Raw genomic sequence first — 108,708 nt, 5'->3', positions numbered from 1 at the left:
GGCCAGCATGTCCTGAATGCGCTTGTGCGCAGCATCGCGGCCCGTGAGCATCTTGCCGTTGAGCAGCAGCGTGTCGCCGGGCTTCCAGCTGGCGACTTCTTCCTTGGTCAGCGTGTCGAGGTTGACCTTCTTGCTCTTGTTGTAGTCGGGCGCCCAGTTCACGTTGGGCCACAGGTCCAGGCTCGGGGGCGTAAGGTACACGGGGCCCGAGCCGTCCATTACAAAGTGCGCGTGGCGTGTGGCGGCGCAGTTCGGGATCATGGCGATGGGCTTGCTGGCCGCGTGCGTGGGGTACATCTTGATCTTGACGTCCAGCACCGTGGTCAGGCCGCCCAGGCCTTGGGCGCCAATGCCCAGCGCGTTGACCTTTTCAAACAGCTCCAGGCGCAGCTCCTCGACCTTGTCGAGCGCGGGGCCGCCGGTCTTGGCGGCTTCGGCCTTGGCCTGCAGTTCATACATGTCCAGGTCGTCCATCAGGCTTTCCTTGGCCATGAGCACGGCCTTTTCGGCCGTACCGCCAATGCCGATGCCCAGCATGCCGGGCGGGCACCAGCCAGCGCCCATGGTGGGCACGGTCTTGAGCACCCAGTCCACCACGTTGTCGCCGGGGTTGAGCATGTACATCTTGGACTTGTTCTCCGAGCCGCCGCCCTTGGCCGCCACGGTGATGTCGACGGTGTTGCCGGGCACGATCTCGGTGAAGATCACGGCAGGGGTGTTGTCCTTGGTGTTCTTGCGGGCGAACTGCGGATCGGCCACGACCGAGGCGCGCAGCGTGTTGTCGGGGTGGTTGTAGCCCCGGCGCACGCCTTCATTGATGGCGTCGTCCAGGCTGCGGGCCTTGCCATCGACGCCAGCATCGAAGCCATCCCAGCGCACGTCCATGCCCACTTTCAGGAACACGTTGACGATGCCGGTGTCCTGGCAGATGGGGCGCTGGCCGGTGGCGCTCATCTTGCTGTTGGTCAGGATCTGGGCGATCGCGTCCTTGGCTGCCGGGCTCTTCTCGCGCTCATAGGCACGGGCCAGGTGGGCGATGTAGTCGGTGGGGTGGTAGTAGCTGATGTACTGCAGCGCGGCAGCAATGGACTCGACGAGGTCGTCGTATTGGATTGTGGTGGTCATCGTGGTTCTGTCGTGAGGCGGGAACGAACGCATGCCGGGGCACGCAGCCCGCAATTATCCCACCCACCTGCTGACACGGCGCTGGCGCGGCCTTGGCGCAGACTACCTGTGGACAACGCGGCTATCGCAGTCTGGCCCGCCTCTCAAAGCTCGCTAGCCCCAACGGCAGACTGGCTGGAGGCCACGGCTTGCTTTTACGCTTCGGCACCGTCGCCGGAGTCCAGATCCAGCTCCGGGTCGTCCGCCGGGTCATCGGCCGGATACTGGTCGGCTCCCGCCCGCACATCGCCGTTTTCAGCCGTGTCGTCGTCGGTGTCCATCGACTCCAGGTGGTCGGGCAGGATGTCGCGCGACTCCAGCTGCAGTTCGGGCTCCACGCTCGCGCGTTCGCCGGTTCCGTAGCGGTCGGTGTCATTGTCGGGGTCGGTGCCATACAGCCCGGTGCTGTCGCTGCCCGAGTCGGACGCATCGCTGGGGCCCAGGCTGTCGTTGCCCTTGGCGCTGTGAAGGGGAGAAAGGTTGTCGGCATCGATGCCAAGCAGGCTGCTTTTGGCCATGGTGGTCTCCGTGGATTCGCGGCGAGGAAAGTTGCTGCACTGCCATGGTGTGCCCGCTGGCGCCCGTGCGGTGTAAGAACAAGCCGACGATTGAGCGCGAGAAGGTGTGGGGCCTTGTCAAGACCTCACAGCGGGCCGAAGCGAAGCCCCCACCGGCAGTGATGACGGCACCGCTTTTTGCGCTCTCCAGCGGGGCTTGCCACACACTGACGAGCGCATGCTTGCGCACCAGCAGTGCAGTGTATTAAATGAGAATGGTTATTTTTTGCATTATTCTGCCGGGAGCGGCCCCGTTGCCAGGTCGCACCTGTTGTTTCACTTGGAGAACCGCTGTCCATGACCACCCGCACCGAACGCGACACCTTTGGCCCCATCGAAGTCCCGGCCGACAAACTCTGGGGCGCGCAGACGCAGCGCTCGCTGCAGAACTTCGACATCTCTGGCGAGCAGCAGCCGCGCGAGATCATCAAGGCGCTGGCCCAGGTCAAGCGCGCCTCGGCCGTTGTCAACCAGGCGCTGGGCCTGCAGGACGCGAAGAAGACTGAGGCCATCGTGGTCGCTGCTGACGAGGTGATTGCTGGCAAACATCCCGGTGAGTTTCCGCTGGTGGTCTGGCAGACGGGCTCGGGCACGCAGACCAACATGAACGTCAATGAAGTGCTGGCCAACCGCGCCAGCGAACTCCTGGGTGGCGAGCGCGGCGAAGGCCGCTTGGTGCACCCCAACGACGACGTGAACCGCAGCCAGTCGAGCAACGACGTGTTCCCCACCGCCATGCACGTGGCCGCCGTGGAAGCCCTCACGCACCGCCTGCTGCCCGCCATTGCCAAGCTGCGCGCCACGCTGGCGAAGAAGGCGCAGGACTTCGACGGCATCGTCAAGATCGGCCGCACCCATCTGCAGGACGCCACCCCGCTCACGCTGGGCCAGGAGTTCTCGGGCTACGTGGCCCAGCTCGACCATGGCGAGCGCCATGTGCGCGCGGCGCTGCCCCACCTGTACGAGCTGGCGCTGGGCGGCACCGCCGTAGGTACGGGGCTGAACGCGCCCAAGGGCTATGCCGAGCAGGCTGCCGCCGAGCTGGCGCGCCTCACGGGTCTGCCCTTCGTCACCGCGCCGAACAAGTTCGAAGCCCTGGCGTCTGTGGATGCGCTGGTGCATGCCCACGGCGCGCTCAAGACCCTCGCCGCCAGCATGATGAAGATCGCCAACGACGTGCGCTGGCTCGCCAGCGGCCCGCGCAGCGGCATTGGTGAACTCAGCATCCCCGAGAACGAACCCGGCTCGTCGATCATGCCCGGCAAGGTCAACCCCACCCAGAGCGAGGCGGTGACCATGCTGGCCGCCCAGGTGTTCGGCAACGACGTGGCCATCAACTTCGGCGGCGCCTCGGGCAACTTCGAGCTCAATGTGTTCCGCCCCATGGTGGCCCACAACTTTCTGCAGAGCGTGCGCCTGCTGGCCGACGGCATGGTGAGCTTCAACGACCAGTGCGCCGTGGGTATCGAGCCCAACCGCGAGCGCATCACCGAACTGGTGGATCGCTCGCTGATGCTGGTGACCGCGCTCAACACCCACATCGGCTACGACAAGGCTGCTTTCATCGCCAAGAAGGCCCACAAGGAAGGCACCAGCCTGCGCGAAGCGGCCGTGGCCTCGGGCCATGTGACGGGCGAGCAGTTCGACCAGTGGGTGGTGCCGGGCAATATGGTGGGGCGCTGAGGGTCAGCGCGGTGTGGCGTGGGTCAAAAGTTCAAGAAAAAATGACCGCCAGCGCTTGTCCAATAAGCGCAAGGTGCTATTGTTTTTTATTGGCCGGTCGCAAGGCAGCAGGACTATTCCTGCTGCGCCAGCGCTTCGAGTTGGTCTTGCTGGTAGACGACGATGCTGCGCTGGTGGATGCCGATGATGCCCTCACGCTCCATCCACTTGAGTTCCACATTGATGCGCTGGCGTGAGCCGCCCAGCAGTTGTGCCAGCTCGTCCTGCACCAGTGCCAGCCCGATGGCCCCGCGCTGGCCGGGCACGGCCGCACGCTCGCCAAAACGTCGCAGCACGTGCAGCAGCTGCTTGGCCAGCCGCGCGCGCAGGGGCAGGGTGGCCATGTCTTCCATCATCCAGTACAGGTAGCGCATGCGGCGTGCCTGCAGCGTGAGCAGGGCCTCGCCGAACTCGGGGTGTTCGCGCAGCAACTGGCGGAACACGCCCTCGGCCACGCTCAGCACCGTGGTGGGGCCGTGGGCGTGCGCGTCGTAGGTGTTGGGCCCCCGGTGCAGCACCTCGGCCTCGCCCACCCAGATGCCGGGCTCCACATAGGCCAGCGTCACCTGCTTGCCAGACGGCGTGGTGCGCCGAAACCGGATGGCACCACTGGCACAGGCAAACCAGTCCTGCGCCAGATCACCCTGCTCCACGATCATCTGGCCGTGTGTGTAGCGCGTGATGCGGCCCAGCCGGAAGATGTCATGCCGCAGCGACGGCGTAAGCGCGGCGAACCAGCGGCCCCGGTTGATGGCTTCACGCTCCGTCTGGCTGAGGAACGGGCGTTGCAGGTGGTGGTCGGCCAGGGAATGGGCGGACTCTGGCAAGGCAATGGTGGCGGTGGGCATGGCGGCAGGCTGGAGTTGGGGGGGGCGGCCTGTGCGCGGGGCCGGGCTGAAAGACGGTGAGAAGGCGCAGCGTGCCAGTTTAGCGAGACAGCGCTCACCGCGATGGCCCTGAACGGCACTTGTGCGACACCCCAGCAGCACCATGCTTACGCTTTGGTGGTGGGGCGCGCCTTGTGCAGCTTTTGCGGCTTGCGCAGAAACGCCAGCAGTCGGCGCTCCGCCGCGCTCAAGCCCCGTGGCGATGTGGTGCCGCCAATGTGATTCCACACCGCCTGCAGGCCGGGCCCCGCGTCAGATGCCAATCGTGTGCCCAGCTCCAGCACAGCCGGGTGCACGTACGACTTCTTGCACACGGCGGGCGTGTTGCCCAGCTGGCGCGCCACCTCGGCCAGAATGGCCTTGGCGTTGTAGCGCACGTTTTTATCGGCGGCGGTGGGGGCAACTGGTTGCGTACAGGCCAGGCGCGTCAGCTCCAGCGCCTGCGTGGTGCCGTGCCAGGTGCGAAAGTCCTTGGCAGTGAAATGATCACCTTCTGAGTCTGCAGCGCCGTGCGTGATCTCGCGCAGATAGTCGTTCACGTCGCCCGAGCCTACGGTGCGCAAACTACCGTCTTCGTCCTCGTATTGAAAGAGTTCCTGCCCCGGCAGTTGTTGGCAGCGTCGCACTACGCGGGCCACGCGCGGGTCGTCCAGCTCGACCTCTTGCAACACGCCGCTCTTGCCGCGAAATCGCAGCTTGAGCTGACTGCCTTTGAGTTGCACATGCCGCGTGCGCAGCGTGGTCAGGCCATACGAGCGGTTGGTGGCGGCGTATTCCTCATTGCCCACGCGCAGGTAGGTGGTGTCCAGCAGGCGCACCAGCGTGGCCAGCACCAGCGTGCGAGTCAGAGGCTGGCCGTTGCGGTGCGCTGCAAGGTCGCGCGCCACGCGGCTGCGCAGGCGCGGGAGCACGCGGCCAAACGCCTGCATGTGTTCGAACTTGCCCTCGTCGCGCTGCGCGCGCCACTGCGGGTGGTAACGGTATTGGCGCCGTCCGCGCGCGTCCAGCCCCGTGGCCTGCAGGTGCCCGTGGGGCAGGGGGCAAATCCACACGTCGGTATAAGCCGGTGGGATAGCCAGGCGTTTGATGCGGGCGACCTCGTCCGGGTCTTGCAGCCACTGGCCATCGGGCAAACGGTAGCGGAAAGCCTTGGCACCGCTGCGCACGCGGGTAAGGCCGGGCATGGCGGGTGTGACGTACACCAGGCCTCCGGGGAGCTTCTGGGGGCGGCTGGTGGGCCGGGGTGGTGCTGGTGCGCGGGGCGATGGGGGCAGGGCGGGCATCGGGGCGAACAGGTAAAAGTGGCCAGGGTGTGGCCCCGATCACACCCGTGCCCGGGCGGAGGTGGTGTAGGTGCGCTGCGTGCGTTGGGGTGAGACAGGGGCTGAATAGGCGGCCCACCACACCACTATCTCGTGAAAAAAATGGCCCCTGCGCTTATTGGATAATCGTCAATAGCTATTAAAAATGTAGCAATCTGCCCATCGGGCGAGGCTCACTCGGCCGCCGTCGGGTCCAGCGCAAAACCCACGCCGTACACCGAACGAATCCAGTCGCTGCCATCCGCGCTGGCGGCCTTGAGTTTTTTGCGCAGATTCTTGATATGGCTGTCGATCGCGCGCTCGTTCACATCGAGGGTGTCTTCATAGGCCTGGTCCAGAAGCTGCGCGCGCGAGAAGATGCGCCCCTGCTGGCGTGCCAGCACTTGCAGCAGGCGGAACTCGCGCCGCGTCAGACCCAGCGGCGTGCCGTGCAACGTGGCCTGCCAATGCGATTCGTCCAGCATCAGCGCTGCCACCGTGGTGGTGGCTGCCGGTGGCTCCTGCGCGGCGGCGGTGCGGCGCAGCACGGCCTTGACGCGGGCCACCACCTCGCGCGGCGAAAACGGCTTGCAGATGTAGTCGTCTGCGCCCAGCTCCAGGCCGATGAGGCGGTCTACCTCTTCGACGCGGGCGGTCAGCATGATGATGGGGTGCTGGGTGTGGCGGCGCGCCTGGCGCAGGATTTCAAGCCCATCCATGCCGGGCAGCATGATGTCCAGCAGCGTGAGGTCCGGCGGCGCGGCCAGCATGCTGGCGAGCGCCGCGCGGCCCTCGGCCTGGTGTTCCACGGTGTAGCCCGCGTGGCGCAGGTAGTCCACCACGATGGCGGCGATGTCGGGTTCGTCTTCGATGACGAGGATGCGGTGGCTCATGAGGGGTTGTCCAGCAGTGGCAGTTGCAGCGTGATGCGCAGGCCGCCCAGGGGTGAGGTGTCGGCCGTCAGCGTGCCGCCGTGCGCGAGCACGATGGCGCGGCAGATCGCCAGGCCCAGGCCCGAGCCGCCATGGTCGCGGTTGCGCGAGGTTTCCGCGCGGTACAGGCGGTCAAAGATGCGTGGCAGCTCGTGCGCGGGCACGCCGGGCGCGCTGTCGTCCAGCTGCACCTGCAGTTGGGCGGCTCCATCGGCCGGTGGCAACAGGCGTGCCGAGAGGCGCAGCAGGCCGCCCGCATCGGTGTAGCGCAGGCTGTTTTCCAGCAGGTTCAAGAACACCTGGTGCAGTTGCTGCGCATCGCCCCGCACCAGGGGTGCAGGCTGCGCCGGAACCTGCGTGGTCAGGGTGTCCAGGCCGGTGGTGTCCACGTCGATGCCCGCCTGCGCCAAGCGCGGGCGCATGGATGCGAGCGCCTCGTTCAGCAGCGACAGCGGGTGCACGGGCACCTGGGCCGAGGGCGCACTGGTGCCCGCCGCGTCCAGGCTGGCGCGCAGGTCGCCCACCAGCTGGATCAGGCGCATCACCTGCCGGTGCAGGCGCAGCGCGGTCTTGTCGTCAAACGGGCGGATGCCGTCCTGCACGGCCTCGATTTCGGCGCGCATGGCGGCCAGGGGGGTGCGCAGCTCGTGGGCTACGTCGCCCAGCCACTGGCGGCGGCTGGCCTCGATGCTGCTCAGTTGTTCGGCCATGGTGTTGAAGGTGCGGGCCAGCTGGGCCAGTTCGTCGTTGCCGTGCACGGGCACGCGGGTGTGCAGGTGGCCCTGCGCAATGCCGCGCGCGCCGGTGGCCAGCGCCTCGACGGGGGCCAGCCAGCGCCGTGCAAGCCAGCCCGACAGCAGCAGTGCCAGTGCCAGCCCGGCCAGGCCTGTCCATGCCACAAAGCCCAGGTGTTGCGCCAGAAAGGCCTGGTCGGCTTCGCTGCGCACACCCTGCGGAGGTGCCAGCACCAGCTGGCCGATGGTCTTGCCGTCGGCTCCGGTCAGTGCCAGGCGCGCGCCACCTGGCTGGGGCGCCGTGCCAGCCACGAGGTGTTGCTGTGCGTCCACCAGACCCAGGCGGGGGAACAGGTCGTCGGGGTGGCGTTGTGGGCCACCCGCGCCGCGCTCGCCCGGGGGCGGGCCGCCATCGGGGGGCGGTGGTGGGGGCTGCCGCATGCTGCGGTCCGCTGCCGGGTTGCCGTTCGCCAGTTCGGGGGGCATGCCGGGCGAACCGCTTCGGTCGGTGGGCTGGGTGCCTTCTGCGCCTTGGGTGTTTGATCGGCGCAGGCCGCTGCCAGGGTGGCTGAGCTGGCCCCAGAGGCGGGGCTGGTTGCGCAGGGTCTCCCAACCGCCCGTCTGCGTGTGGTGGGCCTGCAGGCGCTCGGCCAGCCAGTCCATGCGGGCCAGTTCGATCTCTGCCACATACGGCCCCAGGCCCCGCTGCAAGCCCAGCCGCGAAAAGCCTGCAAAGATCAACAACAAGGCCACCAGCAGGGCTGCCAGGGCGATGAAGGCTTTGCGGTGAAGGGTTAGGTGGGGCATCGATGGGGCTGCAGGACGGTCTAGCGGGCGGGGGGCGGGCCGCCTGCACCGCCGGGGCCGCCAGGCCCACCTGCGGGCATGGCCACCAGGGTGCCACCCATTGTGCGGCATGTGCCTGCGAGCGATTTGCCGTCAGGCATGGTCAGCGTCACGCTGGCGCCTTCGGTCTTGCCCTTGCAGGCGGCATAGGCTTCGGGCGGCGGAGCGGGCGGCTCTTGCCGGCCCTGGGATTGCGCCAGCACGGGGGTGGCGGATGTAGCTGCCAGTACGGTCGCTAGGGTCATGCGGGCCAGCAAGTGGAGGCGAAGAGAGTGCAAAGTCATGGTTTTTTCCGTCGGTGTAGTGGAGAAAAGCGTTCAACGAGTGGATTCGCCGCCAGAAACCGGCGCGGCCCAGGCCTGTGCACCCGTAGAACCGGCTTTGACGGGCCATCGGGTGCGTACCCCTCCGGGGGATGGCGCCGAAGGCGACTCAAGGAGGGCTTTCAGTCAAGCCGCAATCGAGATCGTGATGCTGGCCGAGTACCCGCCGCCGCTGTTGGCCTGCATCGAGGTCATCTCCAGCGTGGTGCCATCGCTGAAGACGTTGTCGGTGGCAAAGGTGATGGAAGCCAGGTTGCGCACGCTGGCGCTGTAGCCGGAATTGGCGCTGTAGATGCTGCTGAGCAGTTCGGTGGGGAAGGCCAGCTGCGTGGTCTTGACCTTGTTGCGCGCATTGTTGGCCGACGCGAGCGTGGGGTAGATCTCCAGGTGCATGTGCGGCATGCGGCCCGCATAACAGCCGGGCACGATGGTGGTGAAGGTCACGGTGCCGCTGGCATCCGTGGCCTGCACGCCGCGCAGGTAGTTGTCGGCAATGTTGTTCGAGCTGTAGACCGAGTAGTTGCCGTCCTGCGTGCAGTGCCACAGGTAGATGGCGTAGCCTGATAGCGCTGCGCAACTGGCGCTCGTGTTCGTCAGCGTGATGGTGATCGTCAGCGGCACGCCGCTGACCTGCGTGGACGAGCCGATGGAGCTGCGGATGTCCGATCGCACGATGCCGCTGAGCGTCAGCACGTTGTAGGTGTTGTTGCTGGCCGTGGAGCCATCGGCGGGGTAGGGGCCTGCGGTTTCTTCGGGGACAACCGAGCAGGTGGTTGTGGTGCCTGTACCCGTGCCTGTCCCCGTTCCGGTGCCTGTACCTGTGGTGTCGGTCGTGTCCGTATTTTCGGTGTCTCCGCCCCCGCAGCCGAACAGGGTGGCCACGCCCAGGGAACCCAGGGCGTTCAGGGCAAAACGGCGGTTGGTCGGTGCCTGCGTGGCGGTGGCGAGGGGGGCGACAATGGCTGGGGCGGCGGTGCTGCGGTCCATGGATTTCTCCTGCAAGTGGGTATGGCCTGCACTGTGCCGCCCGATTGGGGAGAAATTTGGGAGCAGATATCGACCTAAATTGCTACTTTTTTTGTAGCTGTAAATCAATACCAGTTAAGCGTCAGCACTATTTTCAACTCGAAAATAAGCAAAGAGGCCGCAATGGGCGGCCTCTTTCGGGTGCAGAGGGGGGAGGGCGGCCGTCAGTGGCGCGCGGGCGGTGTGGAATGCGCCATCAGGCGGTCTGTCAGGGCAATGGCCAACGCGCTGAGCAGGAACACCACATGAATGATGGTCTGCCACATCAGCACCTTGATGTCGTAGTTGGCGGCGTTGATGAAGGTCTTGAGCAGGTGGATCGAGCTGATGCCGATGATGGCGGTGGCCAGCTTGACCTTGAGTACCGAGGCGTTCACATGGCTCAGCCACTCGGGCTGGTCGGGGTGGTCTTCCAGGTGCAGGCGCGAGACGAAGGTTTCATAGCCCCCCACGATCACCATGATCAGCAGGTTCGAGATCATCACCACGTCGATCAGCGCCAGCACCACCAGCATGATGATGGTTTCGTTGAGCGAGGTCACCTCGAAGTCGCTCTTGTAGCCAATGCTGGAGACTAGGCTCTTGAGCGCGGTGGTGTTGCCAAAAGCGGCCTCGATCAGATGCACCAGCTCCACCCAGAAGTGGAAAACGTACACCGCCTGGGCCAGGATGAGGCCCAGGTACAGGGGCAGCTGCAGCCACCGGCTGGCAAAAATCAGCGAGGGCAGGGGACGCATGGGCGCCGGGGGGACGGGTTTTTTGGGGAGGGACATGAAATGAAGGGTGGATCTTGGGTCGCGCGATTTTAGGGGTGCCGCGTGACACCCCTCATCCGCAAGCGCTCTTCCGCCTGGTTGCAGGTGGCCTATTCTGTAAGCTTCGTGCCAGTCAGTGGCTTGTAAGTGCCACGGCCGACAGTACCGCCCAATTCCAATTCCATCAGACCCAGGAGACAACACCATGAGTGCGCCCACATCCGCCATCGAGTCCGTATTGGTTGAGAACCGCGTGTTCCCGCCCTCCGATGCGATCGTCAAAGCCGCCCGCGTGTCAGGCATGGCGGGCTACGATGCGCTGTGTGCCGAAGCCGAGAAGGACTTCGAAGGCTTCTGGGCGCGCCTGGCGCGCGAGAACGTGCAGTGGTCCAAGCCGTTCACGCGCACGCTGGATGAATCCAACGCACCGTTTTACCAGTGGTTTGCCGACGGCGAACTCAATGCCTCGGCCAACTGCCTGGACCGCCACATCGGCACGCCCACCGAGAACAAGACCGCCATCCTCTTTGAGGCCGACGATGGAACGGTCACCAAGATCACCTACAAAGAGTTGCTGGCCCGTGTGAGCCAGTTTGCCAACGCCCTGAAGGCCCATGGCGTGAGCAAGGGCGACCGGGTGCTGATCTATATGCCGATGACCATCGAAGGTGTGGTGGCGATGCAGGCCTGTGCCCGCATTGGCGCCACGCACAGCGTGGTGTTTGGCGGCTTCAGCGCCAAGGCGGTGCACGAGCGCATCATTGACGCGGGTGCCGTGGCCGTGATCACCGCCAATTACCAGATGCGGGGCGGCAAAGAGCTGCCGCTCAAAGCCATCATCGACGAAGCCCTGGCCATGGGCGGCTGCGACACCCTCCGCAATGTGTTTGTCTACCAGCGCACGGCCACGGCCTGCAACATGGTGACCGGGCGCGACAAGACCTTTGCCGAAGCATTGGCAGGACAAAGCACCGAATGCGCGCCGGTGGCCGTGGGTGCCGAGCATCCGCTGTTCATCCTCTACACCAGCGGCTCTACCGGCAAGCCCAAAGGCGTGCAGCACAGCACCGGCGGCTACCTGCTGTGGGCCAAGATGACCATGGACTGGACGTTCGATCTGCGCGCCGACGATGTGTTCTGGTGCACGGCCGACATCGGCTGGATCACGGGCCACACCTACGTCGCCTATGGCCCGCTGGCTGCAGGCGCCACGCAGATCATCTTTGAAGGCATTCCCACCTTCCCGAATGCCGGCCGCTTCTGGCAGATGATCGAGCGCCACAAGTGCACCATCTTCTACACAGCACCTACGGCCATTCGTTCGCTCATCAAGGCTGCGGAAGCTGACGAGGCGGTACACCCTGCACGCTCGGACCTGTCGAGCCTGCGCATCCTGGGCAGCGTGGGCGAGCCCATCAACCCCGAAGCCTGGATGTGGTACCACAAGAACGTGGGCGGCGAGCGTTGCCCCATCGTGGACACTTTCTGGCAGACCGAAACGGGCGGCCATGTCATCACGCCGCTGCCTGGCGCCACGCCGCTGGTGCCTGGCAGCTGCACGCTGCCCCTGCCCGGCATTACCGCTGCCATCGTGGACGAAATGGGCAACGACGTGCCCAACGGCTCGGGCGGCATCCTCGTCATCAAGCGCCCCTGGCCCAGCATGATCCGCACCATCTGGAACGACCCCGAGCGTTTCAAGAAGAGCTACTTCCCCGAAGAACTCAAGGGCTACTACCTGGCGGGGGATGGTGCGGTGCGCAGCGCCGATCGGGGCTACTTCCGCATCACTGGCCGCATCGATGACGTGCTGAACGTCTCGGGCCACCGCATGGGCACGATGGAGATCGAATCGGCCCTGGTCTCCAAGACCGACCTCGTCGCCGAGGCCGCTGTGGTGGGCCGCCCCGACGATGTGACCGGTGAAGCCATCTGCGCCTTCGTGGTGCTCAAGCGTTCCCGCCCCACGGGTGAAGAAGCCAAGCAGATTGCCAACGAACTGCGCAACTGGGTCGCCAAGGAAATCGGCCCCATCGCCAAGCCCAAGGACATCCGCTTTGGCGATAACCTGCCCAAGACCCGCAGCGGCAAGATCATGCGCCGGTTGCTGCGCAGCATCGCGAAGGGCGAGGCCATCACGCAGGACACCAGCACGTTGGAAAACCCCGCAATTCTGGATCAGTTGGCTCAGACCAACTGATCCAGAAGGCGCCGTGTAACGGCGCCAGCGCGCAGCGCTTGCGGGGTTTGGGGGCACTCATATCGCGTAGCGATGTGATGTGGCCACACAATCCCGTCGCTGGTCCTCCGCGCTTGTGGGGCGCCCTAGGGCTCCGCGCCTCCCTAGTTCTCTTTGTAGGACACCGCCTGAAATCTCCCGCCTGCGGTCGGTGACGGCCCGTGCATGCGTTACAACGGCGCATGGCGCTTGCGGATCTTCGCCTGGGCGCTGCCTACAGGAGGTTTTCATGCATCTGCGTTCCATCGTTCTTTGGGTGACGGTTTTAGCCATTGCTGCACTCGCCGCCCTCAATTGGCCCACTCTTGCTGCACGGTCCCTGGTGTCGCTCGGCATTGCGGTCTTTGAGGCTCCGCTGGGGCTCATCATGCTGGGCCTTACGGGCTTGCTGGGCATCTTTTTTATCGTCTATGTCTTGTCGCTCCAGGGTTCGGTATTGATGGAGACGCGACGTCATACCAAGGAAATGCAGGTCCAGCGCGAACTGGCGGACAAGGCGGAAGCCTCGCGTTTTACGGAGTTGCGGGCTTTTCTGGATGCTCAGCACCAGCAGGCGCACGCCACTGTGTTGGCGCGGCTGGATGAACTGGAAGCGCACCTGGCAGCGCGTGCCACTGAGTCCGACAACTCCACCGCAGCGTATGTGGGGCAGCTTGAGCACCAGCTGCGAACGCGCGGGCTGGAGGCGGTGCCGGTCGTTTCTCGGGTGTGATCAGAGGGGCTCGCAGCTTTTCGTTGCTGTGTCCTGCAATTTGCCCGCGCCCTGAAAAGCAAAACAGGTTCTAGAAACTATAAAGGCCGCGTCACAGTGCGTGGCGCGGCCTTTCACCAAGGGGCTATGCCGCCCCCGGGGTGAGTTTGAGGCGATTTACTTCTGCGTCAGCACCCACGCAGCCAGCTTCTTGGCTTCTGCATCGTTGACCTGTGCGTTGGCAGGCATCGGAACTGGACCCCACACTCCCGCGCCGCCCTTGACGATCTTGGCGGCCAGCTTGTCCACAGCATCTTTCTGACCGGAGTATTTAGCAGCCACATCCTTGTACGAAGGGCCCACCAGCTTTTTGTCCACAGCGTGGCAAGCCATGCAGTTCTTCGAGGTTGCCAAGGCCAGATCGGCCATGGCGGGTGCCGCAACCGACAGCGTCATGGCAAGGGTGATCAGGGTACGCTTCATGGTGGGAATTCCTGTGGTTGAGTTACAGTTCTTTAATGGAATTGTAGTGGCTTGGGTTGACAGGGATTTGTCCGGGGTCAACCGGGCGGTTTCGGCCTTTTCTGGAGATCGCGATGTACCTGCTGGGTCTTTCACTGTTGCTTCTGGCATTGAAGTATTTCGAGGTTGGACCCGTGGCCGCCTGGTCCTGGTGGTGGGTGCTGGCGCCCTTTGGTGCCACGGCCTTATGGTGGGCCTGGGCTGATTCCACGGGATATACGAAACGTAAAGCCATGGAAAAGATGGAGCAACGCAAGCAGGACCGGATCAACAAGAACAAGGAAGCCCTGGGCATGCGCCCGCGCAAGCCTCGTTGACTCCAAGACTCTGCAGCCGCCGGTCTTCGCTCCGATCCTGGGGCGGGTATGGCAAGGTTGTGTCACAGAAAAGAGCCCATCATCGCTGCACGTGGCAAGACGGCCATCATTACGGGTGTCACCGGGCAGGATGGCGCCTATCTGGCAGCGTTTCTGCTGAACAAGGGTTACCAGGTCATAGGCACCCATCGACGCACCAGCAGTGTGAATACCTGGCGCCTTCAGGAGCTGGGCGTGATGGGCCATCCCCATTTGCTGCTGGTTGATTTTGATCTGACGGACCCCGGCTCTGCCATAGCACTTCTGCAAAAATTCCGTCCGGACGAGTTGTACAACCTGGCGGCACAGAGCTTTGTGGGAGCGAGTTTTGACGCTCCGACCACTACGGCGCTGGTCAATGGCCAAGGGGCATTGAATCTGCTGGAAGCTGTCCGGCTGGTGGACCCCCACATACGCTACTACCAGGCCAGTTCCTCAGAGATGTTCGGTGGGGTGGGTCAAACGCCGCAGTGCGAGTCCACCCCCTTTTGTCCGCGCAGCCCTTATGCGGTGTCCAAGCTGTTTGCCCACTGGATGACCATCAACTACCGGGAAGCTTACGGCATGTATGCCGTCAGCGGCATTCTGTTCAACCATGAAAGCCCCCTTCGGGGCAGTGAATTTGTGACACGCAAGATATCGAATGCGGTGGCCCGCATGGCCCATGGCGAAAGGGGGGTGCTCGAATTGGGCAACCTGGATGCGCGTCGCGACTGGGGTTTTGCGGCCGAGTACGTCGAAGGAATGTGGCAGATGATGCAGGCAGATAGGCCTGGTACCTACGTGCTGGCAACCGGCCGCCAGCAGACCGTGCGCGACTTTGTGCGTATGGCGTTCTCGGTTACTGGCATATCCCTGGAGTTTGCGGGTGCCGCTGCTTCGGAAGTGGCCGTGGATGTGGGGACGGGGCGCGTTGTGGCGAGCGTGGATCCCAGTTTCTTTCGCCCAGCAGAGGTGGATATCCTGGTGGGCGACGCCTCCCGGGCCCGGGCCGAACTGGGTTGGGAGGCGCGCACCTCCGTAGAGCAGATCTGTCGAATGATGGTGGAAGCAGACTTGCGGCGCACTTATCCCGGGGCCCGATGATGGTGAACCACTACTGTGCGCCCTGCTGGCTGCTGTGTGAGGTGGCCCGATGAGGGTAGCTTTTGGCGTCAGCGTGCTGGCACGTTCTGTCCAGCAGGGTGGTGTGGATGGCATTGGTACCTACACCCGGGAGCTGATGGCTGCCATGCCGCCGTCAGCGCAACTGCAGCCCTATCTGTTCGATGCTCCGGCGAGCCTCTGGCAGGGCGCGACACCTGCGATGTCCTTTGGACCTTTTGCGCGGCAGGCCCTGGCCGCCACGCTGCCGGGGGTGGATTTTGGCAGGGTGCGCCGCGCGCTCTGCGCGGGGATTGATGTCATCCATGCCACCGACCATCTGGTCCCGCGCTTGCGTGGAACGCCGGTGGTGGCGACGATTTTTGATGCGATCCCGCTCTCTCACCCCGAGTGGGTCCGATACCGGTTCAAGGGCCTGAAAAACGAATTGTGGCGGCGTACTGCGTTCTGGGCGCAGCAGGTCATCACGATTTCCAATTACTCCCGCCAGGAGATCGCTACGCACTTCCGCCTGCCCGAAGAGCGGATCACTGCCATTCCTCTGGGTGTAGGTCCGCAGTGGTTTGCTCCGGTCGATGAGTCCGTGGAAAAAGCCGTGCGGGATCGGCATGGATTGCCAGACCGCTATTTTGTGAGCGTCGGTACCCTGCAGCCGCGCAAGAACATCAGCCGCCTGCTTTTGGCCCACGCCAGCCTGCCCGAGCCTCTGCAGCGGGAGTTTCCGTTGGTGGTGGTCGGCAAACCGGGCTGGGGGTGCGAAGACGTTGTCGCCCAATTCACCGGGGGCGCGCTCAAACATGTCCGCTGGCTGCAGCACTTGCCGGATGCCGATCTTCAGGTGGTTATCAAGCGTGCAACGGCCCTGGTGTTCCCGTCGCTCCACGAGGGATTCGGACTGCCGGTTCTGGAAGCCTTTGCGGCGGGGGTGCCGGTGGTGGCGTCCAACACGACCTCCATCCCGGAGGTTGCGGGGGATGCTGCCTTGCTGATTGATCCTCTGCGCATCGACGAACTTGCGGACGCGATGCGCCGAGTTGCCGAGAACTCAGAACTGGCGGGCCAACTGGTTGCGCGCGGGCGTGATCGCGTGCGTGCTTTTACCTGGCAAGCGTGCGCAGAAAAAACCTTGCGCGTCTACGAGTCGATGGTCTGACTACTCGCGATGGCAACTTCAACCACCAATCCCACCGTATCCGTGCGCCAGAGGCAAGTTCAATTGTTGGGGCTTGACATCTGGAGCGCCATGGTGGCGTGGCGCTTCTGGTGTTTTATGGGCTGGAACGATGTCGCCAAGCAGTATCGGCGGACCTTTCTGGGGCCTGTCTGGATTACGCTGCACACGGCCATTTTCATCGTTGCATTTGGCTTGATCGGCGCCCAACTGTTCAAGTACCCGGCCGAGTGGTACCTGCCGTATTTTTGTGCCGGGCATGTGCTGTTCGGGTATTTCAGTGCGCTGATCAACGAGGGCTGCTTGACCTATATCGGCTCGGATGCGTTTTTGAAGCAGACGCCTTACCCCAAGATGGCGTTTGTATTCCGCACCGTGTTTCGATGCTCCATCCTGATGCTGCACAGCGCGGTCATCGTGTTGGCCGTGTTGTGGTGGGCGGGGCGGCTGGGAGCTGTGCAGTGGTGGGCGCTGCTTGGCGCCACCGCCCTGACTTTGCTGGCTGCCAGTTTTGTGGTTGCCATTCTGGGGGGGCTTGCGGCCCGCTTCCGTGACGTGACGGTGGCCCTGGGCAGCCTGATGCAGGTCAGTTTTTTTGTGACCCCCGTGCTCTGGGTGCCTGACCAGCTGACCGAACGCGCACAGTGGGTGGTACGCCTGAATCCATTGGCGCTTTTCCTGGACCTGGCGCGTAGCCCCCTGATGGGAGAGGTCCCCGCCCTGCAGACCTGGGGTGCCGCAGTGGGGGTGGTCTTGCTGTTGGGTTTGATTTTCTTTTGGCAGTACGTCGCGATTCGGCGGCGGATTGTGTACTGGCTGTAGGCGCCGCCACCCTTCGGTATCGCAAGATGGCCCATATCCAGTTGTCCAACGTATCCATCGACTTTCCCGTGTTCACTACGCGGTCACGGGGCCTGCTCAATACGGTGCTGGGGCTTCCTATGCGTGACAAGGCCCGTGTGGAGGCCAGCGGTTTGCGGCAGGTCAGCGTGCATGCGTTGCGTGATGTGAGCCTGTTGCTGCGTCCGGGGGATCGGGTCGGCCTGATTGGTTCGAACGGCGCTGGCAAAACCACGCTGCTGCGCGTGCTCTCGGGCGTCTATGAGCCCATGCAAGGCGAGCTGTCCTTCAGTGGCCGGATTGCAGCGCTTACAGACATCATGCTGGGCATGGATGTCGATGCCACTGGGTACGACAACATCATCATGCGGGGCATCGTGATGGGTTTGACGCGCAAGCAGGCGATGGGCCTCATACCCTCGGTAGAGGCATTCACACAGCTGGGCGAGCATCTTCAGTTGCCGGTCAGGACGTACTCACAGGGCATGCTGCTGCGCCTGGCGTTTGCCGTTTCCACGAGCGTGGTTCCCGATATTCTGCTCATGGACGAGATGATTGGTGCTGGTGATGCGAAGTTTTTCAGCCAGGCCAAGGAGCGCATCAACGGGCTGATCGAGCAGGTCTCCATTCTGGTGCTGGCATCCCATAACGAGGTCATTCTCAAGAGCTTTTGCAACAGAGCGTTGGTCCTTAAAGATGGATGCGTGGTGATGGATGGCAGTGTGGACGATGCCCTGGCGTTTCACAACATCCAGCAAGGAGTTTCGCCATGAGACTGGCATGCATCGGCCCCGCAGAGGTGTTGGACGCCATTGCATCCATGGGGCGAACCGAAGATGTGAGCTGGTCGCCCGACGGACGCCGTTTGGCGCTTGCGGCCATCACGCTCGACAGGGTGCTGGTCGTGGGGATGGACTGCCAGTTTGAAAACGGGCAGAAGGTGGTCTACCTCACGGATGCCGTGGAGGTTGCGTCCACCAGTCTCCAGCGCCCCCATGGCCTGTGCTGGATCAGCAACAGCATCATCGCGGTCGCCAGCCGGGAGGGCAATGTATCGCTGTTCGACATTCCCCCGGCGGATCGTCTGACCGCGTTGCACACATTGGAGCCCCTGTCCGTGATAGGCAAGCAGGAGACGGAGCTCCTGAGTACCCCAGGAAGCCTGTGCGCACGGGATCTGGGCGCGGGCTTGCACGAGCTGTGGGTGTGCAACGGCTTTTCCCATTACGTGACCCATCACCTGCTGAACGCGGCTGCCGGTTTTTCCCATCTGGATGCGCAGCTTCTCATGCAGCACGGGCTGGAGGTTCCGGATGGTGTGGCGCTGGACCTCAATGCTGAATGGGTGGCGGTCAGCAACCACGACCGCCACATTGTCGCGCTCTACCGCAACGATGAGTTTCTTGCGCCTGGCAACGCGCCTGCGGCACAACTGCGTGGCGTCAGCTACCCCCATGGGCTGTGTTTCCTGGCGGGCGGGCGCATTCTGCTGGTGGCGGATGCTGGCGCCCCCCATGTGGCCGTGTTTCACCGAGATCCTTCCGGGTGGTGCAGCCTGGCCGAACCGAATGCCGTGTTCCGCGTGCTGGATGACGCTGTGTTTGATCGGGGGCACCACAACCCGCGCGAGGGTGGCCCCAAGGGCATCGATGTGCATGAGCCCTGGGGCCTGATGGTGACCACCTGTGCAGAGCAGCCCCTGGCCTTTTTCGACATCCGCGACATCGCGGCGGGTGTGGATGCCTCGGCGCCAGAAGAAGCGGTGAACCCAGGCTCGCCCAGTGCCTCACCTGCAGACCGTACACGGGTGACCGTACTTCGGCTGGTGCGGGATGTAGCGGCCCGTGAGGCCGCCGTGACGGCGGCCGTGCGAAAGGAAGTGGGATTGATGCGCGCAAGCTGGTCCTGGCGTGTGACCGCACCATTGAGAGCTTTGGCTGGCGGCTGGATCCGGTGGCGGTCGAGGCGGCGCGGGTTTTAAGACGCAAGTCACGCGGGGGCACACAACGCGGATGCCATGGTCTTGGCAGCAAAAAAAAGCCCGCCGGGAGCGGCGGGCTTTTGCTTTTTGAAAGCGCTGGACGTCAATACGCGTCGAGCACCGCACCCTTGCTGGCGCTCGATGCATTGAACGCGAACTTGGCCTGCACCCCGCGCGTATAGCGCGGTGCGGGGGCCGTCCAGGCAGCGCGGCGCTTGGCGATCTCTTCTTCGCTCACGTTCAGCTCCAGCAGCAGTTGGCGTGCGTCGATGGTGATGCTGTCGCCTTCGTTCACGAAAGCGATGGTGCCACCGGCCGCCGCTTCGGGCGCCACGTGGCCGACCACCATGCCCCAGGTGCCGCCCGAGAAGCGGCCGTCGGTGATCAGGCCCACGCTTTCACCCAGGCCAGCACCAATCAGCGCGCCAGTGGGGGCCAGCATTTCGGGCATGCCGGGGCCGCCCTTGGGGCCCAGATAGCGCAGCACCATCACGTCCCCCGCCTTGATCTTGCCGGCCAGGATGGCTTCCAGTGCCGATTGTTCGTCGTCAAACACGCGGGCCGGTCCGGTGATCACGGGGTTCTTCAGGCCCGTGATCTTGGCCACAGCGCCCTCGGGGCTGAGGTTGCCTTTGAGGATGGCCAGGTGGCCTTGGGCGTACATCGGGTTGCTGATGGGGCGGATCACGTCCTGGTCGGCGCGCGGCTCGTCCGGCACATCCTTGAGCACTTCGGCAATCGTCTTGCCTTCGATGGTGATGCAGTCGCCATGCAGCAGGCCTGCGTTCAGCAAGATCTTCATGACCTGCGGGATGCCGCCTGCGCGGTGCAGGTCCACAGCCAGGTATTTGCCGCTGGGCTTGAGGTCGCACAGCACGGGGGTCTTCACGCGCACGCGTTCGAAGTCGTCAATGGTCCATTCCACGCCCGCTGCGTGGGCAATGGCCAGGAAGTGCAGCACCGCGTTGGTGGAGCCACCCGTGGCCATGATGACGGCCACGGCGTTCTCGATGGACTTCTTGGTCACGATGTCGCGCGGCTTCAGGTCCATCTTGATGGCCTCGATCAGCACCTTGGCCGATTCCTTGGCCGAGTTCATCTTTTCGTCGTGCGGGTTGGCCATGGTGGACGAGTAGGGCAGGCTGATGCCCAGGGCCTCGAACGCGCTGGACATGGTGTTCGCGGTGTACATGCCGCCGCACGAGCCGGTGCCGGGGATGGCGCGCTTCTCGATTTCCTTCAGGTCAAAGTCGCTCATCTTGCCGGCGGCGTTCTCGCCCACGGCCTCGAACACGCTCACGATATTCAGGTCCTTGCCCTGGTAGTGGCCAGGCAGGATGGTGCCGCCATACACGTAGATGGCGGGCACATTGGCGCGCAGCATGCCCATCAGGCCGCCCGGCATGTTCTTGTCGCAGCCGCCTACCACCAGCACGCCGTCCATCCACTGACCGCCCACGCAGGTCTCGATGCAGTCGCTGATGACTTCACGGCTCACCAGGCTGTATTTCATGCCTTCGGTGCCCATGGCCATGCCGTCGCTGATGGTGGGGGTGCCGAATACCTGGGCGTTGCCACCGGCTTCCTCGATACCTGCGATGGCCGCGTCTGCCAGCTTTTGCAGGCCGCTGTTGCAGGGCGTGATGGTGCTGTGGCCGTTGGCCACGCCCACCATGGGTTTCACGAAGTCGCCTTCCTCGTAGCCCATGGCGTAGTACATGGAGCGGTTGGGTGCGCGCGACTTGCCCTGGGTGATGTTGGCGCTGCGGCGGTTGATGGGCTGGATCGGGATGACTTTGTTGTCTGCCATGGTGTGTTTTCCTTCGTGGAGCGAATCTTGTGGGTGGAGAAACTTTTCGCAGCCGCGAGTATGCGGCGATTGGTGGGCGCCATCCAATCCATTTGTACAGGGCGATTAATATGTACAGCATATGAAAGAGCCATTCATTGATATGCGTTTGTGGCGGCAGTTTGCCGCAGTGGCTGAGGAGCTGCACTTTGGCCGCGCGGCGCAACGCCTGCACATGACACAACCGCCGCTCACGCAGGCCATCGCCGGGCTGGAGCGCACGCTGGGCCTTCAACTGTTCGACCGCACCAAACGCAGCGTGCAGCTCACTCCGGCCGGAGCTGCCCTGTTGCCGCAGGTGCTGGATTTGCTCGACCGCGCCCAGGCACTCCCTGCACAGGCGCGCGCGGCGGCAGCGGGCGAGGTGGGGCGGCTGCGTCTGGCGTTTGTCTCGACCGTGGGTTTTGGGATGCTGCCGCAGTGGGTGCGAGCCTTCCGGGCCCAGTGGCCCGGGGTGCGGCTTGAATTGATCGAGGCGACGGGCGACGTGCAACTTCAGGCGCTGGAGCGGGGGGAGATTGATGCCGGGCTGCTTTTGCACACGCCCGGCCAGGCGCCACCTGCCCTGCAAAGCCTGTGTGTGGCGCAAGAGCCGCTGGTGCTTGCGCTGCCTGAGCTTCACCCGCTGGCGCGCACGCCCACCGTCCGGTTCTCTGACCTGCTGCGGGAGCCTCTGGTGATTTTCCCCCGCCCGATCCTGCCATCGCTGTACGACGCGATCGTGGCGCTGTACCACGCAGCGGGGCAGGTGCCGCAGGTGGCCCAGGAGGCCATCCAGATGCAGACCATCGTCAACCTGGTGTCGGCCGACCTGGGGTTGGCCTGGGTGCCTGCCAGCGTGCAGCAGTTTCAGCGGCCGGGCGTTGTCTACCGGCAGCTGGGCGGCAAGTCTCCCCTGGCGCCTGTATGCGAAACCAGCCTGGTCTGGGGCGCCACTGTGCCGCCCGCACTGGCCCGGTGGATCGACTTTGTGGCCCATGAGGTGCAGGCCAGCGCCCTGAAAGGGTAGTGCTGCGCGTGCACAATCGCCCCCATGCTGACTTATCCCCACATCGACCCTGTCGCCCTGCAGATCGGCCCGCTGGCCATCCACTGGTACGGCCTGACCTATCTTGCGGCTTTTGGCCTGTTCATGCTGCTGGGCATCCGGCGCCTGCGGCACGAACCGTTTGCCTCCATCACCGGCCCTGGCGCATGGTCGCGCAAGGACGTGGAAGACATCCTGTTCCTGGGGGTGGCGGGTGTGGTGGTGGGGGGGCGCCTGGGGTATTGCCTGTTCTACAAACCTGCGTATTACCTGAGTCACCCCCTGGAAATTTTTGCCGTGTGGCAAGGGGGCATGGCCTTTCACGGTGGCTTGTTGGGCGTGATCGTGGCCATGTTGTGGTTCGCACATTCGCGCAAGCGCCCCTGGCTGCAGGTGGCCGACTTTGTGGCGCCCTGCGTGCCCACGGGTTTGGCCGCAGGGCGGGTGGGAAATTTCATCAACGGCGAACTGTGGGGCCGTTTTGCCAGCCCGGACCTGCCGTGGGGCATGGTGTTTGCACACAGCGGTTCCCTGCAGCCACGCCATCCGTCGCAGGTTTACCAGTTCCTCTTGGAGGGCTTGCTGCTGTTCATCCTGCTGTGGCTGTATGCGCGCAAAGAACGTCGCCAGGGCCAGGTGGCCGCCGCATTCCTGGTGGGTTATGGCACCTTCCGCTTTATTGCCGAATACTTTCGCGAGCCCGATGCGTTCCTCGGCATCCTGTCCTTGGGTATGAGCATGGGCCAGTGGCTGTGCGTGCCGATGATTGCAGCGGGCGTCCTGCTGTGGGTCTGGGCGCAGCGCCAGCCCGTGGTAAGGCAAAAAATCAAGTAAAAATGGCCTCTAGCGCTTGATGGATAAGCGTAAGAAGCTATAAAAAATGTAGCATATTGGGCTTTGCGCACGGTGCCTTGCCAGGGGGGGCGGCCGCTTGATCTACGGGAAAAACCGCGTCAGCGCCTCTTCGAACGCCGGCACATCGGCGCCCACGTGGGTGGTTTCGTACTCGGCCTTCAGCAAGGTCAGTCCTGGGTTGGTCTGTGCGGCCATCTGTGTGTACAAGGGCGTGACAACAACGGACCCATTGCTGCTGCGGGCGCCAGCGAGGAACAGCGTGGCAGGCAGGGCCTTGCCATCGAGCTGCTTTTCAAACGCTCGGTAGGCGGCGGGGTCCGCGTGTGCCCCGAAGCTGGACTCGGTAGAGAGGTAGTGCGAGAAGCTCAGCGCCCCCGCAGTGCCCTCCAGCACCAGGGCCGCAACAACGAAGTAGCCGCCATGGGAGAGGCCCGAGAGCGCCCTGCGCTTGGGATCGGCGCGGTACTGGCGTTCAATCGCAGGCGCGAGTTCCTTGGTGATGAAGTTGAGGTAGCGCGTGGCGCCGGGCAGCAGAAAGTCCGTGCCGCGCTGGGATGTGCCGCCGATGCCTACCAGGATGGCTTGGGTGCCTCGCCGCTGCATCACCTGCTTGAAGGATTCAAATCGCGAGACTGCCGTACCCCCGGGTCCACCTGCGCCGTAGGGTGCGTCGCCTTCAGTGGCGTAGATGACGGGCAGCATGGTAGTGCCCGTGGCGTACGACTGGGGCAGGAAAACCTGGATGGCGTAGGTAAAGCCGTTTGATTCGGACCGCAGCGTGGAGTTGATGACCTGCCCGCTGGGTTCGACAGGCGGGTCGCTGCTGGACGAACCCCCGCCGCATGCAGACAGCGCCGCAACCAATACCAGCAGCGCTGTGCGCCGCACCATGCTGTCGTTCGAGTGCATTGTTCCTGGCATTCTGGCGCCTCCTTTCGGGTCATTGTAGGGAGAGGTGCGCGAACGGATGTGTCACCGCCAATCGACAGGTCTGAGCGCGGTGAACGTGTCTGGCACGGCGGTTGGCCGAGCCATGCTTTTGGCTGGGATGGGGTGTTTTCAGCGGGTGTGCTGCCATAACGAATAGACCGGAATGGGCCGTAGGAGGAGTCGCAGAACGGCACGTCGCGTGTGCGCCTGATCCCTTGCCTTTGTCCGCTTGGCCCTGGGGCCGTACCCAAGGCGCGCCAGCGGGCCAAGCGCGCATGCCCTTGCCTTCGCCTACTGGATGTTGCGCAACCGCCGCAAGACACTGTTTTTTGCCCAACGGCACCCGGATTCGGGTATTTGCCTCTTGTCATTTTACGTAATTATGAGAAATTACAGTCTTCCGCAAGAAAATCATCTATTTGCAGGCACTTGGAAGCACGTTGGCGGCAAAAGCTGCAAGTCTGCTGCCCGTCCGCCGTTGAAGATCACTCTGGATGTTTCACCCGCACCATGCGCCCGGTTCCCAACTCACTGCACGACGAAGCCGCCTCGCGCCTGCGCGAGCAAATCTTCGCGGGCGCCTTGCCCCCCGGGAGTTTTCTGGACGAAGCGGCCTTGTGCGAGCGGCTCGCTATTTCGCGCACGCCGCTGCGCGAGGCGCTCAAGGTGCTGGTGGCGGAGGGCTTGCTGCGCCACGAACCGCGCCGCGGCTGTTTTGTGGCTGAGATCACCGAACGCGACCTGGACGATCTTTTTCCCGTGATCGCGCTGCTGGAGGGGCGGGCGGCCCATGAGGCCACGCGCAAGGCGGTCGCGGCGGATGTTGCGGCGCTTGAGGTGTTGCACCAGCGGCTGCAGCAATTTGCGTCCGAAGGCCTGATCGCCGACTACTACGAAGCCAACTACGCCATTCACGAGGCCTTCATCACACTGGCGGACAACCGCTGGCTGGCCCAGGTGATTGGCGATCTGCGAAAGATCCTGCGCCTGGCGCGAGCACAAACGCTGCATGTGCCGGGCCGCCTGCAGCAAAGCCTGGCCGAGCACCTGGCAGTGTTCGCCGCGCTCAAGGCGCGCGACTGCGACGCCGCCGAAGAGGCCATGCGCAACCATCTGTTGCGCCAGCGCGATGCGCTGCGCGACGTAGCCCGCAACCAGCAATCGAGGCTCACCCCATGATCAACAGCACCCCCGAATGGATCACCCGCAGTGTGTCGCGCCTGCGCACGGCAGCGCCCGCCGCAGACAAGCCCGCTGACAAAACCGGCGAGAAGGCAAGCGAGAAGGCGACCGACAAACCGGCCCGCGCCGGGCTCGACAAATCGGTGACCGATGTGGTGGCCAAGGTCGCCGTGCCACGTTCCACCAACGAGCGGCTGCAGGCCACGCTGCGGCGCGGGCAGGAGGCTCTGTCGCCCCGCGCGCTGCGCCGCCTGCTGGCCGACCTGCAGGAGGTGGTGGCCCCGCAGGTGAGCGAGATCGAAGGCGGCCGCCGCGCCCAGGCCGTGGCCGAGTGGTATGCCAAGGCCGAGCCCGAAGAGCGCCGCGACATGTGGCTGCTGATGTGCGAGCAGTTCGCCCCCGACGCCACGCGCTTCAAATCGGCCCGCCAACGCTACGAAGCGGCGGCTGGCACGGCCGAAGAAGGCCAGGCCGAGATCAGCCTGCGCCGCGCACTGGTGTCGCCGCGCACGCGGCTGCTGCAGCGTTTTTCTGCGTTCCCTGAAGGCATGCGGTTCTTGCTGGACATGCGTGCCGAGCTGCTGCCCCTGCTCAAGTCCGACAAGCGCCTGTTGGCGCTGGATGCCGAGCTGGAGCACCTGTTCTCGACCTGGTTTGACGTGGCCTTTCTGGAGCTACGCCGCCTGTCGTGGGACTCGCCCGCTTCGCTGATTGAAAAGCTCATCAAGTACGAGGCCGTGCATGACATCCGCAGCTGGGCCGATCTGAAAAACCGGCTCGACAGCGACCGCCGCTGCTACGGCTTCTTTCATCCGCGTTTGCCCAACGAGCCGCTGATCTTTGTGGAGGTGGCGCTGGTGGACAAAATCTCGTCCAGCATCACGCCTTTGCTCGACGAAGCGGCGGCACCCGCTGACATCGGGCGGGCTACCACGGCGATTTTCTATTCGATCAGCAACACCCAGACCGGGCTGCGCGGTGTGAGCTTTGGCGATTCACTCATCAAGCATGTGGTGGAGACCCTCACGGCCGAATTTCCCCGGCTGCGCACCTTTGCCACGTTGTCGCCGATTCCGGGTTTCCGCGCTTGGCTGGGCAAGCATGCCGGTGCGATGCTGGAGCGCCTGGATGACAAGCGCCGCACCGAGCTGGGCCGGGCCGTGGGCTTTGAACCCCCGCAAGCCACCCATCTGCTGGCTGCGCTCGACAAGGCCACCGACCTCGATGCCCGATCGCCCGTGCGCCAGATGCTGATGGAGTGCGCCGCACGCTACCTGGCCCGTGAGCTGCAGGACGGAAAGCCAGTGGACCCGGTGGCCCGCTTCCACCTGGGCAACGGAGCGCGGGTGGAACGCCTGAACTGGGCGGGAGACCCGTCCAGCAAAGGACTGAAACAATCGTACGGGCTGATGGTGAACTACCTGTACGACCTCAAGCGCATCGACAAGCACCGCAGCTTGCTCGCGCAAGGCAAGGTGCCGGTGTCGGGGGACATCGACAGCCTGTGCCGTGACTGACCGCAGGCTCCGGTGCCGCGCAATGCCATCATCGTCACCATCGGCGCAGACAATGGCCGATGGGCCCCCTCAGAGGGGAGCCAGCCGATGGTGGCAAGTGCCTGGCACGGTTTTGAACGGTGGGGCACCGTAGGCCTGCTTTCCCTTTTTACAACGACGACAGGAGACAAGGAATGAAAGACATGCGAATTCAGCGCCGCGAGGTGCTGCTGGGGGCTGCTGCCACAGGTTTGGGGCTGGCCACGGGCACGATGCCTGCATGGGCCCAGGCATCGGCCTGGCCCACCAAGCCGGTGAACCTGGTGGTGCCGTTCCCTGCGGGCGGCGGCACCGATGCCTTTGCGCGCCCCTTGGCAGCGCAGTTCTCCAAGGCCACCGGCAAGACGCTCGTGATCGACAACCGAGGGGGCGCGGGCGGCACCGTGGGGGCCAGCTTTGCCTCCAAGGCCGCACCAGACGGCTACACGCTCTTCATGGGGGCCGTGCACCACGCGATCGCCCCGTCGATGTACCCCAAGCTCGACTACGACCTGGAGAAGGACTTCATTCCGCTGTTCTTGCTGGCCAACGTGCCCCAGGTGGTGGTGGTCAACCCCAAGAACGTGCCGGTCAACAACTTCCAGCAGTTCATGGACTATGTGAAGCGCAACCCCGCCAAGCTCAATTACGGGTCTGCGGGCGCTGGCACGTCGCACCACCTGGCGGGCGAGCTGTTCAAGCAGCAGACGGGCACCTTCATCACCCACATCCCCTACCGGGGTGCCGGCCCCGCGCTGCAGGACCTGATTGGTGGGCAGGTGGACATGATGTTTGACGGGCTGGGTTCCTCGGCGTCCCACATCAAAGGTGGGCGTATCAAGGCGCTCATGGTGTCGGGCCCCAAGCGCAATGCCGCGTTCCCAGACGTACCCTGCGCTGCCGAAGTTGGCCTGCCCGACTACACCGTCACCACTTGGTACGGCCTGTGGGCACCCAAGGGCACCCCCGCCGATGTGCAGGCGCGCATCGTGGACGAGGTGCGCAAGCTGGGCAGCGCCGACGAACTCAAAACGATCTGGGCCAACAACGGCGCCGAATACGGCGGCATGACCCAGCAGCAGTTTGCAGGCATGGTGAGCAGCGAGGTAAAGCGCTGGGCGGCGGTGGTGAAGGCCTCTGGCGCAAAGCTTGATTAACCCCCTGTGGCGCTTTGCGCCTTCCCCCTGAAGGGGGACTCCACCCGTGGCCCGGCAAAGCCGGTTCCACGGTGGCACTCGCGATGGCGTAGCGCGGGCTTTCAGGGCTGAGTAATGTGCATAACTTGATAGGTTGCCGAGATGTCGGGTGAAGTGTTGATGGAATCGGGTGAGCGTGGAGTGGCGCACGTCACCCTGCGCCACTCCGGGCGGCTGAACGCCATGTCGCGTGGCATGTGGCGGCAGCTGCGTACGGTGTTTGAAGACATCCAGCAGCGCAGCGATGTGCGCTGCGTGCTCATTGCGGGGGAGGGCGATGCCTTCTGTGCGGGCGGTGACATTTCGGAGTACCCCGGCTTTCGGTTTGATGTCGCTGCCTTGCGCGACTTTCATGAGAACGACGTCTGGGGTGGGCTCAACACCATGCTCCAGTGCGACGTGCCCATCGTGGCGCAGATCCGTGGCGCCTGCATGGGTGCCGGGGTGGAGATTGCCAGCTGCTGCGACATCCGCGTGGCGGGCAGTGGTGCGCGTTTTGGCGCGCCGATTGCCAAGCTGGGTTTCCCGATGGCCCCGCGCGAGGCGCAGTTGGTGGCCGGGGCCGTGGGCGATGTGACCGCACGGCAGATGCTGTTGGAGGCCGCCACCTTCAGTGCCGCCGACATGCTGGCACGCGGCTTTCTGAGCCGTGTGGTGGCCGACGACATGGTGGCCACCGAGGCCCAGGGAAGCGCACTGCGCATCGCCGCACTGGCGCCGCAGGCAGCCCGCATGAACAAGCAGACATTTCGGGCATTAAAAATGCATCTGGCGCTTGATGGGAAAGCGCAAATAGCTATGAAAAATATAGTAAACGGGGCGCCTGACCCCTATGCCTACGCGGACAGCGCCGAGCACCGCGAAGGCATCACCGCGTTCCTAGAAAAACGCGCGCCGTTGTTTTGACGGGCCCCGCCCGCCTTGTTGATCCAAACCTTTAAAACCGTCCAACTGCCATGAGCCAAAACAACCTCTTCAGCGCCCTGCGCGCAGCCTTCCCGTCTGACCTGGACAGCACCGCCGTCGAGACCATGGCGGCAGACGGCACCCCGCTGTTCTACACCTGGCGCGACCTGGACCGCGCCAGCGCCCGCATCGCCAACCTGCTCGCATCGCTCAAGCTGCCCCAAGGCAGCCGCGTGGCCGTGCAGGTGGAAAAGTCCGTCGAAGCCATGGCCCTGTACCTGGCCACGCTGCGCGCGGGCTACGTGTTCCTGCCACTCAACACCGCCTACCAAAGCGCCGAGATCGAATACTTCATCGGCAACGCCGAGCCCGCGGTGGTGGTGTGCTCGCCCGGCAACTTCGGCTGGGTCAGCAAGATTGCCTTCACGCTGGGCACGCAGCATGTTTTCACCCTGGGCGACGACCGCACCGGCAGCCTGCTCGAGCGCGCCACCCACCACAGCGATGAGCATCAGGCCGTGGCCCGCAGTGCCGACGACCTGGCCGCCATCCTCTACACCAGTGGCACCACCGGCCGCAGCAAGGGCGCCATGCTTACGCACGGCAACATGCTCAGTAACGCCGTGATGCTGAAGGATTACTGGGGTTGGAAGAAGGGCGATGTGCTCATCCACGCGCTGCCCATCTTCCACGTCCACGGCCTGTTCGTCGCCATCCACGGTGCGCTCATCAACGGCAGCAAGATGATCTGGATGGCCAAGTTCGACCCCAAGGCCGTCATCGCCGCGATGCCCCGCGCCACAGTGTTCATGGGCGTGCCCACGCTGTACGTGCGCATGCTGGCAGAGCCCGGCCTGACCAAAGAGGCCGTGAAGAACATGCGCCTGTTCATTGCAGGCTCTGCCCCCTTGCTCATCGAAACCTTCAAGGATTGGCAGCAACGCACCGGCCACACGATTCTGGAGCGCTACGGCATGAGCGAAACCATCATGCTCACCAGCAACCCCTACAGCGCCGACAAGCGCTATAACGGCCAGGACGAACGCCGTGGTGGCACCGTGGGCTTCCCCCTGCCGGGCGTGAGCCTGCGCGTGCAGGGCGACGACGGCAAAGACCTGCCCGTGGGCGAGATCGGCGGCATCCAGGTCAAGGGCCCCAACGTGTTCAAGGGCTACTGGCGCATGCCCGAGAAGACGGCCGAAGAGTTCACGAAGGACGGCTACTTCAAAACCGGCGACGTGGGCAAGGTCGATGAACGCGGCTACGTCCACATCGTAGGCCGCAGCAAAGACCTCATCATCAGCGGCGGCTACAACGTCTACCCCGCAGAGATCGAGGGCTACATCAACGACATGCCCGGCGTGGCCGAAAGCGCCCTGGTCGGCGTGCCGCACCCCGACTTTGGCGAAGTGGGCGTGGCCGTGGTGATTGCCAAGCCCGGAGCCAGCCTGAACGCTGACGCCATCGTGGCCCAGCTCAAGTCCCAGCTCGCGAACTTCAAGATCCCCAAGAAGTGTTTTGTGGTGGCTGAATTGCCCCGCAACACCATGGGCAAGGTTCAGAAGAACCTGCTGCGGGAGCAGTACAAGGGGTTGTTTGTGTGATGCGTTGAGGCGGGTCTTGTGGCCGCCTTTGCATGCCCGCCATCGTGCGGGCCTGTTTCGCTCTTATGGGCTCTTGTGGTCTTGGCATGCTGGTATTGGGTGGCGCACTTCAGATGTGAGACCGTTTTTTTTGCTTGATCCGCGATGTCTGGGGCGTGATTCTGTTTAAACATGCGCTCCTGTAGAGCGTAAAGCGCTGAGATGTTCAGGAAGTGCTTGAGAAGTTCGATATGGAAATGCCTTGTCAGCTTCGACTGGTTCGAGCGTTGTCCTCTAAATCTTGTCAGCCCGCGTCAGAGTCCATGGCCATAGCCCACAACCTTTGTCGGTACGCCTGATGTTCATATGACGCTTTGTGGCCTTGGGCCTCTAAGCGCCTCTCGTGTCAACTTTGGGCCACACAGTTGAATCGCCGCATCCTCTCCATCCCCCTCGGAATCGCCCTGATCGCGATCATCGGAGCATCACTCGCCCCTATTTTTCTGACTCCGAAAGTTTCACCGTGCGCCTACCTCAGCGCACCGGTGCGGTTTCTCAAAATTGATAGCCGCCCGGTGAAAGTAAATCGAGGCACTCGCCCGTTCCCAGTGGTGGAATACAGCTACGTCGTTTCCGGCAAGAGCTATACCAGCACCAAGATGTTTTGCTCAGAAAGCGATGGGTTCAAAGCGAATTGGTCCAAGGTCGACCGCTTCTTTCACGTTGCCAAAAATGGGGGTGAAATTGTGGCTTGGTTTCCACCGTTTTCCCCCGAGTCGGCGTGCATCTCCATCGATGCGGAGTTCGACTACTCCGTGGTGTCAAGCACCTCTTCTCAGTGCCGGGCGAATTGAGGCCTGCCCTTGGCTGGGTGAGGGGGCTTCCCGGCATCGGGTGGTGATGCTGCCGACTCCTTCGTGTTGGAGTTTGGTGATGCAAGAAGTGTTTGCTATTTAATTGATAGCTTGTTGCGCTTTATCTATAAGCGCTAGAGCCTGGTTTTTGCGAAGCAGACTGTTCGCACAAAAACCGGCGGTGCCAGCACACGCAGGTTCACCAGCGCACAGGCCTCATCACCCCACTACGGCAGCGGCAGTAGTGACGGTGTTGGCTTCACCACGCCTTGCTGTGGCGCACAAAAGATGCATTCCGGCCCCGCCTCTGTAGTCGCAGGCGCAGCAGCCCCTTCCGCATGGTTGCAGCAGTGCTCCAGCCACCCGGCCACCAGCCGGTACACCGAAATTTTGGTGCGGGCCGTGGGCGCGCAGAGGTAGTAGCCCAGCGGACTGTCAAAGCGGTCTTTCAGGGGCTCGACTAGCGTACCTGCCTGTAGTTCGTCCTCCACCAAACAGGTGGGCACGATGCTCACACCAAAGCCTGAGACTGCTGCCCGGATGATGAGCGAGTAAAGGTTGAAGCCCAGCCCGAAGCGGCTGGCGCTGGTGTCCAGGCGATGTGCTTCCAACCAGTCTTGCCAGGCCAGGGGCACCTCGATGTGTTGCAGCAGCGTGGCGCGCACCAAGTCTTCCGGAGTGTGCAGGGGCAGGGCGTCGCGCAGTTGGGGATTGCAGACGATGCAGGTCTCTTTGCCGATCAGATAGCGCGCATTGGCGCTGGGCCAGTTGCCGTAGCCGTACTGGATGGCAGCGTCGAACTCGTGCGGCGTCGCAAAGTCGTGCGCGTGCTGGTAACGCACAAAGTTCAGCGACACCTGTGGCAACGTGCGCTTGAAGTGGCCCAGGCGCGGAAACAGCCACGGCACCCCAAATTGGGCAAGCACGAGGCGCCGAACATTTGGACGGGAATGAAAAAAACACCGAGCGGGTGTCTAGCCTTCTCGGTGTTTTGCTATGTATTTAATAGCTTTTAGCGCTTTATGGATAAGCGCTAGAGCCTGTTTTTATGCTTGAATTCGTGCTTAACGCAGCACAAGCACAGGGATGTGCGAGTGCGTCAGCACATGCTGCGTCTCGCTGCCCAGCAGCAGGCGCTTGAGACCCTTGCGGCCGTGCGATGCCATCACGATCAAGTCGCACTTGTGCTTCTTGGCGGCCGAGATGATGGCTTCGGCCACGAGGTCGGACTTGGCGATGACGGCCTTGACTGCCACGCCTTGGGCGTCGCCTTGGGCCTTCACGCCATCGACCATGGCCTGTGCCGCATCGCCCCATTGGGTTTCGATGCGCTTGACGTCGTTGGTATCGACGGGCATGCCGCCCTCGAAGTAACTGCGGGGGTAGCGGGGCACCACCTTGAGGGCCACGGCAGAGGCGCCGGTGAGCGCGGCCAGCGACAGTCCGTGTTCCACGGCCTTGTCGGAAAGGGGTGAGCCGTCCGTTGCGATCAGGATGCGTTTGTACATAAAGGTCTCCTCAAAGTGATGGAACAAGCTTAGGATGAATCATGTTCTGGGACTTGATGCAGGTCAATGTACCTGTCATGCCCGAACGATAGGCTTGAACCATGTCAATGTTTCGACCCGGTGCGCCGGCCTCCTCCCCGGCACATCCGCCCGATGCTGTTTCCAATGCGGAGCCTGCCGCGCACGCCGTGCTGCTGGACGACCCGCAGGAGTGGTCGGCGTTCGGTCGGCCTGTGGGGCCAACGGGCCAGGCTGCCGAAGATCCCGCCAGCTGTGCCTGGGACTCCCAGGTGGTGCTGGACGGCATGCACTGCGCGGCCTGTGCCCTCACCATCGAAGATGCCCTGCGCAGCGTGCCCGGCGTGCTGCAGGCGGATGTGAGCGCTGCCACGCGCCGTGCGCGCGTGGTGTGGCAGCCCTCCCAGGTGCAGCCCTCGCAGTGGATGGACGCTGTGCACAAGGCAGGCTACCGCGCCATGCCCGCCATGGATGCCTTTGCGCGCGAGCAGCGCCAGCGTGAGAACCGCCGCGCGCTGTGGCGCTGGCTGGTGGCAGGCTTTTGCATGATGCAGGTGATGATGTACGCGTGGCCCGCGTACGTGGCGCAACCTGGCGACCTGACGGGCGAGATGGAGCAGTTGCTGCGCTGGGCCTCGTGGGTCATCACGCTGCCCATGGTGGTGTTCTCGTGTGGGCCGTTCTTCAGCAGTGCGCTGCGCGATATTCGCCTGCGCCGCGTCAGCATGGACCTGCCCGTGGCGCTGGGCATGGCCATTACCTTTGTGGTGAGCACGGCGGGCACCTTCGACCCTGCAGGCATCTTTGGCAAGGAGGTGTACTACGACTCGCTGACGATGTTTGTTTTCTTCCTGCTCACGGGCCGCTGGCTGGAGCTGCGCCTGCGCGACCGCACTGCCGGTGCGCTGGAAGCTGTGATGAACCGCCTGCCCGACAGCGTGGAGCGGCGCACTGCCGATGGCAGCTTTGTGCGCGTGGCCACGCGCCGTGTGGTGGCGGGAGACACCATTCGTGTGCTGCCGGGCGAGGCGTTTCCGGCCGATGGGCGCATTACGCTGGGCAGCACGCACGCCGATGAATCCCTGCTGACGGGCGAGTCCACCCCCGTGGCGCGCCCCGTGGGCAGCACGGTCACGGCGGGCAGCTACAACCTGCAGGCGCCGGTGGAGGTGCATGTGGAAGGCACGGGCGGGCAGACCCGCTTTGCGCAGATCGTGGCGCTGATGGAAAGCGCGTCGCTGCAAAAGCCACGCCTTGCCCAATTGGCGGATCGCATTGCGCGGCCGTTTCTGGTGGCGGTGCTCGTGGCAGCGGGCCTGGCTGCGGTGTACTGGTGGCCGTCCGACCCGGGGCATGCCTTGATGGTGGCGGTGGCTGTGCTCATCGTCACCTGCCCCTGCGCGCTGTCGCTGGCCACGCCGGTGGCCATGCTCACCGCCGCTGGCACGCTGGCGCGCCATGGTGTGCTGGTGCGCAACCTGCAGGGGCTGGAGGCGCTGGCCCATGTGGACACCGTGGTGTTCGACAAGACCGGCACGCTCACGCGGGACGGCATGGCCTTGCAGGCCGTACACACCGCCCATGGATGGAGCACGGAAGAGGTGTTGGCTATGGCGGCGTCTCTGGCGCGCCACTCGATGCATCCTGCATCGCGAGCCGTGGTAGCTGCGGCTGCTGCGCTGGATGATGGTCGCTGGGCGGTGACCGATCTGCAGGAAGAAGCCGGGCAGGGCCTGGTGGCCAGGGTGCACGACAGATTGGGGGCCGGACAGCCCGCGCGCCAGGTCCGGCTGGGGTCTGCGCACCATGCCGGCGTGGCGCCTGAAGAAGCGGGGTCGGCGCTGCAGGTGGTGCTGTCGGAGCAGCATGTCAGCGGCGCAGTGTCCGAGCTGGCCCGTTTCGATCTGGTGGAGGACCTGCGCACAGAGGCACCCGCTGTAGTGGCTGCGTTGGAGCAGGGCGGCGTGGCGGTGCAACTGCTGTCGGGCGACCGCGTGGGCGCGGTGCAACGTGTGGCGGCGCAAGCGGGCATTGCCCAGGCGGCGGGCGAGTGCACGCCCCAGGGCAAGCTGGCTGCGTTGCAGTCCTTGCAGGCCGGTGGCCACCAGGTGGCCATGGTGGGCGATGGGCTGAACGATGGCCCGGTGCTGGCAGGGGCCCATGTGTCGTTTGCATTTGGCCGTGCGGTGCCGCTGGCGCAGTCGCAGGCCGATTTTGTGGTGCTGGGCGACAGCCTGGCGCTGGTGCCACAGACCGTGCTGCTGGCGCGCCGTACCTTGCGTGTGGTGCGCCAGAACCTGTGGTGGGCTGCGGGCTACAACGCGTTGTGTGTTCCGCTGGCGGTGGTGGGCTGGATGCCAGCCTGGTTGGCCGGGCTGGGCATGGCGCTCAGCTCGTTGCTGGTGGTGCTCAACGCCGCGCGCCTTGCGCGCGACCTGCCGGCTTTGCCTGCGCAAGGCGAAGACCTGCGGCCACAACAGGGCGCTGTGCCGATTGATATCTCAAAAACAAGCTGGCTGGAGGCTGCCTGATGGACATTCTTTATCTGCTGATTCCACTGTCCGTGGTGCTGGTGCTGATGATTCTGGCGGGCCTGTGGTGGGCGGTCTACCACGGCCAGTTCGAGAGTGTCGAGCAAGAGGGAGAGCGGATTCTCCGAGACGGTTGACTTGTGTCAATGCCCAAAAAAGCTGACTGCAACAAACTCTTACTGCATTACAAAGAGGTGCCCGATGGATTCTCCAAAAACAAATGCTGCGCACTACAACGATACAGTGGTGCGGCAGTTTTCTATCCTGGCCGTGGTTGTGGGGGTGGTTGGCATGCTGGTGGGCGTCATCATCGCCGCCCAGCTTGCCTGGCCTGAACTCAACTTTGGCATTCCGTGGCTCAGTTATGGCCGCTTGCGACCCTTGCACACCAATGCGGTGATCTTTGGGTTTGGTGGCAGTGCGCTGTTCGCCACCAGTTACTACGTGGTGCAACGCACCTGCCAGGTTCGCCTGTTTGCCGGGCCCCTGGCGGCCTTCACCTTCTGGGGATGGGTGCTGGTCATTGCCGGGGCCGTCATCAGCCTGCCAATGGGCTACACCCAGGGCAAGGAATACGCTGAACTCGAATGGCCGATTGACATCCTGATCACGCTGGTATGGGTGTCCTATGCCATCGTGTTCTTTGGCACCATCGGTGTGCGCAAGGTCAAGCACATCTATGTGGCCAACTGGTTCTTTGGCGCGTTCATCCTGGCTGTGGCATTGCTGCACGTGGTCAACAGCGCTGCGATCCCGGCTGACCTCATGAAGAGCTACTCGGCCTACGCCGGTGTGCAGGATGCCATGGTGCAGTGGTGGTATGGCCACAACGCCGTGGGCTTCTTCCTGACCGCAGGCTTCCTGGGCATGATGTACTACTTCATCCCCAAGCAGGCGGGACGACCCGTGTATTCGTATCGCCTGTCGATCGTGCACTTCTGGGCCTTGATCTTCACCTACATGTGGGCCGGCCCTCACCACCTGCACTACACCGCGCTGCCTGACTGGACGCAATCGGTGGGCATGGTGTTCTCGCTGATCCTGCTGGCACCCAGCTGGGGCGGGATGATCAACGGCATCATGACCCTGTCGGGCGCATGGCACAAGCTGCGTGACGACCCCATCCTGCGTTTCCTGATCGTGTCGCTGTCGTTCTACGGCATGTCCACGTTCGAAGGTCCGATGATGTCCATCAAGACCGTCAACGCCCTGAGCCACTACACCGACTGGACCGTGGGCCACGTGCACTCTGGCGCGTTGGGCTGGGTGGGTCTGATCTCGATGGGCTCGCTGTACTACCTGGTGCCCCGACTGTTTGGCCGCGAAAAGATGCACTCCATCAAGGCCATTGAGCTGCACTTCTGGATGGCCACCATCGGCATCGTGCTGTACATCGCCGCGATGTGGATTGCCGGTGTGATGCAAGGCCTGATGTGGCGCGCCATCAACCCCGACGGCACGCTGACCTACACCTTTGTGGAAAGCGTGAAGGCGACCTATCCGTTCTATGTGATCCGCGTGGCCGGTGGCCTGCTGTATCTGGGTGGCATGTTGGTCATGGCCTGGAACGTGTGGATGACAGCGATCTCGGGCCGTTCGGTCAAGGTGGCGATTCCTGCCGTGAATGCGGCCCACGCCTGAGCCGAAGGAGATAACTCATGTCTAACAACAACCCATCGAATTCGACCGGCTTCTCCCATGAAAAGGTGGAAACCAACAACTTCCTGATGATCGTGCTGATCCTCCTGGTCATCGCCATCGGCGGCCTGGTAGAGATCGTGCCACTGTTCTTCCAGAAGTCCACAACCGAGGCGGTCAAGGGCGTGGAGCCTTACAGCGCCATGCAACTGGTGGGCCGCGACGTCTACATCCGTGAAGGTTGCTACAACTGCCACTCGCAGATGATCCGCCCCTTCCGCGCTGAAACCCTGCGCTATGGGCACTATTCGGTGGCGGGTGAGTTTGTGTACGACCACCCCTTCCAGTGGGGCAGCAAGCGCACAGGCCCCGACCTGCACCGCGTGGGAGGCAAGTACAGCGACGAATGGCACCGCATCCACCTGAACAACCCGCGTGATGTGGTGCCCGAATCGAACATGCCTGCCTACCCTTGGCTGGAGAAGAACGCCGTGGACCCCGCCAGCGTGGCGCCGCGCATGAAGGCCCTGCGCACTGTGGGTGTGCCGTACACCGACGAACAGATCGCTGCGTCTGCCGCTGATGTCAAGGGCAAGACGGAGATGGAAGCGCTGATTGCGTACCTGCAAGTCATGGGCCGCGCGCTCAAGTAAAGGAGATATCCCCATGGACATCACCACCATGCGCATTGTGGCCACGCTGGCTTCAATGGCCTGTTTCATTGGCATCTGGGTCTGGGCCTATCGAGGCCGCAACAAGGCCCGGTTCGACGAGGCCGCCCAGCTGCCTTTCGAGCAAGATTGACCTTCACCAGAACGAGAACACCCCATGAGTGACTTCACCAGCAATTTCTGGTCGGTCTTTGTGACCACGCTGACCCTGGTCGGCATCATCGCCTGCGGCATTCTGCTTTGGATGGCAGGCCGCAAGAAGGTGATGGCCACGTCCGACAACACTACCGGCCACGTCTGGGACGAAGACCTGGTCGAGATGAACAACCCCCTGCCACGCTGGTGGGTGTGGCTGTTTGTCATCACCATCATCTTCGGCCTGGGCTACCTGGCCGCCTATCCAGGCCTGGGCAGCTTTTCCGGCAAGCTCAACTGGACACAGAAGGGCGAATACGAGGCTGAGATGGCCAAGGCCAAGGCCGAGCTGGAGCCGCTGTATGCCCGGTTTGCCTCGATGAAGCCGGAAGACATTGCCAAGGATCCTCAGGCCCAGGCCATTGGCGAGCGCCTGTTCATGAACAACTGCGCGCAGTGCCATGGCTCGGACGCCCGGGGTAGCAAGGGTTTCCCCAATCTGGCTGATGGCGATTGGTTGCATGGCGGTGCACCCGAGAAGATCCGTGAAACCATCGAGAAGGGCCGTATCGGCAACATGCCTCCCATGGCTGCCGCAGTGGGCTCCCCCGAAGATGTGCGCAATCTCTCGCACTATGTGCTGAGTCTTTCGGGCAGCCCGCATGACTCGCTGCGTGCTTCGTTGGGCAAGTCCAAGTTCACGGCGTGTGCAGCCTGCCACGGAATGGACGGCAAGGGTAATCAGGCACTGGGTGCCCCCAACCTGACCGACGACATCTGGCTGCATGGCTGGGGCGAGGCGGCCATCACTGCCATGGTCAACAACGGCAAGGTCAACCAGATGCCCGCCCAGGCGGACAAGCTGACAGAAGCGCAGATCGGTGTGCTGTCGGCCTATGTCTGGGGCTTGTCGAACGGCACCCAGGCCGCTGCACGCTGAGCCTTGGCCATTTGGAGCAGTGCCCAGGCACTGCTCCAGGGGGCAGCGCAAACTGAGAACCACGAAGCAAACGGACCGATACCATCATGAACCCACCCAGCGAGCCTGCTCGCAAGGTCATCCCGATAGCGCCGGTTGCGTCCGATGCCTCATCGCAGGGCGAGATTGTTTCCCTGTACGAAGCGCAAAAGAAGATCTACCCGCGTTCCATCAGTGGCCTCTTCGCGCGTTGGCGCTGGGGTATGGTGTTTCTCACGCAGATCGTTTTCTACGGGCTGCCGTGGTTTGAATGGGGGCAGCGCCAGATGGTGCTGTTTGACCTGGGGGCTCGGCGGTTCTACATCTTCGGCCTGGTTCTGTACCCCCAGGATTTCATCTATCTCACGGGCCTGCTCATTATCTCGGCGTTGTCGCTGTTCCTGTTTACGGCGGTGGCGGGGCGGCTTTGGTGTGGATTTGCGTGCCCGCAAACGGTCTACACCGAAATGTTCATGTGGATCGAGCACAAGATCGAAGGTGATCGCAGTGCACGGCTTCGGCTGGACAATGGGCCCTGGACCTTCGAGAAGGTTCGCAAGAAGTTTTTTAAGCAGGTCATCTGGATTGCCGTGGCGTTGTGGACGGGGTTCACGTTCGTGGGCTATTTCGTGCCCATCCGCGAACTCGGGGCAGAGCTGCTGGCGGTGCAGGGTGGCTGGCAGATTTTCTGGGTACTGTTCTATGGCTTTGCCACCTATGGCAATGCCGGCTATATGCGCGAACAGGTGTGCAAATACATGTGTCCCTATGCGCGCTTTCAGAGCGCCATGTTCGACAAGGACACGCTGATCGTTACCTACGACCCAGAACGCGGTGAGCAGCGTGGGCCGCGCAAGAAGAACATCGACTACAAGGCCCAGGGGTTGGGCGATTGCATTGACTGCTCGCTGTGTGTGCAGGTGTGCCCTGTGGGCATCGACATTCGCAAGGGCTTGCAGTACGAATGCATCGGCTGTGGCCTGTGCGTGGACGCCTGCAATACCGTGATGGACAAGATGCAGTATCCGCGCGGGCTCATCCGGTTTTCTACGCAGAATGGCGTGGCCAAACGGTGGAGTCAGTCGCAGATCCTGCGCCGTGTGCTGCGGCCACGAGTGCTGATATACAGCGCGGTTCTGGTGGCCCTGTGCGTAGGCATGATGGCCAGCCTTGTCACACGCACGCCTTTGAAGGTGGATGTGGTGCGTGATCGGGCGGCGCTGTCGCGCATCGTGGCGGGTGGAAAGCTGGAGAACATCTACCGCCTGCAGATCATGAACGCCACTGAAGGCCCCCAGCGCTATCGCATCAGTGTGCGTGGCCTTGAAGGGCTGGAAGTCGCTTCTGATGCCGAGGTGGACATCGGTGCGGCGGAGTCCCGGTGGGTGGCCGTCCGTCTGCAGATACCCTATGGATCAGCCCCTTCAGGATCACATGCCGTGCAGTTCGATGTGCAGGCCTTGGGCGCGGACGCCCATGTGAGCGAGAAATCCGTGTTTCTGGTGCCGCGATAACGCAGCGCGCGCCCGGGTGCAAGACCTTCGCGGGTCTTGCTTTGAGCAAGATAATTTTTGAGGAGTAAGCACCATGCCATCCAGTTCCGCCCTCGGCACTGCCCCTTCTGCCGCTGCACCCTGGTGGAGGTTTGGCCATGTGTGGCTGATCATCGCCGGTCCCGTGATCGTGATCATTGCAGGGTTTGTGACCCTGTGGCTCGCGATATCGCGCCCCGACCCTGTGGTCGCGGAAGATTATTACCGCCAGGGCATCGAGATCAACAAGACACTGGCCACCCCAGAAAAAAGCCTGTTGCCAGCCATGAAGGGCCGCAACCACGCTGCCACCCCGGTCCAGGACCAGCCGCGCTGAACCCACCTGGCCGGGCAGCATGCCTGCACGGCCTTACCAGGAGACAAACCAATGTGGATGCAACGCGTGATGTGGATTGCCTGGCCGGCCTTTTTGATGGCCGGTGTGATGGAAATGCTGGTTTTTGCGATGGTGGATCCGCAAGACCTGCACTGGTTTGGGCAGCCGTTGGCATTGTCACGGCAGGGCGTGTACACGCTGGCCTTTTTTGCGTTCTGGATGATCACGATGGCATCCAGCGCGTTGACCACGCTGCTGGCCATGTCACCGTTTGAACTTAACCGTTGCCCGGTTCCCGAAGGCGAGCGTCCCGATGACTGCCGCAAGACATCATCGTGCCCTTGAGCGGTAGTGCCACCTATTGGCAAAGGTAATGTGGTAAGGACTGCCAGGATGGCAGACGACAGCAGGTTCAGTGGCAGGCTTGCTGGTTGTTCACGATGCGCTTGAGGGCCTCGGTCTCCAGGATGCGCACATGGCGCTGCTTGACCTCGACAATGCCTTCTTCCACGAACTTGGAGAAGGTGCGGCTCACGGTTTCGAGCTTGAGGCCCAGGTAGCTACCGATCTCTTCGCGGGTCATGCGCAGCACGAGCTCGGACTGCGAGAACCCCCGGGCGTGCAGGCGCTGAACCAGGTTGAGCAGGAACGCGGCCAGGCGCTCCTCAGCGCGCATGCTGCCCAGGAGCAGCATCACGCCATGCTCGCGGACAATCTCGCGGCTCATGATCTTGTGCACATGGTGCTGCAATGCGGTGACTTCGCGGGACAGTTCTTCGATGCGGTCAAACGGCATGACGCAGACTTCCGCGTCTTCCAGGGCCACCGCATCGCAGGTGTGGTGGTCATTCACGATGCCATCAAGGCCGATGATCTCGCCTGCCATCTGAAAACCCGTGACCTGGTCACGCCCGTCTTCGGTGGCTACACATGTTTTGAAGAAGCCGGTTCGAATGGCATAGAGCGAGGTGAAGGATTCGCCGTTGCGGAAAAGGGTTCCACCGCGTTTGATCTTGCGGCGAACGGCAACGACCTCGTCAATGCGTTGCAGCTGTTCCTCGCTCAGCCCCACCGGCATGCACAGCTCGCGCAGGTTGCAGTTGGAGCAGGCGACTTTGATGGTGAGCGGGTTCATAGGCACAGAGGCTGGGTAAGGTTTGAGCATATCGCCCCATATGCCTAACAGGCTGGGCCTTTGGGTGCGGGTGGGCGACTGATGTGCATCAAATTGTCGCTGTTCGTCCCGGCCCATCACTTGATGCAGGTCAAGGACGTGGAGTGCAGCTTACGGCACAGTCGAAGTGTACGCAAGGAATTTGCCCATGACCGCTGTTTCGCCCGAGCTGCTGCGCCGTTTCGACGTGCCAGGGCCCCGTTATACCTCTTACCCAACAGCTGACCGTTTCGTCGAGGCCTTTGGGCAGGACGACTACGCGCTTGCCTTGGAGCAGCGCAGGCTGGGCTCCATGACGAAGGCCTTGCCGCTGTCTTTGTACGTGCACATCCCCTTTTGCGAGTCCCTGTGTTACTACTGCGCATGCAACAAGATCATCACCAAACACCATGATCGGGCAGAGGTGTACTTGCGGTATTTGAGCCGCGAGATTGACTTGCACACAGCACACTGCGGCACGGGGCAGGTGGTGAGCCAGCTTCACCTGGGTGGTGGCACGCCCACTTTTTTATCGGACGAGGGCTTGCGGGAGCTGATGGGCATGCTCAAACGCAGCTTTTCGTTGGCGCCGGGCGGGGAGTATTCGATTGAGGTGGACCCTCGCACCGTCAATGCGGACCGCCTTGCAGTGCTGGCGGAACTGGGGTTCAACCGACTGAGCTTTGGGGTGCAGGATTTCGATCCCGAGGTTCAAAAGGCTGTTCACCGCATACAGCCTGCCGAGCAGGTGTTTTCGCTGGTGGAGTCCGCACGTTCGCTGGGTTTTGAATCCATCAATGTGGATTTGATCTACGGCCTGCCTCGGCAGACGCCAGAGTCGTTTGACCGCACGCTGGCCCAGGTTACGCAGCTGCGGCCTGACCGTATCGCGTTGTACGCGTATGCCCATCTGCCAGAACGTTTCAAGCCTCAGCGCCGTATTGTTTCGGCCGAGTTGCCAGCGGCTGCAGGCAAGGTGTCGATGCTCTCCCGTTCGCTGGACGCCTTCATGGATGCTGGGTACGTGTATGTGGGCATGGACCACTTTGCATTGCCTGAGGATGCATTGGCAGTCGCCAAGCGCCAGGGGCGTCTGCACCGCAACTTCCAGGGCTACAGTACGCAACCTGATTGCGACCTGATCGGCCTGGGTGTGTCTGCGATTGGCCGTGTCGGAGCCACCTACAGCCAAAATGCCAAGACCCTGGATGAGTATTACGATTTTCTGAACCAGGGGCGCCTGCCCGTCGTTCGTGGGTTGGCCCTGACGCGCGACGATCTCGTGCGCCGCGCGGTCATCATGGCCTTGATGTGCCAAGGCGAGCTGTTGTTTGAGCCCATGGAGCAAGCGTGGTTGATCGACTTTCGCCACTACTTCTCTGCGGAGCTGGCGCAACTGGAAACCATGGCCGAGCAGGGGCTTGTGGTGGTGCGGCCCGATGGGGTCGAGGTCACTGCCATGGGCTGGTTCTTTGTGCGTGGCATTGCCATGGTCTTTGACCGTTACCTGCAGGCTGACCGCAACCGCGCCCGTTTTTCGCGCATCATCTGATCCTCATGATTGCTACGGTCGCCTCAACCGCCTTGCTGATGGGGCTCGTTGGCGGGTCCCATTGTTTGGCCATGTGTTCTGCGCCTTGTGGGGCATTGATCGGGCAGGGCGGTGTGGGCATGGCGTCCACAGCCGGTGGCGATGCGCAGCCACAGGCAACTCCCCCGACGGTGCAGACAGTGCAGTGGGTGCCCCGTGGCGGTGTCATTCGGCGCGCCGTCGCTTTTCATGCTGGCCGCTTGGCCGGGTACGCTGTGGCGGGTGGCTTGGCTGCATGGGCCATGGACAGCCTGGCATGGTTGACCCAGCAAACCGTGGCATTTCGCCCTGCGTGGACCCTGATGCATGTTGCGGTGATGGCGTGGGGTTTGATGATGGTGATCCAGGCGCGCCAGCCCCCGTGGGTAGAGCAGGCGGGCCGTACCGTATGGGCGCGTGTGCGGCCTCTGGTCAGTGCACCAGGCGGGGTTCTGGTTGCTGGTGGGCTTTGGGCCTTGATGCCCTGTGGCCTGCTCTACTCAGCGCTGCTCGTGGCTGCGCTGAGCGGAGGGCCTCTGGAAGGGGCGCTCAGCATGGCGCTTTTTGGCCTGGGCAGTGGTGTGTGGCTGGTGGGCGGGCCCTTGGTGTGGATTCGGCTGAAAGCAGGGGTCAATGCGAAACGTGCGGACTGGGGAACGCGCATCGCAGGAGGTTTGCTGTGCGCCGTGGCCAGCTGGGCACTCTGGATGGACCTGATCTACAAACCGTCGTTGTGGTGCCGCTAGCCAGCAGTTCCCCGATTTGCAAGCTGCGGTGCGACGGGGTTCGGGAGGCCTCGTAAATCCATGTCTATACAAGGGTGATCAACGCTTGCCCTTGGTGAGAAAGGCAAGTGTTGCCATGCCGCTGCGGCGCAGGCGCACTCCTTCGACAATACCCTCGATCTGGCGATAATCTGTGTAACTATTGGTGGCATTGACGTCGCCATGTTTCACACGCCTTGAAGTGAACTCCTCCATCCTCATCGACATCAGCCAACTGCGTGTCGGCATGTACATCCAGCTCGACGTGGGTTGGTTGCACCATCCGTTCCCGGTGAGCAGCTTTCGTGTGGCGGCAGCGGAGCAGATTGCCACCTTGCGTGAGCTGGGGCTCACCGAGGTGCGGTACTTTCCCAAAAAGAGCGATCCAGAACTGAGGGAACTCGTGCCTGCAGCCTGGAGTGTGCCGGAAATGAAGGCATCGTCTTCGAGTGCACCTGAGGCTGCGACAGCTACTGCCACGGTGGACCCAGAGGCGCAGCGCAGGCGTGAATTGCTGGAGGCCCAGAACCGGACGCTGGCGGCCTGCAATCAGCGGTTTGGGGAGGCCACGCGCCAATACCAGGCGCTGGAGCGTGTCGTCTCGGAGCACCCCGACCAGGCCCGTACCAAAGGCGAAACGCTGGTGTCAGGTTGCGTGGCCGAACTCCTGGAAAACGGTGATTCTGTCATCCGGCTGTTGTCGGAAGGGGTGGGCGAGCGCAATGCCCTGCACCCGATCAACGTGATGGTGATCTCTTTGCTGCTGGGCCGTGCGTTGGGCATGAAAAGTGCCGAGCTGCACGACCTTGGCATTGCCGCGCTGATTCATGATCTGGGCAAGCTCAAGCTGCCGCCGAATCTCAGGCAACCTACGCCCTCCATGATTCCGATGGAGCGTACGCGTTACGAGACCCATGTGGCTGAGTCCGTGACACTGGCCACGCGCATGGGGCTGCCCGAACCTGTGATTATCGCCGTTGCTCGGCACCATGAGATGGCCGATGGCAGTGGGTTTCCACTGCGGTTGTCGGGGTCCGATCTGGGGCGCGCGAGCCAGGTGCTCGCCCTCGTCAATCGCTACGATCGCATGTGCAATCCCGCCAATGGAGTGGATGCGCTCACACCCCACGAGGCTTTGTCGGTCATCTTTGCACAGCTCAAGGCGCGCTTCGATTCCGTGGTGCTCGGGGCGTTCATCCGCATGATGGGGGTGTACCCGCCGGGCTCCATCGTCCAGCTGGTGAACGACCGCTATGCGATTGTTGCCTCGGTCAACTCTTCGCGCCCGCTGCGGCCCAAGGTCATCGTCCATGACTCCCGGGTGCCCAAGGATGAGGCTCCTATTCTGGACCTGGAAACTGTGCCCGAGCTGGGTATCCGGCGCAGCCTCAAGCCTGCGCAACTGCCGCGCGATGCGCTGGACTACCTCTCTCCGCGGCAGCGTATCTGTTACTTTTTCGAGCGTGCGGTCAGCCCCGGTCCCGAAGAGGCAGGGTCGTGACCGTTTCGCAGTCCCACGGCTGGCTCGACGGATTACAGGAGGCCGTCTGGCTGGTCGATGAGACCAGTCTGCTCATCCTTCACGCGAATGCCGCCGCGCAGCGGCTGGTGGGCTTGCCTGTGGCCGAGATGGTGGGTACGCCCGTGTTGCGTCTGGCCTCCACACCGCAGGACATGGCGTTCTGGGGGGAGTCGGCCCAGGTGGTTGCAGATGGCATTCATTCCCACACCAGCCTTTTGCGCGCTGACGGCACCCTGGTTCCGGTCAATCGTCAGGTGACGCGCGTTCCTGCAGAGGTCGCTTCTGGCACGGTCTTCATGCTGACCATGCTGGATCGCAGTGTCCAGGAATCGACCGAGCGCGAGCTGGAAACTTTGCTGTCTGAGCTGCGCGCCACGCTGGATTCTGCCGCTGACGGCATGCTCGTGTGCAGCCTCGATGGCCGGGTGCGGGCTTTCAATCAGCGGCTTGCGCAACTGTGGAATATTCCGCGCGATTTGCTGGTGCGGCGCGACGATGCGGCTGTCTATGCGCACATGGAGGCCCAGGTTGAGGACGCACGTGCCTATGCGGAGCGTTTGGCTGCCATCGCCCGAGAGCCGATGCAGGAGAGCACCGACATTCTGGTGTTGCGAAATGGCTTGGTGCTGGAGTTGCGCACCGTGCCGCAGTTCAGCCAGGGGCGGCCCGTGGGGCGGGTGTATTCGTACCGGGACATCACCCGCCAGACCGAGATACAGGCCAGCCTGAGACTGGCCGCACGGGTGTTCGAGTCCAGCCTGGACGCCATCTTCATCGCCGACAGCCAGCACAGGGTCTTGCGCATGAACCCAGGCTGCGAGCGGCTGGTGGGGCCGTCTGCCAAATCGTTTGAAGGATGCCTGGCGGCGTCGTTGTTCGGTGGTGGGTCGGACGCGGCTTTCATGGAGCAGGTGCTGCAGGGGTGGGCCAAGGAGGGTTTCTGGGAAGGCGAGCTGTGGCTGCCCCGTGACAACGGCACCTATTGCGCAGTGCAGTTGTCATGGGTGGCGCTGCGCGACGACGAAGAGCGTCTGGTGCAGAGCATAGGCTTCATGCGGGATCTGACGCTGCAGCACGCCGCCCAGAAGCGCATTGAGGAGCTGGCCTACAGCGACGTACTCACGGGCCTGCCCAACCGTCTGCTGTTGTCGCAGCGTGTGGACACTGCCATCCAGGGGGCGCGCCAGAGCGACACGGGCTTTGCCATCCTGTTTCTGGATCTCGACCGCTTCAAGATCATCAATGACTCCCTCGGCCACCCTTTCGGTGACCGCGTGCTGCAACTGGTGGCCGAGCGCCTGCAGGCCTGCCTGCGCCAGACGGACATGTTGTGTCGACTGGGTGGCGATGAATTTGTCATCTACCTGCATGGCGGTGATGCCGTGGTGGCTGAGAGCGTGGCGCGCCGCATCCTGGACGACATGCTCAAGCCCTTCATGCTTGACGGCATGGGCTTCTCTATCCAGTGCAGCATTGGCATGGCGCTGTACCCACAGGACGGTGCGACGCTGGACGATCTCATCAAGCAGGCTGACACGGCCATGTACCGTGTCAAAGAGCGCGGTCGGGGTAGCTATGGCTTTTACCAGCCGCAGATGAATGCCAATCTGCTGTCTCGCATGCAGATGGAGCATGCGATGCGCCAGGCGCTGGGGCTTGACCGCATGGCAGTGCACTACCAACCACAGGTCAACATGGCCACCGGGCGCATCACGGGGGCCGAAGCGCTGATCCGCTGGACCGACCCGGAGTTCGGTGCAGTATCGCCTGGGCAGTTCATCCCCCTGGCGGAGGAGTCTGGCTACATCGTGACGCTGGGCGCGTGGGTCATGGAGCAGGCCGTGCGTGAGGCGGCGGTGTGGATGCACAGTGGCATGCCGATCATGATTTCGGTGAACGTGTCGGCGCTGGAGTTCCGGCAGCCTGATTTCGTGGACCGCATCACCCGGCTACTGGCGGTGCACCAGTTGCCGCCCACGCTGCTGGAGCTGGAGCTGACGGAAACCATCCTGCTGCAGGATGCACAGGAAATGGAGCAGCGCCTGCGTGTGCTCGCCGGGCTTGGCATTGGACTCGCCATCGACGATTTCGGCACCGGGTATTCCAGCCTGGCGTACCTGAAGAAGCTGCCGATCCACAAGCTCAAGATCGACCAGTCCTTTGTGCGTGGCCTGCCCGACGATGATGGAGACCGGGCCATCGTGAGTGCCATCATCAGCATGGGGCGTGCCATGCACATTGAGGTGGTGGCAGAGGGGGTGGAAACAGAAACCCAGCAGGCGGTGTTGTTGCAGATGCAGTGCGACCACTACCAGGGATTTCTCTGCGCGCCAGGGCTTCCTGCCCAGGAGTTTCGCGCCATGCTTGCCATGCCCTTGCCTTTGAAAGCGCGGGGCCGGCGCAGTTCTGTCCAGAACTGAGGCAACTTGGTGCTACGGCACCCCTCCGTAGCATGGAGGTCGGTCCAGAGACGCTTAAAACGCCGCGATGCCCTTCCAGAGCATGTACGCTGCCAGTCCGAACAACAGCGATGCGAATACACGCTTGAGCTGCTTGACTGGCAGGCTGTGTGCTGCTTTGGCGCCCAGTGGCGCGGTGAGCACGCTGCAGGTCGCTATCACGGCCAGGGCGGGGAGCCAGATGTAGCCCAGCGAGGCGGTTGGCAATCCCTCCACGTTCTGCCCTCCGATCACATAGCCCACCACGTTGGCCAGTGCGATGGGAAAACCCAGCGCCGCACTGGTGGCTACCGCGTTGTGGATGGGCACGTTGCACCAGGTCATGAATGGCACGCTCACGAACCCGCCACCAGCACCCACCAGGCCCGACAGGAATCCGATCACGCCACCTGCCGCCACCTGGCCTGCACCACCGGGCATCTGGCGCGTGGGGGCGGGTTTTTTGTCCAGAAACATCTGTGTGGCCGAAAAACTCACGAACAACGCGAAGAAGATGGCAAGGAACGAACCCTTGAGCAGCGCAAACACGCCCAGGCTCGCAATGAAACCACCGAGCACGATGCCAGGCGCCAGCCGCTTGACGATGTCCCAGCGCACGGCGCCGCGCTGGTGGTGGGCCCGCACACTGGAGATCGACGTGAACATGATGGTGGCCATCGAGGTGGCAATCGCCATCTTCACCGCCAGATCGGGTGCGACCTTTTGCGCGCCCAGGATGTAGGTCAAGAACGGGACCAGCAGCATCCCGCCGCCAATGCCCAGTAGGCCCGCCAGAAAACCTGTGGCCAGGCCCAGGACACCGAGTTCAACAATCAGCAGGGGATCGAGCATGGCGCGACGTCAGGCAAAGGGGTAGAAAGAGAAGAGGGAAGGCGGGGGGATGCCCTGTCGGAGATGCTGCAGCGTGGGATTGCGTGGACAGGGGCATGGGGAAGAAGGTGTCTGCGAATGCCACCGGACTCTCATCCTGAACCGGGGGTTCAGGTGGGCGAGGGCAGCCAAGCGTTGGGTTCATCTGACGCGAGATGATCACGCTCACCGGGCAATGTACCAAGCCCGAGCTCGTTGAGCATTGGTTCAAGGAAATATAAAGCCCGGCGGCTTCGCAGACACCGCCATTGTAGGCGCTGCCTGCACGGGTTGAGTGTCTGGGGCCATGTAAAGCCCGTAAGCTTTGAGGGGTGCAGATCGGGGGCAATCCGGCAGGCTTGGCGCTGTGCTGGGGGGCTGTCAAAGAAGGCGGCCGTCGTCGCCCAATGCCTGATCCAGGCGCTGCATCAGGGCATGAAGGCGCTGCTGGTCTTCGTCGGGTAGGAGGGTTTCCTGCGTACCCGTGCTGGCAGCGGTTGCGATGGTGGGGCTGGCCGTTTTGGCGGCGGCACCTGCTGCCAGGTCGGCAGCCTCGCGGTCGGCGATTTCGAAAGCCAGGTTCAAGGCCGCCAGCACCGCAATGCGTTCGCGGGCGCGGACCTTGCCCGCATCGCGGATGCGGATCATCGCGGTATCGACACGCTCCACAGCATCCAGCAGGCGGCTTTCGTGGCCCTCGGGGCAGGTCAGCAGGTAGCTTTGCTGCAGGATCTGCACCTCGATTTGCTTCATTCGGCTTCCTTGGTGACAGCGGCAGGGGCTGCGGCGGGCAGGCGCTCCAGCAGTGCATCCACGCGGGCGCGGGCGGCACTGAGGCGGGATTTGAGGGAGTCCCGTTCTTGCGTCAGCGCGGCCACCTGATCGGTCAGCAGCGCGTTGGTGCGTTGCAGTTCTGCGTGGCGCAGCAGCAGGCGGTCGACGCGCTCGGCGATCTGGTCAGTGGGGGACGGTGTTGCCATACAGCCCCCGATTGTAGGGTTGCAGGCTGTAAACAGCCGTAAAATCGCGCGGTTGGTGCTCGCGGTGTGGTTCACATGCCGCAGTTCAACGGGAAGCAGGGAGGCGCAGTACCACCGGTACACGCCCAGCCTGCGCTGCCCCCGCAACGGTCAGCGGACGAGTCTTTCGACTCTCTCTCCATCCATACGCCACTGAGCGCCTTGAACAAGCGCATGGGAAGGCATTGGGGGGGTGTTCCGCCAGCCCGGATACCGGCCAACACGGTGGCTGCGTGCGCCCTTTTTGGAGCTGCGCGGCTGTATCACCCACATGCTGGCGGGAGGCCGGCCCGGGTTGTTTGTTGACGATGATCCCCATGAAAATCCGTACCCTTCGTGCGCGCCCTGTGGCGCTGCTGCGCCTGCCTGCCCACCGTGTGGCCCTGTTGACCCTGGCGGTGGGCAGCGCCTGCAGTGCGCTGGCCCAGAGTGCCCCGGCAACCGGCGAACTGCTGGCCCAGAACCTGCGCGCGCCCTCGCTCGCCGAAACCGTGGTGGCCGCCACGCGCACGCCGCAGCCGCTGTCCGACCTGGTGGCCGACATCTCCATCGTGGACCGCGAAACCATCGAAAGCAGCGGCGCCACTGGCCTGGCCGACCTGCTGGCCCGTCTGCCGGGTGTGGAGTTCTCGCGCAATGGCGGCCCGGGTGCCACCACGGGTGTATTCCTGCGCGGTGCTGAATCGCGTTTCACAGCGGTGTACATCGACGGGGTGCGCATCGATTCGCAGTCCACCGGGGGGGCGCCGTGGGAGAGCATTCCGCTCGGCCTCATCGATCGCATCGAAGTGCTGCGCGGCCCCGCAGGCGCCGTATACGGATCGGATGCCATGGGCGGCGTGGTGCAGATTTTCACCAAGCGCGGCGAGAACGGCACGGCGCCGTATGTGGGCGTGGGCATTGGCAACCACAACACCACCAAGGTGGAGGCCGGAATCAGCGGGGCCAGCGGCACCGTGGACTACGCGCTGGGCTTTGCGCGCGATGACAGCAAGGGCTTCAACGCCCGCACGGTGGCCACCCAGAACCCTGACCGCGACGGCTACCGCACCACGGCAGGCCATGCCCGAGTGGGCCTGCAGGTCGATGCGGCGCACCGGCTGGAGGGAACGCTCATGGTCAATGACTCCAACAGTGGCTACGACAGCGGGCTGGGCAAGGACGACCGCAACTTGCACACCATGCACGCCCTGGGCCTCAACTGGATTGCCCAGTGGAGCAGCGCCTACAAGACGCGCCTGTCCATCACCGACTCGCGCGATGAATACGAAACCCGCCCCTCGCCCTACCTGAGCGACACGCGCCTGCGTGGCTACTACTTCCAGAACGAATGGCGCCAGGGCGCGCACCTGGTCACGGCCGCGTTGGAGCGCCGTGAAGACCGCCTCGAAAACGCCCCCATCGATGCCAAACGCTCGCAGGACGCGCTGGCCCTGGGCTACGGCTACAACGCTGCAGGCCACACCGTGCAGCTCAACCTGCGCCACGATTCCGACAGCGAGTTTGGCGGCAAGAGCACCGGCAGCGTGGCCTACGGCTACGCCATCACACCGCAGTGGCGCGCTACGGCATCGGTGGGCACGGCCTTCCGCGCGCCTACGCTGTACCACCGCTTCAGCGAATACGGCGTGGCCACGCTGCGCCCCGAAAGCAGCCGCAATGCCGAAGTGGCGCTGCGCTACGCCCAGGGCAACAGCACGTTCTCGGCCACGCTGTTTCGCAACCGTGTGAGCAACCTGATTTCGTTCTCTGGCCCCGGCACCTGCCTGTCGGACTTTGGCTGCTACGCCAACACGGCCCGGGCCGAATACAAGGGCGTGACGTTTGCGGGATCGCACCGCCTGGGCGATGTGCAGCTGCACGGCTCCATCGACCTGCAGCGCCCGCGTGACCTGGACACCGGCAAGCAGCTGGCGCGCCGTGCCAAGCAGCACGCCACCTTCGGCGCCGACACCCGCCTGGCGGGGTGGACCGTGGGCGCCGAAGTGCAGGCATCCGGCCGCCGCTTCGACACCGTGGCCAACACCAATGTGCTGGGTGGCTACACGCTGGTCAACCTGTACGCCAGTACCCGCATTGCGCGCGACTACACGCTGCTGGCCCGCATCGACAACCTGGCCGACAAGGACTACCAGCTGGCCCGCACCTATGCCACCGCAGGCCGCACGGTCTACGTCGGTGTGAAGTGGGCACCTCAATGAAGCCCCCCCTGAGTCGCTGCGCGCCTTCCCCCCGGAGGGGGGACGCCACCCGTGGCCTGGCGGAGCCAGTTCCACGGTGGCACTGGCTTGGGGCGCGCCAGTTTCGTCGGCCGCTGGGTGAGTACCGCACTGGGGGTGGGGTGTGACACGCTGTCCCGCGCTGCTGATTGCAGCCCCGGCCTCGGGACAGGGCAAGACCACCGTCACCGCCGCCCTGGCGCGCCTGCACACACGCCAGGGGCGGCGCGTGCGGGTTTTCAAGTGCGGGCCGGATTTTCTGGACCCGCACTGGCACCTGCTGGCCAGCGGGGCGCCGGTGCACCAGCTCGATTTGTGGATGAACGGTGAGGCCGACTGCGCGCAGCGACTGCGCGACGCCGCCGTCGAGTCGGACCTGATCCTTATCGAAGGCGTGATGGGCCTGTTTGACGGCAGCCCCAGCGCGGCCGACCTGGCCCGGCACTTTGGTGTGCCGGTGCTGGCGGTGGTCGATGCCTCGGCCATGGCGGGCACGTTTGGCGCGCTGGCCTATGGCCTGCGCCACTACCGGCCGGGCCTGCCCTGGGCGGGGGTGCTGGCCAACCGCGTAGGCAGCGCGCGCCATGCCGACATGTTGCGTGACGGCTTGCAAGATGCCGACGACTGGATGGGCGCGCTGATGCGGGTGGAGCCAGGCAATGCGCCTTTAGCCGCCAAGGCCGGTGCGGCGCTGCTGCCCGAACGCCACCTGGGCCTGGTGGCCGCGCACGAGCTGGACGACAGCCTGCAGCGGCTGGACGCAGCGGCCGATGCCCTGGCCGCTACACCCCTGGGCCAGATGACGCTGGAGGACCTGCAGCGCTGGGCCGTGGACTTTCCGGCGCCTGCATCCACGGTTGCCGTGCCTGCTTTGCTCGCAGGCCGTACGGTGGCCGTGGGGCGTGATGCGGCGTTCTGCTTCATCTACGCTGCCAACGTGCAATGCTTGGAGCAGATGGGCGCGCGCGTGGTGTTCTTCTCGCCTTTGCACGATGCGGTGCTGCCCGATTGCGACGCGGTGTGGCTGCCCGGCGGTTACCCCGAGCTGCACACCGCGAAGATCGCGGCCAACACCGGGATGCAAGCCAGCCTGCGCGCCCATGTGGCCGCAGGTAAACCGCTGTGGGCCGAGTGCGGCGGCATGATGGCGCTGTTTGAATCCATCACCCTGGCCGATGGCAGCACGGCCACTTTGTGGGGCCTGCTGCTCGGTCACGTCACCATGCAAAAGCGCCTGGCAGCGCTGGGGCCGCAGCAACTGACCGTGGCAGGACACACGTTGCGCGGCCACACCTTCCACTATTCGACCAGCGACAGCAGCGCCCCCGTGGTGGCCCGCACGGCGCGCCCGAACGAGGCGGTTGCGCGGGATGCGGGCGAGGCGCTGTACCAGCAGGGCAGCATCCACGCGAGCTATTTCCACGCATGGTTTCCGTCCAGCCCCGAAGCCGTGGCCCACCTGCTGGGGGGCGCATCGGTATGACCATCACCACCGAACTGATTCTGGGCGGCCAGAAAAGCGGCAAGTCCCGCCGCGCCGAGCTGCTGGCGCGCGACTGGCTGGCGCAATCCAGCGACCACTGCGCCGTGCTGATCGCCACGGGCCAGGCCTGGGACGACGAAATGCGCGAGCGCATCGCCCGCCACCAACGTGACCGCGCCGAACGGGTGCCTGGCCTGCAAACCGTGGAAGAGCCGCACGACGTGGCCGCTGCCGTGGCGTTGCACAGCACCCCACAAACCCTGCTGGTGGTGGACTGCCTCACGCTGTGGCTCACCCGCTGGACCATGCCCGTGGGTGTGGAAGCTATGAGTTTTGAACAAAAACAAGCTCTAGCGCTTGATTGGAAAGCGCAAGCAGCTATGTTTTTGATAGCGGTTCGGAAATCCCCTGGCCCCGTTGTTCTGGTGGGCAACGAAATTGGCCTGGGGGTTATCCCGATGGGGCGCGAGGTGCGCGCTTTTGTGGATGCACTCGGCACGCTCAACCAGCAGGTGGCGCAGGTGTGCCCCCGCGTGACGCTCATGGCGGCTGGCCTGCCGCTTACCTTGAAAGAACCTCGCTGATGAAACCCACCCCCGTGCGCCGCATCCTTTGGGTGATCGCAATCGTGATTGCGCTGGGCCTGCTCATGGCTGGCCTGGCGCGTGCACAGCCCGTGCACATCAAGGACGACAAGGGCCGCGAGGTCTCGCTGCCCCGTCCGCCGCAGCGCATCGTGAGCCTGCTGCCCTCGTTGACCGAAAGTGTGTGCGAGCTGGAGCAATGCCACCGGCTCGTGGGGGTGGATCGCTATTCCAACTGGCCGGAGGCCGTGATTGCCAAGCTGCCCAAGGTGGGCGGCGGGCTGGACCCGAGCATAGAGGCCATCGTAGCGCTCAAGCCGGACCTGGTGCTCATGTCCGTCAGCTCGCGTGCCAGCGACCGGTTGGAGGCGCTGGGCCTCACCGTGGTGCAGCTGGAGCCCAAGACGCATGCCGACGTGCGCCGTGTGCTGGGCACCGTGAGCGACCTGCTGGGCGTACCCCGTGCGCAGGGCTCCGACCGCCTCTGGCGCGTGATCGACGCAGGTGTGTTGGCAGCGGCGCAATCGCTGCCGCCCAAGGCAAAGAACGCACGCGTGTATTTTGAAGTGAGCCGTGGGCCTTATGCGGCAGGCGAGGCCTCGTTCATTGGCGAATCGCTCACCCGGCTGGGCGTGCGCAACGTGGTGCCGGCGTCGCTGGGGCCGTTTCCGCGCCTGAACCCCGAGTTCGTGGTGCGCGCCAACCCCGACATCATCATGATCGGCAACCGCAGCATGCAGGCCATGGTGCCTTACCCCGGCTGGGCCACCATGCGAGCCATCCGCGAGAACCGGCTCTGTGTGTTCGGCCCCGGCGACTCTGATGTGGTGGTGCGCCCCGGGCCGCGCATGGCCGAGGCAGCGCGCATCATGGCTCGCTGCATTGCGGACAAGGCTTCATGAGCAGCGTCCACGTCGATCTGCCAACAGGCTCTGCCATCCGCCGTGCGGCCTGGTGCACCGCGTGGCTGCTGCTGGCCAGCGTGCTGCTGGCCGTGTGTGGCGCCAGCGTGGGCAGCACGGGCTTTGACAGCGTGCTGCGCATGCACGGCGACCCTGTGGCATGGCAGATCGTGTGGGACATCCGCCTGCCGCGCACGGCGGGTGCGTGGCTGGCGGGGGCGCTGCTGGGCCTGTCGGGCGCGGTGGCGCAGGGTTTGTTTCGCAACCCGCTGGCCGACCCGTACCTGCTGGGCAGCGCCTCGGGCGCAGCGCTGGGCGGGGCTGTCGCCATGGCGCTCTTCGGGGTGTCGCCGGTGGCGGCGCAGTGGATGGCCCGCATCGGTATCACGGGCATGGCATTTTTGGGCGCGGCGGGGGCGGTGGTACTCACGCTGCTGCTCGCCAAGGGCGTGCAGCACACGCTGCGCTTGTTGCTGGCGGGGGTGATTGTGGGCGTGGTGTTGGGCGCGCTGCGTGACCTGGTGGAACTGGCCTCGCCCGACATCCTGCAGGCCATGCAGGCCTTCACGCTGGGCAGCACGGCTTTTGTGGGCTGGGCGGCCTGCTTGCTCATGGCCGTGGCCTGGACGCTGTGCTCGGTGGTTGCCTGGATGCTGGCACGTGCGCTGGACGGCCTCACGCTGGGCGAGGCCACGGCCGCCAGCCTGGGCCTGCCACTCATGCCCATGCGTGTGGGGCTGGTGGCTGCCATGGCGCTGGCCACGGGCACGGCGGTGGCGCAGACGGGGCTCATCGCCTTTGTGGGGCTGGCCGCCCCGCACTTGGTGCGTTCCATCGTGCGCGTGACACACGAACGGCACATCGTGCTCTCCAGCCTGATGGGCGCGGTGCTGCTGATGGCGGCCGACATCCTGGCGCGCTGGCTGCTGGCGCCGCAGGAGCTGCCCGTGGGCGTCCTCACGGCGGCCCTGGGCGGCACCTATCTGCTGTGGCTCATGCACCGGCGCACCTCGCAAGGAGGTGCGCTATGAAATCAATAGCTATCAGTGCAAATGGAATAAGCGCCAGCATCGGGAATCGCTCAATATTGCAGGGCATTGACCTGCAATTGCCCGCCGGGCGCTGGACGAGCATCGTCGGCCCCAACGGCGCGGGCAAGTCCACCCTGCTCAAGGTGCTGGCGGGCCTGCTGCCACGTGTGGCGGTGCAGGGCGACGTGTTGCTGCTGGGCCGCCCGCTGGTACAGATTCCTGCACGCGAACGCGCCCGCCAGCTCGCCTGGCTGGGGCAGAACGAAGGCTCGGCCGACGACTTGACCAGTTATGACGTGGCCATGCTCGGCCGGCTGCCGCACCAGGCCTGGCTGGCACCGCCGGGTGCGGCCGACCACGCAGCGGTGGAGCAGGCGCTGCGCACCACGCAGGCCTGGGACTGGCGCCACCGCCCGCTGTCGCAGCTGTCGGGCGGCGAACGCCAGCGCGTGCTGCTGGCCCGCGCTCTGGCGGTGCAGGCGCAGGTGCTGCTGATGGACGAGCCCCTGGCCAACCTCGACCCGCCGCACCAGACCGACTGGCTGCACACCATGCGTGCACTGGTCGATGCGGGGGGCACGGTGGTCAGCGTGCTGCACGAGGTGTCGCTGGCACTGCAGTCCGACGACATGGTGGTGATGGCACAGGGCCGCGTGCTGCACCAGGGCGCCTGCGATGCACCCGCCACGCACGCTGCGCTGGAGAGCGTGTTTGACCACCGCATCCACGTGCGGCATCTGGATGGCATGTGGATGGCGCTGCCATCGATGCAGCGCAAGCACAGCCAATGAAACAACACATGGATTGAGGGAGTGGAAGCATGAACATCGAATCGAGTTTTTCGCAGGTTGCGCAGTCGTTGCTCTGGCCGGTGCTGGTGCTGGTGGGGCTGGCGTTTGTCTACGCGTTGTGGTCGGGCGGCGCCACGCTCATGGAGGCGTGGCAGCGCTGGCGCCAGCCGCAGTACCGTTCGCTGCGCGTGGCTCCGGGTTTGTCGATGGAAGAGCTGGAGCTGCAACTGGTGCGCCAGGTGGAGCCCGTGCGCCTGCTCAGCCGCCTGTCGCCCATGCTGGGGCTGATCGCCACGATGATCCCACTCGGCCCCGCGCTGCAGAGCGTGGCGGCGGGCAACGGCCAGCAGGCGCTGGCCGTTTTCAGCGGCGCCTTTGCGGGCGTGGTGTTGGCGCTGGCCGCCGCGTCGGTGGGCCTGGTGGTGTACTCGGTGCGCCGCCGCTGGCTGCTGGCCGAGCTGCTGGTGGTGCGCAAGGAGCGCGGGGTGGCGCAATGAGCTTGCGCCACTTGAACGTCCTGGCCGAGGACGACGACGATCCGATGCTGTCGGCCGTGAACCTGGTGGATGTGTTCCTGGTGCTGGTGGTGGCGCTGCTCACGGCCGTGGCCGTGCAGACCCAGACCAGTGCCAATGAAAGCGTCACCATCATCCGCAACCCCGGCCAGCCCGACATGGAAGTGGTGGTGCGCGAGCAGGGCAAGGAAGTGCGCTTCAAGGGCGCTGGCAGCGCAGCGCAAGGGCAGGGCGTGCGCGCGGGCGTGGCCTACAAGCTGGAAGACGGCAATATCGTCTACATCCCTGAAACGGGCGCTGCTCCTGCCAGCGCTTCGGCCGGTGGCGCGGGTGGAGCCGCCACGCCGGCACCCGCCAAGCCATGAAGACACTGATCTTGCGTGCGGCACTGTGGTGCCTGCTGCTGGCTGCGCCGCTGGTGCAGGCCGCGCAGTCTGCGCCCGTGCTGCTGTGGCTCACCTCCGACATCACCACCGCCCCACGCACGGCCATGGTGCAACGCCTGGCTGGCGAGGCGGGCCTGGGCTTTGTGCACATCGATTTCCCGCTGGCCGGCCCGGCGGTACTGGACGCGGCCCAGGCCCAGAAGCTGGAGCGCGCACTGGCAGGCGCCGCCATGGTCTGGGTGGATGCACCGCATGCCAGCGTGGAGGCGCGCTTGCGCCGCATGGTCGGCGCGCAGCTCGATGCCCGCGCCGCACGCGCCCCGGGCCGCGTGGTCTGGGTGCCCGCTGGCAGCCCAGCCGCCGACTTGACCGCGCTCGATGCGCCCGCCCGCATGGTGGCCTACCTGCAGGCCGGTGGCCCGCGCAACCTGAAGAACGCCATCGCCCTGGCGCGTGCCACCGTGGCAGGGGCCGCCATGCCCGCCTTGCCCGCGCCCGACATCCTGCCCGCCCGGGGGCTCTACCACCCCGACGCGCCCCGCCTGCTGCCCAACGCCGCCGCGCTGGGGGCCTGGCGCGAGGGCCAGCCCACGCTGCGCAGTCTGCCTGCCGTGGCCGTGCTGGTGCACCGCCACCATTTTGTGGATGGCAGTACCGAGTGGCTCGATGCCTGGCTGCGCACCTTCCGCCAGCAGGGTCTGTTCGCTTATGCGGCCTTTGGCCAGCAGGTCACGGCGCAGACCCTGGCCGAGGTGCTGGAGCTGCCCCCTGAGAGCGGCACCGGCCCGGGCCGCTTGCATGCCTCGGCCCTGGTGCTGCACCAGCTCGTGCCCCAGGCCGCTGCGCTGCAGCCGCTGCTGGCCCGCTGGGGCGCACCCTTGCTGGGCACGCAGCCGTACCGCGCAGGCGATGCCGCCGCGTGGGAGGCCAGCGACACGGGGCTGTCGCTGTCCGATGTGCCGTTCTACCTGGCGCAGCCCGAGGCGGCGGGTGCCATCGATCCGGTCCTGGTCGCCGCCCACGGCGCTGAGGGCCGGGACTTTCGCCTCATCGAGCGCCAGGCCCAGGCTGTGGCCGCGAAGGCGCGGCGGCTGATCGCACTGCAGACCAAACCCGCCGCCGACAAGCGCCTGGTGGCCATGGTCTACAACTACCCCCCGGGCGGCACCAACTTTGGCGCCTCGTTCCTCAACGTGCCGCGCAGCCTGGAGCAGGTGTCGGGCGGTCTGGCCCAGGCAGGCTACCGCACGCAGCAGGTGCCCGAGCAGGGCTGGATCGATGGGCTCAAGCCGCTGCTGGCCGCCTATTACCCCGGTGCTGATGTGCGCGCGCTGCTGCAAAACGGACAGGCCGCCGCGCTGCCACTGGCGCGTTATGAGCAGCACCTGGCCACGCTGCCGAAGGCCGTGCGCGAGCGCATGAATGCGCACTGGGGCACTCCCGCAAAGAGCCGCTACGTGGTCGAGTGGCAGGGCGAAAAGGTGTTCGCCATCCCGCGCCTGCAGGTGGGCAAGCTCTCGGTATTGCCCCAACCCCCGCGCGAGGAAACACTGCGCCTGGGCCAGAACCCGTTCATGCACAAGAGCAAGGCGCCGCTGTCGCACCATTACCTGGCGGTGTACCTGTGGGCGCAGCTGGAGGCCGACGCGCTCATCCACTTCGGCACCCACGGTACGCAGGAATGGGCCGGTGGCAAGGCGCGTGCGCTCGATGTGCACGACGACGCGCTGCTGCCGCTCGGTGACCTGCCCGTGGTCTATCCCTACATCGTGGACAACCTGGGCGAGGCCCTCACTGCCAAGCGCCGGGGCCGCGCCGTGCTGGTGAGCCACCGCACGCCCGTGTTCGCCCCGGCAGGTTTCGAGGCGCGCATGGCCCACATGCACGAGGTGATGCACGAATGGGAAACCGTGGACGAAGGCCCCACGCGCCGCGCGCTCGAAAAGCAGCTGGTGGCGCAGTTTGTAGAGCACCAGCTGCACCGCGACCTGGGCTGGAGCGCCGAGCGCATCGCGGCCGACTTCCACGGCTTTCTTGAAATCCTGCACCCCTACCTGGACCAGCTCGCGCAAAGCTCGCAGCCCAAGGGCCTGGCCGTGTTCGGCCGCGTGCCCGCGCCCGAGCAGCGGCGCGAGACCATCCTGCAGGCGCTGCGCAAGCCGCTGATCGAGGCGCTGGGCGAAGACATCGACGAAGCCTTCCTGATCAAGCACGACGCGGTGCTGGCTGCACGCCCCGCGCGCTGGCTGGAAGTGGCGCTGACCGATGCGCAGGCTGCCAGCGTGCTGGACCTGCGCCCCGTGCTGCCTGACGCGCCGCCAGCACAGGACGGCTTGGTGCGCGCCGAAGACCATGTGCCCAACCGCGCCGCGCGCAAGCCCATCGACACGCCCGCGCTGCTGCAGCTGGCCCAGCGCGCGCAGGAGCTGGAGCGCCTCTTTGCCACCGAAGGCGAAATGCCCGGCCTGCTCGCGGGGCTGGAGGGCCGGTTTCTCACCGCTGCGTACGGCGGCGACCCCATCCGCAACCCCGAGAGCCTGCCCACAGGCCGCAACCTCACAGGGCTCGACCCAAGCCGCCTGCCCACGCGCCAGGCCTATGCCGTGGCGCAGACCTTGTTCAACGACTGGTTCAAGGACTACCAGGTGCGCCACAACGGCCGGGCGCCAGAGCGCATGGCGCTGTCGCTGTGGGCGGGCGAAACGCTGCGCCACCAGGGCATCATGGAAGCGCAGGCGCTCGTGGCGCTGGGCATGCGCCCGGTGTGGGACGACTCGGGCCGCCCGGTGCGCGTGGAGACCATTGCCGCCGATGAGCTCAAGCGCCCGCGCGTCGATGTGCTCATGAGCATCACCGGCTCCTACCGCGACCAGTTCCCCGCGCTGATGGGCTTGCTGGACCGTGCGGTGGCCCAGGCCGCCACGGCCGAGCCCGGCAATGTGATCGCGCGCAACACCGCGCAGATCGGCCAGGAGCTGCGCAAGCAGGGCGTGCCCCGCGCGCAGGCCGAGCAACTGGCGCGCGTGCGCTCGTTCGGCAATGCGGTGGGCGACTATGGCACCGGCCTGTCGGACGCGGTGCAAAGCGACGGCTTGCAAACCAACGATGCGCGCCTGGGCCAGATGTTCCTCGAACGCATGAGCCAGCCATATCTGGAGGGCGAGCCCGTGACCGGCGTGGCGGGCGGTGTGGCGGCCCAGGCATTGGGTGCCCACCTGCGCCGCACCGATGCCGCCATCCTGTCGCGCAGCTCGCATCTGTATGCCATGGTCAGCTCGGACGACCCGTTCCAGTACCTGGGCGGTCTGTCGGCGGCCGCCCGCGTGGCCGGGCGCCCGCAGGGGCTGGAGTTGCATGTGGCCCAGCTGCAGGATGTAAGCGAGCCCACCACCGAAACTGCACAGCGCGCCATTGCGCTGGAGATGCAGTCGCGCTACCTGCACCCGGGCTGGCTCCAGGCGCAGAAGGCCGAGGGCTATTCGGGCACGCTGCAGGTGCTCAAGGCCGTGCAGTTCGCCTGGGGCTGGCAGGCCGTCGCGCCCGACACGGTGCGCAGCGACCATTGGCAAAGCTTTTATGACGTGCTGGTGCGCGACAAGCACCAGCTGGGCCTGCCCGAGTGGCTCAAGGAACACCCGCAGGCCTATGCCCAGTCGCTGGAGCGCCTGGTGCAGGCGCAGCGCCAGGGCTACTGGCAGGCCGATGCCGACACGCAAAAACAACTGGCGCAGATGTACCAGGAGGTGACGCGTGCCGCGCCGCTGGCGGCCGAGCTGCCCAGCGTGCGCCGCTGGGTGGAGCGAGCTGCTCGTGGTGAGTCCGTAGAGCTGACCCCGCCTGCTGGCATGGCCATTGCCGCGCCGCAGTCGCCAGCCCTGGCAGCGCCACAGCCTGCGCCCGCCGCCGCTGACCTGCCCGCGCCGCCCGCCCAGGCAGAAGCACCACCCTCCGCGCCCGCCGTGCCTACCATGGGCGTGTTGCTGGAGCGGCAGCCCGAGCCAGCCCCTTCTGACAGCGCCACCGAGCCCAGCCCCGTGGAGCGCATGGCGGGCATCGTGGCCCTGCTGGTCATGGCCCTGGTGGCGATGGCGGGCGCCGCGTGGCAGGCGCGCCGTCCGTCCTCGTTGTCTTCCCCGTTGCAACCGGCCGGCGTGTGATGCCTGGCCTCTCTGAAAGAATCGACACCATGCAGATCGAAACCCCGCCGACCGAAAAACGCTACGAAAAGCCCGAGGGCGAACGCCGGGGCCTCATCATCGTCAACACCGGCGACGGCAAGGGCAAAAGCACGGCCGCCTTTGGCCTGGCGCTGCGCGCCCATGGCCGGGGCAAGGCCGTGAAGATCTTCCAGTTCATGAAGGTGCCCACCGCGCGTTTTGGCGAGCACCGCATGTTCGAGCAGATCGGCCTGCCCATCGAGGGGCTGGGCGACGGCTTCAGCTGGAAGAGCAAGGACCTGGAGCACTCGGCCCAGCTCGCGCGCGACGGCTGGGAAAAGGCGCGCGCCGCCATCCTGTCGGGCGAGCATTTTTTGGTGGTGCTGGACGAGATCACCTACCCGCTGATCTACGGCTGGCTGCCGCTCGACGGCGTGTTGCAGACCCTGCGCGATCGCCCCAAGGACGTGCACGTGTGCCTCACCGGCCGTCGCTGCCCGCCCGAGATCATTGAGCTGGCCGACACCGTGACCGAGATGCAGCTGATCAAGCACGCGTTCAAGGCGGGCATTCCCGCGCAGCGCGGCATCGAAGATTAGTGAGGCCGCCGTGTCCGACCACTGGCTTTTGTTGCTCACACCCGCCGGGGGCTGGCCCATGGTGGCTGTGTGGATCGGCGTGCCGCTGCTGGCGCTGGCGGTGGACTGGTGGCTGGGCGAGCCGCCCGCTGCCTGGCATCCGGTGGTCGGGATGGGGCGGGCGCTGCAGTGGTGGGGTGAGCGCCTGGCGCCCCGGATGCCAGTGGCCCGAGATTTCAAGCTATTCTGGCGCGCAGCGCTTGTCTGGTGCGCGCTGGCTGCTATTGTTTTTATACTCGGTTGGGCGGCGCAGAAGCTGGTGCTGATGCTGCACGGTTTTGTGGCGGCGGCGTTGCTGGCACTGCTGCTCAAGCCCCTGCTGGCCTGGCGCATGCTGCACGATGAAGTGCTGGCGGTGGAGGTGGCGCTAGGCCAATCGCTGCCCGCCGGGCGTGCGCAGCTGGCCCGGCTGGTGAGCCGGGATGTAAGCGCGCTCACTGCCATGCAGGTGCGCGAATCGGCCATCGAGTCGCTGGCCGAGAACCTCAACGACTCCGTGGTGGCGCCGTTGTTCTGGTTTGCGCTGCTGGGCCTGCCGGGCGCTGCGCTGTACCGCTTTGCCAATACGGCCGATGCCATGTGGGGTTACCCGGGCATGCGCGGCGGGCGGTACTGGCAATGGGCGGGCAAGTGGGCGGCGCGGGCGGACGACGTGCTGTCGTGGGTGCCTGCACGCATCACCGCCTTGTTGTTGGCGGTGGTCGCCAAGGGCCTGCCTTTTTCCACTCTGGCCCGCCAGGCGCGCAAGACGCCATCCCCCAACAGCGGCTGGCCCATGGCGGCCATGGCACTGGCGTTGAACGTGCGCCTGGCCAAGCCGGGTGTGTACACGCTGCACAGCAAGGGCCACCGGGCTGGGCCACTCGATACGCGTCGTGCCGCGCGCCTGGGCACTCAGGTGGTGCTGGCGATGGTGCCGGTGGCGGCCTCCCTTCAGCTGCTGGTCCTGGTTGCCTTTGCCTGGGTGCATGCATGACATTCCCAGGTCCTTTTTGCTTGCCTGTGCAATTGCATGGTGGGCCGGACGCTGCGGGCATCCCGGTGTTTGATTTTTCGACCAACAGCAACGCCTGCGGGCCCTGCCCGGAGGCGCTGCACGCCCTCCAGTCGGCCGATGCCACGCGCTACCCCGACCCGGCCTACACGGCCCTGCGCGAGGCCCTCGGCGCCTTCCATGGCGTGGTGCCGGGGCGCATCGTGCTGGCTGCGAGTGCCAGCGAGTTCATCCACCGCATCACCGCGCTGGCCGCACAGCAGGGCGCAGTGCAAGTAGCGGTGCCGCCGCACAGCTATGGGGACTACGCCCAGGCCGCGCAGGTGCGCGGGCTGGAGGTGCTGCGGGGCGGCGGTGCCGCGGCGGGTTTGCAATGGGCGTGCGAGCCGTCGAGCCCTTTGGGGCTGGAAGATCCCGCGCTGGGCGCTTGGCGGCCGGGCGATGCTGCTGCCTGGCGTGTGCTCGACTGCGCGTATGTCCCCCTGAGGTTGGACCCCGAGGGCGCATGGACCGGCGCACCGCAGCCGTACCTGCCATCGGCCTGCTGGCAGCTCTGGACCCCCAACAAGGCCCTGGGGCTGACGGGTGTACGTGCCGCCTATGCGATTGCGCCGCCAGACTGTAAAGAGCAGGCGCTGGGACTGACGGCCCTGGCGTCTTCCTGGCCCGTGGGTGCCCACGGCGTGGCACTGCTGCAGGCGTGGACGCAGGCCACCGTGCAGCAATGGCTGGTGCACAGCCTGCGCACCCTGCGCGACTGGAAGGCTCGCCAGCAGGCTCTGTGTATCGACCTGGGCTGGGCCTTGCACGCAGGCAGCCTGGCCAACTATTTCTGCGCGCAGCCCGCCACCAACACGTTGCAAAGCGATCTGGCCGCGCTGCGAGCCAGCGGCATCAAGCTGCGGGATGCGACGTCGTTCGGCCTCCCCGGCACCGTGCGCCTGGGGGTGCTGGCGCCCGCGGCACAAGATGCGCTGCAGGCCGCATGGCAGGCGCTGCCGGGCCGTACCATCCCGCATTCCATCGGATCGAGGGAGACCTTGTGAGAACCATCACTGTCAATCGCTACGTCACGCCGCTGCGTGAAGGTGGCTCCATGCCTGCCATCGTCGAGGGCGACGACCTGGGCACCTACGTGCTCAAGTTCCGTGGCGCAGGGCAGGGCGTGCGCGCCCTGCTGGCTGAAATGATTGCGGGTGGCATCGCCCGTGCGCTGGGCCTGCCCGTGCCCGAGATCGTTCTGGCCCAGCTCGACCCCGCCCTGGCGCAGACCGAGCCGGACCCGGAGATCCAGGACCTGGTGCGTGCCAGCGGTGGCCTGAACGTGGGGCTGGATTACCTGTCGGGCGCGCTCAATTTCGACCCGGCGGTGGATGTGGTGTCGGATGATTTTGCCTCGCGCCTCGTGTGGTTCGATGCCTTGGTGGGCAATGTGGACCGCACCGCGCGCAACACCAATCTGCTGATGTGGCACCGCCAGCCCTGGCTCATCGACCACGGTGCGGCGTTGACCTTTCACCATGCGTGGAACGGCACGGTGGCCCTGCCCGCCAAACCCTTTGCGCCCATTGCCGACCATGTGCTGCTGGCCCGGGCCACGCTGCTCGCGCAGGTGGATGCCGAGCTGGCCGCGCGCCTCACACCCGAGGTGGTGGCCGGCATCTTGGCCGAGGTGCCCGACGAGTTTTTGGTACTGGCCGGTGCCAACCACGAAGAAGGCCTGCTGACCGCTGCCGCTACCCACCGCCAGGCCTATGTGGACTACTTCTGCGCCCGCCTGGCCGGGCGTGCCACCTGGGTGAATGCGCTGAAGGAGGCCGTCGATGCACGCGCCTGAGGTGTACGACTACGCCATCGTGCGCGTGGTGCCGCGCGTGGAGCGCGAGGAGTTCATCAACGCGGGCGTGATCCTGTCGTGCCAGCGCACCGGCTTTCTGCAGGCTGCCATCGCGCTCGATGAAGCGCGCCTGCTGGCCATGGACCCGCACGCCGACATCGACACCGTACGCCGCCACCTGGCCGCCATCGTCGCTATCTGCGCGGGAGACGAAGGCTGTGGGCCGATTGCGCGCCTGCCGTACCGCCAGCGCTTTCACTGGCTCACCGCCAAACGCAGCGCCATCATCCAGACCTCGCCCGTGCACACCGGCCGCTGCACCGATGCGGCGGCAGCACTCGAACACATCATGGACCGCATGGTCCGCCCATTGCCTTGACTGAAAACTCTGCTCCCCAATTGGCCCGTTGCGTGATGGTGCTGGGCACTACCAGCGGCGCGGGTAAAAGCTGGCTCACCACGGCGCTGTGCCGTTACTACAGCAACCTGGGCCTCAAGGTCGCGCCGTTCAAGGCGCAGAACATGAGCAACAACGCGCGTGTGGTACCCGGCCCTGCGGGTGTGATGGGTGAAATCGGCAGTGCCCAGTATTTCCAGGCCCTCGCAGCCCGCACCGAACCCGAGGTGCGCATGAACCCGTTGCTGCTCAAGCCCGAGGCCGACACGCACAGCCAGGTCGTGCTGATGGGCCAGGTGAGCGCAGAGTTGACCGCCATGCCCTGGCGCGGCCGCAGCGAAAGGGTGTGGCCGCAGATCGCTGCTGCGCTGGATGCACTGCGCGCTGAAAACGATGTGGTCGTGATCGAAGGGGCGGGCTCGCCCGCCGAGATCAATCTGCACGCGAGCGACATCGTGAACATGCGCGTGGCCCGCCATGCCGATGCGCGCTGCCTGCTGGTGACGGACATCGACCGGGGCGGCGCGTTTGCCCATCTGTACGGCACCTGGGCACTGCTGCCCGAGGACGAGCGCGCGCTGATCCATGGCTTTGTGCTCAACAAGTTTCGCGGCGACGCCAGCCTGCTGGCGCCTGCGCCGCAGATGCTGCAAGACATGACCGGTGTGCCCACCGTGGCCACCATCCCCATGCAATGGCGCCACGGCCTGCCCGAAGAGGACGGCGTGTTTGACGACCGCACCTTGTCCGCAGGCACCGTGCACACCACCGTGGCCGTCATCGCCTACCCGCGCATCAGCAACCTGGACGAGTTCCAGCCGCTCAAGAATGTGCCCGGCGTGCGCCTGCTCTGGGCGCGCAGCCCGGCTGACCTGGGGGGGCTGAAGCCCTCCGATTGGGTGGTGCTGCCCGGCTCCAAGTCCACCGCCTCCGACCTGGCCTGGCTGCGCGCGCAAGGCCTGGACCAGGCCGTTGCCCATCACGCGGGGCAGGGCGGCATGGTGCTCGGCGTATGTGGCGGGCTGCAGATGCTGGGTGAGGCGCTGATTGACACAGCGGGTATCGACGGCAATGCGCCGGGCCTGGGCCTGCTGCCGCTGGTCACCACCTTCGAGGTTGCCAAGACCGTGCAACGCACCCAGGCGCAGTTTGGCGCGGTGTGGGGTGCCTGGGCCGCGCTGGCGGGTGTGTCCGCCACAGGCTACGAAATCCACCACGGACAAACCGCCCAGCACCCGGCCATGGCTGCCAAGGGCGATGTGGCGCGCGAGGTTATCCCCGGCATCGCCTGGCAGAACCCGGCGGGCAACGTGCTGGGCGTGTACCTGCATGGCTTGCTGGAAGACCCTGCTGCGCTGCAGGCCCTGTTTGGCCGTGTGGGTGCGGCGCCCGTGCCCACGCTCGATGCGGTGTTTGAAGGGCTGGCCCGCATGGCGGACGCCAGCTTTGCCCCCGGTGCGCTGCGGGCGTTGATCGCCCCAGATCCGGCCACCGCCTGAGTGCTGTTGCCCACGGCCTTCAGCGCTTCCTGTTTCCTTTTTCATTCTGTTGTCTTACACACCATGCACTCCCTGGCCCAGTTCACCGTCCCCGCCATCGCCGATATTTCCGACGCTCCGTTGACCGCCCGCCTGCAGCACCTGCTCGACAACAAGACCAAACCACTCGGTTCACTGGGTCGGCTGGAGTCGCTGGCCCTGCGCATCGGCCAGGTGCTGGGCACCGAGGCCCCCGCGCTGCTGCAGCCGCAAATGCTGGTGTGCGCGGGCGACCATGGCCTGGCGGCCAAGGGGGTGTCGGCCTTCCCCAGTGACGTGACTTGGCAGATGGTGGAGAACTTTCTGGCCGGTGGCGCTGCCGTGAGCGTGCTGGCTCGCCAACACGGCCTGGCCCTCACCGTGGTGGACTGCGGCGTGGCCAAGCCCATCGCGCCGCGCGATGCCGCCCCGGGCGCGCCCCAGTTGCTGCTGCGCAAGGTGGCGCCCGGCACGGCCGACGCGTCGGTCGGCCCAGCCATGACTGCGGAGCAATGCGCTCAAGCGATCACCAACGGTATAGAGGTGGTGCGCACTTTGCCCGGCAATGCGCTGCTGCTCGGCGAGATGGGCATTGCCAACACCTCGGTGGCATCGCTGCTGCTGGCGCGCCTGGCGGGCCTGCCCCTGGCGGACGTCACGGGCGCGGGCACGGGCCTGGATGCTGCAGGCATCGAGCGCAAACGCGCCGTGCTGCAGCAGGCGCTGGACGCGAATGCCGAGGCCACCACGCCGCTGGCCGCATTGGCCGCGCTGGGCGGCTATGAGGTGGCCACGCTGGTGGGCGCTGTGTTGCAGGCAGCCCTGGAGCGGCGAGTGATTGTGGTGGATGGCTTTATCACCAGTGCTGCCGTGCTGGTAGCCAGCCGTCTGCAGCCTGCGGTGCTGCAGCGCTGCGTGTTTGCGCACCGCTCGGGCGAGCGCGGCCACAGCCTCATGCTGGCGCAAATGCAGGCCGAACCGCTGCTGGACCTGGGCCTGCGCCTGGGCGAGGGTTCGGGCGCTGCGTTGGCGTGGCCGCTGTTGCAGTCGTCCTGCGCGGTGCTGGCAGAAATGGCGAGCTTTGAATCGGCCGGTGTGGCCACGCAGACGGCCTGACCCAGTGGACTTCCCTGCGTCGTATCAAGCGACGCAGGTCCGGTTGCGCCCCTCGTTCTTGGCGCGGTACAGCGCCGCATCGGCACGTGACAGCATGGCATCCAGCGTTTCGTGGGGGCCGGTCCAGCTGGTGAGCCCGATGCTGACCTCGCAGTCCAGGGGATGGCCGGCGGACAGCGTGGCGTGGATGCGCTGGGCCACGCCCTGGGCGGCGGCAGTGTCTGCGTCGGGTAGCAGCACCAGAAACTCCTCGCCGCCGTACCGCCCCAGCCGATCCGCGCGGCGCAGCACCTGGCGGGTGCATTCTGCAAAATGCACCAGCACCGCATCGCCATGCTGGTGGCCTCGGGTGTCGTTCACGGCCTTGAAGTTGTCCAGGTCCACCATCATGATGGACGGCCCGTTGCCGTAGCGCTGTGCGCGCTCCAGCTCTTCATCGCAGCGCTGCAGCAGCGCTCGGCGGTTCAGTGTGTTGGTAAGGGAGTCGTGGGTGGCCAGGTGTTCCAGCTCGGTACGCAGGCGGTCGGTGGCCATGAGCACCGCGCCGATGGACAGCATGAGCACAGTGATCACATAGGCCCCGATGTACAGCGTCTGGAACAGCGAAGGCTCCATCAGGTCGGCACCGGCATTCCCGGTCACGATCGAGATCAGCCGCACGGCCAGTACCGCCATGTGCAGGGCCAGCACCACCTCCACCAGCCGCACGGGGAAGTTGCGCCCTCCGTGGCGCAGCATGAAGCGCATCTGTGCGATGTAGATCACCTCCATGACCACCGTGAAAAAGCCCACCCGCAGTGCGTAGTTGGGCGCCCAGTAAGTGAGCACGATGAACACCAGGGTGGTGCCCACCATCAGCCAGTTCCAGGGCCGCCAGACGGTTGGCTGCCCCATGAAGCTGCGCGTGCCCATGTAGTAGGTGACGGTGCCCAGCACCAGCAGTTGGTTGGCGAGCACCAGGCTGAGCCAGTCTGGGATGAGCCCGCGTGCGCCGAACAGCACGGTGGACACCAGCCACAGCAGCGGCGCTGCGGCCCAGGCGCCCACGCCGCGGATGGAGGGCGGGTAGTAGCGCCGCATGAACAGCAGCACGATGGCCATGATGGCGGACATGAAGCCCGCCATGGCAATCATCGAGCGTGGGTCGAGGTTCATGCGGCGAGCGCGGAAGGGCTGTACGTAAGAAATTGTTTCTTGATGCCGAGGCCAGTATAGCCACGCACCTGCGTGCGGACGTAGGGTGATTTACTAAATCCCGCAGTGCACCGTGTGCACCACAACGAGCTGCGTCTGGGCCGACTGTGGTGCACAAGCGCTTTGGTGCAGGTGTGGCCGCGCACAGTGGTGGTGCATTTTGTATGCAAAACAAATAAAACATTGTGTACAAAGTTGGCACAGGCTTTGCGTACGGCAGGTTCATGCAAAGCCTCACCCCCGAGCCGACTCCGGCCGCCATCGAGATCGTCGCCCTCACCAAACGCTACGCCCAGGGCAAGCCGGCGGTGGATGCGATCAACCTTCGCATTGCCAGCGGGAGCTACTGCTGCCTGCTGGGCCCCTCGGGCTGCGGCAAGAGCACCACGCTGCGCATGATCGCAGGGCACGAGTCGGTGACCAGCGGCGACATCCTGCTGGAGAACCGCAACATCACTGACCTGCCCGCCGCCGCGCGCGGCACGGCCATGATGTTCCAGAGCTTTGCGCTGTTCCCGCACCTGTCTGCGCTGGACAACGTGGCTTTCAGCCTCAAGATGAAGGGCGTAGCCAAGGCCGAGCGCCAGGCCAAGGCGCGTGACCTGCTGGAGCGCGTGGCCCTGGGGCACCTGGCCGAGCGCAAGCCCGCAGAACTCTCCGGCGGGCAGCAGCAGCGTGTGGCGCTGGCGCGGGCCCTCATCACCCAGCCGCGCGTGCTGCTGCTCGACGAGCCGCTGTCCGCGCTCGACCCCTTCCTGCGCATCCAGATGCGTGCCGAGCTGCGCCGCTGGCAAAAAGAGCTGGGCCTGACGTTTATCCACGTGACCCACAGCCAGGAAGAGGCCATGGCCCTGGCCGACACCATGGTGGTAATGAACCACGGCGTGATTGAGCAGGTGGGTTCACCCCACGAGGTCTACAACAGGCCCGCCAGCGAATTCGTGGCGCGCTTCATGGGTGGGCACAACGTGATCGACACGCCCGAAGGCAAGGTGGGCGTGCGCACCGACCACCTGCAGATTGCCCCCGCCAGTGCCGAGCTGCCCTGGGGTGCCCAGCGCATGCAGGCCGTGGTGACCGATGTGGAGTACCAGGGCACTTATGTGCTGCTGGGCCTGCAAAAGCAGGGCGTGGCCTTGTCGGCCAACGCCACGGCGGCGTACTCGGTGATGGTTTCCGAGGCCGCGTTTGCCGCGCAGCCTTACCAGGTGGGGCAGGGCGTGCAACTGCATTGGACGCCCGACCAGGCGCACCCGCTGTCTGTGCCCACTCCCGCAATGGCCGTAGCCGCCTGACCGCCTCGCAACGCCTCCTCTTTTTTCACCCGTCCCCTTCCGCAACCCAAGGAGTTTTCCCATGTCCGATGCTTCCCGTGCTGATTCCCCTGTTGTTGTCCCTGAAGCCACTGGTGTGGCGCGCCGCTCGCTGCTCAAGGGCACGGCGGGCATCCTGGCCGCTGGCATGTTCCCGGCCGTGCATTCGCAGGAAAAGATCGTGCTGCGCTACTTGGGCACGGCGGTGAACCAGGACAAGGCGATTGCCGAGAAGTTCAAGGCCGACACCGGCATCGAGATCCAGTACGTGGCCGTGACCACGGACGACGTGACCAAGCGCGCCGTCACCGCGCCCAACAGCTTTGACCTGATCGACACCGAGTACTTCTCGCTCAAGAAGATCGTGCCCACGGGCAACCTCAAGGGCATCGATACCAAGAAGATCAAGAACGCCGACAAGATCACCACGCTGTTCACCACCGGCATGGTGGCGGGCAAGGCCGTGGGCGACCAGGGCACCGCGCCCAAGAAAGTGATCTACCTGGAAGGTGAGAAGTCCAAGAAATTCGCGACTGCGCCCACGCAGTTCATGAGCCTGATCCCCACCGTGTACAACGCCGACACCCTGGGCATCCGCCCCGATTTGATCAAGCGCCCCATCAACTCCTGGGCCGAGCTGCTCAACCCTGAGTTCAAGGGCAAGACCGCGATCCTGAATATTCCTTCGATCGGCATCATGGACGCCGCCATGGTGGTCGAGGCCATGGGCATCTACAAGTACCCCGACAAGGGCAACATGACCAAGAAGGAGATTGACCTCACGATCAAGACCCTGATCGAAGCCAAGAAGCAGGGCCAGTTCCGCGCGCTGTGGAAGGACTTCAACGAGTCGGTCAATCTCATGGCATCGGGCGAGGTGGTGATCCAGTCGATGTGGAGCCCGGCTGTGACGGCCGTGCGCACCAAGGGCATCGCCTGCAACTTCCAGCCCTTGAAGGAAGGCTATCGCGCCTGGGCTGCAGGGTTTGGCCTGCCCGCCACGCTGAGCGGCCGCAAGCTCGATGGCGCGTACGAGTTCATCAACTGGTTCCTCGATGGCTGGGCCGGTGCCTACCTGAACCGCCAGGGGTACTACAGCGCTGTGCTGGAGACCGCCAAGTCCAAGATGGAAGCCTACGAGTGGGCCTACTGGATGGAAGGCAAGCCTGCCACGCAGGACATCAAGAGCCCCAATGGCGATGTGCTGGCCAAGGCTGGCGCGGTGCGCGACGGCGGCAGTTATGAGTCGCGCATGGGCGGTATTGCCTGCTGGAATGCGCTGATGGATGAGAACAACTACATGGTGCAGAAGTGGAATGAGTTCGTTGCGGCGTAAGGAGTGCACCCCCTGAGGCGCTGCGCGCCCTCACCCCTCTCTCGACCCGCTGTGCGGGTCGGGAGGGGGACGCTCCCGGCGCGGCGGGGCGGCCCTTGCGCGGGAGCACTGGCATTGGGCCGCGACGGTTTCAACAGCCGGCTGCGAAGCACAGCCCGCTAGATATTTGATTGCAAACACCATGAGCACGACCACACAGTCCTTACCTGCTGCAGCTGTCCCCGGCCGCAGCATTGCCGCCTGGTGGCAGGCTGCGCCGTTCACGCTGGTGTTCGCGCTGTTTTTCCTGATTCCGTTGGCGCTGATCGTGATGGTCAGCTTCTGGGACTTCAACGAGTACGAGCTGTTGCCGGGCTTCACGTTCAAGAACTACGTGTCCATCTTTGACGGCTGCAGTGACGTGTCCGACGGGCTGTGCGTCACGCTCAAGACGTATTGGTCCACGCTCAAGTTCAGTTTTCTGGTGTGGCTGATCACGCTGGTGATCGGCTTCACCGTGGCCTATTTTTTGGCCTTCCATGTGCGCTCTTCGGGCATGCAGACGCTGCTGTTCGTGCTGTGCACCATTCCGTTCTGGACATCGAATGTGATCCGCATGATCTCGTGGGTGCCGCTGCTGGGACGCAATGGGCTGGTCAACCAAACGCTGATGGGCATGAACCTCATCGAAACACCTGTGGAGTGGCTGCTGTTCTCGGACTTCTCGGTGGTGCTGGCCTTTGTGCACCTCTACACCATGTTCATGATCGTGCCTATCTTCAACAGCATGATGCGCATCGACCGCAGCCTCATCGAGGCCGCCAGCGACAGCGGTGCGAGTGGCTGGCAGACGCTGTGGAACGTGATCGTCCCGCTGTCGCGCACCGGCATCATCATCGGCTCGATCTTTGTCATCACCATCGTCATGGGCGACTTCGTGACCATCGGTGTGATGGGCGGCCAGCAGATCGCCTCCATCGGCAAGATCATCCAGGTGCAGACGTCCTACCTGCAGTTCCCGCTGGCGGCGGCCAATGCCGTGATCCTGCTGGCCGTGGTGCTGATGATCATCTGGGGCCTCACGCGCCTCGTCGACATTCGCAAGGAGCTGTGAGATGAAAGTCCGTGAATCTCGTCCCGCCAGCTTCTGGCCCCTGGCCATCTTCTTTGCGCTGTTCGTGCTGTTCATGTACGGGCCCATGTTCGTCATCTTCATCCTGAGCTTCCAGGGCCCCGAGGGCGGGCTGACCTTCCCCATGCGCGGCGTGTCGCTGCACTGGTTCTCCAAGCTGGCCGAAGGGCTGGGCGTGGTGGACATCGGCGCGGCGCTGTGGCGCTCACTGGGTCTGGGTGTGGCGGTGATGCTGTGCACGGTGGTGCTGTCGGTGCTGGCCGGTCTGGCGTTTCGCAAGCGGCTGGCGGGCGGCAACACGCTGTTCTTCATCGTGGTGGCCAGCCTCATCATGCCGTCCATCATCGTGTCGCTGGGCATCGGGCTGGAGTTCCGGCTCATCGACAACGGCATCAAGGCGGCCCTTGAATGGCTGGGCATGGAGAGTGCGCTGGAGGGCTACGGCACGTCGCTGGGCCTGTTCACCTCGGCCCTGGGCGCGCACCTGACCTGGACGCTGCCGTTTGGCCTGCTCATCATGTTTGCGGTGTTCAACCGCTTCAACCCTGCGTACGAAGAAGCCGCACGCGACCTGGGCGCCACGCCCTGGCAGGGCTTTGCGCATGTGGTGCTGCCGCTGATCGCTCCCTCGGTCGTGGGCATTGGCATGTTCGGCTTCACGCTCAGCTGGGACGAGATCGCCCGCACCTCGCAGGCCATTGGCGACGTGAACACGCTGCCGCTGGAGCTGCAGGGCCTCACCAGCACAGTGACCACTCCCTCCATCTACGCACTGGGAACGCTGACCACCGTGGTCTCCTTCGTTGTCATGGGTATCACGCTGGCGCTGGTGTGGGCCTTGGGCCGCAGGCGCAAGGGCCGTTCGGGGTAAAAACGGCGCCCTTATGACAACCACCCTCCCCAAGCCCCGGCGCGCGCGCGCTGCGGTCACCGAACCGCCCGTGCAGCCCGACACGACAGGCCAGCTCAGCGACAACGACATGTACGACCGCATGATCTCGGCCATCCTCGACCACCGCCTGCCACCCGGCACCAAGCTGGTGGAGGACAAGCTGGCGGCGGCCTTTGGCGTGTCGCGCACACGCGTGCGGCCCGTGCTGGTGCGGCTGGCCAACGAACAGGTCGTCACGCTCACACCCAACCGGGGCGCATCCATCGCCCAGCCCACGCCGCAAGAGGCGCTGGAGGTGTTCGAGGCCCGCCGCCTGCTGGAACCGCGCCTGGTGGAGCTGTTCATTGCCAATGCCACCGATGCCGACATCGCCGCGCTGCGCACCTGCATCGACGACGAAGAGGCCGCCCGCGCGAGCGGTGACATGCGCCGCGCCATCCGTCTCTCGGGCGACTTTCACCTGCATATTGCGCAGGCTGCGGGGCACCAGACGTTAGGCCGCATCCTGCGAGAGCTGGTCTCGCGCACCTCGCTCATCCTCATGACCTACAGCCCCAGCCATGCGCGCGAACGCGAAGAGGCCACCGCCTGCGGCTGCCGCGAGCACCGGGCGTTGATTGATGCGATCCGCCTGCGCGATGCGCGCGAGGCCGCGCGCCTCATGCTCAAGCATTTGGCGCGCATTGAAACGCAGCTGGAGTTCACGCCACCGGCTGCCGACACGCCCGACCTGGCGCAACTGCTGGGCGCCTGAATCCTGCCACCTTGTTATGCGCCAACTGCTCGTCATCAACCCCAATACATCGGCCAGCGTCAGCAACTTGCTTCAGCGGCATGTGCAGGCTGCATCGGGCTTGCATGTAGCGGTGCGCACGGCCACGGCGCGTTTCGGCGCCCCCTACATCGCCTGCGAGGCCAGCTATGCAGTGGCGGCCCACGCCGCGCTAGATGCCTGGGCGAATGAACTGTCACAACACCAGCCGCAGCCTGATGCCGTGCTGATAGGCTGTTTTGGCGACCCGGGCCTGATGGCGCTGCGCGAAAGCAGCCCCGTGCCTGTGACTGGGCTGGCCGAAGCGTCTTTCATCGAAGCCGCTCGCCACGGGCGCTATGCCATCGTTACGGGCGGCGAGCGCTGGGGACCCATGCTGCAGCGCTTGGCGCAGGCGCTGGGCCACGCGCACGCGCTGGCTGGAATCCACACCGTGGCACCCACCGGCGCTCAACTGGCCGCCGACCCCGAAGCCGCCCGCACGCTTCTTGCCCAGGCCTGCCGCGACGTGGTGCGGCAAATGGGTGTGCAGGCCGTCATCCTGGGCGGGGCGGGGCTGGCCGGCATGGCTGCTCTGGTGCAGCCGCAGGTGACGGTACCGGTGATCGATAGTGTGGTGGCTGGTGCCACCTGGGCGCTGCGTGCGCACCCCGTGCCTCCAGAGCGCAAAGTGCCTGGATTCGATGTGGCGTGGGCTGGGGTGTCGGGGGAGATGACAGCGCTGGGAGTGGCCGGGGTGGTTTGACGCGGGGTGGTAGAAAGTCTAGTATTACGTTTGTAATTACTCGGAGGTTTCCCATGCACACTCTCAAACTCACCCAGGTGGGCAACTCTGTCGGCGCGATTTTCCCAAAGGAACTGCTGGCGCGGTTGCAGCTGGAAAAGGGAGACGAGCTGTATGTGACGGAATCGCCTGACGGTTTGCGGATCACCACCCACAACCCCGAATTTGAAGCGCAGATGCGCGTGGCGCGCGAGATCATGAAAGAGCGCCGGGCCGTACTGCACGAGCTGGCCAAATGAGCGAATGGGTCTGGCTGAACCGCGCCGTCATCATTGCCATCCACGAAGTGCAGCTGGCCGAACATGGGGGCGGGACAGGCGTCCGCGATGCGGGTTTGCTGGATTCGGCCCTGGGCAAGCCGCAGCAGCTGAACAACTATGGCGAGCCGCCGCCTGATGCAGCCGCGCTGGCAGCCTCGTATGGCTATGGAATTTCGCGCAACCATCCGTTTATTGATGGAAACAAGCGAACGGGCTATGTGGCGGCCGAATTGTTTCTGCGGCTCAATGGCTGGAGGCTTAACGCTGACGATGCATCGTGTGTGGTCACCATGCTCGCTGTTGCCGCTGGCGATATCACCGAAGAGGCCTTTGCCGCCTGGCTGCGGGCACATGCCGTCGCTTGCTAACGGAGGTTCCAAGCATTTTCTGTTCTAGCGCTTGACCAATAAGCGCTAGTTGCTATAAAAAAAGAAGCAATTTGCCTGGTTCGTTCAACTCAAGGCGCCAACGTCTTCGGCTGGTAGTCGCAATACCTGCTCACCGCACACTCCCAGCAGCGTGGCTTGCGTGCCTGGCACACGTAGCGGCCGTGCAGGATGAGCCAGTGGTGCGAATCCACCGCATACTCGGCGGGCACGCGCCTCATCAGCTGCAGCTCCACCGCCAGCGGGTTCTTGCCGGGCGCGAGGCCCGTGCGGTTGCTTACGCGAAAGATGTGCGTATCGACCGCCATGGTCGGCTCGCCGAAGGCCACGTTCAGCACCACATTGGCCGTTTTGCGGCCCACACCGGGCAGGGCTTCCAGGGCTTCGCGCGTGCGCGGTACCTGGCCCCCATGCTGCTCCACCAGGATGCGGCAGGTCTCCATCAGGTTCTTGGCCTTGGTGCGGTACAGGCCGATGGTCTTGACATAGCCCTCCAGTCGCTCAAGCCCCAGGTCCAGGATGGCCTGCGGAGTGCCCGCTACTGGGAACAGCTTGCGCGTGGCCTTGTTCACGCCCACGTCCGTGGCCTGGGCCGACAGCAGCACGGCAGCCAGCAGCTCGAACGGCGTCGTGTATTCGAGCTCCGTGTTGGGCATGGGGTTGGCGGCCTTCAAGGTGGCAAAGAAAGGCTCGATGTCAGACGTCTTCATGGGGGCGGGGTGTGTCGTTTATGTACTGCGGCATGCGGGGCTGCGCCCGCGCCTGCATCGTTTTCGCGAGGGTTAGAACGAACTGCCTCAGTGGGTGCGCTGCACCGCCAGGCACAGCCAGCAGGGGAACGCGCCGGTGGCGGGGTTGACGGCAAAGTCTTCGTCGTAGACCTCGATGGCGGGCCGAGGGGCAGCTTCCCAACCTGCGGGGATCTGGCCCGGGGCCATCATGCTGGCCCAGGCCGCGCCGATCTCGGGCCCGGTACCGACGAAACGCAGGCAGGCGTAATCGCCACCGGCAAAGTCCTGGATCATGGCCTCGGTGCCGGTGCGCAGGCCCACGCCCACCTGCACGCAGGCGTCGTAGCGGCATTGCGCGGGCGGGGTGCATGCGGGGTTGTCCAGGCTGATGCCGTAGTACTTGGGGCGTGGCTCGCTCAAACGATTTGCTTCGCACCAGCGGCCGAACCGCTCCCAAAGTTGCGTGAGCGAGGGGCCATAAGGGCCTGTCTGGCGCATATAGGCAAGGCGCATGCGGGGCAACTGACGGATTTCGAGGGGCATAGTTGGTCTCGGTAGTTGTGCGGTGGGCCAGGTTTTTGCCCTCGCAGTCTAAGCCGCAGGAAACCTGCACGGCAATTGGCGACAATGCGGAATCCTTTGCCACCAACTCCTGCCCACGCCATGCAATTCGCCGACCGCCTGAACAACGTAGAAACCTCCGCCATCCGCGAACTCTTCAAGCTGCTGGGCAAGCCCGGCATCATCAGCTTTGCGGGCGGCTTCCCGGACAGCGCCATGTTCGACGTGGAGGGCATCCGCGCCGCCAGCAACGCCGCCCTGGCCGAAGAACCCGGCGCCGCGCTGCAATACGGTGCGACCGAGGGCTACAACCCGTTGCGCGAACAACTGGCCGCCTTCATGGCCAGCAAGGGCGCAAAGGACGTGGCCGCCGACAACCTCATCGTCACCACCGGCAGCCAGCAGGCACTGGACCTGCTGGGCAAGACGCTCATCAGCCCCGGCGACAAGGTGATCGTGGAAGGCCCGACCTTCCTGGCCACCATCCAGTGTTTTCGACTGTATGGCGCCGAACTCATCAGCGCGCCCATCGATGGCAATGGTGTGAAGACCGACGAGCTGGAAAAGCTCATCGCCGAGCACAAACCCAAGTTCGTCTACCTGATCCCCACCTTCGGCAACCCCAGCGGTGCCATGCTGAGCCTGGAACGCCGCAAGGCCGTGCTGGAGATGGCCGTCAAGCACAACACGCTGATCGTCGAAGACGATCCTTATGGCGACCTGTACTTTGGCGATGCACCCCCGCCCAGTCTGCTCAACCTGTCGGCCACCGTGCCCGGCAGCCGCGATCTGCTGGTGCACTGCGGCAGCTTGAGCAAGGTGCTGTCGCCCGGCCTGCGCGTGGGCTGGATGATTGCCCCCGCCGAGCTGCTGGGCAAAGCCACCATGTGCAAGCAGTTCAGCGATGCACACACCAGCACCTTTGCCCAGGCCACGGCCGCGCAGTACCTCAAGGCCGGCCGCATGCCCGCCACGCTGGCCCATGTGCGCAAGGTGTACGCCGAGCGCGCACAGGCCATGGGCGATGCGCTGCGCAAGGAGCTGGGGAACGCCATCGAGTTTGTGCAGCCCCAGGGCGGCCTGTTTGTGTGGGCGCGCCTGACGGGTGCTGGCGGCAAGGTGGCTGACGGCAATGTGCTGGCCAAGCGCGCGATTGAAAAGGGTGTGGCCTTTGTGCCCGGCACGCCGTTCTTCTGCGCCAACCCCGACCACGCCACCTTCCGCCTGTCGTTCGCCACGGCCGATGTGGACAAGATCCGCGAAGGCGTGGCGCGCCTGGGCCAGGCCATCTGAAGCGTCGATGTCTGACGCCAACGATCTCGCCAACGTTCTCCAGCGCCTAGAAAGCCTGGAGATCAAGGCCAGCTTTACCGAAGACCTGCTGGACCAGTTGAACATGACCATCTACCAGCAGCAGCAACTGATCGACCGGTTGACGCACGAGGTCATCCAGCTGCGCCAGCAGGCGCCCGAGGGTGGCTCGAACGGCCCGCGCAACCTGCGCGACGAGCTGCCGCCGCATTACTGATCGGATCGCTCGGTCTACGCCCTGACGGACCGCCACGCTGCGTCCGCCAGCTCTGCGCGGTACGTGGTGGGCGAGGGCAGGCCGCCCTGGCCTGCATTGCCTGACAGCCACGCCCTGCAATAGCTCTGCACCGGCCCCATCACCAGCGACGGCATCAGCTCGCACGGCAGGTTGCGCAGCGCGCCCGATTGGCGGTGGGGCTCGAACCAGGCCACCAGGGCCTGGTTGCGGCGCCGCGCTGCCTCGGCCAGGTCGGGCGTTCGCGGGCCCGCTGCCACGGCGCCCCGGGACTGGAACATGAACCGGGCCTGCTCTGGCTGCGCCACCACCCAGTCCAGATAGCCGGTGACCAGGGCGTGCACGCCCGCCTCTACGCCCTGGGCGGCATCGAGCTGCGCCTGCACGCTGCGAGACTGGTCGTGAAAGATGTCAAAGAACAGCGCCGCCACGATGCCGTCGCGGTTGCCAAAGTGGTGATAAATGCTGCCCACGCTGGCCCCGCAGCGCGCACGCACGCCGTCGATGGTCACCGCGTCCACGCCCCCTTCGGCCGCGCAGGCCAGGGCGGCGTTCAGGATGTCCTGGCGGCGGTCGGTGGTTCCGTCGGCAGGGGATGAGGTGGGGGTCGAGGAATTGCGGCTTGCCATGGAACGGGATTCTAGAATAAAGTTCTAGAAAATACTTCTAGTCCACGATCCTTCCATGCATTCCTCTCCCATTGCCGCCCCTGCAGCCGCTGCCTCCATGCCCGGCACTGCCTTGTACCCGCACCTGCTTGCCCCGCTCGATCTGGGCTTCATCACCCTCAAGAACCGTGTGCTCATGGGCTCCATGCACACCGGGCTGGAGGACGGGCGCGACCTGTCTCGCATGGCGGCGTACTTCCGCGAGCGGGCCGAGGGGGATGTGGGCCTGATCGTGACGGGCGGCTTTGCGCCCAACATCGCGGGCTGGGCAAAGCCGTTTGCGGGCACGCTGGCGACCTCGGGCGCCGCCAAACGCCACCGCGTGGTGACCGACGCCGTGCACGGTGCGGGCGGCAAGATCGCGCTGCAAATCCTGCACACGGGGCGCTACGCCTACCATCCGCTGGCGGTGGCGCCCTCGCGGCTGCAGTCGCCCATCTCGCCGTTCACACCGTTCGCGCTGTCGGCGCGCGGGGTGGAGCGGCAAATTCGTGCGTTTGTGAACTGTGCCGTGAAAGCGCGCGAGGCGGGCTACGACGGCGTGGAGGTGATGGGATCGGAGGGCTATTTCATCAACCAGTTCCTGTCGCAAACCACCAACCTGCGCACCGACGCCTGGGGCGGCGACTACAGCCACCGCATGCGCCTGCCGGTGGAGATCCTGGCCCGCATGCGCGAGGCCGTTGGCAAGGACTTCATCATCATCTACCGCCTGTCGATGATCGACCTGGTGCCCGGCGGCAGTGCGTGGGACGAGATCGTCACCCTGGGCAAGGCCGTCGCTACGGGCGGGGCCAACATCGTCAACACCGGCATCGGCTGGCATGAGGCGCGGGTGCCCACCATTGCCACCAGCGTGCCGCGCGCGGCGTTCGCCTGGGTCACGCAGAAGATGAAAGCCGAGTTTGCGGCGGCGGGCATTTCCACGCCGCTGGTCACCTCCAACCGCATCAACACGCCCGAGGTGGCCGAGCAGGTGCTGGCCGATGGCTGCGCCGACATGGTGTCGATGGCGCGGCCACTGCTGGCTGATGCGGCGTTTGTGAAAAAGGCCGCCGAGGGTCGGGCAGACCGCATCAACACCTGCATCGCGTGCAACCAAGCCTGCCTGGACCACGTGTTCCAGAACAAGACCAGCAGCTGTCTGGTGAACCCGCGCGCTTGCCACGAGACCGAACTGGTGTACCGCCCGGTGTCGTCGCGCAAGCGTGTGGCGGTGGTGGGCGCAGGGCCAGCGGGCCTGACCGCCGCCACCGTGGCCGCCGAACGCGGGCACGAGGTGCATCTGTTCGACGCCGCGCCCGCCATCGGTGGTCAGCTCAACATGGCCAAGGTGATTCCTGGCAAGGAAGAGTTCCACGAAATGCTGCGCTACCTGGCCACGCGGGTGGAGGACACCGGCGTGCAATTGCACCTGAACCAGCGCGTGTTGGCCACCGACCTGGCGGGCTATGACGAAGTGGTGATTGCCACGGGTGTGGAGCCACGCGACCCGAAGATCCCCGGCCAGGACCACCCCAAGGTGCTGAGCTACATCGACCTGCTGCGCCACGGCAAGCCGGTGGGCGAGCGCGTGGCCATCATCGGCGCGGGCGGCATCGGCTTTGATGTGGCCGAGTTCCTCACGCACGGCGAGCACCCCTCCACCACGCTCGATTTGCCCGCCTGGAAGGCCGAATGGGGCATCACCGACCCGGCTGATGCGCGCGGTGGCCTGGCCGCCAGCGGCCCGCGCGTGACGCCCCCTGCACGGCAGGTGGCGCTGCTGCAGCGCAAGAAGGGCAAGCTCGGCGCGGGCCTGGGCAAGACCACCGGCTGGATCCACCGCACCACGCTCAAGATGAAACAGGTGCAGATGGTGAGCGGCGTGAACTACGAGCGCATTGCCGACGAAGGGCTGCTGGTGTCATACGGCGACAAGCGCGAAGACCCCACCTGGATTGCGTGCGACACCGTGGTGCTGTGTGCGGGGCAGGTGCCCCTCTTCAGCCTGGCGCAGGAACTGGAGGCTGCCGGCCGCAAGCCGCACCGAATTGGTGGCGCGCTGGAAGCGGGCGAGCTGGATGCCAAGCGCGCTATCGACCAGGCGGCGAGGCTGGCGGCGCGTTTGTGAGAGGAGTGCGGCCAGAATCTAAGCAAAATTGGCTGCTAGCGCTTGATGAGTAATCGCTGCCAGCTACTGTTTTGATAGTAAATCGTCGGATTCCGACTCGGCTCACCGCGCTGCAGAAACTTCCAGCGCGTTGAACACCCGCAGCGCTGCCCACGCATCGTTGGCTGCGTAGACCAGTTGGGCCTCAGTCAGCCGGGCGTTGGCCCAGTTCGATGTCGCGGCTTTCTTGGACTTGATGAAGCGCTTGTTGAACAGCACGGCCACGGCGCCTTTCACGCCCATGTCTTTGCGGTAACCACGCTGTCGGAACACGGTGTTGAGCTCCAGCACATCGGCTGGTTGCACGCCCAGTTTGTGCTGGATGCGTTTGGTGTCATCCCCCAGCCCAAAGCCCGCCTTGGTCACGCCGCGCAGGGCCAGCAGCTCGGCCACGCGGGCACGGCAACCGGGGTCGTGCAGCTGGAACACCCAGGCGGTTTCCAGCGTGGCCAGCTGCACGATGTGGGGCCCGTCGGACTGTTCGCCCTGCACAAAGGTGGGTTTGGATTCGGTGTCGAACCCCCAGGCGCTGGCCGCTGCCAGGGCATCACAGGCCTTGTCGGCCTGTTCTGGGGTGGCAACGAGGCTGATGCGGTCCGCGCCCAGGCGCTCGAAAGGTTCCAGCAGGGCGATCTGGTCTTTGTCGGGGGTGCTGCGGTGGGCGGTGCGCGAAGGCGGGTGGGCGCGCTGGGGAGGGGGAGATGCCGTCATGGGCCCATTGTGCCGTGCCAGCTTGGGAACCCCGCTGTGCCCCGCAAAGGGGATACGGTGCGTTTACTGCAGCCACCGCTCTCAGCGCTTGCCCGCCTTGCGCAGGCGGGGCATGTCGGCAAGGTGGGCCAAGGCCTTTTCGCAGTCAGCCACCGTCAGCGCCTCCCGTGCAGCCAGCCAGCCCACGCCAAACCAGGCCCGCGGGTCCGTGGCAGCGATGTCGCTGTACAGCACGCGGGCCACACGTTCATCGCCCAGCCGGCCCAGAGCCGTCAGCGCAGGCTGCAGGCTGGCGAGGAACGATTCCCCCTCGGCGTCCAGCGCAGGCGCGACAAATTCCGTCAGGTAGCGCAAACGCTTCAAGCGCTTGCGCAGGCGGTGTTGTTCCTCCACCGGCAGGGCGGCAAAGTCTTGGGAGCCTTGGCGCACCTTGGCGTGCAGGCGGCGCAATCGCTTGTGCAGCAGGCGGCGGGTGTCCTTCGCGTCCAGGGCTTCTTCTGCGGCCGCCGGCGGGGCGTCCTCGCCCTGGGCCGTGAACGCCATGAGGGCGATCAACGCTGCCTGGAATGCTGGCATGCGCACGATGGCTGCGGCGGATGGGGCGGGGGCGTGCCCCGCCGCCACCATCACATCCAGGGCAGGCGCACCCGCATCGCGCAGATCGGCAACGATGGACTGCAGGGCTTGCCCCTGGTCGCGCAGTTGGCCCAGGCGCTGGAACACCTCCACCAGCGGCGGCTCCCAGGCGGGGTCGAATGCGCGGGGTGCCAACGGCGCCAACTCGCGCAAGGCGGTGCGTAAGCGGCGGATGCCGATGCGCAACTGGTGCACATGCTCTTCATCGCCCCCGCCTTCGACGATCTCGCTGGCGTTGGCCAGGATCTGGTGGAGGCAATGGGCCACTGCCGCGCGCTGCAACGCGCGCCCGTTCAGGAAGTGCTTTTGCGGGCCACTGGCCTTCATCGGGGTGGCCTTGGTGGCGGGCCGGGCCCACTGCGGGGCCAGCAGACGCTCGCCTCGCTCAGCCTTGGACACCGTGCTCAGAAACAGCCTATGCCGCGTGGCCCACCGGGTGGCGATGGCCGCCAGGCCCGCCAGCGGGCCGGCCTTGAGTTCCAGCTCCAGCTCGCAGATGCGGGCCTCTTTCTGCTGCGGCGTGCCGCGATGGGCGATGACCCGGCCGGTGTCCAGAGCCAACTCCACCACACCGCCCTTGAAGGCGATGTCCCGTGTCACGCGGTCCATCTCGGTGCCGTAGGTTTCGGTCAGAGGGCCGCTGGCGGCCCGCAGAGCACCCAGCAGCCGTGTGCCCGCCACGGTGCCTGCGTGCAACTCAGGCTGGGGCTCTGGGGCAGGGCTTGTGGCGTGGCCCCGGTCCACGTTGTGCTCCTCGCGGTCCAGCGGTCCGTTGCCCAGGGCCTTGACGGTTTGCACCCACTGGTCGCCCTCGCGGCGCAGCCGAAAAGCAATGCCACGCGACGACAGCGCTGCATCGGGCGTATCGAAGTAGCGGGCCTCCATACGGATGTGCGCGTGTGTGCCCCTGCGCGCGGCGGCCTGCACCGTAGCCAGGCGCTCTGGGGGGATGCAGAACTTGAACTCGATTTCCATGAAGACGGCGCCTGGTGGTGGGGGCGGCAGAGCCTGCCGGTGAAAGATTAATAGAAATCCTAATGATTGATTTTAAGGGCGGAAACCATGAGTGCCGGATTATTGCTGCAAGGGTGCGGACGATGAAATCAGGCTCATGCCCAGGGGAGTGCCATTTTTATCGCGGATGGAGGTAATTGCCTTGAAAGCCGATGCCTGAACCCGGTCTGGTAATCGAACAAAATTGTTTTCATGGACGAGGGTATCGCCATTGAGAAACGACCAGATAATGAATTTGAGGGCCAGAGTGGTTTGCTCTGGATTTTGAGTGACTTTGGGGAACACCACAAACGTGCCCATGGTGATGGGCCACACGGCTTTGCCGGGTTTTTGTGTCAGTGTATTGTGGAAGGCCCCGGTGGCTGGCCACTCGCTGTTGGCCAGTGCGGATTTGAAAGCGTCGATGGAGGGTTTCACAAAAACACCCTCGGCATTTTTCATCTGCACCGATGCCAGGCCATATTCGGCCACATACCCAAAATCCACATAACCGATGGCACCCGCCGTGTCGCGCACACCCTTGGCCACCCCATCGCTCCCCTTGAAGGCCAGAAATCCTTCGGGCCATTGGATGCTGGTCTTGGCTCCGTGGGAAGCCTTCCATTTCGGGCTGACCTTGCCCAGGTAATCGGCGAAGTTGTAGGTGGTGCCCGAGCCGTCGGCACGCACCACCACCTTGATGGGCATGTCGGGCAGCGGAGTTTCGGGGTTCAGCGCGGTGATCTCGGGGGCATTCCAGCGGCTGATTTCGCCCAGGAAGATGCGGCTGAGCACCTCGCCCGTCAGGCGCAGCTGTGCGTTTTGGACTTTGGGCAGGTTGACGATGGGGCTGATGCCGGTGATGGCCACGGGCAGTGCCAGCAAGCCGTGTTCGATGAGGTCCTTGTCAGGCGGGTAGACATCGGTGGCGCCGAAGCCCACGGCCTGTTGCTGGATCTTTTTCATGCCTGCGCTGGAGCCCACCGGGTCGTAGTCCACCCTGGAACCGGTGGCTCTGGCGTAGGCCTTGGCCCAACTGCGGTAGATGGGGGCTGCGGCCGACGAGCCCGCGCCCGTTACGGCTTGTGCACTGGCCTGGTGCGCCTGTAGCAGTGCAAGTGCCAGCATGAATACGGTATAGATATATTTCATGGATTTTTGTGTATTGGTTTTAATTAATAAGGATGTGGCTGTGAAATTCTGACCATAGGCCTATGCCCGGCAGGGGCATTGGAGTGATTTATGAAGTCTCAGCTTGTCAATGCGGCGCCGATTTTAACCACTGGAATGAATGGGGAATGTTTATCCCATCGTCATTATTTTGTCACTTGAAACAATTAGTATCAGCCGCGGCAGACGTGGGCCCTTGCTGGCAAGGCGTGCGCGCCAGCTGATGCGGTGGCAATGAACCCGGCTGCCCACCCAGTGAACCTTCATGAGAGATTCAGATGCTTCAAAAAATCAAGATTGGCACCCGGCTGGCGCTGGCGTTTGCAGTGCTTTTGCTGCTGATTTCTGCACTGGCTGCGGGGGGCATCAGCGGTGCCAAGCGCCTGACCGAGCGCAGCGCGGCGCTGTATGGTGACCGCACGGTGCCCCTGGGCGTGCTGGCAGAGATCAGCCACCTGACGCAGCGCAACCGGGTGCTGGTGATGGACATGCTGATGGACCCGGGTACCAGCAACCTGCAGGCCAGCCACGCCGCGTTGACTGCCAACGTGGAGCGCATCCACGCGCTGTGGACGGCGTATTCCGGCAAGGCGCTGGGTGCTGAGGAGCACGGTCTGGCGCAGGCCTTTGCCGATGCCAATGCCACCTACCTGGACAAGGGTCTCATCCCGGCTGCCTCGGCATTGGTGGCAGGCAAGTACGACGATGGTTCCGAGCTTTATATCAACCAGATCCGCCCCAATGCGGCCAAGGTGCAGGACGCCATCGAGAAGCTGGTAGCCCTGCAGATCAACGTGGCGGCGGCAGAGTTTGCCGGCGCACGGGAGATGAGCAACACCATTCACTGGTGGATGCTGGCGGCCACCGGGCTGGCCCTGGTGGCGGGGGCTGCGATGGCGTGGGTCATCACCCGTTCCATCTCGCGCCCTTTGCGCCAGGCGGTGGTGCTGGCCCGCACGGTGGCGGGTGGCGATCTGAGCGCACAGATCGATGTGCGCGGCACGGATGAAACCGCAGAATTGCTGGGCGCCCTGCGGGAGATGAACCACCAGCTGGTGCGCGTGATCACCGAGGTGCGCTCCAGCACCGAAACGGTGGCACAGGAGGCCGTGCTGATTGCGGGCGGCACCGAAGACCTGGCGCGCCGTACCGAGGTGCAGGCGTCCAATCTCCAGGAGACGGCCGCCTCGATGGAGCAGCTCACCATCACCGTGCAACACAACACGGACAACGCCCACCGCGCCACCGAGCTGGCCCAAGAGGCCGCCAAGGTGGCCAACGAGGGCGGTAGCGTGATGCGCGACGTGATCACCACCATGCAGGAGATCAGCGTGCAGTCGCAAAAGGTCACCGACATCATCAAGGTGATTGATGACATCGCGTTCCAGACCAACCTGCTGGCCCTCAATGCGGCGGTGGAGGCGGCCCGCGCGGGTGAGCAGGGACGCGGCTTTGCCGTGGTGGCGGGCGAGGTGCGTGGACTGTCCCAGCGCAGCAGCACGGCCGCCCGCGAGATTCGGGGCCTCATTGCTGCCAGTGTGCGTGGTGTGGAGCGCGGGTCCACCCTGGTGGGCCAGGCGGGCGAGCGGGTGGCCAGCACCGTGCAGCGTGTGGACGAGGTGATGGAACTCATCAGCGAGATCAAGGATGCGGGGCAGGAGCAGGCCCGCGGCATTGCGCAGATCGGCGAAGCCGTGCGGCAGCTGGACGCCGCCACGCAGAAAAATGCCGCGCTGGTGGACGACAGTTCGTCGGCATCCACCGGCATGAAGAATCAGGTTAGGCGCCTGCTGGAGGTCGTTCACCAGTTCAGGCTGGCGCCTGACGGCGCTGGGGATGCCTTCGAAGGAGGCTACCGAGGTACGCAGCCACTGCCTGCCCTGCCAGCAAGGGCTTCATCCCCCAAGCAATTGTCCCTGGCACCCCGCTGACTGGACGCACAGGACCGGTGCGGTGCTGGTCATCAGATTCTTTTGCTATGGGGAAGATGCTCCATGAACCGCACAGATGTACTTATCGCCATTGCCGAGATTGCGCGGACGGGCGGTGCCTCTGCGCCCGAAGACGCCATCTCGCAACTGGCGGTGATCATCGATGGCCTGGAGCTGTCGAGCAGCGGCTCTGAACAGGTGATGGAGATGCTGCTGCGGATTGCCGCCTGCCTTTGGAACCTGCAGCAGGAACGCATGCGTTGGTAAGGCGCAGCCGCAGATAGGTTACTGGGCTACTTGGCCATTCGGCTGATCGCCCAAGGGTTCCTGCGAAGCGATCTGGTCGCGCCCCTGGTTTTTGGCCAGGTACAGAGCCTGGTCGGCGCGGTCGAGCATGTCGCGCAGGCTGCGGTCTGCCTGGCGGAAGGTGCTCAGGCCCAGGCTGGCCGTGATGCCGTAGGCGTGGCCTGCCTCGTCGCTCAGCTGCAGGGCGCGAACGCCATGCAGGATGCGTTTCGCCACTTCCAGGCCCTCGTCCATGCTGGTCAGCGGCAGCAGCACGCCAAACTCTTCGCCGCCCAGTCGGCCCACGGTGTCGCTGGCGCGCAGCTGGTTTTTGACGGCCTGCGCAAACGCCACCAGGGCGCGGTCGCCTTCCAGGTGGCCAAAACGGTCGTTGATGGATTTGAAATGGTCCAGGTCCAGCATCAGCAGCGTGAGCGGCTCGCCATTGCTGCGTGAATGGGCATACACCGACTCCGCGCATTCCAGAAATGCGCGGCGGTTGGCCATGCCGGTCAGCATGTCGGTGGTGGCCAAGCGCTGCAGCTCGCGCTCCAGGTTCTTGCGCTGCGTCACGTCGCGGTAAATGCCCTCCACCCCTGCGAAATTACCAGCATGGTCGTACAAGGCGTGGCTGCTGATGGAGATGTCGATCACGGTGCCGTCGCGCCGCACCATCTGGCCCGGAAAATCCGACACCTCGCCATGCTCCATGATGGCGGCCTTGAACGCGTCGCGGTCAGTGCTTTGCGGGTAGTACGACTCGGCCGTGCGGCCCTCGATTTCGTTGGGTTCGTAGCCCAGCACCCGCCGAACCCCCGGGCCCACATGCTGCACGATGCCCAAGGCGTCGGTGCGGTAGTAGACGTCCTGCATGTTCTCAAAAAGGCGACGGAAGTTCTGCTCGCTCTCGCGCAGCTGGGCCTCGATCTCGCTCTGGTGGGTCATGTCCAGACCACACATCAGCACGGCGGGGGCGCCGTTCCACTCTACAGCCACGCTGCTGATGAGCACCATGCGCAGGTTGCCCTGCAGTGTGCGGATGCGAAATTCAGACGATTTGTTGGGCCGCCCGCCCTGTTCGGGCACAGCGACCTGCTGGATGCGGTTGGTAGAACGCACCTGGTCCATGGGATGCACAAAATCGCCCGAGAGGCGGCCGATCAGGCTATCGGTGCTGGGCGCTTCCAGCAGCGCCATGCTGGCAGCGTTGGCAAAGCGGATGGCGCCCTCCTGCGTGACGAGCACGGCCGCTGGCAGTGTGTGCAGCAGACTGAGGTCGTGGAACATCGGGCTTGGCGGTAACCAAAAGTAATGCACCATTGTGGCACTGGGGTGCTCGGCTGGGAATCCATATCTGTCACAGGCGGTACCATCACCCATGAGAAAAACTTTCCAACTCCATGTTGAAGGCAAGAACCGGGACCGCGTTCTGGATGCCGTCAAGCACGAAATCCGCAAGTACATCAAGCGCGAACGGCGCCGCGACCTGCCCGAAGGCGCTGATTTTTGGGACTTTGACTGCCAGTTTGGCCGCGCCAAGGAAGACGCCGCCGTGGCGCACCTGTCGGCCTTGACCGGGCTGATCAACGGTGTGGCCGCTGAGGGCGGCGCGCAGTTCTATGTCGAGATTCTGGCCAAGCCCGCCAAGCGCACGCCACGGGCGGCGGGCGAGCCGCAAGGTGCTGATGCGGATGGCATGGACGACGGCGGCGAAGAGGTCTGAGACTGAGGCTGCTTGGGCGGCCGCCCTTCACGGATCTTCCAAAGGCTCCTTTCAGGAGCCTTTTTTATGGGCGGCGGGGGGCGCTTCGGTAACTGCAGCCGCTGCTGCGCGCAGTTTGTCCTTTTTGCTGGGCCGCTTGCCCTTGATGCCGCCAGTGCCCTGGGGATCTGTGGATGAAGCGGGCGCAGGGGCCTCGGTGGGTTCAAAACCCGCAATGTGTTCGCGCGGGATGGTGAGGTGCTGACGTTTTTCGATGAGGCGGAAATGTGCTTCGGCATCGGCCGTCACAAAGCTCACGGCCACACCGCTCTCGCCCGCGCGGCCCGTGCGGCCGATGCGGTGCACATAGTCCACGGCCGAGCGTGGCAGGTCGTAATTGACCACAGCAGGCAGCTGCGCAATGTCGAGGCCGCGCGCGGCCAGGTCGGTGGTCACCACCACCTGCCAGCGTTCGTCCTTGAACTCCTGCAGCACCTGGTTGCGCGCGCCCTGGCTCAGGCCGCCGTGGAAGGGTGTGGCAAAGATACCCGCTTTGTAGAGCTTTTCGGCCACATGCTCGGCAGCGTATTGCGTGGCCACAAACACCAGCACGCGCGACCAGTCGTGTTCCTTGACCAGATAGCGCAGCAGCTGGGTGCGGCGCACGGCGTCCACCGCAATGGCCCGTTGCTCGATGGCCGGTTCGTTGCCGGGCGTGTGGGGCACCTCCACGCGCAACGGGTTGTTCAGCAGGCCATCGGCCAGCGCTTGCACGGCGGCAGGGAAGGTGGCCGAGAAGAACAGGTTCTGCCGCTGCGCAGGCAGCAGCGCCAGCACGCGCTGCAGTTCTTCGGCAAAGCCCAGGTCCAGCAGGCGGTCGGCCTCGTCCAGCACCAGGTGCGCCACGGCCGACAGGCGCAGCGCGTTGTGGTCTACCAGGTCCAGCAGGCGGCCCGGCGTGGCCACCACAATGTCGGCGCCGCCACGCAGGCCCAGCATTTGCGGGTTGATCGAGACGCCGCCGAACACAATGGCCACTTTCAGCGGCTGCTGCAGGTGCTGTGCCAGGCTGCGCAGCACCTCTCCCACCTGGGCGGCCAGCTCGCGCGTGGGCACCAGCACCAGGGCGCGCACCCGGCGTGGGCCGCCGGTGGCGCTCAGCTGCAGCTGCTGCAGCAAGGGCAGGGCAAAAGCGGCTGTCTTGCCCGAACCCGTCTGGGCGGCTCCCAGCAGATCAGCCCCCTGCAGGATGGCCGGGATGGCCCCCGCCTGGATGGGCGTGGGCGCTACAAAACCCGCTTTTTCTGCAGCGTGGACAAGGGCAGGGGACAAACCGAGGGAGGCAAAGGGCATGGAGGCAGCGCTGGGGCGGCGTTGAAAGGGGGACGCACAACAGCGCGAACGGTGGGAAGGGATGGGGCGATTGTCGCCGCAGTTGCTGTACAAGCCCCTGCACGCGCGCCAGGCAGTCAAGGCCGTGGTGCGCAGGGCCTGGCTGCGCGCGCCATCACCCTGATAATTGGTCCGCCGGCGGTTCGCCGGTTTTTCCTTTGTTTCCCAAGCACCATGGCCCTCACCCTTGACTCCTCTGCCATCACCCACGGCATCCAGCTGGCGGTGGCCCCCGTGTTTTTGCTCACGGCCGTGTCCGGCATGATTGGCGCTGTGGCGGGCCGGTTGGCCCGCATCATCGACCGGGCCCGCGTGGTGGAAGACCGCGCCCGCGCCAACACTGAGCCCGAGTTTCTGGCCCGCGCCTACAACGAACTGGCCGACCTGCGGCTGCGTGGGCGGCTGGCCAATGGCTGCATCGGGCTGCTCACGTTCTGTGCGTTCCTGATCGGCATCACCATCATCCTGCTGTTCCTCGGCGAGACCACCAACTTCCAGTCCAACCGCTTGGCCGTGGCGGGTTTTCTGGCGGGGGTGGCGTCGTTTTTGCTGGCGCTGGTGTGTTTTCTGACCGAGACCATGCTGGCCACCCGGCTGCTCAACTTTCACATGCTGCAGCAAGAGGTGGAAGGAAAAAAGCCATGAAGTCGTTGGCTGACCTGGGCGGCCTGGTGTATTCCACCGAGTCCGGCCGCATGTGCCCCGGCTGCCGCCAGCCCGTGGCGCAGTGTACCTGCCATCAGAACAAACCTTTGCCCACCGGAGATGGCATCGTGCGGGTGTCGCGTGAAACCAAGGGCCGGGGCGGCAAGGCTGTGACCCTGGTCAAGGGCGTGCTGGTGGACGCGGCCGCACTGGAGCAGCTGGGCAAGCAGCTCAAAGCCGCCTGCGGCAGTGGCGGCACGGTGAAAGACGGCGTGATCGAAGTGCAGGGCGACCATGTGGAGCGCGTGATGGCCGCACTGCAAAAGCTGGGCCACAAGGTCAAGCGGGCAGGCGGCTGAGGAGGGCTGTCCCATGGACTCGGAAAAATTGCAGCGTCTGGTCACCACCGAGATGCCCTACGGCAAATACAAAGGCACGCTGTTGGCCGATTTGCCCGGCAACTACCTGAACTGGTTTGCGCGCGAGGGCTTTCCCAAAGGCGAGCTGGGGCAATTGCTGGCGCTGATGCACGAGATTGACCACAATGGGCTCTCGGATCTGCTCAAGCCGTTGCGAGGGGCCGGTGCTGCAGAGGCCTGATCCGCAAGTCACCTGCTGTGCCCGGTTGATCCGGGTGCTTGTGCCTTGTCGGGTGCAGGCCACAGTCCACTGGAGCGCCACAGCATGGTGACGATCATCGCCAGCGCAATCAGCAGCGGGCGCACCACGCCGGCGTCCAGCTGCCCGTTGGTCGCGGCCTGCAAAGGGCCGACCACGTAGCGCAGCATTTCGGGCAGGGCCGCGAGTAGCACGGCGCCCAACACCACTCCAGGGATATGGCCCATGCCCCCAAACACCACCATGGCCACGATGAGCACGGACTCGTTCAGGCTGAAGGCTTCGGGCGAAACAAAGCCCTGGAAAGCAGCAAACATGGCACCGGTGATTCCGCCAAAGCTGGCCCCCACGCCAAAAGCGAGCAGCTTGAGATTGCGGGTATTGATGCCCATGGACCGCGCGGCAGTCTCGTCGTCGCGGATGGCCATCCAAGCGCGGCCAATGCGTGAATCCTGAAGGCGCTGGCAAATCACGATGGTGATCAGCACCAGAGTCAGGAACAGGTAGTAGTAGAGGGTGACGGAGGCTACTTCGTGGCCTGCTACGACCAGGGGCTGGCCCAGGTCCACTCCCAGGATGCGGACCGGGTCAATCAGCCCCAGGCCCTGGGCGCCGTGGGTGATGTTGACCGGGTGGCCCAGGTTGATGACCAGCAGGCGCACGATCTCGCCAAAGCCCAGCGTGACCACCGCCAGGTAGTCACCGCGCAGCTTCAGCGTGGGCGCCCCCAGCAGCATGCCCAGGATGGCGGCCAGCGCCGCGCCCAGCGGGATGGTCACCCACCAGGGGGTGTGCAGCCCTTGCGGGAACAGCGCCGCGATCCAGGCAAAGTGGTCGGTAAGGTGCGGCGAGGTCAGCAGCGCGAACAGGTAGGCGCCCAGGGCGTAGAAGGCGACGTAGCCCAGGTCCAGCAGGCCCGCATAGCCCACCACGACGTTCAGGCCCAGCGCCAGCATCACGTACAGCAGGCTGGTGTCTGCGACACGCACCCAGTGGTGTCCGAGGCTTTGCAGCACCAGGGGCAGCAGGAGCAGTATGGCTGCCAGGACTGCGCGCCTGGCATGCCGTGCGGAGAGCGTTTTCATGGGCAAGGGTGGGTGATGGCGCGGTGCATGAAGCGCCATTGGCCCTGCAGGGCGGCGGGCACCTCGGTGCCTTCGTAGGCTGCACAGTCGGTAAAGCCGTGGGCTTCGTACAGACGGTGCGCGGCCTGCATGAACAAGGCGGTGTCCAGGCAGATGCGGGTGTATCCCCAAAGACGGGCGTCGGCGAGCAGCCTGCGCAGTGCGGACGACCCGAGCTGCATGCCCCGGTAGGCAGGGCGGACATACAGGCGCTTGATCTCGGCGGTGTCGCCGCCCAGGCTGCGTAGGCCGCACATGCCGGCGGCTTCGCCATCTACCTCCATCAGATAGAAAACGCTGCCCGGTGTGCGCCCGGCGTAGAGCGCCTGAATCACGTCGGCGTTGCCTTCAGCGTGGGGCCGTCCCGCATCCCGGGTGGGAAGGGCGGGAAAGCACCGCGCCATCTCGCCGTGTACCCAGGCCAGGTATTCAGCTTGCAGGCCAAGCAGCGAGTCGTGGGCAGCGCAGGGACTGCCGACTGCGGCGCGAATGAACAACGGAGTGGGCATGGTGCGGGTTTTGTGGACTTGGCAAAGGTTAAACTGGCCTGAATGGTGGAAAAAGTAGCTCCCACTCCTTTCATTGCGGACAAATTCGCTTGAATTGACCGCATCAAACAATCACGTGAGGGCAGATGGACAAGCTCAGCGGCATGTTGGCCTTTGTCAAAACGGCGGAACTTGGCAGCTTTGTGGCGGCAGGACGGGCGCTCGCGATATCCGCGTCTGCCGTGGGCAAGGGCGTGGCGCGGCTGGAGCAGGAGGTGGGTGTGCGGCTCTTGCAGCGCAGTACCCGGCGAATCCAGCTCACGGCAGAGGGACATCTGTTTCACGAACGCTGCAGGCGCATCCTGGATGACCTGGACGATGCGCAGGCCATGCTGTCCTTGTCGCGCGAGGCCCCCCGTGGGCGGTTGCGGGTGAGCGCGCCCATCGTGGGCTACCACTTCTTGATCCCCCTGGTGCCGGAGTTTCTGACCCGCCACCCAGAGGTGGAACTGGACATCAATTTCAGCGACCGCGCGGTCGATCTGATCGACGAGGGCATTGACGTGGCCATCCGCAGCGGTGACCTGCGCGACTCCCGCCTTGTCTCGCGCCCGTTGCAGGCCTTTCGGCTGCTGTTATGCGCAGCCCCGGCCTACCTGACGCGCCATGGCACGCCTGCGGCCATGCGCGATCTGGAACAGCACGCCTGCGTGCGGTTTCGCCATCCGGACTCCGGCAAGCTGCTCGAATGGCCTTGGCGCGAGGGCGTGGCCAGCGCCGAGCCGCGCCTGCGCACCGTACTTGCCTGCAACAACATCGAGGCGGTTCTGGGCGCCACGTTGCGCGGGCTCGGGATTGCCTGTCTGCCCGACTTTCTGGTGCGTGATGCGCTGGCCGATGGCCGGTTGGTCAGTGTGCTGGAGCAGGACATGGGCCCCAGCCGCCAGTTCCGCGCGTTGTGGCCATCCAGCAGGCATTTGTCCCCCAAGGTGCGTGTGTTTGTGGACCACCTGGGGGCGCGGCTGTCCGGCCCGCCATAATCGCGCCCAGATACACAACTACTCCGAGGGAATGCACATGAAGGGCCATATCGCTGCGATTGTTCTGGTCGTACTGGGCGTATTTTTTCTGCTGACCAATCTGGGGCTGATCAGCATCAGCCTGCGCGAGCTGCTGCGGGTGTGGTGGCCGGTGGCGCTGATCGCGGTGGGCCTGGCGCTGTTCTTCACACCGGGCGACAAGAAGAAGTAGCCCTGGCGCAAAGACCCTGGCCAAGGCCTGGGCTCAGCGCTCGCCGCCGTGCTCGCTGTGCCCGCTGCGCGGCGGCACAAACCCCGGGTCGCTGCCAAAGTAGCCCCGGAACAGATTGCGCGCAATGCCATGCGCCGCCACCTGCAGGTCGTGCGCCACCTCGGGGGCAAACAGGCGGCTGGTGTGCTGCTGCCACAGCCCCACCCAGGCGGCAAAGTGGGCGGGAGTCACGCCCTCCAGCGCCATGTGTTTGCCAAACACGTCGCCCTTGAAGCTGCGCGTGCCCAGTGCCACCGTGCTCCAGAAGTCCACCAGCCGCTGCAGGTGGGTGTCCCACTGGCCGTGCAGGGCCTTTTCAAACACGGGCCCTAGCAGCGGGTCCTGGCGCACATCGCCATAAAAACCATGCACCAGCCGCGTGATGCTTTCCACGCTGGGTGGGGCGTGGCCCCCGGGGCCATCGGATGAGCGCGTTTGCAGGTTCATGCCTGCAGTGTGCCCCCGCCGCTGCAGGCGCAGCCTGACGGACCGCAACCTTGCGACGAGGGCGCTGCTCCGGCTTCGAACGCCGGAAACAGCACGTTGTTCTCCAGGTGGATGTGGTTGATGAGGTCATCGCCCAGCTGGGCAATGCCTGCATACAACGCGCGCCAGGTATTGCAGGCGCCTTGGGGGGGCGTGGCGTCGTTGGTCAGGGCGTTGAGCTTGTCCAACGCTTCGCCGTGGTCCACGTGTTCGGCGCGCATCATGCCGATGGGCTGGCCCACAAAGGGGTTGCCGCCACTCTTGAGCATGGGGAACAGCACCTGCTCTTCCTTGAGCATGTGCGAGAGCAGCTCTTCGTGCATGGTTTCCAGGTGGTCGGCCAGCCCGGCGGGCACATGGGGGTTGTCGCGGTGCACGGCCTCCACGCGGCGGGCCATGCGGATCAGCTCGGGCAGCTGCTGGCGGTGCACCTCGTGGTAGCGCGCCAGGATGTGGTCGATGAGCGCGCTGGGCGATGCGGCTTCGGGCACGGCGTCGCTGCGTTGCAGGGCCGCCAGCTCGGCCAGCACGGCGTTCGCGTCCAGCCCCTTGTCGGCAGCCGCCTTGGACAGGCTCACTTGGCCGCCGCAGCAAAAGTCGAGCTTGAGCCGCCGAAAAACCGCCGTGGCCCCGGGCAGTTGCACCGCGATCTGGCCGATCTGCTGGTCGGCGCTGAGCGGGGCGGGGTGGGCGGAGGCTGCTTCCAGGTGGTCAACGCGGGCATTCATGGCGGTCCTTTTAAAGATTCATTTGATGTGAATATTTTATTCAATAAAATTCGTCCTGCATACCTCTTTCAATTGACCTGCGGCAAAAACCATGCGCCTGACCCAATGGACCGACTACACGCTGCGCGTGCTCATGTACTGCGCAGCCACCGAAGGCCGCGAGCAACCTGTAACGATCATCGAGGTGGCCGAGGGCTACGGCATCTCGCGTAGCCACTTGATGAAGATCGTGCAGCAGCTGGCCGCCCAGGGGCTGCTGGAGACCACGCGCGGGCGGGGCGGTGGCATGCGGCTGATGGTGCCGGCGTCGGCCATCAACATCGGTGCCGTGGTGCGTGCCACCGAGACCGACTTCAACCTGGTGGAATGTTTTGACCCCGGCACCAACCAGTGCCGCCTGAGCAACCACTGTCGCCTCAAGGGCGTGCTGTGGCAGGCCATGCAGGCCTACCTGGCGGTGCTGGACAGCGTGACGCTGGCCGACCTGATGGCACCGGCCGCTGCGGGTGGGTCGGCTGCACGCGCCCTGCTGCCCACGGTGGCGCTGCCCCAGGGCGGCGGCGCCATGCGCAAGCGCGCACCCGTGGCCGGGTTGCCCTCCAAAGCCGAAAATATTGAATAAAAATGGCCCATTGCGCTCGATAGATATCGAATTTTTGCTATCAAATTGATAGTTAATCCGACCCTTGCATGCCTCTGACTGCAAATGCCTGCCGGTAGCGCGCCGGGGTCAGGCCCACATGGCGTGCAAATTCGCGTGTGAAGTGGGGCTGGTCGGAAAAACCGCACGCAAACCCGATTTCTGCGAGGCCGTGGGGGCTCTCCAGCAGCCATTGCGCGGCCACGCGCGCGCGAGCCTCGGTCACGATGTGGCGGCAGCTCAGGCCGATGTCGGTCAGCGCCCGCTGCAGGCTGCGGCGGGCCAGGCCGGTGTGCCGGGCCAGTGCATCCACCGTGTGCTGCGCGGCCGGGTCGTGCAGCACATGGCGCGCCAGCTGGTGCGCTAGCGTCGGCCAGGGCAGTGCGTCGCACAGGTGGGTGGCGGGCTGGGGCTGCTGGGTGGGGGGGGTGGACGCGTTGCTGTCGTGAGGTTCCCAGTGCAAGGTCCAATGACCCAGCAACCTGCGTGCGGCCAGTGGTGCCAGTTGGGCGTGCAGTTCGGCTGGGGTGGTGGCTGGGGCTTCCATCCGCAGGTTCACGCGGTGGCCTGCGGCCTCGGGCGCGCCGATCTCCACCCGCAACCCGCGCATGCCCAGGGCCTGGCTGGCACCCACCAGCACACCAAGCACGGCCAGGCTTTCGGTGGGGTGGGGTTCTTCCGGCACACCGGGGCGCGCGTGGTGGCGCAGTGCCAGCGTGCCCGGGGCGCTGGCGGTGACGCTGACCTGGTGGCGCGAATGCACATACCGCTCCAGCCGCTGCCAGCGCGTCAGCAGCTCAGGCACGCTGGCCGCACCCAGCAGGGCGCGGTGTACCGGGTCCCCCGCCAGCAGTTCCACCCGCTGCGCCAGCTGCAGCAGCGTGCCCAGGCCGCCCTGATGCAGCACGGCTTCGACCACGCTGCGTTTGTAGGCCAGGGGCACATGGCTGGCGGCCAGCCCGTCGGCACCCGGTGGGGGCGGTGGCGGCACCAGGACGTGCGCGGCCATGGCGCGCACCAGCAGGCGGACCATGGCGGCGCTGGCAAAGTCTTGCATGGGCGGATTGTGCCGTTGGTGCTGCCCCGCTAGGGATGTCCTGCATAACCCGCGCGAGTCGGTGGTAGTGCGGATCGGGATGGGCCGCAAGGCGTCTTTTCGCAGCCAATAGCCTGGCTATTGGCAAGAAAAGCAACGCAGCGGATCGCCCGAGGCCGCGCTATCACGGACCGCAGGGAGTTATGCAGGACATCCCTAGTCCCGCGTGCTCAAGGCCCGCAGCACATCCGCGCTGCGCACCGGCAGGCGGGCAAAACGCACGCCGGTGGCGTCGCGCAGCGCGTTGGCGATCGCTCCAGCCCCGGCCACCATGGCGGTTTCTCCGGCACCGGTGGGCGGCGCGCTGCTGTCGATCAGGTGCACATGCAGCGGCGGAATGTTGCCCATGCGTGGCAGCGGGTAGTCGGCAAAGCTGGCCGCTGCCACGCCCGAACGGGCCACGGGCAGCTGCTCGTGCAGCACCATGCCCAGGCACCACACGAGGTTGCCCTCGGTCTGTGCGCGCACGCCGTCAGGCTGCAGCACCAGGCCGCAGTCGTGCGCGCACCACAGCGCCACCACGCGCACCTGCCCGGTGGCGCGTTGCACCTCCACATCGGCCACGGCGGCGGCGTAGCTCGCGCCCTTGTAGATGCCGCCCGCGATGCCGCGCCCGCGCAGTGTGGTGGCGTCGCTGGCGGGGCGCTCTGGCCAGCGGGCATCAGCGGCGGCGCGGCGCAGCACATGGGCCAGGCGTGCATCGGTGGCGTGCTGCAGGCGCCAGTCCAATGGGTCTGCCTCTGCGTGGCGCGCGCATTCGTCCATGGCGCTTTCCACCACCAGGGTGTTGGGCCCCGCGCCCAGGCCGCGCCAGGGGCCGGTGTGCACGGGCAGGCGCTGGGCGGTGAACTCGATGCGCTGCTGGGGCACGTCGTACGGCATGTGTGCGCCGCGCGCCACGCCGCTGTCGCCCGCCAGGTCGGCCAGGGTCTGCATCCACACCGGCATGGCGGCGGGTGTGAACAGGATGTGGCTGCTGGCCAGCGCATGCCACCAGTGCGTGATGCGCCCGCCTTGCACGCGGGCCCGCACACGGTGGCTGGAGGGCGGGCGCTGGAAGCCCTGGGCAAACTCCTGCGCGCGGCTCCATTGCACCTTGACGGGTGCCCCTGCAGCCTGGGCGAGCACGGCGACCTCCAGCTCCACCGTGCACAGCGTGCGGCCGCCAAAGCCGCCGCCGATGCGGCAGGCCTGCACCTCGATACGTTCGGCATCCAGGCCCAGCTGGCGAGCGAGCACGTCGCGCATGTAGAACAGGTCTTGGGTGCCCGCCCATACCTTCAGGGCGATGCCTTGGTCTGCGGCGGCCAGCCAGTGCGCCGTTGCGCTGCGCGGCTCGATGGGCGCGTGGGCGGCCAGGGGCACGTCCATGCGCAGGTCCAGCGTCCATGCTGTGTCTGTGGGCAGGTCGTCCGTGCGCAGCCGGTGCTGCAGCGCGCCCCGGCGCAGGTGGGTGTCGATGTCGATGCGCTCGTCGATGGCGGCCTGCTCGAATGCGCTGCCATCTTCCACCTGCCATTGCACGGCCAGCGCGGCCTCGATGCGGTCGAGCGCCGAGGGCGTGCGCGCCACGATGCCCAGGCCCAGGCTGCCCATCCGCGCGAGGCGCGGGTGCTGCACCACGGCCACGCAGGCTGGGTCGGCGCGGGCGGCCGTCTCATCCCACGCTTGCGGGCGTGAGGTGATTTCGGCCGACACCGGTGCGCGCAGCACGCGGCCATAGAGCAGGCCGGGCAGGCGCGTGTCGCCCGCAAACAGCGGCTGGCCGGTGACGAGGGCGTGCAGCTGGCCCGGTGCCGCAGGCGTTGTTTTGGCCGCCCCGGTGCGCGGCTGCAGGCTGCGCAGCGCGCTGGGCGCAATGTCGCGCGCGGCCAGCGTGCCCGTGGTCTGGCCTTGCGCCAGGGCCTCGCGCAGCGTGGCGCAGGCGCGCGCCAGGGGCAGGGCAAAGTCCTGCACGCTGGCGCTGCCTACAGTGGCGCGCACGCGGGCGATGTGGCGGGTGCTGGGCAGTTGCAGATGCACCTGTGCGGGCGGCACGCCCAGCTCGGCAGCGGCCAGGCCTTGCATTGCGGCGCTGATCTGCTGGCCCATTTCGGCGCTGGGCAGCCACAGGGTGTAGCGGCCGTTTTCATGCCGTATCCAGCCCAGCGCGTCATTGGCGGTGGAGGTGGGGCGCTTGGGGATCACCGGCACCAGGCTGCAGCCCGCCAGCGTGACGGTGAGTACCCCGGCGCCTGCCGCTGCCAAAAACTGGCGGCGCTTCATGACTTCGCACCCTCAGCAGCCTGGTGGATGGCCGCGCGCACCCTGTGCTGCGTGCCGCAGCGGCACAGGTGGGCCGACATGGCGGCGTCGATCTGTGCATTGCTCGGGCGGGGCGTGGCGCGCAGCAAGGCCACGGCGCCCATGATCTGGCCGCTCTGACAATAGCCGCACTGGGGCACGCGCAGGTCCAGCCAGGCCTGTTGCACGGGGTGCAGCGTTCCGTCGGGCGCCGCCAGCCCCTCGATGGTGGTGACGGCGCGCCCTTGCAGCCCGCGTGCGGTGTGCAGGCAGGCGCGTTGCGCTACGCCGTCGATGAGCACGGTGCAGGCGCCACATTGGCCCATGCCGCAGCCAAAGCGGGTGCCCGTGAGGCCCAGTGGCTCGCGCAGCAGCCAAAGCAGGGGTTCGTCCTCCCAGCCGGGGGGCACCGGCTGGGTTTGTTGGTTCAGGGTGATGTGCATATGGCCTCCGTGGGTGTGACGGGGCCAGTGTGCAAAGGACGGGGGTGGCGGGTCTTGAAGATTTGCGCCACATGCAGCGCGGGGCGCATCAGGGCATAGGGCGCCCGGTGGAGCAAAAAATAGTGGTCAAAATGGCCGTCTGCGCTCGTCCATAAAGCGCAAACAGCTATTGTTTTGGAAGCAATGCTTTCCACTGCGGCATGGTCTGCGCCCACCACAGCCGCAGGCGCATGGCCCATTCGGGTGTGTAGCCCGAGGTGGCGAACCGCACTTGGCCGTGCGCGTCGATGACCACCAGCGCGGGCACGGCGCGCACGCCCCAGCTGCGTGACAGGGTGCCCTGCGGGTCCACCGCCGTAGGCCAGACCATGCTGCGCTGGCGCTGCACCTGGGCCACCTTTTCGGCGTTGCCCGACTGCATGGCCACACCCAGCACGGGCCAGTCGGCGGACAGGCTGGCGATGCTGGGCTCTTCCAGCTTGCAGATGGAACACCATTCGGCCCAGAAGTGCACGGCCACGGCCTGGCCGGGGTGCTGCGCGCGCCACTGGGCCAGGGTGGTGGGGGCGGTGGCGCCAGCGCTGGGGGCCATCACCAGCGCCACATCGGGCGCAGGGCCCTGAGGCAGGTCGCGCGTGCGCCAGGTGTCTACCGCCACGATGGCGACCCAGGCGAGCGCGAGGGTCGTCAGGTGCTGCCTCCAGCTTTTGCGCAAGGACTGCGCGGCACGGGTGGCAAGGGCCTTCAGCATGGCGGGGCTGTGGTGTTGCGAATCAGCGCAGCACTTCCAGCAGCCGGTCGAGCCCGCCCTGGTTGATGGCCACCTTGGCCTGCGCGCGCACGGCGGGCTTGGCGTGGTAGGCCACCGACAGGCCCGCCGCGCCCATCATCGGCAGATCGTTGGCGCCATCGCCCACGGCAATCGCCTGCTGGGGCGAGATGCCCATGAGCGAGGCCACTTCCAGCAACGTGCGGCGCTTTTCGGCGCCATCACAGATGTCGCCCCACGCCTGGTCCACCATGCGGCCGGTGAGTTGGCCATCTTGCACTTCGAGCATGTTGGAGCGGGCGAAATCAATGCCCAGCCCGGCCTTCACGCGGTCGGCAAAAAAGGTGAAGCCGCCAGAGACCAGCAGCGTCGTCAGGCCCGCCGCCTTGGCGGCGGTGATCAGCTCTTGGGCGCCAGGGTTGAAGCGCAGGCGCTCTGTGAACACCTGTTCCATATGCTGCACCGTCACGCCCTTGAGCAGGGCCACTCGCTGGCGCAGGCTCTCTTTGTAGTCGGTGATGATGCCCTGCATGGCCGCTTCGGTGATGGCGGCCACCTCGGCCTTGCGGCCTGCGGCGTCGGCGATCTCGTCCACGCACTCGATGTTGATGAGGGTGGAGTCCATGTCAAACGCGATGAGCTTGTAGCTCGACAGGGACAGGGGGGCTTCAATGCCCTGGACAACAAGGCCGGGCGCGAATTCGATAGCGTGGGTCATGGCAGAACGTGGGAGTCGTTTTTTTTGGGGGAGCACAACCTGCAATGGTATCGCCCGCGCCTGCGTACTCGACAGCCCCAAACCGTATCGCCCCGCAGGGCATAAATTCTGCGGCTCGCGGCCGAGAGAGGTTGCTTCCAGCTCTTGGGTTTGCCTGGGATGCGGACGATGTGTAGTAAGTGCCCATGGGCGCATATGATTTCTGCACAACATGCACTGAGGGTACTGACGATGGCCATGCACACAGACGGCAACGCGGGAGAGAAAGACTCCGCGACATGGATCAACCGAAGGCAGGCCACGGCCGCACTGCTGGCTAGCGCGGCGGTGCCTTTTACCCCAGCGGTAGCGCAGGATGCAGCGGCCCCCGCATCACCTGCCGCATCCCCCGCTGCATCGGCTGCCGAAGCCCCTCTCGCCGCTATCTGGCCTGCTGACGACTGGGCAGAAAGCACGCCCGAGGCGCAGGGCATGGACTCCGCGGCGCTGGCCAAGCTCGTCGACTTTGGTGCAGCGCAGGGCATGGACAGCCTGCTCGTCACCCGACAGGGCAGCCTGGTGGCCGAGGCCTTCTATGCCCCGTACCGCGAGGGGCTCAAGCATGCCGTCAACTCCACCACCAAGGGTGTCGTCGCCACGCTCACCGGCATGGCCATCCAGGACGGGCTGATCGCCTCGCGCGACGCGCCTGTGCTCGACTTCTTTGCCGACCGCAAGGTTGCCAATGTCGACGCAGCCAAGAAGGCCATGACCGTGGGCCACCTGCTGGACATGACCTCGGGCCTGAACTGGATCGAGCCGCTCAGCGACGCCGTGCCCGAGACCATGCTGCAGCTGACCCGCACGCGCGACTGGCAGGGCTTTGTGCTCGACCGGCCCATGGCCCAGGCGCCCGGCACGGGCTTCAACTACAACAGTGGCAACACCCATCTGCTCTCGGCCATCCTGGCGCACAAGACCGGCGGCAGCACCCTGGCCTATGCGCAAAAACGCCTGTTCGGCCCCCTGGGCATCACCGACGTCCGCTGGCGCAAGGACCCGCAGGGCCTGGAGGTCGGCGGCTGGGGCCTGTACCTGCACCCGCGCGACATGGCGCGCATCGGCTACCTCTACCTGCGCATGGGCCAGTGGAACGGCCGCCAGCTGCTGCCCGCTGCCTGGGTGGAGCAGGTCTTCAATCCCGTGGTGGACATGGGCTTTGGCACCAGCAACGGTGCGCCCGCCTTCAAGTACGCCAACGGCTGGTGGAGCATCCCGTCCAAGCGCGCGTATTTCACGGCCGGCTTCAACCGCCAGCTCATCGTGGTGCTGCCCGACCTCGACGTGGTCGTCGCCGTGACCGGCCGGCGCCACTACCCGCTGCCCCTGTTCATCGACCACATCACCGCCGCCGTGCGCTCGCGCGAGCCCCTGCCTGCTGACGCTGCCGGGCAGGACCATCTGGCCGCCCGTATCCGCGACGCCGGGGTGGAAAAGCCCAGCGCCATCCCCACCACCACGCCCGAACTGGCCGCCACCGTTTCGCGCAAGGCCTGGCTGCTGGAGCGCAACGGCATGGGCATCCAGCGCCTGGTGCTGGATCTCACGCCTGCCAACCCGCGCTATGAGGTCACCTTCGACAGCAGCCGCCCCGATTTGCCGCGCGAGCCGGTTGCCGGCCCGCTGGGCCTGGATGGGAAGTACCGCACCGTGCAGCAGGGACCCCATGCGGTCATCGCCATCAAGGGCCACTGGCTTGATGCGCAGACCTTTCAGCTCATCTCGCGCTCGGTGGCGGATGGCGAGGTCACCGTGGTCACGCTGAAATTCGAGGACGGCGGGAAGGCGGTGAATGTGGGGCTGGAGAACAACTGGGGGTTCAGGGCGCAGGTGCGGGGGCGCGGGGAGTAGCGTTTCGGCTTTGCGCGACCATCGGCAATGAAGCTACCAGGTTCAGCGCCACGGTGACCAGCCCGGCTCTGGCCAGTTTCTTCCATGATCAGGGCTGGATGGTCGCGTTTCCCGAGCGCCGGGGGCTCGGCGTGCCCCGGTTGATATTGGCGCTCTCGGCCGCATGTTGATGGTTGTCAGGTAGCCTTGGGCTTCCACTTCCCAGCACCAGCAGGTGCCCTCGCCAGCAAGACCCGCTACCGATAGACCACCGATGAAGACCATTGACGAAATGCTGCACCTGGACTTGCTCACCGCCGAGCAGCACGTTGACATCAGCGCATGGATTGCGCAGTCAGCCTCTCCCGAAGAAATACTGCAGATGCCTGCGCCCCTGTGGCAGGCCCTGGAGCGCGCCAGCAAAGTGATGGGCATCGACGAGGACCTTTTGCGACCACCGTCGTTCGATGCGGACAGTCTGGCGCTGGGCTAAGACGCTTGTGCCGCTGGCGGCAAGCTTGGCTTGGGTGTCCGGGTCGAAAAGGGCGGCATGCACTGCGCGCTGGAGTTTGTCGGCAACGGGCCGTGGACCATGGCAGAACGTGGGAGCGGTTTTTTAAGGGCTACAGCCCGCAATCGCATCGCCTCCTCGGCTTCCCCGTGCCGGGCTACGGCGCTCAGACCGTGCGGGCCGGATCAGCGCGAAGGCGGCAGGCTCTTGCCGTTGCCCGTGCGCCCGGCGGTGGCGGGGTTGGGCGTAGGTGGTTCGTTCATCTTGACCAGGAACATGCGCAGGAAAAACGCGGCCATGCACAGCATGAACCCGATGCCAATGATGCTCATCAGCCCGTAGTCGGTAGAGAAAAGATCGTTCAGCAGCTTCATGGTGGGGCACTCCTTGTTGGTGTGATGTCCACTATCGCGCTGCAAAGGCGGATACCCCTTGCGCTGTGTCAACCATCGCTGCAGCAGCCGAGGCTCAGTCCGGCCGGGGCAAGTACAGCCGGTCCGACCATGTGGCCAGCCACTCGGGCTTGAAGGCCACAAAAATCGCCGCGAGCATGCCGGTGACAAACCCATCGCCCCAGGCCATCAGCCAGCGCGCCACCAGCGACAGCTCATCGCCCACGCCGGGCAGCAGGTGGCCGCTCCACTGCGAGAGGACGCCCGCTGCAAACACACAGACCACGGTGCCCAGAAACGCACGGCCCAGCACATAGACAAACGGTTTGGTGCCCGTGTAGCGCCGCAGCAGCGCACCCAGGCCCAGCCCCAGCGTGGCGGGCACCACGCCCAGCCACACCGTGGCACCCAGCGCATCGGCCCAGGCCATCGCTGGGGAGATCAGGCTGGCCACGATGCCCACGCCCATCAGCACCGGGATCGCCAGCGGCCAGCCCAGCATCAGCACCACCAGGCAGGCGCCCGACCATTGCAGCTGCAGCGGCATGGCGTGCAGTGTGGGCAGGGCCCACAGCCAGGGCAGGAAGACCAGCGTGGCGAGCAGTGGCGTCCACAGCGCAGACGGCGCGCCCTGCGTCTCGTGTGCCAGAGGCTTGCGGTTGGCCAGCATGCGCCAGGGACGGGCCGCCAGAGCGGTAACCAGAGCGACGAGGGCGAGGGCGGCTTCCAGCCACATGGTTCTGTTCGCTATGCTATTAATAGCTACTAGCGCTTTCCAGATAAGCGCTGGAGGCCAATTTCATTAAAAATCAAGCAACCACCAGTGGCTGCCCCAGGCTGCGCAAGATGTCCCGCACCATCTGTGCCCGGTCCTTGGGTTCTTTCAGCTCGCGCTCGATGCGCAGCTTCTCGTTGCCCGCCAGCTTGATGTGCTTGTTTTTCTGGATCAGCTCGATGATGCGCATCGGGTCGATGGGCGGCTGGGGCTTGAAGGTGATGTTGATGACGCCAGGGGCCGCATCCACCTTGACCACGCCGTAGGGCTGGCTCAGCACGCGCAGGCGGTGCACGTCGATGAGGGTCTGGGCCTGCGGCGGCAGCTTGCCGAATCGGTCCACGATCTCTTCGAGCAGGCCGTCGATCTGGTCGGGGTTCTTGGCCGTGGCCAGCTTCTTGTAGAACGACAGGCGCAGGTGCACGTCGCCGCAGTAGTCGTCGGGCAGCAGGGCGGGGGCGTGCAGGTTGATGTCGGTGGTCACGGACAGGGGCGACAGCAGGTCCGGCTCCTTGCCGGCCTTGAGCGCCTTGACGGCTTCGTTGAGCATCTCGTTGTACAGCTGAAAGCCCACCTCCAGCATGTTGCCGCTCTGGTTCTCGCCCAGCACCTCGCCCGCGCCGCGGATCTCCAGGTCGTGCATGGCCAGGTAGAAGCCGCTGCCCAGTTCTTCCATCTGCTGGATGGCTTCAAGCCGCTGCTGCGCTTGCTTGGTCAGTCCTTCCACGTCGGGCACCATGAGGTAGGCGTACGCCTGGTGGTGGCTTCGGCCCACGCGCCCGCGCAGCTGGTGCAGCTGCGCCAGGCCGAACTTGTCGGCGCGGCTCATGATGATGGTGTTGGCGGTGGGCACGTCGATCCCGGTCTCGATAATGGTCGAGCACAGGAGGATGTTGTAGCGCTGGGCCACGAAGTCGCGCATCACGCGCTCCAGTTCGCGCTCGGGCATCTGGCCGTGGGCCACGGCGATGCGGGCCTCGGGCAGTATCTCTTCGAGCTTCTGGCGGCGGTTCTCGATGGTCTCCACCTCGTTGTGCAGGAAGTAGACCTGGCCGCCGCGCTTGAGTTCGCGCAGCACGGCCTCGCGGATCACGCCCGTGCCCTCGTTGCGCACAAAGGTCTTGATCGCCAGGCGTCGCTGCGGCGCGGTGGCGATGACCGAGAGGTCGCGCAGCCCTTCGAGCGCCATGCCCAGCGTGCGGGGGATGGGCGTGGCCGTGAGCGTGAGCACGTCCACCTCGGCGCGCAGGGCCTTCATCTGCTCCTTGTGGCGCACGCCGAAGCGGTGCTCCTCGTCGATGATCAAGAGGCCCAGGTTGTGGAACTTGGTGGATTCACTGAGCAGCTTGTGCGTGCCCACCACGATGTCCACCGTGCCGTCGCCGATGCCCTTGATGGCGGCGGTGATCTCCTTGCCCGAGCGAAAGCGCGAGACCTCGGCCACCTTCACCGGCCATTTGCTGAAGCGGTCCACCAGCGTCTGGTAGTGCTGCTCGGCCAAGAGCGTGGTGGGCGCGAGGAAGGCCACCTGCTTGCCGCCCGTGACGGCCACGAAGGCCGCGCGCAGCGCCACCTCGGTCTTGCCGAAGCCCACATCGCCGCAGACCAGGCGGTCCATGGGGCGGGGGCTGATCATGTCCTGGATCACCGCGTGGATGGCGGCGTTCTGGTCGGCTGTTTCTTCAAAGCCGAAGTCGTTGGCAAAGGTCTCGTAGTCTTGCGGGCTGTAGCGGAAGGCATGGCCTTGGCGTAGCGCGCGGCGGGCGTAGATGTTGAGCAGCTCGGCCGCGCTGTCGCGCACCTGTTCGGCGGCCTTGCGCTTGGCCTTTTCCCACTGGCCGCTGCCCAGCTTGTGCAGCGGCGCCTCGTCGGCGCTCACGCCGGTGTAGCGGCTGATGAGCTGCAGCTGACTCACGGGCACATACAGCACCGCTTTGTCGGCGTATTCGAGGTGCAAGAACTCCTGCATGGCGGGCGTGCCGTCGGGGTTCTTGTTGCCCACGTCCATGTTGACCAGGCCGCGGTAGCGCCCGATGCCGTGCTGGCTGTGCACCACCGGGTCGCCCACGTTCAGCTCGGCCAGGTCCTTGATCAGTGCCTCGACATCGCTCACTTGCTCCTGCTTCTTGCGCCGGCGCGTGGTGGGGCCTGCGGCAAACAGCTCGGTCTCGGAGACGAAGTCGATGCCGTCCTCGATCCAGCTGAAGCCCACGGTGAGGCCCGCGGTGGCGATGCCCACCTTTTCGTCGGCTGTGCCCTGGAACTCGGCCAGCGAGTCGAAGGCCGGTGGGCTCACGCCGCTGGCGCGCAGAAAGTCGAGCAGGCTCTCGCGCCGCCCATCGCTCTCGGCCAGCAGCAGCACCCGGTGCTGGGTGTTGCGGAGGTGGGTGTGCAGGCGCGCCAGCGGGTCCTCTGCCCCGCGCACCACCGAGAGGTCGCCGAGCTTCTGGAAGTGGGGGTTGTCGGCAATGTCCTCTACCCCGGGGCGGATGGACAGCTGCGCATGCTCCTTGGCGCGCGTGTAGAACTGGTCGGCCGAGAGGAACAGCGCCTCGGGTGGCAGAGCAGGCCGTTCGGGATCGCCCTGCACCAGGCGAAAGCGGTCCTTGGTGTCCTGCCAGAAGCGCTGGAACGCGGGCTCCAGGTCGCCATGCAGCACCACCGTGGCCTCGCCGCCCAGGTAGTCGAACACGGTGGCCGTTTCGTCGAAGAACAGCGGCAGGTAGTACTCGATGCCGGCCGTGGCCACGCCCGCGCCCATGTCCTTGTAGATGCGGCTCTTGGTCGGGTCGCCTTCGAGCATCTCGCGCCAGCGGCTGCGGAATTTCGCGCGCGCGTCGTCGTCCATGGGGAACTCGCGGCCGGGCAGCAGGCGCACTTCGGGCACGGGGTACAGGCTGCGCTGGCTGTCCGGGTCGAAGGTGCGGATGCTGTCGATCTCGTTGTCGAACAGGTCCACGCGGTAGGGCACCAGCGAGCCCATGGGGAACAGGTCGATCAGCCCGCCG

108 protein-coding genes and 1 riboswitch (2 of these 109 running past the window's edge) are annotated in these 108,708 nt (G+C 65.2%); of the genes, 68 read left to right on the top strand and 40 right to left on the bottom strand.

What is annotated here, in order from left to right; genetic code table 11:
- Together AC2YJX_RS14845 and AC2YJX_RS14840 are read right to left on the bottom strand one after the other, a co-directional pair.
- A protein-coding gene (locus AC2YJX_RS14845) for a fumarate hydratase (protein ID WP_431152555.1) crosses the window boundary here: on the bottom strand, nt 1-1,125 show its 5' portion. Its footprint begins 462 nt before the window's first position; 1,125 of the gene's 1,587 nt are visible here — the first part of the coding sequence; the start codon lies at nt 1,123-1,125; its stop codon lies beyond the left edge, outside the window.
- A gap of 194 nt (nt 1,126-1,319) precedes the next feature.
- Complete coding sequence (locus AC2YJX_RS14840) at nt 1,320-1,682, bottom strand: hypothetical protein (RefSeq protein WP_487256449.1); 363 nt, start codon at nt 1,680-1,682, stop codon at nt 1,320-1,322.
- 336 nt (nt 1,683-2,018) lie between these two features.
- Here AC2YJX_RS14840 and fumC point away from each other — a divergent pair, with 336 nt between their 5' ends.
- Complete coding sequence (gene fumC / locus AC2YJX_RS14835) at nt 2,019-3,404, top strand: class II fumarate hydratase (protein ID WP_436130883.1); 1,386 nt, start codon at nt 2,019-2,021, stop codon at nt 3,402-3,404.
- 113 nt (nt 3,405-3,517) lie between these two features.
- On the opposite strand, the gene AC2YJX_RS14830 is transcribed toward fumC, so the two are convergent.
- The 7 genes from AC2YJX_RS14830 to AC2YJX_RS14800 all read right to left on the bottom strand — a co-directional run bounded on the left by AC2YJX_RS14830 (nt 3,518) and on the right by AC2YJX_RS14800 (nt 10,265).
- Nucleotides 3,518-4,291 (bottom strand): Crp/Fnr family transcriptional regulator, encoded by a 774-nt coding sequence (locus AC2YJX_RS14830; protein ID WP_121508750.1) that lies wholly within the window; start codon nt 4,289-4,291, stop codon nt 3,518-3,520.
- Nucleotides 4,292-4,437: 146 nt separating this feature from the next.
- A complete protein-coding gene (locus tag AC2YJX_RS14825; RefSeq protein ID WP_487256448.1) occupies nt 4,438-5,613 on the bottom strand; it encodes a DNA topoisomerase IB in 1,176 nt (391 codons plus the stop codon).
- Between the two features lie 212 nt (nt 5,614-5,825).
- Entirely contained in the window at nt 5,826-6,524 is a 699-nt protein-coding gene (locus AC2YJX_RS14820; protein ID WP_487256447.1) for a response regulator, read from the bottom strand.
- Entirely contained in the window at nt 6,521-8,104 is a 1,584-nt protein-coding gene (locus tag AC2YJX_RS14815; protein ID WP_487256446.1) for an ATP-binding protein, read from the bottom strand. Before AC2YJX_RS14815 ends, AC2YJX_RS14820 begins: the two co-directional genes overlap by 4 nt.
- Before the next feature lie 20 nt (nt 8,105-8,124).
- A complete protein-coding gene (locus AC2YJX_RS14810; protein ID WP_233573368.1) occupies nt 8,125-8,427 on the bottom strand; it encodes a hypothetical protein in 303 nt (100 codons plus the stop codon).
- A gap of 165 nt (nt 8,428-8,592) precedes the next feature.
- A complete protein-coding gene (locus AC2YJX_RS14805) occupies nt 8,593-9,453 on the bottom strand; it encodes a dioxygenase family protein (RefSeq protein ID WP_487256445.1) in 861 nt (286 codons plus the stop codon).
- 203 nt (nt 9,454-9,656) lie between these two features.
- The gene (locus AC2YJX_RS14800; RefSeq protein ID WP_055400484.1) at nt 9,657-10,265 is read right to left on the bottom strand and encodes a TIGR00645 family protein; all 609 of its coding nucleotides are present in this window, start codon (nt 10,263-10,265) and stop codon (nt 9,657-9,659) included.
- 187 nt (nt 10,266-10,452) lie between these two features.
- Between AC2YJX_RS14800 and acs the strand changes: the two genes are divergently transcribed.
- Together acs and AC2YJX_RS14790 are read left to right on the top strand one after the other, a co-directional pair.
- Complete coding sequence (gene acs, locus AC2YJX_RS14795) at nt 10,453-12,447, top strand: acetate--CoA ligase (protein ID WP_487256444.1); 1,995 nt, start codon at nt 10,453-10,455, stop codon at nt 12,445-12,447.
- 268 nt (nt 12,448-12,715) lie between these two features.
- Nucleotides 12,716-13,198: a LapA family protein gene (locus tag AC2YJX_RS14790; RefSeq protein ID WP_487256443.1), complete on the top strand. Its 483-nt coding sequence runs from the start codon at nt 12,716-12,718 to the stop codon at nt 13,196-13,198.
- Nucleotides 13,199-13,354: 156 nt separating this feature from the next.
- On the opposite strand, the gene AC2YJX_RS14785 is transcribed toward AC2YJX_RS14790, so the two are convergent.
- A complete protein-coding gene (locus AC2YJX_RS14785; protein ID WP_055400490.1) occupies nt 13,355-13,660 on the bottom strand; it encodes a c-type cytochrome in 306 nt (101 codons plus the stop codon).
- Nucleotides 13,661-13,773: 113 nt separating this feature from the next.
- Here AC2YJX_RS14785 and AC2YJX_RS14780 point away from each other — a divergent pair, with 113 nt between their 5' ends.
- Genes AC2YJX_RS14780 through AC2YJX_RS14755 form a run of 6 tightly spaced genes read left to right on the top strand, consistent with a single transcriptional unit; the run spans nt 13,774 to nt 19,151 of the window.
- Entirely contained in the window at nt 13,774-14,016 is a 243-nt protein-coding gene (locus AC2YJX_RS14780; RefSeq protein WP_055400492.1) for a TIGR04438 family Trp-rich protein, read from the top strand.
- 48 nt (nt 14,017-14,064) lie between these two features.
- Nucleotides 14,065-15,141 (top strand): GDP-mannose 4,6-dehydratase, encoded by a 1,077-nt coding sequence (gene gmd, locus AC2YJX_RS14775; protein WP_487256442.1) that lies wholly within the window; start codon nt 14,065-14,067, stop codon nt 15,139-15,141.
- 49 nt (nt 15,142-15,190) lie between these two features.
- Nucleotides 15,191-16,312, top strand: a complete 1,122-nt coding sequence (locus AC2YJX_RS14770; protein ID WP_487256441.1) for a glycosyltransferase family 4 protein — start codon at nt 15,191-15,193, stop codon at nt 16,310-16,312.
- 9 nt (nt 16,313-16,321) lie between these two features.
- Nucleotides 16,322-17,152 carry an ABC transporter permease gene (locus AC2YJX_RS14765; protein ID WP_487256440.1) on the top strand — a complete coding sequence of 277 codons (831 nt, stop codon included), beginning with the start codon at nt 16,322-16,324 and terminating at the stop codon, nt 17,150-17,152.
- A gap of 26 nt (nt 17,153-17,178) precedes the next feature.
- Entirely contained in the window at nt 17,179-17,943 is a 765-nt protein-coding gene (locus AC2YJX_RS14760; RefSeq protein WP_121506936.1) for an ABC transporter ATP-binding protein, read from the top strand.
- Nucleotides 17,940-19,151, top strand: coding sequence for a YncE family protein (locus tag AC2YJX_RS14755; protein ID WP_487256439.1), 1,212 nt, complete (start codon nt 17,940-17,942; stop codon nt 19,149-19,151). Before AC2YJX_RS14760 ends, AC2YJX_RS14755 begins: the two co-directional genes overlap by 4 nt.
- Before the next feature lie 103 nt (nt 19,152-19,254).
- On the opposite strand, the gene ilvD is transcribed toward AC2YJX_RS14755, so the two are convergent.
- Nucleotides 19,255-20,961 (bottom strand): dihydroxy-acid dehydratase, encoded by a 1,707-nt coding sequence (ilvD, locus tag AC2YJX_RS14750; RefSeq protein ID WP_121419613.1) that lies wholly within the window; start codon nt 20,959-20,961, stop codon nt 19,255-19,257.
- Nucleotides 20,962-21,082: 121 nt separating this feature from the next.
- Between ilvD and AC2YJX_RS14745 the strand changes: the two genes are divergently transcribed.
- Together AC2YJX_RS14745 and lgt are read left to right on the top strand one after the other, a co-directional pair.
- A complete protein-coding gene (locus tag AC2YJX_RS14745; protein ID WP_218299404.1) occupies nt 21,083-22,009 on the top strand; it encodes a LysR family transcriptional regulator in 927 nt (308 codons plus the stop codon).
- Nucleotides 22,010-22,033: 24 nt separating this feature from the next.
- Nucleotides 22,034-22,861, top strand: coding sequence for a prolipoprotein diacylglyceryl transferase (lgt, locus tag AC2YJX_RS14740; RefSeq protein WP_218299405.1), 828 nt, complete (start codon nt 22,034-22,036; stop codon nt 22,859-22,861).
- A gap of 102 nt (nt 22,862-22,963) precedes the next feature.
- Here the strand turns inward: lgt and AC2YJX_RS14735 are convergent, their stop codons facing one another.
- On the bottom strand, nt 22,964-23,803 hold the full coding sequence (locus tag AC2YJX_RS14735) for an alpha/beta hydrolase (RefSeq protein ID WP_218299406.1): 840 nt from the start codon (nt 23,801-23,803) through the stop codon (nt 22,964-22,966).
- Between the two features lie 519 nt (nt 23,804-24,322).
- Between AC2YJX_RS14735 and AC2YJX_RS14730 the strand changes: the two genes are divergently transcribed.
- From AC2YJX_RS14730 to AC2YJX_RS14705, 6 genes are all read left to right on the top strand, one after another.
- Nucleotides 24,323-24,991 (top strand): GntR family transcriptional regulator, encoded by a 669-nt coding sequence (locus AC2YJX_RS14730; RefSeq protein WP_487256438.1) that lies wholly within the window; start codon nt 24,323-24,325, stop codon nt 24,989-24,991.
- The gene (locus tag AC2YJX_RS14725) at nt 24,988-26,511 is read left to right on the top strand and encodes a malonyl-CoA decarboxylase (RefSeq protein WP_121419616.1); all 1,524 of its coding nucleotides are present in this window, start codon (nt 24,988-24,990) and stop codon (nt 26,509-26,511) included. The genes AC2YJX_RS14730 and AC2YJX_RS14725 overlap by 4 nt, the downstream gene beginning before the upstream one ends.
- Nucleotides 26,512-26,684: 173 nt before the next feature.
- Nucleotides 26,685-27,686 carry a Bug family tripartite tricarboxylate transporter substrate binding protein gene (locus AC2YJX_RS14720; protein ID WP_487256437.1) on the top strand — a complete coding sequence of 334 codons (1,002 nt, stop codon included), beginning with the start codon at nt 26,685-26,687 and terminating at the stop codon, nt 27,684-27,686.
- 141 nt (nt 27,687-27,827) lie between these two features.
- A complete protein-coding gene (locus AC2YJX_RS14715; RefSeq protein WP_487256436.1) occupies nt 27,828-28,631 on the top strand; it encodes an enoyl-CoA hydratase/isomerase family protein in 804 nt (267 codons plus the stop codon).
- 50 nt (nt 28,632-28,681) lie between these two features.
- Nucleotides 28,682-30,235, top strand: coding sequence for a malonate--CoA ligase (locus AC2YJX_RS14710; protein WP_487256435.1), 1,554 nt, complete (start codon nt 28,682-28,684; stop codon nt 30,233-30,235).
- Between the two features lie 404 nt (nt 30,236-30,639).
- Nucleotides 30,640-31,068 (top strand): hypothetical protein, encoded by a 429-nt coding sequence (locus AC2YJX_RS14705; RefSeq protein WP_487256434.1) that lies wholly within the window; start codon nt 30,640-30,642, stop codon nt 31,066-31,068.
- 227 nt (nt 31,069-31,295) lie between these two features.
- On the opposite strand, the gene AC2YJX_RS14700 is transcribed toward AC2YJX_RS14705, so the two are convergent.
- Both AC2YJX_RS14700 and AC2YJX_RS14695 read right to left on the bottom strand, forming a co-directional pair.
- The gene (locus tag AC2YJX_RS14700) at nt 31,296-31,994 is read right to left on the bottom strand and encodes a LysR substrate-binding domain-containing protein (protein WP_487256433.1); all 699 of its coding nucleotides are present in this window, start codon (nt 31,992-31,994) and stop codon (nt 31,296-31,298) included.
- Nucleotides 31,995-32,132: 138 nt separating this feature from the next.
- A complete protein-coding gene (locus AC2YJX_RS14695) occupies nt 32,133-32,576 on the bottom strand; it encodes a universal stress protein (protein ID WP_055395188.1) in 444 nt (147 codons plus the stop codon).
- Nucleotides 32,577-32,683: 107 nt separating this feature from the next.
- Here AC2YJX_RS14695 and AC2YJX_RS14690 point away from each other — a divergent pair, with 107 nt between their 5' ends.
- From AC2YJX_RS14690 to AC2YJX_RS14650, 9 genes are all read left to right on the top strand, one after another.
- Complete coding sequence (locus tag AC2YJX_RS14690) at nt 32,684-35,125, top strand: heavy metal translocating P-type ATPase (protein WP_233573565.1); 2,442 nt, start codon at nt 32,684-32,686, stop codon at nt 35,123-35,125.
- Entirely contained in the window at nt 35,125-35,262 is a 138-nt protein-coding gene (ccoS, locus tag AC2YJX_RS14685) for a cbb3-type cytochrome oxidase assembly protein CcoS (protein ID WP_008906189.1), read from the top strand. Before AC2YJX_RS14690 ends, ccoS begins: the two co-directional genes overlap by 1 nt.
- Before the next feature lie 64 nt (nt 35,263-35,326).
- A complete protein-coding gene (ccoN, locus tag AC2YJX_RS14680; RefSeq protein WP_055395190.1) occupies nt 35,327-36,766 on the top strand; it encodes a cytochrome-c oxidase, cbb3-type subunit I in 1,440 nt (479 codons plus the stop codon).
- Between the two features lie 17 nt (nt 36,767-36,783).
- Nucleotides 36,784-37,416: a cytochrome-c oxidase, cbb3-type subunit II gene (ccoO, locus tag AC2YJX_RS14675; RefSeq protein WP_487256432.1), complete on the top strand. Its 633-nt coding sequence runs from the start codon at nt 36,784-36,786 to the stop codon at nt 37,414-37,416.
- Nucleotides 37,417-37,429: 13 nt separating this feature from the next.
- The gene (locus tag AC2YJX_RS14670; protein ID WP_055395194.1) at nt 37,430-37,567 is read left to right on the top strand and encodes a cbb3-type cytochrome oxidase subunit 3; all 138 of its coding nucleotides are present in this window, start codon (nt 37,430-37,432) and stop codon (nt 37,565-37,567) included.
- Between the two features lie 24 nt (nt 37,568-37,591).
- On the top strand, nt 37,592-38,509 hold the full coding sequence (ccoP, locus tag AC2YJX_RS14665; protein ID WP_055395196.1) for a cytochrome-c oxidase, cbb3-type subunit III: 918 nt from the start codon (nt 37,592-37,594) through the stop codon (nt 38,507-38,509).
- An 86-nt stretch (nt 38,510-38,595) separates the two neighbouring features.
- Nucleotides 38,596-40,041: a cytochrome c oxidase accessory protein CcoG gene (gene ccoG, locus AC2YJX_RS14660; RefSeq protein ID WP_055395199.1), complete on the top strand. Its 1,446-nt coding sequence runs from the start codon at nt 38,596-38,598 to the stop codon at nt 40,039-40,041.
- Between the two features lie 73 nt (nt 40,042-40,114).
- Nucleotides 40,115-40,396 (top strand): FixH family protein, encoded by a 282-nt coding sequence (locus AC2YJX_RS14655; RefSeq protein ID WP_055395201.1) that lies wholly within the window; start codon nt 40,115-40,117, stop codon nt 40,394-40,396.
- A gap of 51 nt (nt 40,397-40,447) precedes the next feature.
- Complete coding sequence (locus AC2YJX_RS14650; RefSeq protein WP_055395203.1) at nt 40,448-40,741, top strand: hypothetical protein; 294 nt, start codon at nt 40,448-40,450, stop codon at nt 40,739-40,741.
- Nucleotides 40,742-40,808: 67 nt separating this feature from the next.
- On the opposite strand, the gene fnr is transcribed toward AC2YJX_RS14650, so the two are convergent.
- Nucleotides 40,809-41,531: a fumarate/nitrate reduction transcriptional regulator Fnr gene (gene fnr, locus AC2YJX_RS14645; RefSeq protein ID WP_218299410.1), complete on the bottom strand. Its 723-nt coding sequence runs from the start codon at nt 41,529-41,531 to the stop codon at nt 40,809-40,811.
- Between the two features lie 187 nt (nt 41,532-41,718).
- Here fnr and hemN point away from each other — a divergent pair, with 187 nt between their 5' ends.
- Nucleotides 41,719-43,101, top strand: coding sequence for an oxygen-independent coproporphyrinogen III oxidase (hemN, locus tag AC2YJX_RS14640; RefSeq protein WP_055395207.1), 1,383 nt, complete (start codon nt 41,719-41,721; stop codon nt 43,099-43,101).
- A gap of 5 nt (nt 43,102-43,106) precedes the next feature.
- Nucleotides 43,107-43,865, top strand: a complete 759-nt coding sequence (locus AC2YJX_RS14635; RefSeq protein ID WP_487256431.1) for a sulfite exporter TauE/SafE family protein — start codon at nt 43,107-43,109, stop codon at nt 43,863-43,865.
- Nucleotides 43,866-43,943: 78 nt separating this feature from the next.
- Here AC2YJX_RS14635 and AC2YJX_RS14630 read toward each other — a convergent pair whose 3' ends face one another.
- The gene (locus AC2YJX_RS14630; RefSeq protein WP_487256430.1) at nt 43,944-44,075 is read right to left on the bottom strand and encodes a hypothetical protein; all 132 of its coding nucleotides are present in this window, start codon (nt 44,073-44,075) and stop codon (nt 43,944-43,946) included.
- A 10-nt stretch (nt 44,076-44,085) separates the two neighbouring features.
- Here AC2YJX_RS14630 and AC2YJX_RS14625 point away from each other — a divergent pair, with 10 nt between their 5' ends.
- Both AC2YJX_RS14625 and AC2YJX_RS14620 read left to right on the top strand, forming a co-directional pair.
- A complete protein-coding gene (locus AC2YJX_RS14625; RefSeq protein WP_487256429.1) occupies nt 44,086-45,384 on the top strand; it encodes an HD-GYP domain-containing protein in 1,299 nt (432 codons plus the stop codon).
- Nucleotides 45,381-47,825, top strand: a complete 2,445-nt coding sequence (locus AC2YJX_RS14620) for an EAL domain-containing protein (RefSeq protein ID WP_487256428.1) — start codon at nt 45,381-45,383, stop codon at nt 47,823-47,825. Before AC2YJX_RS14625 ends, AC2YJX_RS14620 begins: the two co-directional genes overlap by 4 nt.
- A 54-nt stretch (nt 47,826-47,879) precedes the next feature.
- Here the strand turns inward: AC2YJX_RS14620 and AC2YJX_RS14615 are convergent, their stop codons facing one another.
- From AC2YJX_RS14615 to AC2YJX_RS14605, 3 genes are all read right to left on the bottom strand, one after another.
- Entirely contained in the window at nt 47,880-48,695 is an 816-nt protein-coding gene (locus tag AC2YJX_RS14615) for a sulfite exporter TauE/SafE family protein (protein WP_055395215.1), read from the bottom strand.
- A gap of 399 nt (nt 48,696-49,094) precedes the next feature.
- Nucleotides 49,095-49,466: a cell division protein ZapA gene (locus AC2YJX_RS14610; protein ID WP_487256427.1), complete on the bottom strand. Its 372-nt coding sequence runs from the start codon at nt 49,464-49,466 to the stop codon at nt 49,095-49,097.
- Nucleotides 49,463-49,693 (bottom strand): hypothetical protein, encoded by a 231-nt coding sequence (locus AC2YJX_RS14605; RefSeq protein ID WP_055395219.1) that lies wholly within the window; start codon nt 49,691-49,693, stop codon nt 49,463-49,465. Before AC2YJX_RS14605 ends, AC2YJX_RS14610 begins: the two co-directional genes overlap by 4 nt.
- A gap of 36 nt (nt 49,694-49,729) precedes the next feature.
- Nucleotides 49,730-49,968, top strand: a riboswitch (cobalamin riboswitch).
- An 81-nt stretch (nt 49,969-50,049) separates the two neighbouring features.
- Here AC2YJX_RS14605 and AC2YJX_RS14600 point away from each other — a divergent pair.
- From AC2YJX_RS14600 to cobT, 16 genes are all read left to right on the top strand, one after another.
- A complete protein-coding gene (locus AC2YJX_RS14600) occupies nt 50,050-51,933 on the top strand; it encodes a TonB-dependent receptor domain-containing protein (RefSeq protein ID WP_142145092.1) in 1,884 nt (627 codons plus the stop codon).
- 142 nt (nt 51,934-52,075) lie between these two features.
- Entirely contained in the window at nt 52,076-53,434 is a 1,359-nt protein-coding gene (locus tag AC2YJX_RS14595) for a cobyrinic acid a,c-diamide synthase CobB (protein ID WP_487256426.1), read from the top strand.
- Complete coding sequence (locus tag AC2YJX_RS14590; protein ID WP_487256425.1) at nt 53,431-54,018, top strand: bifunctional adenosylcobinamide kinase/adenosylcobinamide-phosphate guanylyltransferase; 588 nt, start codon at nt 53,431-53,433, stop codon at nt 54,016-54,018. Before AC2YJX_RS14595 ends, AC2YJX_RS14590 begins: the two co-directional genes overlap by 4 nt.
- Nucleotides 54,018-54,920, top strand: a complete 903-nt coding sequence (locus AC2YJX_RS14585) for an ABC transporter substrate-binding protein (RefSeq protein ID WP_487256424.1) — start codon at nt 54,018-54,020, stop codon at nt 54,918-54,920. The genes AC2YJX_RS14590 and AC2YJX_RS14585 overlap by 1 nt, the downstream gene beginning before the upstream one ends.
- Entirely contained in the window at nt 54,917-55,951 is a 1,035-nt protein-coding gene (locus tag AC2YJX_RS14580; protein ID WP_487256423.1) for a FecCD family ABC transporter permease, read from the top strand. The genes AC2YJX_RS14585 and AC2YJX_RS14580 overlap by 4 nt, the downstream gene beginning before the upstream one ends.
- Nucleotides 55,948-56,742 carry an ABC transporter ATP-binding protein gene (locus tag AC2YJX_RS14575; RefSeq protein WP_116747428.1) on the top strand — a complete coding sequence of 265 codons (795 nt, stop codon included), beginning with the start codon at nt 55,948-55,950 and terminating at the stop codon, nt 56,740-56,742. Before AC2YJX_RS14580 ends, AC2YJX_RS14575 begins: the two co-directional genes overlap by 4 nt.
- Before the next feature lie 29 nt (nt 56,743-56,771).
- On the top strand, nt 56,772-57,239 hold the full coding sequence (locus tag AC2YJX_RS14570; protein ID WP_487256422.1) for a hypothetical protein: 468 nt from the start codon (nt 56,772-56,774) through the stop codon (nt 57,237-57,239).
- Nucleotides 57,236-57,622, top strand: coding sequence for a DUF2149 domain-containing protein (locus AC2YJX_RS14565; protein WP_056064344.1), 387 nt, complete (start codon nt 57,236-57,238; stop codon nt 57,620-57,622). The genes AC2YJX_RS14570 and AC2YJX_RS14565 overlap by 4 nt, the downstream gene beginning before the upstream one ends.
- Complete coding sequence (cobN, locus tag AC2YJX_RS14560) at nt 57,619-61,800, top strand: cobaltochelatase subunit CobN (protein ID WP_487256421.1); 4,182 nt, start codon at nt 57,619-57,621, stop codon at nt 61,798-61,800. Before AC2YJX_RS14565 ends, cobN begins: the two co-directional genes overlap by 4 nt.
- 29 nt (nt 61,801-61,829) lie before the next feature.
- Nucleotides 61,830-62,399 carry a cob(I)yrinic acid a,c-diamide adenosyltransferase gene (gene cobO, locus AC2YJX_RS14555; RefSeq protein ID WP_121508745.1) on the top strand — a complete coding sequence of 190 codons (570 nt, stop codon included), beginning with the start codon at nt 61,830-61,832 and terminating at the stop codon, nt 62,397-62,399.
- Between the two features lie 58 nt (nt 62,400-62,457).
- Complete coding sequence (gene cbiB / locus AC2YJX_RS14550; RefSeq protein WP_487256720.1) at nt 62,458-63,414, top strand: adenosylcobinamide-phosphate synthase CbiB; 957 nt, start codon at nt 62,458-62,460, stop codon at nt 63,412-63,414.
- Nucleotides 63,415-63,479: 65 nt separating this feature from the next.
- On the top strand, nt 63,480-64,478 hold the full coding sequence (locus AC2YJX_RS14545) for an aminotransferase class I/II-fold pyridoxal phosphate-dependent enzyme (protein ID WP_487256719.1): 999 nt from the start codon (nt 63,480-63,482) through the stop codon (nt 64,476-64,478).
- Nucleotides 64,475-65,269, top strand: coding sequence for a HipA family kinase (locus AC2YJX_RS14540; protein ID WP_487256420.1), 795 nt, complete (start codon nt 64,475-64,477; stop codon nt 65,267-65,269). The genes AC2YJX_RS14545 and AC2YJX_RS14540 overlap by 4 nt, the downstream gene beginning before the upstream one ends.
- On the top strand, nt 65,256-65,648 hold the full coding sequence (locus AC2YJX_RS14535; protein WP_055395250.1) for a DUF3037 domain-containing protein: 393 nt from the start codon (nt 65,256-65,258) through the stop codon (nt 65,646-65,648). Before AC2YJX_RS14540 ends, AC2YJX_RS14535 begins: the two co-directional genes overlap by 14 nt.
- 35 nt (nt 65,649-65,683) lie before the next feature.
- On the top strand, nt 65,684-67,165 hold the full coding sequence (locus AC2YJX_RS14530) for a cobyric acid synthase (RefSeq protein ID WP_487256718.1): 1,482 nt from the start codon (nt 65,684-65,686) through the stop codon (nt 67,163-67,165).
- Nucleotides 67,166-67,228: 63 nt separating this feature from the next.
- Nucleotides 67,229-68,299, top strand: coding sequence for a nicotinate-nucleotide--dimethylbenzimidazole phosphoribosyltransferase (gene cobT / locus AC2YJX_RS14525; protein WP_487256419.1), 1,071 nt, complete (start codon nt 67,229-67,231; stop codon nt 68,297-68,299).
- A 24-nt stretch (nt 68,300-68,323) separates the two neighbouring features.
- Here cobT and AC2YJX_RS14520 read toward each other — a convergent pair whose 3' ends face one another.
- A complete protein-coding gene (locus tag AC2YJX_RS14520; protein ID WP_487256717.1) occupies nt 68,324-69,433 on the bottom strand; it encodes a GGDEF domain-containing protein in 1,110 nt (369 codons plus the stop codon).
- 284 nt (nt 69,434-69,717) lie between these two features.
- Between AC2YJX_RS14520 and AC2YJX_RS14515 the strand changes: the two genes are divergently transcribed.
- The 8 genes from AC2YJX_RS14515 (at nt 69,718) to AC2YJX_RS14480 (ending at nt 76,329) form a co-directional block, all read left to right on the top strand.
- Entirely contained in the window at nt 69,718-70,788 is a 1,071-nt protein-coding gene (locus AC2YJX_RS14515; RefSeq protein ID WP_142145115.1) for an ABC transporter ATP-binding protein, read from the top strand.
- 61 nt (nt 70,789-70,849) lie between these two features.
- Nucleotides 70,850-72,142, top strand: a complete 1,293-nt coding sequence (locus AC2YJX_RS14510) for an ABC transporter substrate-binding protein (RefSeq protein WP_487256418.1) — start codon at nt 70,850-70,852, stop codon at nt 72,140-72,142.
- Between the two features lie 181 nt (nt 72,143-72,323).
- Complete coding sequence (locus AC2YJX_RS14505; protein ID WP_487256417.1) at nt 72,324-73,235, top strand: ABC transporter permease; 912 nt, start codon at nt 72,324-72,326, stop codon at nt 73,233-73,235.
- Between the two features lies 1 nt (nt 73,236).
- The gene (locus AC2YJX_RS14500) at nt 73,237-74,124 is read left to right on the top strand and encodes an ABC transporter permease (protein ID WP_228894622.1); all 888 of its coding nucleotides are present in this window, start codon (nt 73,237-73,239) and stop codon (nt 74,122-74,124) included.
- Between the two features lie 13 nt (nt 74,125-74,137).
- Entirely contained in the window at nt 74,138-74,899 is a 762-nt protein-coding gene (locus AC2YJX_RS14495) for a GntR family transcriptional regulator (RefSeq protein ID WP_121506904.1), read from the top strand.
- Nucleotides 74,900-74,915: 16 nt separating this feature from the next.
- On the top strand, nt 74,916-75,662 hold the full coding sequence (locus AC2YJX_RS14490) for an aspartate/glutamate racemase family protein (RefSeq protein ID WP_228894623.1): 747 nt from the start codon (nt 74,916-74,918) through the stop codon (nt 75,660-75,662).
- A 53-nt stretch (nt 75,663-75,715) separates the two neighbouring features.
- Complete coding sequence (locus tag AC2YJX_RS14485; protein WP_056169497.1) at nt 75,716-75,940, top strand: AbrB/MazE/SpoVT family DNA-binding domain-containing protein; 225 nt, start codon at nt 75,716-75,718, stop codon at nt 75,938-75,940.
- Nucleotides 75,937-76,329 (top strand): type II toxin-antitoxin system death-on-curing family toxin, encoded by a 393-nt coding sequence (locus tag AC2YJX_RS14480; protein WP_121419644.1) that lies wholly within the window; start codon nt 75,937-75,939, stop codon nt 76,327-76,329. Before AC2YJX_RS14485 ends, AC2YJX_RS14480 begins: the two co-directional genes overlap by 4 nt.
- Before the next feature lie 89 nt (nt 76,330-76,418).
- Here the strand turns inward: AC2YJX_RS14480 and nth are convergent, their stop codons facing one another.
- Nucleotides 76,419-77,057 (bottom strand): endonuclease III, encoded by a 639-nt coding sequence (nth, locus tag AC2YJX_RS14475; RefSeq protein WP_121506901.1) that lies wholly within the window; start codon nt 77,055-77,057, stop codon nt 76,419-76,421.
- A gap of 87 nt (nt 77,058-77,144) precedes the next feature.
- Nucleotides 77,145-77,621 (bottom strand): AraC family transcriptional regulator, encoded by a 477-nt coding sequence (locus tag AC2YJX_RS14470; RefSeq protein ID WP_055395273.1) that lies wholly within the window; start codon nt 77,619-77,621, stop codon nt 77,145-77,147.
- 120 nt (nt 77,622-77,741) lie between these two features.
- Here AC2YJX_RS14470 and AC2YJX_RS14465 point away from each other — a divergent pair, with 120 nt between their 5' ends.
- Both AC2YJX_RS14465 and AC2YJX_RS14460 read left to right on the top strand, forming a co-directional pair.
- Complete coding sequence (locus AC2YJX_RS14465; protein WP_487256416.1) at nt 77,742-78,932, top strand: aminotransferase-like domain-containing protein; 1,191 nt, start codon at nt 77,742-77,744, stop codon at nt 78,930-78,932.
- A gap of 7 nt (nt 78,933-78,939) precedes the next feature.
- Complete coding sequence (locus AC2YJX_RS14460; protein WP_015014770.1) at nt 78,940-79,167, top strand: SlyX family protein; 228 nt, start codon at nt 78,940-78,942, stop codon at nt 79,165-79,167.
- 14 nt (nt 79,168-79,181) lie between these two features.
- On the opposite strand, the gene AC2YJX_RS14455 is transcribed toward AC2YJX_RS14460, so the two are convergent.
- The gene (locus AC2YJX_RS14455; RefSeq protein ID WP_487256415.1) at nt 79,182-79,814 is read right to left on the bottom strand and encodes a TetR/AcrR family transcriptional regulator; all 633 of its coding nucleotides are present in this window, start codon (nt 79,812-79,814) and stop codon (nt 79,182-79,184) included.
- A gap of 97 nt (nt 79,815-79,911) precedes the next feature.
- Between AC2YJX_RS14455 and AC2YJX_RS14450 the strand changes: the two genes are divergently transcribed.
- Nucleotides 79,912-81,966, top strand: coding sequence for an oxidoreductase (locus AC2YJX_RS14450; RefSeq protein ID WP_487256716.1), 2,055 nt, complete (start codon nt 79,912-79,914; stop codon nt 81,964-81,966).
- A gap of 102 nt (nt 81,967-82,068) precedes the next feature.
- Here AC2YJX_RS14450 and AC2YJX_RS14445 read toward each other — a convergent pair whose 3' ends face one another.
- The 3 genes from AC2YJX_RS14445 to pstS all read right to left on the bottom strand — a co-directional run bounded on the left by AC2YJX_RS14445 (nt 82,069) and on the right by pstS (nt 85,473).
- Nucleotides 82,069-82,716 carry a 3'-5' exonuclease gene (locus AC2YJX_RS14445; protein WP_487256414.1) on the bottom strand — a complete coding sequence of 216 codons (648 nt, stop codon included), beginning with the start codon at nt 82,714-82,716 and terminating at the stop codon, nt 82,069-82,071.
- A gap of 81 nt (nt 82,717-82,797) precedes the next feature.
- Entirely contained in the window at nt 82,798-84,327 is a 1,530-nt protein-coding gene (locus AC2YJX_RS14440; protein ID WP_487256413.1) for a CYTH and CHAD domain-containing protein, read from the bottom strand.
- Nucleotides 84,328-84,426: 99 nt separating this feature from the next.
- The gene (gene pstS / locus AC2YJX_RS14435) at nt 84,427-85,473 is read right to left on the bottom strand and encodes a phosphate ABC transporter substrate-binding protein PstS (protein WP_487256412.1); all 1,047 of its coding nucleotides are present in this window, start codon (nt 85,471-85,473) and stop codon (nt 84,427-84,429) included.
- A 320-nt stretch (nt 85,474-85,793) separates the two neighbouring features.
- Between pstS and AC2YJX_RS14430 the strand changes: the two genes are divergently transcribed.
- Both AC2YJX_RS14430 and AC2YJX_RS14425 read left to right on the top strand, forming a co-directional pair.
- The gene (locus tag AC2YJX_RS14430) at nt 85,794-87,446 is read left to right on the top strand and encodes a methyl-accepting chemotaxis protein (RefSeq protein ID WP_218299442.1); all 1,653 of its coding nucleotides are present in this window, start codon (nt 85,794-85,796) and stop codon (nt 87,444-87,446) included.
- A gap of 63 nt (nt 87,447-87,509) precedes the next feature.
- Nucleotides 87,510-87,713: a hypothetical protein gene (locus tag AC2YJX_RS14425; RefSeq protein WP_055402288.1), complete on the top strand. Its 204-nt coding sequence runs from the start codon at nt 87,510-87,512 to the stop codon at nt 87,711-87,713.
- Between the two features lie 18 nt (nt 87,714-87,731).
- Here AC2YJX_RS14425 and AC2YJX_RS14420 read toward each other — a convergent pair whose 3' ends face one another.
- The gene (locus AC2YJX_RS14420; protein WP_487256411.1) at nt 87,732-89,018 is read right to left on the bottom strand and encodes a sensor domain-containing diguanylate cyclase; all 1,287 of its coding nucleotides are present in this window, start codon (nt 89,016-89,018) and stop codon (nt 87,732-87,734) included.
- Nucleotides 89,019-89,109: 91 nt separating this feature from the next.
- Between AC2YJX_RS14420 and AC2YJX_RS14415 the strand changes: the two genes are divergently transcribed.
- The gene (locus tag AC2YJX_RS14415; protein WP_487256410.1) at nt 89,110-89,454 is read left to right on the top strand and encodes a DUF6172 family protein; all 345 of its coding nucleotides are present in this window, start codon (nt 89,110-89,112) and stop codon (nt 89,452-89,454) included.
- A 51-nt stretch (nt 89,455-89,505) separates the two neighbouring features.
- Here the strand turns inward: AC2YJX_RS14415 and AC2YJX_RS14410 are convergent, their stop codons facing one another.
- Complete coding sequence (locus tag AC2YJX_RS14410) at nt 89,506-90,786, bottom strand: DEAD/DEAH box helicase (RefSeq protein ID WP_487256409.1); 1,281 nt, start codon at nt 90,784-90,786, stop codon at nt 89,506-89,508.
- A gap of 213 nt (nt 90,787-90,999) precedes the next feature.
- Between AC2YJX_RS14410 and AC2YJX_RS14405 the strand changes: the two genes are divergently transcribed.
- From AC2YJX_RS14405 to AC2YJX_RS14395, 3 genes are read left to right on the top strand one after another with little or no spacing between them, the layout of a single operon-like run.
- Nucleotides 91,000-91,470 carry a DUF2721 domain-containing protein gene (locus tag AC2YJX_RS14405; RefSeq protein WP_121506890.1) on the top strand — a complete coding sequence of 157 codons (471 nt, stop codon included), beginning with the start codon at nt 91,000-91,002 and terminating at the stop codon, nt 91,468-91,470.
- Nucleotides 91,467-91,829: a translation initiation factor Sui1 gene (locus AC2YJX_RS14400; RefSeq protein WP_426307549.1), complete on the top strand. Its 363-nt coding sequence runs from the start codon at nt 91,467-91,469 to the stop codon at nt 91,827-91,829. The genes AC2YJX_RS14405 and AC2YJX_RS14400 overlap by 4 nt, the downstream gene beginning before the upstream one ends.
- A gap of 13 nt (nt 91,830-91,842) precedes the next feature.
- Nucleotides 91,843-92,070, top strand: coding sequence for a DUF3820 family protein (locus AC2YJX_RS14395; protein WP_431152600.1), 228 nt, complete (start codon nt 91,843-91,845; stop codon nt 92,068-92,070).
- An 8-nt stretch (nt 92,071-92,078) separates the two neighbouring features.
- Here AC2YJX_RS14395 and AC2YJX_RS14390 read toward each other — a convergent pair whose 3' ends face one another.
- Nucleotides 92,079-93,173 (bottom strand): branched-chain amino acid ABC transporter permease, encoded by a 1,095-nt coding sequence (locus tag AC2YJX_RS14390; protein ID WP_487256408.1) that lies wholly within the window; start codon nt 93,171-93,173, stop codon nt 92,079-92,081.
- Nucleotides 93,170-93,721 carry a GNAT family N-acetyltransferase gene (locus AC2YJX_RS14385; RefSeq protein WP_487256407.1) on the bottom strand — a complete coding sequence of 184 codons (552 nt, stop codon included), beginning with the start codon at nt 93,719-93,721 and terminating at the stop codon, nt 93,170-93,172. The genes AC2YJX_RS14390 and AC2YJX_RS14385 overlap by 4 nt, the downstream gene beginning before the upstream one ends.
- Before the next feature lie 125 nt (nt 93,722-93,846).
- Between AC2YJX_RS14385 and AC2YJX_RS14380 the strand changes: the two genes are divergently transcribed.
- Together AC2YJX_RS14380 and AC2YJX_RS14375 are read left to right on the top strand one after the other, a co-directional pair.
- Nucleotides 93,847-94,740, top strand: coding sequence for a LysR family transcriptional regulator (locus tag AC2YJX_RS14380; RefSeq protein ID WP_487256406.1), 894 nt, complete (start codon nt 93,847-93,849; stop codon nt 94,738-94,740).
- Nucleotides 94,741-94,777: 37 nt separating this feature from the next.
- Nucleotides 94,778-94,951 carry a LiaI-LiaF-like domain-containing protein gene (locus tag AC2YJX_RS14375; RefSeq protein ID WP_171012331.1) on the top strand — a complete coding sequence of 58 codons (174 nt, stop codon included), beginning with the start codon at nt 94,778-94,780 and terminating at the stop codon, nt 94,949-94,951.
- Nucleotides 94,952-94,984: 33 nt separating this feature from the next.
- Here AC2YJX_RS14375 and AC2YJX_RS14370 read toward each other — a convergent pair whose 3' ends face one another.
- Nucleotides 94,985-95,437 (bottom strand): group III truncated hemoglobin, encoded by a 453-nt coding sequence (locus AC2YJX_RS14370; RefSeq protein WP_487256405.1) that lies wholly within the window; start codon nt 95,435-95,437, stop codon nt 94,985-94,987.
- The gene (gene ytfE, locus AC2YJX_RS14365) at nt 95,434-96,204 is read right to left on the bottom strand and encodes an iron-sulfur cluster repair protein YtfE (RefSeq protein WP_436130931.1); all 771 of its coding nucleotides are present in this window, start codon (nt 96,202-96,204) and stop codon (nt 95,434-95,436) included. The genes AC2YJX_RS14370 and ytfE overlap by 4 nt, the downstream gene beginning before the upstream one ends.
- A 91-nt stretch (nt 96,205-96,295) precedes the next feature.
- Between ytfE and AC2YJX_RS14360 the strand changes: the two genes are divergently transcribed.
- The gene (locus tag AC2YJX_RS14360; protein ID WP_487256404.1) at nt 96,296-96,826 is read left to right on the top strand and encodes an RrF2 family transcriptional regulator; all 531 of its coding nucleotides are present in this window, start codon (nt 96,296-96,298) and stop codon (nt 96,824-96,826) included.
- A 52-nt stretch (nt 96,827-96,878) separates the two neighbouring features.
- Here AC2YJX_RS14360 and AC2YJX_RS14355 read toward each other — a convergent pair whose 3' ends face one another.
- The 5 genes from AC2YJX_RS14355 to serB all read right to left on the bottom strand — a co-directional run bounded on the left by AC2YJX_RS14355 (nt 96,879) and on the right by serB (nt 102,153).
- A complete protein-coding gene (locus AC2YJX_RS14355; protein WP_487256403.1) occupies nt 96,879-97,901 on the bottom strand; it encodes a helix-turn-helix transcriptional regulator in 1,023 nt (340 codons plus the stop codon).
- Nucleotides 97,902-98,096: 195 nt separating this feature from the next.
- The gene (locus tag AC2YJX_RS14350) at nt 98,097-100,205 is read right to left on the bottom strand and encodes a xanthine dehydrogenase family protein molybdopterin-binding subunit (RefSeq protein ID WP_487256402.1); all 2,109 of its coding nucleotides are present in this window, start codon (nt 100,203-100,205) and stop codon (nt 98,097-98,099) included.
- A complete protein-coding gene (locus tag AC2YJX_RS14345) occupies nt 100,202-100,666 on the bottom strand; it encodes a (2Fe-2S)-binding protein (protein ID WP_487256401.1) in 465 nt (154 codons plus the stop codon). The genes AC2YJX_RS14350 and AC2YJX_RS14345 overlap by 4 nt, the downstream gene beginning before the upstream one ends.
- A gap of 166 nt (nt 100,667-100,832) precedes the next feature.
- A complete protein-coding gene (locus tag AC2YJX_RS14340; RefSeq protein ID WP_487256400.1) occupies nt 100,833-101,417 on the bottom strand; it encodes a redoxin domain-containing protein in 585 nt (194 codons plus the stop codon).
- A 22-nt stretch (nt 101,418-101,439) separates the two neighbouring features.
- Entirely contained in the window at nt 101,440-102,153 is a 714-nt protein-coding gene (gene serB, locus AC2YJX_RS14335; protein ID WP_487256399.1) for a phosphoserine phosphatase SerB, read from the bottom strand.
- Between the two features lie 231 nt (nt 102,154-102,384).
- On the opposite strand from serB, the gene AC2YJX_RS14330 reads away from it, so the two are divergent.
- Both AC2YJX_RS14330 and AC2YJX_RS14325 read left to right on the top strand, forming a co-directional pair.
- Nucleotides 102,385-104,043 carry a serine hydrolase domain-containing protein gene (locus AC2YJX_RS14330; protein WP_487256398.1) on the top strand — a complete coding sequence of 553 codons (1,659 nt, stop codon included), beginning with the start codon at nt 102,385-102,387 and terminating at the stop codon, nt 104,041-104,043.
- Nucleotides 104,044-104,296: 253 nt separating this feature from the next.
- Nucleotides 104,297-104,515 (top strand): hypothetical protein, encoded by a 219-nt coding sequence (locus AC2YJX_RS14325; RefSeq protein ID WP_055400951.1) that lies wholly within the window; start codon nt 104,297-104,299, stop codon nt 104,513-104,515.
- 203 nt (nt 104,516-104,718) lie between these two features.
- Here the strand turns inward: AC2YJX_RS14325 and AC2YJX_RS14320 are convergent, their stop codons facing one another.
- The 3 genes from AC2YJX_RS14320 to mfd form a co-directional block, all read right to left on the bottom strand.
- Nucleotides 104,719-104,907, bottom strand: a complete 189-nt coding sequence (locus AC2YJX_RS14320) for a DUF3149 domain-containing protein (protein WP_228894656.1) — start codon at nt 104,905-104,907, stop codon at nt 104,719-104,721.
- Nucleotides 104,908-105,001: 94 nt separating this feature from the next.
- A complete protein-coding gene (locus AC2YJX_RS14315) occupies nt 105,002-105,661 on the bottom strand; it encodes a hypothetical protein (protein ID WP_487256397.1) in 660 nt (219 codons plus the stop codon).
- Nucleotides 105,662-105,734: 73 nt separating this feature from the next.
- Nucleotides 105,735-108,708: the 3' portion of a transcription-repair coupling factor gene (mfd, locus tag AC2YJX_RS14310; RefSeq protein ID WP_487256396.1), read on the bottom strand. It continues 491 nt past the right edge of the window; 2,974 of the gene's 3,465 nt are visible here — the last part of the coding sequence; the start codon falls outside the window, past its right edge; it ends in the stop codon at nt 105,735-105,737.

The sequence above is a fragment of the Acidovorax sp. SRI_002 genome, from assembly GCF_057586455.1.
The sequence above is the reverse complement of the archived record's forward strand: the minus strand, read 5'-3'. Positions and strand labels throughout refer to the sequence as shown.

Excerpts from the sequence above, each read along its gene's own strand:
- AC2YJX_RS14785 (WP_055400490.1), bottom strand. The coding sequence starts at position 13,660 with ATGAAGCGTACCCTGATCACCCTTGCCATGACGCTGTCGGTTGCGGCA.
- AC2YJX_RS14445 (WP_487256414.1), bottom strand. The coding sequence starts at position 82,716 with ATGACGGCATCTCCCCCTCCCCAGCGCGCCCACCCGCCTTCGCGCACC.
- AC2YJX_RS14375 (WP_171012331.1), top strand. The coding sequence starts at position 94,778 with ATGAAGGGCCATATCGCTGCGATTGTTCTGGTCGTACTGGGCGTATTT.
- AC2YJX_RS14320 (WP_228894656.1), bottom strand. The coding sequence starts at position 104,907 with ATGAAGCTGCTGAACGATCTTTTCTCTACCGACTACGGGCTGATGAGC.
- ccoG (WP_055395199.1), top strand. The coding sequence starts at position 38,596 with ATGAACCCACCCAGCGAGCCTGCTCGCAAGGTCATCCCGATAGCGCCG.
- AC2YJX_RS14715 (WP_487256436.1), top strand. The coding sequence starts at position 27,828 with ATGTCGGGTGAAGTGTTGATGGAATCGGGTGAGCGTGGAGTGGCGCAC.
- pstS (WP_487256412.1), bottom strand. The coding sequence starts at position 85,473 with ATGCTGGCACTTGCACTGCTACAGGCGCACCAGGCCAGTGCACAAGCC.
- AC2YJX_RS14440 (WP_487256413.1), bottom strand. The coding sequence starts at position 84,327 with ATGGAAATCGAGTTCAAGTTCTGCATCCCCCCAGAGCGCCTGGCTACG.
- AC2YJX_RS14565 (WP_056064344.1), top strand. The coding sequence starts at position 57,236 with ATGAGCTTGCGCCACTTGAACGTCCTGGCCGAGGACGACGACGATCCG.
- AC2YJX_RS14590 (WP_487256425.1), top strand. The coding sequence starts at position 53,431 with ATGACCATCACCACCGAACTGATTCTGGGCGGCCAGAAAAGCGGCAAG.
- AC2YJX_RS14670 (WP_055395194.1), top strand. The coding sequence starts at position 37,430 with ATGGACATCACCACCATGCGCATTGTGGCCACGCTGGCTTCAATGGCC.
- AC2YJX_RS14405 (WP_121506890.1), top strand. The coding sequence starts at position 91,000 with ATGGCCCTCACCCTTGACTCCTCTGCCATCACCCACGGCATCCAGCTG.
- AC2YJX_RS14690 (WP_233573565.1), top strand. The coding sequence starts at position 32,684 with ATGTTTCGACCCGGTGCGCCGGCCTCCTCCCCGGCACATCCGCCCGAT.
- AC2YJX_RS14355 (WP_487256403.1), bottom strand. The coding sequence starts at position 97,901 with ATGCAAGACTTTGCCAGCGCCGCCATGGTCCGCCTGCTGGTGCGCGCC.
- AC2YJX_RS14800 (WP_055400484.1), bottom strand. The coding sequence starts at position 10,265 with ATGTCCCTCCCCAAAAAACCCGTCCCCCCGGCGCCCATGCGTCCCCTG.
- AC2YJX_RS14455 (WP_487256415.1), bottom strand. The coding sequence starts at position 79,814 with ATGGCAAGCCGCAATTCCTCGACCCCCACCTCATCCCCTGCCGACGGA.
- AC2YJX_RS14510 (WP_487256418.1), top strand. The coding sequence starts at position 70,850 with ATGTCCGATGCTTCCCGTGCTGATTCCCCTGTTGTTGTCCCTGAAGCC.
- AC2YJX_RS14655 (WP_055395201.1), top strand. The coding sequence starts at position 40,115 with ATGCCATCCAGTTCCGCCCTCGGCACTGCCCCTTCTGCCGCTGCACCC.
- AC2YJX_RS14770 (WP_487256441.1), top strand. The coding sequence starts at position 15,191 with ATGAGGGTAGCTTTTGGCGTCAGCGTGCTGGCACGTTCTGTCCAGCAG.
- ccoN (WP_055395190.1), top strand. The coding sequence starts at position 35,327 with ATGGATTCTCCAAAAACAAATGCTGCGCACTACAACGATACAGTGGTG.
- AC2YJX_RS14650 (WP_055395203.1), top strand. The coding sequence starts at position 40,448 with ATGTGGATGCAACGCGTGATGTGGATTGCCTGGCCGGCCTTTTTGATG.
- AC2YJX_RS14350 (WP_487256402.1), bottom strand. The coding sequence starts at position 100,205 with ATGAAGCGCCGCCAGTTTTTGGCAGCGGCAGGCGCCGGGGTACTCACC.
- AC2YJX_RS14330 (WP_487256398.1), top strand. The coding sequence starts at position 102,385 with ATGGCCATGCACACAGACGGCAACGCGGGAGAGAAAGACTCCGCGACA.
- AC2YJX_RS14345 (WP_487256401.1), bottom strand. The coding sequence starts at position 100,666 with ATGCACATCACCCTGAACCAACAAACCCAGCCGGTGCCCCCCGGCTGG.
- AC2YJX_RS14815 (WP_487256446.1), bottom strand. The coding sequence starts at position 8,104 with ATGCCCCACCTAACCCTTCACCGCAAAGCCTTCATCGCCCTGGCAGCC.
- AC2YJX_RS14825 (WP_487256448.1), bottom strand. The coding sequence starts at position 5,613 with ATGCCCGCCCTGCCCCCATCGCCCCGCGCACCAGCACCACCCCGGCCC.
- ccoP (WP_055395196.1), top strand. The coding sequence starts at position 37,592 with ATGAGTGACTTCACCAGCAATTTCTGGTCGGTCTTTGTGACCACGCTG.
- fumC (WP_436130883.1), top strand. The coding sequence starts at position 2,019 with ATGACCACCCGCACCGAACGCGACACCTTTGGCCCCATCGAAGTCCCG.
- hemN (WP_055395207.1), top strand. The coding sequence starts at position 41,719 with ATGACCGCTGTTTCGCCCGAGCTGCTGCGCCGTTTCGACGTGCCAGGG.
- AC2YJX_RS14730 (WP_487256438.1), top strand. The coding sequence starts at position 24,323 with ATGCGCCCGGTTCCCAACTCACTGCACGACGAAGCCGCCTCGCGCCTG.
- AC2YJX_RS14315 (WP_487256397.1), bottom strand. The coding sequence starts at position 105,661 with ATGTGGCTGGAAGCCGCCCTCGCCCTCGTCGCTCTGGTTACCGCTCTG.
- AC2YJX_RS14745 (WP_218299404.1), top strand. The coding sequence starts at position 21,083 with ATGAAAGAGCCATTCATTGATATGCGTTTGTGGCGGCAGTTTGCCGCA.
- AC2YJX_RS14520 (WP_487256717.1), bottom strand. The coding sequence starts at position 69,433 with ATGATTGCCATGGCGGGCTTCATGTCCGCCATCATGGCCATCGTGCTG.
- AC2YJX_RS14450 (WP_487256716.1), top strand. The coding sequence starts at position 79,912 with ATGCCCGGCACTGCCTTGTACCCGCACCTGCTTGCCCCGCTCGATCTG.
- AC2YJX_RS14610 (WP_487256427.1), bottom strand. The coding sequence starts at position 49,466 with ATGAAGCAAATCGAGGTGCAGATCCTGCAGCAAAGCTACCTGCTGACC.
- AC2YJX_RS14495 (WP_121506904.1), top strand. The coding sequence starts at position 74,138 with ATGACAACCACCCTCCCCAAGCCCCGGCGCGCGCGCGCTGCGGTCACC.
- ilvD (WP_121419613.1), bottom strand. The coding sequence starts at position 20,961 with ATGGCAGACAACAAAGTCATCCCGATCCAGCCCATCAACCGCCGCAGC.
- AC2YJX_RS14500 (WP_228894622.1), top strand. The coding sequence starts at position 73,237 with ATGAAAGTCCGTGAATCTCGTCCCGCCAGCTTCTGGCCCCTGGCCATC.
- AC2YJX_RS14790 (WP_487256443.1), top strand. The coding sequence starts at position 12,716 with ATGCATCTGCGTTCCATCGTTCTTTGGGTGACGGTTTTAGCCATTGCT.
- AC2YJX_RS14380 (WP_487256406.1), top strand. The coding sequence starts at position 93,847 with ATGGACAAGCTCAGCGGCATGTTGGCCTTTGTCAAAACGGCGGAACTT.
- AC2YJX_RS14820 (WP_487256447.1), bottom strand. The coding sequence starts at position 6,524 with ATGAGCCACCGCATCCTCGTCATCGAAGACGAACCCGACATCGCCGCC.
- AC2YJX_RS14415 (WP_487256410.1), top strand. The coding sequence starts at position 89,110 with ATGAGAAAAACTTTCCAACTCCATGTTGAAGGCAAGAACCGGGACCGC.
- ytfE (WP_436130931.1), bottom strand. The coding sequence starts at position 96,204 with ATGAATGCCCGCGTTGACCACCTGGAAGCAGCCTCCGCCCACCCCGCC.
- lgt (WP_218299405.1), top strand. The coding sequence starts at position 22,034 with ATGCTGACTTATCCCCACATCGACCCTGTCGCCCTGCAGATCGGCCCG.
- ccoS (WP_008906189.1), top strand. The coding sequence starts at position 35,125 with ATGGACATTCTTTATCTGCTGATTCCACTGTCCGTGGTGCTGGTGCTG.
- AC2YJX_RS14605 (WP_055395219.1), bottom strand. The coding sequence starts at position 49,693 with ATGGCAACACCGTCCCCCACTGACCAGATCGCCGAGCGCGTCGACCGC.
- AC2YJX_RS14400 (WP_426307549.1), top strand. The coding sequence starts at position 91,467 with ATGAAGTCGTTGGCTGACCTGGGCGGCCTGGTGTATTCCACCGAGTCC.
- AC2YJX_RS14695 (WP_055395188.1), bottom strand. The coding sequence starts at position 32,576 with ATGTACAAACGCATCCTGATCGCAACGGACGGCTCACCCCTTTCCGAC.
- AC2YJX_RS14585 (WP_487256424.1), top strand. The coding sequence starts at position 54,018 with ATGAAACCCACCCCCGTGCGCCGCATCCTTTGGGTGATCGCAATCGTG.
- AC2YJX_RS14720 (WP_487256437.1), top strand. The coding sequence starts at position 26,685 with ATGAAAGACATGCGAATTCAGCGCCGCGAGGTGCTGCTGGGGGCTGCT.
- AC2YJX_RS14395 (WP_431152600.1), top strand. The coding sequence starts at position 91,843 with ATGGACTCGGAAAAATTGCAGCGTCTGGTCACCACCGAGATGCCCTAC.
- AC2YJX_RS14580 (WP_487256423.1), top strand. The coding sequence starts at position 54,917 with ATGAGCAGCGTCCACGTCGATCTGCCAACAGGCTCTGCCATCCGCCGT.
- AC2YJX_RS14480 (WP_121419644.1), top strand. The coding sequence starts at position 75,937 with ATGAGCGAATGGGTCTGGCTGAACCGCGCCGTCATCATTGCCATCCAC.
- AC2YJX_RS14385 (WP_487256407.1), bottom strand. The coding sequence starts at position 93,721 with ATGCCCACTCCGTTGTTCATTCGCGCCGCAGTCGGCAGTCCCTGCGCT.
- AC2YJX_RS14760 (WP_121506936.1), top strand. The coding sequence starts at position 17,179 with ATGGCCCATATCCAGTTGTCCAACGTATCCATCGACTTTCCCGTGTTC.
- cbiB (WP_487256720.1), top strand. The coding sequence starts at position 62,458 with ATGGTGGCTGTGTGGATCGGCGTGCCGCTGCTGGCGCTGGCGGTGGAC.
- AC2YJX_RS14530 (WP_487256718.1), top strand. The coding sequence starts at position 65,684 with ATGGTGCTGGGCACTACCAGCGGCGCGGGTAAAAGCTGGCTCACCACG.
- acs (WP_487256444.1), top strand. The coding sequence starts at position 10,453 with ATGAGTGCGCCCACATCCGCCATCGAGTCCGTATTGGTTGAGAACCGC.
- AC2YJX_RS14725 (WP_121419616.1), top strand. The coding sequence starts at position 24,988 with ATGATCAACAGCACCCCCGAATGGATCACCCGCAGTGTGTCGCGCCTG.
- gmd (WP_487256442.1), top strand. The coding sequence starts at position 14,065 with ATGGCAAGGTTGTGTCACAGAAAAGAGCCCATCATCGCTGCACGTGGC.
- AC2YJX_RS14460 (WP_015014770.1), top strand. The coding sequence starts at position 78,940 with ATGTCTGACGCCAACGATCTCGCCAACGTTCTCCAGCGCCTAGAAAGC.
- AC2YJX_RS14840 (WP_487256449.1), bottom strand. The coding sequence starts at position 1,682 with ATGGCCAAAAGCAGCCTGCTTGGCATCGATGCCGACAACCTTTCTCCC.
- AC2YJX_RS14430 (WP_218299442.1), top strand. The coding sequence starts at position 85,794 with ATGCTTCAAAAAATCAAGATTGGCACCCGGCTGGCGCTGGCGTTTGCA.
- AC2YJX_RS14490 (WP_228894623.1), top strand. The coding sequence starts at position 74,916 with ATGCGCCAACTGCTCGTCATCAACCCCAATACATCGGCCAGCGTCAGC.
- AC2YJX_RS14575 (WP_116747428.1), top strand. The coding sequence starts at position 55,948 with ATGAAATCAATAGCTATCAGTGCAAATGGAATAAGCGCCAGCATCGGG.
- AC2YJX_RS14360 (WP_487256404.1), top strand. The coding sequence starts at position 96,296 with ATGCGCCTGACCCAATGGACCGACTACACGCTGCGCGTGCTCATGTAC.
- nth (WP_121506901.1), bottom strand. The coding sequence starts at position 77,057 with ATGAAGACGTCTGACATCGAGCCTTTCTTTGCCACCTTGAAGGCCGCC.
- AC2YJX_RS14735 (WP_218299406.1), bottom strand. The coding sequence starts at position 23,803 with ATGCCAGGAACAATGCACTCGAACGACAGCATGGTGCGGCGCACAGCG.
- cobN (WP_487256421.1), top strand. The coding sequence starts at position 57,619 with ATGAAGACACTGATCTTGCGTGCGGCACTGTGGTGCCTGCTGCTGGCT.
- AC2YJX_RS14600 (WP_142145092.1), top strand. The coding sequence starts at position 50,050 with ATGAAAATCCGTACCCTTCGTGCGCGCCCTGTGGCGCTGCTGCGCCTG.
- AC2YJX_RS14505 (WP_487256417.1), top strand. The coding sequence starts at position 72,324 with ATGAGCACGACCACACAGTCCTTACCTGCTGCAGCTGTCCCCGGCCGC.
- AC2YJX_RS14805 (WP_487256445.1), bottom strand. The coding sequence starts at position 9,453 with ATGGACCGCAGCACCGCCGCCCCAGCCATTGTCGCCCCCCTCGCCACC.
- AC2YJX_RS14615 (WP_055395215.1), bottom strand. The coding sequence starts at position 48,695 with ATGCTCGATCCCCTGCTGATTGTTGAACTCGGTGTCCTGGGCCTGGCC.
- AC2YJX_RS14710 (WP_487256435.1), top strand. The coding sequence starts at position 28,682 with ATGAGCCAAAACAACCTCTTCAGCGCCCTGCGCGCAGCCTTCCCGTCT.
- fnr (WP_218299410.1), bottom strand. The coding sequence starts at position 41,531 with ATGAACCCGCTCACCATCAAAGTCGCCTGCTCCAACTGCAACCTGCGC.
- AC2YJX_RS14635 (WP_487256431.1), top strand. The coding sequence starts at position 43,107 with ATGATTGCTACGGTCGCCTCAACCGCCTTGCTGATGGGGCTCGTTGGC.
- AC2YJX_RS14780 (WP_055400492.1), top strand. The coding sequence starts at position 13,774 with ATGTACCTGCTGGGTCTTTCACTGTTGCTTCTGGCATTGAAGTATTTC.
- AC2YJX_RS14340 (WP_487256400.1), bottom strand. The coding sequence starts at position 101,417 with ATGCTGAAGGCCCTTGCCACCCGTGCCGCGCAGTCCTTGCGCAAAAGC.
- AC2YJX_RS14410 (WP_487256409.1), bottom strand. The coding sequence starts at position 90,786 with ATGCCCTTTGCCTCCCTCGGTTTGTCCCCTGCCCTTGTCCACGCTGCA.
- AC2YJX_RS14830 (WP_121508750.1), bottom strand. The coding sequence starts at position 4,291 with ATGCCCACCGCCACCATTGCCTTGCCAGAGTCCGCCCATTCCCTGGCC.
- AC2YJX_RS14370 (WP_487256405.1), bottom strand. The coding sequence starts at position 95,437 with ATGAACCTGCAAACGCGCTCATCCGATGGCCCCGGGGGCCACGCCCCA.
- AC2YJX_RS14570 (WP_487256422.1), top strand. The coding sequence starts at position 56,772 with ATGAACATCGAATCGAGTTTTTCGCAGGTTGCGCAGTCGTTGCTCTGG.
- AC2YJX_RS14390 (WP_487256408.1), bottom strand. The coding sequence starts at position 93,173 with ATGAAAACGCTCTCCGCACGGCATGCCAGGCGCGCAGTCCTGGCAGCC.
- AC2YJX_RS14535 (WP_055395250.1), top strand. The coding sequence starts at position 65,256 with ATGCACGCGCCTGAGGTGTACGACTACGCCATCGTGCGCGTGGTGCCG.
- AC2YJX_RS14425 (WP_055402288.1), top strand. The coding sequence starts at position 87,510 with ATGAACCGCACAGATGTACTTATCGCCATTGCCGAGATTGCGCGGACG.
- AC2YJX_RS14465 (WP_487256416.1), top strand. The coding sequence starts at position 77,742 with ATGCAATTCGCCGACCGCCTGAACAACGTAGAAACCTCCGCCATCCGC.
- AC2YJX_RS14420 (WP_487256411.1), bottom strand. The coding sequence starts at position 89,018 with ATGTTCCACGACCTCAGTCTGCTGCACACACTGCCAGCGGCCGTGCTC.
- AC2YJX_RS14325 (WP_055400951.1), top strand. The coding sequence starts at position 104,297 with ATGAAGACCATTGACGAAATGCTGCACCTGGACTTGCTCACCGCCGAG.
- AC2YJX_RS14765 (WP_487256440.1), top strand. The coding sequence starts at position 16,322 with ATGGCAACTTCAACCACCAATCCCACCGTATCCGTGCGCCAGAGGCAA.
- AC2YJX_RS14515 (WP_142145115.1), top strand. The coding sequence starts at position 69,718 with ATGCAAAGCCTCACCCCCGAGCCGACTCCGGCCGCCATCGAGATCGTC.
- cobO (WP_121508745.1), top strand. The coding sequence starts at position 61,830 with ATGCAGATCGAAACCCCGCCGACCGAAAAACGCTACGAAAAGCCCGAG.
- serB (WP_487256399.1), bottom strand. The coding sequence starts at position 102,153 with ATGACCCACGCTATCGAATTCGCGCCCGGCCTTGTTGTCCAGGGCATT.
- AC2YJX_RS14470 (WP_055395273.1), bottom strand. The coding sequence starts at position 77,621 with ATGCCCCTCGAAATCCGTCAGTTGCCCCGCATGCGCCTTGCCTATATG.
- cobT (WP_487256419.1), top strand. The coding sequence starts at position 67,229 with ATGCACTCCCTGGCCCAGTTCACCGTCCCCGCCATCGCCGATATTTCC.
- AC2YJX_RS14485 (WP_056169497.1), top strand. The coding sequence starts at position 75,716 with ATGCACACTCTCAAACTCACCCAGGTGGGCAACTCTGTCGGCGCGATT.
- AC2YJX_RS14810 (WP_233573368.1), bottom strand. The coding sequence starts at position 8,427 with ATGACTTTGCACTCTCTTCGCCTCCACTTGCTGGCCCGCATGACCCTA.
- AC2YJX_RS14755 (WP_487256439.1), top strand. The coding sequence starts at position 17,940 with ATGAGACTGGCATGCATCGGCCCCGCAGAGGTGTTGGACGCCATTGCA.
- ccoO (WP_487256432.1), top strand. The coding sequence starts at position 36,784 with ATGTCTAACAACAACCCATCGAATTCGACCGGCTTCTCCCATGAAAAG.